The following is an 85,878-nucleotide window of genomic DNA, read 5'->3' as shown; positions in this document are numbered from 1 at the left end:
AGCCGTGAGGCGACCAGTGCCGGCAAGGTCCCCGGACGTCTGGCCGTGGTCGGCGGCGGTGTGGTGGCCGTCGAGATGGCCACCGCCTGGCAGGCCCTCGGCTCCCAGGTGACGATGCTGGTCCTCGAGGACGCGTTGCTGCAGCGGATGGAGCCGTTCGCCGGGGAGCTGGTCACCGATGGCCTGCGGGAAGCCGGCGTCGACATCCGGTTCGAGACCTCCGTGACCTCCCTGGTCCGTGAGGGCGGCGAGGTCCGGATCACCCTGGCCGACGGCGGACATCTGGCGGCGGACGAGATCCTGCTCGCCACCGGCCGCGCTCCGAACACCTGGGACCTGGGGCTGGAGACGGTAGGTCTCACCCCGGGCGACTGGCTGACGGTGGATGACACCTTCCAAGTGACCGACGTCGCCGACGGCTGGCTCTACGCCGTCGGCGACGTCAACCACCGCGCCCTGATGACCCACCAGGGCAAGTACCAGGCCCGGATCGCCGGCGCCGTCATCGGCGCCCGCGCCAACGGAGAACCGGTCGACGACACCCGGTGGGGTGCGCATGTGGCCACCGCCGACCATGCGGCCGTCCCCCAGGTCGTCTTCACCACCCCCGAGGTCGCCTCCGTCGGCCTGACCAGCCGCGAGGCGGAGCAGAGCGGGCGCCGGATCAAGGTGGTGGACTACGACCTCGCCCACGTTGCCGGCGCCCACCAGTACGGCGAGGACTACCGCGGCCACGCCCGCATGCTCATCGACACCGACCGCAACACCGTGGTGGGCGTCACCTTCGCCGGCCCCGGCGTCGGGGAACTGGTGCACTCCGCCACCATCGCGGTCGCCGGCGAGGTACCCCTCGACCGGCTCTGGCACGCCGTCCCCGCCTTCCCCACCCTCGGCGAAATCTGGCTACGACTGCTGGAAACCCACCGAGGCTGAAGTCGACAGGGCCGACAGCTGAGCCGAAGGTGTCGGTCGTAAATGCCGGTGAAGTGCCGGCGTTCAGGTGAATGCGCACGACCGTGTACGGATCAGCTGCGTGTGGGCTGCGCTGTGTGTTGCCGGCGGGGTTCGGGGCAGTCGGTCCGGTGAGGGTTCCTGTCGTGTATTCCCCCGTCGCGACAGGAACCCTTGCTTTCCGTGCCGAGTTGCGCGCCCGCATCGGGGTGTCCAAGAGACGTTCCACCTGCACTTCGGGTCCACGGACGGCCTCGTGGAGAACGTGCTGAACGCTGTCGCTGAAGTTGAACGAAACCAGGGGAGTGACGACACACCCATCACCGATGGCAAGGGACACCATGCGCGGGTGGCCCAGCAGGACTTCATGCTCCGGATCTGGGTGATCGACCGGTTGGGTTCCGATGACACGGACCCCGACTGGAGCCCCGAAGCGCTGGCGTCCGACACGATCGAGGCACTGACATTCACGCCCGCACAAGCCGCCGCTCTCGCCGGCGGCCGGTGCGACCTGGCCATCGAGCAGATCCGCGAGCTGCGGTGGCACAAAAAGCTGACGGCCCATCTGGGTAGCCTGGTCGGCTACCTGGCACCTGGCCCCACCCGCGATCAACTTGTTCCCTGGACCGCGACCCGTCAGCTTCTTCCCTGACCCGCGCTGGCGGATGAGGACGCCTGAAGGCTTCAGTTCGAAGTTCAGACAAGTCTGCATCCGCTGCCCGATGCTGCAGGTCACCCGAGGATGCTACTCAGGTTCGCCGAGATCGACAGAGACCTGATACTCCGTCGGAACGTGCGGAAGAGGAGCGATGGCTCGGCGAGATCGAGAGGATCGACATGACCTGACGTCCGTCCGCAGCAAGCAGGCCGACGTCGCGCGGCTCACGGTGAAGAGATCTTCGGGCGTGGTAGCGCGGGAGAAGCGCAGGACGACTTCGGCCCGGACAACTCCGTCACGCCGACCCGCCGGTGCGGGCCTGGGCCCCGGCAGCCCAGTCCCGGAGTACAGTCGGCTCTTCAATCAATCCGTGGGCCGGTGCGCCTGGTTCGCCTCGGGGCGGGCCGCCCAGGCGTCTGCCAGCTACGCCAGCTCCTGCTGTTGGACCGCGCGCAGCCAGGTGCGCGGCGCGGGCTGGGCAGTGCTCGGCACGGCGGGGATCGGGCGGCCTGGAGCTGGTGTTGCGCGTCGGCGGGGCCTCCGCGCTCCGCGCCCTACTGAAGACCCCCTCAGGTTCCGTGGTCTTATCCGTCGGCGCGGTCGTCGTCAGCGTCCGGCTGCGCGGGCAGGGCCTGGCTGGCGGACACCGATTCCACTTCGCCGATGTCCTGCGGCGTGAGGTCGATGTCGGAGGTCTCGTCGTCGCCGGGTCCCTCTGCCTCTCTGCGGGCCTTGCGCCGGTCATTGAGAAGTGAAAAGACAACGGCGGCGAAATAGAGCACCCAGATCGGTGCGGCCAGCGCCAGCATGGTCAGCGGGTCCGTGCTCGGCGTCGCCACAGCCGAAAAGACCGTGATCCCCAGGATCATGCGGCGCCACCAGCCGAGCATCCGCCGGCCGGACAGCACTCCGGTGAGGTTCAGCATCACCAGTAGCAGCGGCATCTCGAAGGAGAGACCAAAGACGACCACCATGCGGGTGACGAGGTCGAGCAGATCGTCCAGCGGCAGCAGGTTGTTCACCCCGTGCGGGGTGAAGTCGATCAACACCTTCGCGGTCGTGGGCAGCACCTTGTAGGCGAAGAAGGCGCCGCCGAAGAACAGCGGGACGCCCGCGCCGACGAACGCGTAGGCGTATTTCCGCTCGTGCTTGTGCAGGCCGGGGGCAACGAACGCCCACAGCTGGTACAGCCATATCGGCGAGGCCAGCACGACGCCAGCCATCAGGGACACCTTCAGCGCCAGGGTGAAGGGCGCGAGCAGACCGTTGATAGTGATCCGCGCGCAGGTGGTGTCGGCGGTCTGCTTGGCCAGATCGGCGAAGGACGTCGGGCAGCCGACCGAGTCCAGCACCGGCCTGGTGAAGATGGTGATGATGTCCTTGTAGTAGAAGGCTGCGGCGATCGTGATGACCAGGATGGCAAGGACGGCCTTGGCGAGCCGGTTGCGGAGCTCACGAAGGTGCTCCGCGAGCGGCATCCGCCCCTCGGGATCCTTTTCCTTGTTGCGGGCTGACTGGGGCACGCCACGTCCTCATCTCGTGCGGCAGACCGGAGACTTCCGGCCCTGCGTCAGTACTTGATCGTCTCCGTCACCCGGTGGGGCGCGAGTTCGCCGCGGCGCTGGTTGCGGCCGGTAGCGCGTCCAGGAGGCAGTTGGTCCAGGTCGGTACCACTTACCGCGAGCTGATCGGCCCTGCCCAGCCCGAGGGTGGGCGGCTCACGAAGGTCCTCAGACCGTCCACTGTTACGCGCCGCGCTTGAGCCAGGAAACAGCGCTGCTCCGGCCAAGACGCCGGCCGATACCGCAGACAACGACGCGGGCGGCCCGACAGCGTAAGAGGTGAGCCGGCCAGGGAGGCTTCGGGCAGCGTCTCGTGCGGGGATGAGCCAGGGGTGCGCAGGACCGGGCTCAGTCGCATTGGCTGGTCGTGCTGTCCGTGGGCGCGGTGCGGGCGTTGCCGGTGTCTCCGGGAGCGTCCGAGATCGTCCGCGGTCCCGGTGCAGGCTCAGGCTCGGGGCGTGGCTTGTTTGAGGCGCCGTCGTCCTTCATGGCCTTGGTCTCGCTCTTGAGGATCCGCATGGACTTGCCCAGCGCCCGGGCCGTGTCGGGTAGTTTCTTCGAGCCGAAGATCAAAACCACCACCGCGACCAGGATCAGCAGGTGCCAGGGTTCCAGCGCATTGCGGAACATCGTCACACCACCCCTTCGAACGTGTCGGCCCTCAAACCTGCCTCGGCGATCCGTGCCGCTTGTTCCTGCGCGGCAGCGGTGGGAGCGGGAGCGCCCGCGGCGCATCGTGTCTTGCCGCCCCGAGAATGCCCCCATCGCTCTCCGGGCGCGCGCAGAACCTCGGCCGCTGCCCAAAGAAGCGTCCCGTCCACGACCGGGCCTTGCGGAAGGTTGACGCGGCGGGAGGCGCACACCTTTGGCCGCGGACGACGGCCTGCTGCCGCCGGGGGGCGCGTCCGGCACGGTTGCCCGTCCGCCGATACGGCGAAGAGTTCCTCTTCCGCGTCCCGGCCGCACGCGGCCGGGACACCACGCTGCTGGACGCGGTCGATGTCCACGACCCGGCAAGGCTCTACACCGACCGATGCCTGGCACTCGTCGTCGCAGAAGGGGATCCGCAGGATGTGGCCGGGCAGGCCGGCGTCCGTGCCCGCGCCCGCGGTCTCGTGCGCGGGCGCCTGGGAGGAGGTTTCCCGGTGCACTTGGCACGGCGGTTTCACCGGTGTCCGCCGCCCGCGCCATCGGAAGATTCCCACGGCGTCGTCCAGCCACGCCTCACAAGTGAATTCGTCGCCCGTCGCCGCAACCGCGGGGGGCCTGCCCGGCAACAGGCGCACCGCGAGGCGCAGTTCGCCGCCTGTGACCTGCATGGCCACCTGCGTCGGCTGCCCGGCCCGCGGGGTGTGCGGGGGCGTTTGGGCCGGATGGACGCCCAGCCGCCGCCCCTGGGAGCAACCACGTTCGGGCACCTGGAACAGCCGATGGGTCTTCGCGTTCGGCCACGGTGCGTTCATCGGCTCTCCATGGCGTGACCGTTCCTGTCGCCGACCGGCGTGATGTTCACGCATGGCTGTCGGGCATGTGAGGCGAGGCCAGTGGAGGTGGCCGGCTGCCGCGGGGGCGTGCCGGGTGTCGTTGCCCTTGCGGGTCATGGGTCCTTCTCCTTGTCGGATCGGGGTCGATTCAGATTCTGGGGCGCTCGGCAGCCGTCCAGGCGGCGTACTCCTGGCGGACGTAGAGGCGGTGGCTGGGGACGAGCGTGATCGCGTCGGGGTGGTGCGGGCCGGCCACCAGGTCGGGATGGCGACGGTCGTACAGGACGAGTTGCTCGGCGGTTTCTGCGGCGGCTGCGACCGGGCCGCGGCCGGGGTCGGCGAGGGCCATCCGGTCCATGAGGGCGGCCCGTCGTAGCAGCCAGGCGCGTTCGGCGGCCGTCGTATCGACCAGGGGGCCGGTGACGGGCCCGGCCTGGCGGCCGTCGCGTTCGGCCCCGAGAGCGAGCACTTGGTGCATCTCGCGGCGCAGGTCCGGCGCATTCGCGTACGCCTCGTGCGGGGGCGGGGCGCCGATGCCCTCGCCGCTGTTCGGGGTGACGTCCATCCCTGATCTTGCGTGGGAATCCCGGCCTTCAGGCCGGGCGGGAAACGCATCCTGAGATTCGGAGCCGCGAAGCGGCGTAGTACGCTGCGATCCTGCTTCGGCAGCGGTCAGGGCTTGGCCGTCATGAGATCCCATGCGGTCAAGTGAGAAGCCGCCTCGTTTACGAGGGGGAGGAGTCACGCTCACACCTCCGCCTGTACGCAGGGGTCGGCGCCGCAGCGTTGACACAGCACCGTGTCGTGGTCGTGGTCGCCGTGATCAAGGGCCGATGGGTGTGCTGCGGACCGCATGGGCACCCCGGCCGGGCCCGGGCAGCCGTCGACGGGGCACGGCTTGTGGGTCGCGAAGGCCCACTTGGCGGGGCCGTCGGGTGACCCGGCGCCGCAGCCGCCCCCGGTGACCCGTCGCTGTGCTGCGATGCCGGCCCTGGCAAGGGGCCGCAGTTCGTGCGGAACGCCCGGCCCGGTCATGGCGAGCACCTGAGGCAGGCGCGGACTTCGCGGCCAGTGCGTGTCTGGTGGACCTCGGTCGACTGGGCGAGGCACTGGACGATGCCGGTGCCGCGGCCGTGTTCGTCGGGGGCGATGTCGGGGCGATGGCGCTCCACTGCCATGCCGGAGTCAGCGACCACAATGTGCAGAGTGCCGTCGTCGAGGACGAGCAGCAGGGTCATGCGCTCGCGGCCGTACTGGGCGGCGTTGGCGGCGAGTTCGTCGACGATGAGAACGGCGGAGTCGCGCTCGGTTGCGGGCACGCTCCAGGTCTCCAGCAGATCGGCCGCGAAGTGACGAGCGGCGGAGACGTGCGCCTCCTGCGCGGGCAGGGTGAGCAGCGCCTCGTGGCGGCAGGGCCGGCCGAGCAGTGAACTCGGGCTGGGGGAATCGGTCACAAACATGGTCTTCTGGCTCTTCTGTGGATGTGCGGAGAGCGGAACGGGGGAGACCGCCAACAACTTCGGGGGCGGTCGGTGGGCCGGATCCTGAAGGGGCGCGCTCATTCAGTTCCACGGGCGACGCATGCCGAACGGTTCGAGCCGTTCGCCCCTTTTTTCTTGATTTCTTGCGGGTCACGTCAGTGCCTGCGGCCTGGCTGGGCTCACTCGCCTCTGCCAGGGCTCGATGCCGTACTCGGCCGGACCGGGCACCGGCAGCTCGTTTCCTCGCCCGTGGTCTTCCGGACGGCCCTGCGGGAACGTCGCGCCGCAGGGCCGCACGAGCGTCCCTGTCCGCGTCTCGGCTCGGTCGCGGCCCTCGGCGTGCAGACATCCTGGACCGTCTTCTCCGGGCTGCACGGACTTCGGAGGAAGGCGAGTTGAGGGCGCCGGCCGTTTGGTGAACCGCATACCTCTGCTTGCGCGCGGGACGGGGATCACTTCGGCCGGGCCCTTGCTGAGGCCCAGGGCGGCGCCACCGGCCACCCGGAGGGGGAGTGCACGCCCCGTCGGCGCACTCACGCATCAAGTCGGCTGAGGACGCAGCTGGTTCGCCGGAGCCGGGGTGGGAGTCACCAGCTGCCGGAAACCGTCGGCGCGCCGTGAGAAGGACCCGGGCGCCGGCTTCGGCCTCCTCCCGGCGGAGGTTGAGGTGTATGCCTTCGGCCCCGCACAGCCGTGTCCACCCATGTACGCGGCCGGCACCCGAGAAGACCCGGCGCGGGGCTGACCGGCCTGCCACTGCCGGAAGCCGCGTGACGGGAGCGGGCAATAGCCGCGCAGGTGATCTTTTCCGGCCGGTGGCAGCCGCTTCGACCACGAGCCGCCTCCGCGCTCGTGGCGCCGATCAGCCCCTCGGCCACAGCCGCGCCGGTGTCGGCCTCCGAGGCCGCCGCGCTCATCCGCCGGGTGCCGTTGTCGGACGATCTCGCCGATCCCGGAGCCGTGCGGCGTGGTGCATCGGTCGACGACGGTGGTCACGAGCGTGCCTGCGCAGCCGATGTCACGAGCACAAGCCTCCTCGATGGCCATCGGCTGGACGTCCTGTGCGCGCTCCTTCAGCCTGGCCCACCGGTCTTGAGGCGGCTCGCTTTCGTCGACTGCCCGGCCCCCTCGCCGCTGAGGGCACGGCCCTTCGGTGGCGCCGTCTTCTTGGCCTCTTGTGCCGCCGTGCGCTCACACCCAATGGCTGTCGTCATGTCACTGGGCGGCCAGGCCGCCCAGTGACATGACGACTCTGGCCTCGCCTCACGCCTGGATTGTGACCAGCTTCTGACCGTTGCCTGCGAGGATCTCGAAGTGGTCGATGGCTCCCGGGGACATGGCAACCGCCCCTGGAATCGTGGTGCCGGGAGGGTACTCGCCTGCCCGCCAGGTAGCGCCGTCCGTTCTGGCTCCGCCGGGTCCGACCGCCTGCAGCCGGCAGGTGATTCCGGCGGGTGCCCCCTTGGCGGAGACATGCAGGACACTGCCCCAGGCAGAGGGCGAGACCTTCACCGAGGCGGAGACGCCGGTGGTGGGATCGCTTCCGGAGAAGGTGCGCCAGGCAATCGGTGCGGTCGGCCCAGGCGGCGTCGCCACACTGCCCACGGATCCGATGGCCGCCAGCCATGTGCCGCCGGCCGCTGCCGCGATGAACATCAGCGAGGCGGCCGCGCCGGCCAGTTGCAGACGCCAGGTCCTGCGGCGCCGGGCCGCGGCCTGCTGGAGCAGCCTCTCCAGCACACCCCCTGCCGGCGCCTTCGACACCGCGGGCGCGGCGGGCCGTTCGGGCAGGGAGCCCTGCGCGCTTTCGGCTGCCCGTGCCACCAGCCGGTCGGCCAGGTCCCCGTCGGCCGTCGGCACTGTCTGGCCTGAGACTTCGGCTTCGGTCACCGTCGCCAGCAGCGCAGGCAATCCCGCCAGCCGGGTGTGTTCGGCCAGGCATTCGGCGCATTCCGCGAGGTGGATGCGCACCCGTTCCATTTCTGCCGAGGGCAGAGTGCCCAGGACGTATCCCCCCAGCGCCAGCCGGAGGGCGTCGTGCTCCGCACTCATGGTCGCCACCTCCTGCCCGCCACGGTCATGGCTCGATGCCCCGTTCCTGCAGCGCCAGTCGCAGGGCGTGCAGGGCGTAGTACGTCCGCGACTTCACGGTGCCCAGCGGGATGCCCAGCACCTGTGCGGCCTCCGCCATGGTCCGGCCCCGGTAGTAGGTCTCCAGCAGGACGGCGCGGTGGTCCGGGGACAGCGACCGGACGGCGTCGGCAACCGCCCAGCTCTGCAGTGCCTGCTCGATCTGGTCCTCGCCCGGCGTCTGTTCGGCGGCCCGCTGAAGGGCCTCGCCGCTGACCTCGGCCGGCCTGGCCTGCCGGGCCCGGTGGGCGTCGATGACCAGGTGCCGGGCGACCGTACACAGCCATGCCCGGGCCGGGCCGCGTGCGGGGTCGAACGCGGCGGGATGCTGCCACGCTCGAAGCAGTGTCTCCTGGACCACATCCTCCGCCCATTGCCAATCTCCTGAGGTCAGTCGCAGCACGTAGTGGAACAGGGCTCCTGCGTGCTCCGCGTACAGCGTGCGCAGCAGTTCCTCATCTGCGGTCGAAAGTGTCCCTTTACCAGAGACACGGTGCGCGGAGCGATCCAGATCGGTCCGTGGACCACGTTTTGGGAAACTCCAGTGCATAGGCCGATCATCGCGCACATGTACTGCTTTGTCCTGTAACGCACAGCACGATGCAGGTGACGTTCTGTGAGTGTCGCGGGCGATATGTCCCTGCGGACTTTGTGGCACCAAGAGGGCCAAGCGTGCGCGGCGCCCGGGAGGCCGGCTGATCTGCGGTGATGTCAAGAGGTCTCATAAAAAGTGCATATCTACCGAACCGTGGGACCCCCGCCGTCCGTGGAGCCGGACAAGAGCCGACTCACGCGCAATTCCTCATCGATTCCCCATGCGACAAAGGATGGATCAGAGGTGACCGAGATGTACCACGCGACGGACGCGCTCCTGGCGCCGGCCAAGCTCACCCCGCCCCCGTGCATCCAAGTAGGCGCCACCGCGCAGTGTCCGCCCGTGCCCAGCGCACACCACGGCGACGGCTCTACGCGCACAGTGATCGAGGGCCGCGCAACCACCGGGACAGAACTCCGCCCGGCCCGGCGTGCGCACCACCCGTATGAGCACCGCCGACCTGCCCCGAGTCACTCGCAGCTCCCCATGGGGGAACTGCCGCATGCTGCCCGCACGCTCGCAGCGCGCAAGGGCGGATGCGCAGCGCGGGGCACGTCGAGGCGAGCCGCCGGACCGGGGCGGCACTCATGCTCGTTCGCCGGGTCCGTGAGGGGCACGCGCCCATGAACACGGCATCCACTACACATTCCTGCGGTTACGTGCGCCGAGCCGGCGCAGTCCCCGTCTCCGCCTGATCAGTGAGGAACGGACACCATGTACCTGGACTTTCGCACACCAGGCCGGCGGTCACGCGCTGCGGCCGGGCTGGCTGTCGCCATCATCGCCACTGCCGGCGCGGTGGGGCTCCTCAGCTCATGCGGCCAGTCGTCGCATTCCTCGGCCAGCGGAGTCGGCGCCATCACACCCGGTCAGGGTCAGCACCAGACGGCAGGGATGCCCGGCGCCACGGGGCCGGGGAAAGGCTCCACTCCCGGCGCCCCGCCGACGCCCAGTATGAGCATGCCTATGAGTCCCTCGAGCACGGGCGCGCCGGCCGCGCCGGTGACCGGGAGCGCGGTGGCGATCAAGAACTTCGCATTCTCCCCGGCCACGCTGAAGGTCAAAGTGGGCACGAGGGTGACGTGGACCAATCAGGACACCGACGCCCACACCGTCACCAGCGCCGGATCGGGCGGCCCGTTGCATTCGGCCGCCCTGGCCACCCACGCCACCTACAGCTACACGTTCACCAAGCCCGGCACCTATGCCTACCTCTGCACCATCCATCCGTTCATGACCGCCACCGTGGAGGTGACCCGATGACCGATTACTACGACAGTCACGACGGAGCACCGGCCGACGACGCCGGTCAGCCCGATACCGAACGCGGTATGACTCGCCGTCAACTTATCCGGCACGCAGGGTGGTTCGGCGGCGCGGTGGTGCTGACCGTGGCCAGTGGAGAAGTGATCAGCCACATCGCCGGCTCCCGAGACACCAACGCCGCGGCCGGGGCCGCCGCAGCCGGAAGCGGCGCGCTGCGGTTCGTGCAGGTCTCCGACAGCCATATCGGGTTCCAGGGCCCGGCGAACATGGATGTGGTCGGCTCCTTCGCCGAAGCGATCAAGCAGGTCAACTCGCTCGGATTCAGACCTGACTTCGTCATGCACAGCGGCGACCTGACCCACCTGTCCACGGCCGGGCAGTTCGACCAGGTCAAGCAGATGATGGCCGGAATGAAGACGGACCGCGTCTTCACCGTGCCGGGCGAGCACGACTCCATCGGCGATGCAGGCCGCGCCTACCGGCGGAACTTCGGCACGGGCACGCTCGGCGATGGCTGGTACAGCTTCGACACCCACGGCGTGCACTTCATCGCCCTGGTCAACACCCTGAGCCTGGAGAAGCTCGGCCACCTCGGCAACGCCCAGATCGACTTCGTTCGCAAGGACATCGCCGGACTGTCGTCGGACACCCCCATCGTGGTCTTCAGCCACATCCCGCTGTTCGCCATGTACCCGAAGTGGGGCTGGAGCACCGACGACGCCCTCAAGGTCATCGCCCTCCTGCGCCGCTTCTCCTCCGTCACCTGTCTCAACGGGCACGTCCACCAACTGTTCACCAAGACAGAGGGCAACATCACCTTCCACTCCGCCACCACCACCGCCTACCCCCTGCCCAAACCGGGCCGCGCCCCCGCCCCCACTCCACAGGTCGTCCCTGCCCGGCAGCTCAAAGACGCACTCGGCATCCGCAGCGTCGGCTACCGCCAAGGCGACCGCGAACTGGCCATCAAGGACCAGAGGCTGGCATGAACACCCAAAGATTCCTCGCCCCCACCCTGCGGTCCGCGACCGCCGCAACCCTCGCTGCCAGCGGATACATCCACGCCCAGCTCTACATCGACGGATACCGCTTCATCCACATCATCGGCCCCCTGTTCCTGCTCCAGGCCAGCGCTTCCTTCGCCCTCGCCGCCCTGCTGCTGATCGGGACATCACCCCTGCTGCTGAGGACCGTCGCGGCAGGCGTCGCGCTCGGCGCTCTCGGCGGCTTCACCGCTTCGCGCACCGTAGGAGTATTCGGATTCACCGAGCACGGTCTGCAGCCCGAGCCACAAGCCGTCCTCAGCCTCCTCGCCGAAACCGGCACGCTGCTGCTCCTCGCCATCTGGCAGGTGACCGTGCCCAGACAACACGGCGCTGCCCGACCGCCCGTCAGGACACCCAACTGGGCCACCACCCGCACACCACCCAACTGAACCACCACCATGAAGCCGCCCGGGATGCCTGCGTCCTGGCTCGGGGTGCGGCGGGACCGGCAAAGCCACACACCGCCGCACGGGCTACCAATTTCGTGTCGGCCCAGGCACTGCACGCCCTGCTGCTTGCAGAAGCCCGTTGCTTTGATCATCAAGCGATCTCAGCAATCTCGATGTTTCCACCGGAATGGTCCGTAACGGGTCATCAGAGCGCAAGTTGCGCGCCGGTGTCCTGTTGACGGTCTCCCGTTTCCTTCCCGGCCCGGGGGCTGAGGATTGTGCCACCTGCCCGCCCCGTCCCGGCCTTGCGGCGCGGGCGGGTGACGTGGGTCTTGCGGTCGGCTCCACGGGGCTTCGACTCCGCCTCGACGGCGTTGTCCAGGTCTGCGGCCACTCCGGTACCTGTGGTGCGGGCCGCGAGAGCGACCAGGTTGTGTCCGGCGTTGGCGTCCCGGTCAAGGACGAGCCCGCAGTTGTCGCACTCGAAGACGCGCATGCTGAGGGGCAGCTTGGCTTTCACCGCACCGCAGCGCGAGCAGGTCTTCGAGGAGGGGAACCAGCGGTCGGCGACGACGAGGCGTGTGCCGTACCGGCGGGTCTTGTAGGTGAGCTGGCGTCGGATCTCGCCGAACGCGGCGTCCGCGACGCGGCGGGACAGGCGCCGGTTGCGGCCCATTCCGGCGACGCCCAGGTCTTCGACGACGATCGTGCCGTACTCGCAGGCGAGGCGGGTCGTCATCTGGTGGAGGGTGTCCTCGCGGAGGTTCGCGACCCGGTGATGGATCTTGTTCCGCGCCTGACTGGCCCTTCTCCCAGCGCTTCGACGCCTGCTGACCGGTGCCCCACGGGGCCGCTCCCGGTGCGTCGGCCGGGGGCAGCGGTCTGCGCGGCGTTGTCACCGCTCCAGCGCACGACTTCCGAGGCCGCTCGTAACGACGGTGCGCATGGGAACGCCGCGGAAGGTTTGGATGAGGACGACCGCGGCACCGGCGGTCACACACTGGTCGGCGAGGTTGAAGATCCCTGACTCGCCGAACTGGATGAAGTCCAGCACAGCGCCACGACCGAATCCAGGGGTGCGGAATATGCGGTCGGCGAGGTTGCCGCCGGCGCCCGCGAAGATCAGTCCGAGACCGACCGCCCAGCCGGTGGACCGGATGGAGGGGGCGACCCGGGCGATGAGGATGAGCACGACGATAGCCAGGAATGTGAAGACCAGGGTCGCGCGGGGCGCGAAGGAGCCGGCCGCTCCGGAGTTCCGGAAAGCGGTGAAGGTCACCGCACCGCCCAGCGGGTGCCTGGGCTCATGGCCCTCAACGACAACCGCGGCAATCGCCTTCGTGATCTGGTCCACGGCGAATCCTGCCGCCGCAATCGTCCACAGCAGATACATCCGCCGCACCGCCCACCTCCTGATCGCTGGCCGTCCTTCACCGAGCGTACGCGCCAGGGCAGCATGATCCGCCTACGTCATCAGCGGCTACGAGCCGTGATCGACAGGGGCGAACGTTGCGCGATGCGGCACTGGTCAGCCCACGGGATCGTCGCAACGCTGACTATGCGGAACCGCTAAGCCCAGCGCATGCCGAGTGCGGACAGCGCCTTGTGCCGTTCGGGGCGTGAGCTTGTCGGCCCGTCGGCGGCTGTTGTCGACGAACATGCCGAGCTTCACCCCAGCCTCGTTCTCGTCCAGATGATCGAGGTGCTTGCCGGGCACGTTCAGATGGCCTTCACGGGCGTGGAACTGCTGGGCGGCTTCCAAGTCGAGCGCCCACTTGTCCGCGCCGCCACAACGTGTTCTCCGGCCGCAGGATCCGCAAGGACACGAACGCGGCGAGCTGCGCCGGATCCCTGGAGGTGGAGAACTTCAGGTGCGATCTCTCACGTTCGTGTCAGTGGCGGCGATAGCAGCGGTGAGGCGGCCGGTCCCCGGCACAACCATCCTTGCCGCTCGGGGGTCACATCAAGTGGGAGTAAACCGCTCTCAGAGGCACAAGGGGGAAATATGGGAAACATGCGTAATGTCGCGGCTGCCGGGGCGTTAACCACACTGCTGGTGGGTGCCACGGCCGTGTTCGGCACGACCGCCTCTGCCGCACCCAACGTCACACCGCAGGGCGTCTGCGGCAGTGCCTACAAGACCGTGAACTCGGTGCCCGTCGGCTCGCTGGGCACCGTCTATCTCACGTACAACTCCTCGAACGGCAAGAACTGCGTCGCGACCATCCGCGCCAACCCGGGCACGGTCAAGAACATGTCCACGTACATCTACGTCCCCGACACCGACGAGTGGGCCGGGGACTACGGGAACTACACGTCGTACGCGGGGCCGGGCTACGTCTACGGCAAGGGCCACTGCGTGAGCTGGGGCGGCAACATCGCCAACGTGTACGTGTCGGTGGAAAACTCCAACTGTGCAGCGCTCAAGGAACACCGGGTCACCGAAATCCGCTGATCCGGCTCATCACCCGGCCGCAAGGTCCCGCGCCGCCGCGACCCGGAATCCGACCGCCATACCGCTGACGGTTGCCGGGAAGGTATCCATGAGCCGCAGGCGGGGCGGGATCTTGTAGTGGACCGGCCTGCCACGGCAGAAGCGGGGCGGCCGGCCAGGTGCGGGTCATCCGGGCTAGGCGCCGGGCCCGTACGGCATGGTGCCCAGGGCCGCGGCGCCCCGCGGCGGATGCTGATGCCTCCCCCTGCAGGAGAGGCCCGTTAGTGATCCCAGCCCCCGAGTGACCCCGAGGCCGGCATCCCTCGCAGCAGGCGATGACATTCCCGCTCCCGGGGCCATCGGCATCGGACTCGCCGCGGTGCTGACGTTCGCGCTCGCCCAGGGCTCGTGGCAGTGGGTTCGCCACGTTCATCGGGGTTGCGAGCTGCTGTCGGTTTAGCCTGATCGCGCACGCCGGGGTGCTTGATCACTGGTGGACCGATGCGGTGAGACGTCGCAGTGCGGCGTGGGCAGGTGGGCCCCAGGTGGGCTTGCCTCCGGGGCGGCCGTGGACGCCGGCGTCCCCGATGTGGATGCCGCTGAGGGCGCGCAGCACCGCCCAGCCGCGGGCGCGGCGTAGGGTCGCGGCGTCCGGGCTTGGCTGGTACGTCGCATGGAAGAGGTCGGCGGCGCCGTCCGGCAGCAGGATCCAGGCGGCGGCGAGGTCGCAGGCCGGGTCGCCGGCGAAGAGGTCGCCGAAGTCGATCACGCCGCAGAAGGTGCCGTTCGTGGTCAGGATGTTGGCTGGGTGCAGGTCGCCATCCCTGATCTTCGCAGGGAATCCCGGCCTTCAGGCCGGGCGGGAATGCGATCTCGGGCCCGGAGGCGCGGAGCGCCGGAGTGCTCTGCGTTGTCAGTGGCGCCAGCTATGTTGACCGCACTGACCGAAGGGGGGTGGGCCGGATGATTCGTGCGTACAAGTTCCTGATGCGGCCCACCGCCCGGCAGGCGGTCGCGCTCGGCGAGCTGCTGCGCGATCACTGCTCCCTGTACAACGGGGCGTTACAGGAACGGCGGGATGCCTACCGGCACACGTCGAGGACCAGCATCCGCTACGGGATGCAGTCGGCGCAGCTGAAGGACATTCGGGCGTTCGATCCGGAGCGTCAGGGGCGTTGGTCGTTCTCCTCGCAGCAGGCCACTTTGCGCCGTCTGGACAAGGCGTTCGCGGCTTTTTTCCGCCGGGTCGCAGCGGGCCGGACGCCGGGGTATCCGCGTTTTCGTTCGGTGAACTGGTTCGACACGGTGGAGTTCCCGAAGGACGGCGACGGGGTCCGGTGGGACTCCACCCCGCACGACCGGGTGACCCGCGTCCGCTTCCAGGGCATCGGGCATGTCAAGGTCAACCAGCACCGGCCCGTGGTCGGCAAGGTCAAGACCGTCTCGGTCAAGCGCGAGGGCCGCAAGTGGTTCGTCGTGCTGACCGCCGAACAAGACCCGCCAAAACCGCTCCCGGCGACCGGGTCGATGGTCGGCATCGATCTCGGCATAGCCTCGTTTCTCACCGATTCGGGCGGCGTACACATCCCCAACCCGCGCCACGCCCGCAAGGCCGCTGCGAAGCTTCAGGCCGCGCAACAGGCCCTGTCCCGCTTCCCGCGCTGCAAGGTGAAGAACCGTACCCACAACCACCAACGTGCGGTGGAGAAGGTCGCTGCCCTGCACGGCAAGGTGCGGCGTCAGCGGCTCGACCACGCGCACAAGACCGCCCTCGCTCTGGTCCGCGCGCACGACTTCATCGCGCACGAAGACCTCAAGATCCGCAACATGAGCAAGACGCCCGCACCGAAGCCCGACCCCGAGGTGCCCGGCAGTTTCCTGCCCAACGGGGCAGCGGCCAAAGTAGCCCTCAACCGTTCAATCGCTGATGCCGGTTGGGGGGAGTTCCTCGCGATCTTGAACGCCAAGGCTGAAAGCGCCGGGCGAGAAGTGATGGCCGTGGACCCCCGCAACACCTCCCGGCGGTGTCCCGAATGTGGGTACATCGCGAAGGAGAACCGGCTCACACAGGAGAAGTTCCACTGCGTCAGCTGCGGCCACCAAGCGCACGCCGACAAGGTCGGGGCGCTCAACGTTTTACGGGCCGGGCTGGTCCGTCGCAACGCCCCACCGGCATAGCGAGAAGCTCCGTCCTTCAGGGCGGGGAGGAGTCACCAGCGTGCCCGCGAGCGCAACCAGCCCGCCACCACCACCGACGAAGCCCGCCGGGCCCTTATGCTCGCCACCGAGTTCACCTACCGGACACGACCCGAGATCCCCGAGCAGACCTCACGTTCCCGGACCGGGAACCCACTGCCTCGTCAGAGACGCCGAACACGCCGCGGACAGGCCCTAAGCCCGGAAGTCCGACTTGCGCTCGGGTGAGGCGTCGGCGAGAGCCTTCGTCACGCCGTCGACGTCGGCGCGGAGCCCGTAGACCGGGCTGCCGGGCTGCTGGCGCCAGGAGTCGTCGATGGTGCCGGCGTCGACGGTGTCGAAGCCGAGTTCATCGATCAGGGCGCGGACCCTCGCCTTGGCGGTCTCGTCGTCCGAGGCGACGGGCAGCGCGATCCGCTCGGGGTGCCCGGCCGGCCGCGGCATGGCGAGGATGTCCTGGGCGAGGGTGCCGTTGAACGCCTTGACGACCGGATGGCCGAGGTTCTGCTCGGTCCAGCGGCTCTCGGTCAGGCCGTCGTTCTCGATCGCGGCGATCAGTCCGTCGCGCTCCTTGGGGTAGTAGTTGCCGGTGTCGATGACGGCGAATCCCTCGGCGGCGCCGTCGAAGAGGCCGGAGGGCAGGCCGGGGACCCTCCTGAGCGGGATGGTCACCACGACGATTTCCGCGCCGCGGGCGGCTTCGGCGGCAGTGACCGGGGTGGCACCGGTCTCCTCGGCCAGGGCGGCCAAGGTCTCGGGGCCGCGGGAGTTGGCCACGGACACGTCGTGCCCGAGGGCGGTGAGGCGACGGGTGAGATTGCCGCCGATATTGCCTGCTCCGATGATGCCGATCTTCATGAGCTGTCCTTCGAGAGTGGTTCGGTATCCGGCGTCGGCATCCAGCGTCGGTCAGACGGGGCTGCTGAGCGCGTCGAACTCGCCGTCGGTGAGGGTGATGAGCGCGGACACCGGTGTGCGCCGAGCAGGACGGCCTGCTCATCAACCTGGCCGCGTACCGAGGGCAGGACGCCTGCCGCGTCATGGCAGAACTGCGGACCGCGCTGCGCACGTGCCGGAAGTTCCCCGTTGCGGGGACCGGCGGCGTGACGTGGTCCGGTATCCGGTCGGCGCGCCAACTGGGCGAAGGCGACCAGGAGGTGGAGTTCAGGGGTGAGGTGTACATGGGTTCCGCGAAGCACGACCCGATCGTGCCGAATGAGGTGCACGTCATCCGCGTAGGCCCCACGATCGCGACGTTCACGGCGCAGAACGTCACCGCGACGGCGGCCTCGCCCGTCGTGCCCCGGGACGTGGTGCATCGCCAGGTCACAGCCCTGGAAAGGGCTGCGGCCGCCCCTGCGTTGCAGGCCCGGCATCTGTCCTCCCGGCTCGCCCGGGCTCGCCGGGAGGGCGGAGCGGGTCCTGCTCACTCGCGAGCAGTTCTTGACGTGACGGACTGCCCGCGGCCGAAGGAAAGGCGTGATGACCCGTGCTGGCCGGCGTTCGCCCGCTGCTACGGCTTCGACGTCTGTCAGTCGTCCAGTGGGAGGTCGAAGCCCTCGAACCGGCTGAGTTCCAGCGCCTGGTGCTCGAAACTGTGGAGCTCTACATCGACCGCGTGCAGCTCGCCCGGCAGCTTGCCGAGGATCCGTGGCGCCGAGTCGGCCGACATCGCTGTCGTGGGTGAGCCCCTGGCTTTGGCCGGAGTGCAGGATCAGGCGGAGGCCGTGTTCACGTCCCGTGGAATCCCGTACGGGCGATCATGTCCGGGCGATTGGGCGATTGGGCGATTGGGCGATTGGGGCGGGGCGGCACGCTGCCGGTGCGCAGCGCCAGCCTGACCGCTGCGTGGCCCGCCCTGCTCGGCGTGCTGCGGGGGAGACGTTCTCTGCACGTTTTCGAGAGAGTGCAGAATGCGACGCATCGCGCGCTTGTGAAGCGCGCGATGCGTCGCATCGTCCAGTGCGACGACGGGAATGGTGTCGTCACCGCCGCCTTGACTCCCGGTTCCTGGGAATGTGAGTGATGTGTGATCGCGCAGTGGCTGGCTGGGGAGCGTCAGCCCAGCCCCAGCCGGGGTATCTCCCGTCCTGCCGAGCGGTCCATCACCATCAGCAGGCCGGCCTCGCGAGTCCTGTCGTAGGCGGCCTCGTCTATGACGTCCAGCTGGAACCAGATGGCCTTGGCGCCGATCGCCACAGCCTGGTCGGCGATGCCGCCGGCGAGGGCGGAGTTGACGAACACGTTCACCACATCCACCGGGAAAGGGATCTCCGCGAGGGAGGCGTAGCCCTGTTCACCGTGCACCGTCTCGGCCTTTGGGTGCACGGGCACCACCCTCTTGCCGATGCGCTGCAGCTTCTCGGCCACGCGGTAGGCGGCCCGTTCGGGGTTGTCGGACAGGCCCACCACGGCCCAGGTGTCTCCGGCAGCGGTGAGAATCTTCCTTATCGTCGCGTCATCGCCATAAAGCGTCATGCCCACCACCGCCGTGCGGTGGTGAGTTCCGCACCGGTTACCGCCAACCGCATGATCATGGGGAGCGCCAGGTCTGTGGACTTCGTCAGTCGCATGAGTAGACGTTAGCCAGTTTGAATACTGTATGCAATAGTGCACCGCCTCGGGCGCCCGCCGTTCGACAGGAGCAGCAGGGGGAGATCCTCATCCGCCAGGAGCGCCGCGCGCACCAACTCGGGGTGCGCCGCTCCGCGGAACGGCCGGGCCGCGAGCTACCGCCGCAGCTACTCGGCCCGCGACAACTGGCGGCGCCTGTCGCGGGTGGGGGAGGCGGCAGCGCCGCTGCTGGAGCTGGGCGGCGCCGCGATGACCGAGCACCAGACGCTCAGCGACTCGCTCCTGGTGGTGGAAGCCCCCGGCCTACCCCACCAGCGAGCAGCCGGCCGCCCGGCACCTCGCGCGCTGCGGCCGGCCCCTGCCCCCCGGCGAGCTGCGCGACGCGCTCGCCCGCCGCGGCCACACGGTCTGCGCCGCGTTGCTGAAGCGGGACATGCTCGCCCGCCGCGCGTTCGCCCGCGCCCCCGGCGACCGGTTCACCATCGGCCGCCCGGCGCAGGGATAGCAAGACGGCACCCGCAGGTACGGCCTGCTCCCCGTGGGGTCAGGCAGCCAGGACGTCCCGCAACTCCCGTACGGAGCACTCGTGGTGGTGCTGCTGACGCGCTGCGGATGCTGGGGCGCGTACGGGACAGCCACAGTCCGGCAGATGGCTCAGGTGATCACGGCAGAGGATGCGGACGGCCGGTCGTACGTGCGCAGGGCGATGAAGAGGCTGGCGGAGCTGGGTCTGGCGGAGACGAACGTCGTGCAACGGGTTGCGCAACGGTGGTGCTGACGAGTCGCGCAACGAGGCGCCCAACAGGTTGCCGGGGCCCGGAGCGGGCGGCGGTGTTCGGGCAGGTCACACCCCCTGGGCCGGCACCGGCCAGGCGGCGACACCTCTCTGTGCAGGAGAGAGGTGTCGCCTCATTCGCCCCCTCCCGGACAGAGGCGTGATCGTGCCACTGTGCCGGTCGAGCAGCGGCCGGGCTCGTCCGGCGCTACTGAGCTGTCAGGCCTTGACCGCGGCCTGATCGGATTCGGTGGCAGGGGCGGTCTCGTCGCCGGAGCCTGCCACCACGCGGGCTGCCGGAATGGCGGCCGCGATCACCGCGCCGAGGAGGGCGACGCCGCCACCGATCATCAGAGCAGTGCGGAAGCCGTCCTCGGAGGCGAAGGTGTAGCCGCCCACCGTGGTGGTCATCTGGGCGAGGACCACTCCGATCACGGCCGAGCCGACCGAGGTGCCGAGCGAGCGCATCAGCGTGTTGAAGCCGTTGGCGGCGGCGGTCTCGGAGAGCGGGACCGAACCCATGATCAGGGCGGGCATCGCACCGTAGGCGAGACCCACACCGCTGCTGGTGACGATGGTGACCAGCATGAGACCCCAGGCCGAGCCCATCAGTACCAGCGACAGACCGTAACCGGCCGCGATGACCAGGACCCCGGAGATCAGCGTGAACTTCGGGCCTCGGGCATCGGTGAGCTTCCCGCCGAGCGGGGAGACGATCATCATCATGAGCCCGCCGGGAGCCATCCACAGGCCGGCGGCGAGCATCGACTGGCCCAGACCGTAACCAGTGGCCTCGGGGAACTGCAGCAGCTGCGGCACGACCAGCATGCTGGCGTACATGGCGGTGCCCACGAAGATCGAGGCGAGGTTGGTGAGCAGCACCCGGGGGCGGGCGGTGGTGCGAAGGTCGACCAGCGGGTCGCGGGTCCGCAGCTCCCACATCCCCCACCCGACCAGAATCGCGACGGCCGCGGTGAACAGGCCGAGCGTGGTCGCCGAGCCCCAGCCCCAGTCGGCGCCCTTGGAGACCGCGAGCAGCAGGGAGACCAGGCCGGCGCCGAGGCCGAGCGCTCCCGGCAGGTCGAAGCGCTGACCCTTGGCGCCGGCCGGCACGTCCGGGATCAGGAACCAGATGAGAGCCGCAACCGCTACGGCCAGGACCGCGGAGCCCCAGAACAGCACGCGCCAGTTCGTGTACTGGGCGACCGCTGAGGCGATCGGCAGGCCGAGGCCACCGCCGATGCCCATGGAAGCGCTGACCAGAGCGATCGAGGAGCTGAGCTTCTCCGCGGGGACCACGTCACGCAGAAGGGCGATGCCGAGCGGCAGCATGCCCATGCCCATGCCCTGCAGACCACGCCCGATGATCATGGGGATGACCGAGGAGGACAGCGCGCACACCACCGACCCCACGATCAGCGGCACCGAGCACGCAATAAGCATCCGGCGTTTGCCCAGCAGGTCGCCCAGGCGTCCGGAGACCGGCACGAAGACGGCCGCCACGAGCAGGGTGACGGTGATGACCCAGGCGGCGTTCGACGAGGTGGTGTGGAGGATCTGAGGCAGCTCCGCGATGAGCGGCGTGACCAGGGTCTGCATGATCGCTGCCGTGATGCCCGCGAAGGCCAGTGTGGCGACCACACCGCCTGAGCGGCTTGATGCCTGGGAGGCATCCATAGAGGACTCCTTGATTGCATGACGAGAGAACGATATGCATCGTACACGTCTCATGTATCAATCACATTTTGTGCGTGACACATATGCGCATGAGAGGATGCAGGAGAAGGCCGTCGCGAGGACAGGGTCAGCGCGCCGGACTGGCAGGAAAGGGAAGGCAGCAGGCATATGGTCAGGCCCACGAGCGACGTCGAGTACGAGCAGATGTTGCTCAGCCGCCACGGACTCGTTCACCACAGGAACGTCCGGCGCGAAGGCGGGCTGGAGCGCAGCGCTTACATACTGCTGAGCCGCATCCGCGTCCAAGGACCCATGTCCATCGGCGAACTGAGCGCCGCCCTCGGACTCGACACATCCACTCTCAACCGGCAGACCGGCGCAGCGATGCGCTCCGGCCTCGTGGACCGCATCCCCGACCCCGAGGGCGGGATGGCCCGCAAGTTCCGCATCACGGACAAGGGCGCGAGCCTGCTCGACGAGGAACGCGAACGCACCGTCGACAACCTGGACCTGGTCATGGCCGACTGGTCGGACGAGGACATCGCGGGCTTCGCCGCCTACCTCAAACGGTTCAACACCGACATCGAACGTCTCGCCGGACGCCCCTGGCCCCGGCCGTGAACCCGCGGTCGTGAGCGCGGGCCGCACACACCTCGCTGACCTCGGGATCCACGGAACTCCGGCCTTGAAAATGGCTCTGACCGCGATTTCGTGAAGGTCAAGGTTGGCGGCTCCGCCTGTGTTGGAGGACGGGCTTCAGGAGTCTGTCGGCTTCGCTACGGGCACCGGCGTCGTCATCGGCCGTCAGTTCCGGGACTGCAAACCGTTCGGTGTAACTCCTGATCAAGGAAGATGCATCGATGACCAGTGAGAACGTGAACGAGGCCGAGTCCATCGAGGCGGCTGAGCCGCAGTCGGCGAGGGCGGTGGACGAGGTGCTGGCCCAGCAGTTGTGAACCCCTTACTGACGGCAGATCCAGCTTCACGCGTACGTCACGCGCTGTTGCGAACCGGAGGCGCTGCACGGAAGTTGAGTCAGAATCACTCCTCGTGAATGAAGCCATTGAGGCAGTCGTTCTGCGCGAAGGACACCCTGAGACGTCGGTGACCGATAGACAGCTGGTGCCGTCGAGCTTCGAGCAGTCCGGTTCCGGCACGGGTGTGGAGGCTGGATCTGCGAACGTGGCACCGGGTTTTGCCATGCCTTGAGGGGTTCTTGTGGTGATCAAGGTACGGGGTTTCCCGATCAGTACAGCCGCGTCGGATACGGTGCGATCCGCCCCAGGCGCCGGGGCCGCGCACAGCCGTCGCTGTGGCGGATGGGCGCCGTGTCAGGGGCTCAATCGTCTTTGGTCCGCACGTCACGCATGTTGTGACGTGCGTCATGAATGGGGTGGGAATGTCCAACCATCGGCTGTCCAAGAAGGGCCGTTACATTGCCTGGGCCACGGCCGGCGCCGCCGTGGTCGCCGGTGCCGGGATCTCGGCGCAGACCTCGATGGCCGCCACGACGTGGCCCGCGCAGAAGACGTACACCGGCCGGGCCTTCGACACCTGCGCCGCGCCCTCGCTGTCCGCGATGAAGGCCTGGCACGGCGGGCTCTACGGCGCCGCCGCCGTCTACGTCGGCGGCAAGAACCGCGGCTGCAGCCAGCCCAACCTCACCGCGTCCTGGGTGAAGTCGGTCAGCACGGTCGGCTGGAAGCTCATCCCGCTGTACGTCGGCGCCCAGCCGCCGTGCCAGACGAGTTCCAACCCCGAGAAGCTCACCGCCTCCACCGCCGCCTCGCTCGGGGCCACCGACGGCACGGACGCGGCGGCCAAGGCATCGGCCCTGGGGATGAAGACCGGCAGCCCGATCTACCTCGACATGGAGTCGTACGACAGCACGAACACGGCGTGCAACGATGCCGTACTGACGTATGTTCGCGCCTTCGACAAGGCCCTGCACGCCAAGACGTACCGCGCCGGCTTCTACGGTTTCACCAGCTCCAGCGCCAAGGCCATCGCCACCGCGACCGACAAGACCGACCTGCCGGGCAACCTCTGGTACGCCCTGTGGGACAAGATGAACACCACGACCACGGACTGGCCGTGGGGCTCCACGCAGTACACCAACCACAGCCGCGCCCACCAGTACATGGTCAACAGCAAGGAGACGCGCAACGGTTACACGATCACCGTGGACCGCGACGCGTGGGACGCCCCCGTCGCCATCACAGGCTGAACCAGCGCTGCCCGAGTACCGACTGTCCGAGTGAAGGAGCGGGATATGAGGGTCCCGGACTAAGGGTCGAAGGCGTGCCCGTGCTGGGGCCCGCTAGCCGTCGCGCCGATCTTCCTGGAGCACAACCGGCGCATCGCGGCCCTGATCACCGTGATCTGCCTGGCTCTGCTGGTGTTCTGCCTGATCGAACGCCAAGTACGCCAGGCTCTGGACCCCGAGCAGACCATGAGCGGTCTCTACCCCGACAGCCGCAGGGGTCCGCCCCGCAGGCCGCCTGATCCTCTACCACCTCGACGGCCTCGTGCTCCGCCCGGCACCGCCACCAGCCCACCCACCATCCTCGTCAGCCGAGGAGTTCAAGCACACCTGCTCGAACTCCTCGGCCGCCCGCCCAGGGGCCGGTCAAGAACCGGTGGCGGCCGCAGATCCGCGCCAAGGCCAAGAAGACCACCGCCACCACCGGCGGCATCGTCATAGACACCCGCGCCCGGTTCGGCTACACCGCCGCTCCCGACACCACCGACGACGCCCGGCTGCACCACCTCACCGTCGCGCTCCCGCCCACCTACGCCGGCCGCCTCTTCGAGCCCAGGAGCAGGGCGCCAGCGACGACCGCCTGAGGGAGATCGCCGCCGAAGTCCTCAAGGAGACCTACTTCCAGGACGGCGGCTGCCGCGCCGGCTCCCTGGAGGAGGTCCGCTTCACGGACATCGAGCACCTGGAGTTCGACCTGTAGAGGCCGGGCCCCGAACAGGCAGCGAGCCCGGACCAGTTGGGTCCGGGCTCGCTCGCGTATCCGCGGGGGTCGGATGTCCATGCACGCGATGCCGCGCTCAACGAGGTCGCCGCGTGCCGGTCACCCGCTGGTTCCGGTCAGGTCGCTACATGCCGGGACCCTGTGCCGTGCAGGCCGTCGATCAAATGGTCGAGGAGGCCTCCGCTCACGACAACGACCGCCAGCGGGAGCGGGTGAGGCATGTCCGTGACTCCTCCCCCTCGTAAACGAGGCGGCTTCTCACTTGACCGCATGGGATCTCATGACGGCCAAGCCCTGACCGCTGCCGAAGCAGGATCGCAGCGTACTACGCCGCTTCGCGGCTCCGAATCTCAGGATGCGTTTCCCGCCCGGCCTGAAGGCCGGGATTCCCACGCAAGATCAGGGATGGGTGCCGGTTCTGTCACAGCGTCTGGTTTCGGGACGCAGGAGCTTGATGCCGCGCTGGCCCGTGTCGTGCAGGAGAGGGTCAATCGAACGGTGTATCCAGGGTGGTTGGGGTTAGTGGCGGGCTGCGGAAAGGCGGCCGTCGAAGGTGATGGCGAAGGCGTTCAGGGCGGTTTTCCAGCGCATGGTCCAGCGGGCCTGGCCCTTGCCGGTGGGGTCCAGGGACATGATGGCCATGTAGACGCATTTGAGTGCGGCCTGCTCGTTGGGGAAGTGGCCGCGGGCCTTGACCGCCCGCCTGATCCGCGCGTTAGCGGACTCAGTCGTCTTCGTACAGGTCAGCGACCTTCAATCGGTTGCCGTGTGTCCGACTACGCCGACCGTGAACCCGTGGGCCTTGCAGCCCTCCCTGGGAAGAGTCCCAGCATCGAGAGTCGATGCTTCAGAATGAGGAGGAGCCCATGGCGCTGAGAGCGGCGTACGACGAGATCGCAGACTGGTACGAGCAGGAGTTCCTCGGCGGACAGCGGTCGGATGCTGCGAAAGCGGACGGTAATCCTCTCAACCTTGGCCGCGTCCTGCATGATCTTCTCGGTGAAGGCAGCGGCACCTGTCTGGAGATCGGCTGTGGCACCGGCGTTCACGCCGCGGGTGTCCGGGAACTGGGGTGGACTCCCGTCGGTGTCGACCTGTCCGCCGGGATGCTGCGGCATGCCCGGGGCCGTCTGCCCATCGCTCTGGCCGATGCCGAGCGGTTGCCGGTTCAGGACGGCTCCGTACCGGCCGTCATCGCCATGATGGTCCACACTGATATGCCCGAATATCCGAAGGTATTGCGAGAGGTGGCCCGGGTATTGCGCCCCGGCGGGGTGTTCGTGCACGTCGGTGTCCATCCCTGCTTCTGCGGCGGCTTCGCCGACCGCCTCGATCCCCACGCGGTGGTGATCCGCCCGGGCTACCTCGACGGTCACTGGACGAAGTCGTCCTGGACGGACCAGGGGGTGCGCGACAAGGTCGGCGCCACCCACCGTCCGCTGCCGGAGCTGGTGCACGCGTTCCTCGACGCGGGCCTGGCATTCGAGAGGTTCGAAGAGGCCGGTGAGCCAACTCCGATCGTGCTAGCTGTCCGGGCACGGAGAAAGAGCACCGGGCTTGGAGATACCCTCCGTCACACACTGGACTGAGCCAGGCATTTGGACACGTCCCATGCCCGACGTCACCGTTACACGTCGTCCAGGACACCCGGCGTGAGGCAGTGAGCCACCTGGACCGCATGCTCAAGCAGCGTCCCGACCGTGAGTGATCGCACCCGGCGGGCCACCGAATGCCCCCGCGAGGACCGGTACCAGGGGTTCCCTTGGGCTGTTGGCCTCAATATGACAGTGCACATTCAGGCCAGCGGGAAGCTCTTCCCGGAGCCATGATCAATCGGCAGAGTTTGGCATGTCGGAAACGAAGAACTCGGCCGAAATTGAGCGGGGGGCCGAAGGGCGGAAATGCGCCCTTCACCCCCGTGGCATTCCACGGAGGGAATTCATCTTGTCTGTCATTCGCCGCTTCATCGTTGTGTCCCTGCTCTGCGCGGCACCCCTGACGGTCGAATCCCTCTGTGCGGGAGGGACCGCATCGGCTTCTCAGGTCCAGGACGCGACGCCGAGCCCGGCACCCTCCGCGACGGCAACGCCGGATGACCTGACCTGGGGCGGCTGAGAAGCACCCGACACACGCTGAGCGGCCTTCCTGCGCCTTTCGGGCATATCGCTCCTGGACTCCCCGAGGGCTCGGCGCATTTCGACGGTCACCTTTCGGATTCACCTCTCCCAGCGCCCTGTCCCCATGACACGAATCCTGGCCCAGGGCCCGGGAATTCATTGTGCGGATTTCTTCCGGCCAGCACGGAATCCCGCAACGAAAACCTAATCGAGGAGCCAGTGTGAGGAAGCATCAGCAGGAAGGTTCCGAAGGCGGTAACCCGGACCACCTGATCGCACTCAGGGACGAGGAACTCAGGGGCATCCCCGCCCAGTGGGTCCCCATCGACGAGCTGACGGTGTCGGCGACACCCCGCATGGGCGGAGAGGACCTCGCCTACGCCCAGGCACTGGCCGAAACCGGAGCGGTGCTGCCCCCGATCGTGGTGCACCGCGCGACCATGCAGGTCGTCGACGGTGTGCACCGGCTGCGTGCCGCCGTGCTCCAGGGCCAGGACCGCGTCGAGGTCCGCTTCTTCGACGGTGCCGAGGACGATGCCTTCCCCCTCGCGGTCGCCATCAACGTCGCCCAGGGACGCCCGCTGTCCACCGCCGACCGCACCGCCGCCGCGACCCGCATCCTGTCCTCCCACCCGCACTGGTCGGACCGGGGAGTGGCCGCGATCGTCGGCCTGTCCCCGCAGAAGACCGGCGACATACGCCGGAACATGGCGAACCCCGAGGCCCGGACCGCCACCCGCCTCGGCCGCGACGGCCGGGCCCGGCCACTCAACTCCGCCCGCGCCCGCACCCTCGCCGGCCGGCTGATCCAGGAGAACCCCGACGCCTCACTGCGGCAGATCGGCAGACAGGCGGGCATCTCCGCGGCGACCGTGGCGGACGTCCGCGCGCGCCTGCTCCGGGGTGACGACGTCGTGCCACCGCAGCAGCGCGGACTGGACGCCGTACCGCCGGGCCCGCGCCGCACCCCCCGCCCGGCCGTGGCCGACCCGAAGTCGACGCCGCAACTCGTATCGATCTACGAAGCCCTGCGCCGCGATCCGTCACTGAGGTTCAACGAGACGGGCCGCACCCTGCTGCGGATGCTGGAGGCCTGCCTCCTGGTGGCCCGTAACCAGCAGCACATCGCCTCCACCGTCCCGCACCACTGCAAGGGCCCCGTCTCCGATCTCCTGCGGGGCTTCGCCGGTGTCTGGAGCGGCTTCGCCGACGAACTGAAGGTCGAGGACCTCCTCGACGCACAGTCCGGCTGACCCGCAGCCCTCCCAGCCGACCAGAGCCCTCCCGTACCCGCGGCAGGCGGTCTGGACGATCCCACTCCCGAAGGACTCCCATGACCGTCATCGAACAACCTCCCGTCGCCCACGGTCCGGCCCCCCGCGACGACGCCTGGATGGAACAGGCCCTGGACCTGGCCGTGCGCAACGTCGGCGCGGGAGGCGGCCCGTTCGGCGCCGTGGTCGTCCGCGACGGCGTGATCCTCGGCCAGAGCGGCAACCGCGTCACCGATACGCACGACCCGACGGCACACGCGGAGATCATGGCGATCCGGGCGGCCTGCCGGACGATCCAGGACTTCCGGCTCGACGGCGCCCTCCTCGTCAGCTCCTGCGAACCGTGCCCCATGTGCCTGACCGCCATCCTGTGGGCCCGGGTGGACCGGGTCGTGTTCGCGGCCGACCGGCACGACGCCGCGGACGTGGGCTTCGACGACCTGGAGTTCTACCGCCTGCTGGAGCGTCCGCGCTCGACTTGGGCGCTGCCGGTGGAGCGGCTGTCCCACGAGCTGGCCCGCCGCCCGTTCGAGGCCTGGACGGCGTTCTCCGACCGCATCGACTACTGACGTCACGGACAGGAAGCCGTATCTGATGACCACGCATGCTCGTGAGACGGCCCCCAGGCTCCGGGGCGTCGCCGGACAGGAACACGACCGGACCGACCCGATGGTGGACTGGTGGCACCCGGTCGGCTGGGCCGCCGACTTCCGGACCACCCCACGACGGACGGTGCTCCTCGGCCGGACCCTCGTCCTGTGGCGGGACCGGACCGGAACCGTGCGCTGTCTGCGGGACCTGTGTGTGCACCGCGGCACGGCGCTCTCCTTGGGCGAGGTCCACGACGGGGACATCGTGTGCCCGTACCACGGCTGGCGCTTCGGCGGGGACGGCCGCTGCACCGCCATCCCCCAGCTCCCCGCGGACCGGGCCGTCCCCGCGGGCGCGGCGGTCCCCTCCTTCCACTGCCAGGAGCGGTACGGCCTGATCTGGGTCTGCCTGGCCGACAAGCCCCGCGCCGGCATCCCCGCGTTCCCCGAATGGGAGGCGGAGGGTTTCCGGCACGCGGCCTGCCCCGCCTACACCTGGCGCACCGGCGCGGCCCGCATGGTCGAGAACTTCACCGACTTCGGGCACCTGGGCTGGCTCCACGACGGACTGCTCGGTATGCGCAGCGACCTGGTCGTACCCGACCACCACGTGCGGCGCGTCGGCCACGAACTCCACTACAGCCTCACGATGAACGTGCCCTCCGCCGAGGGAGTCAACGACCTCCAGGCCGAGACGGGCACCATGACCAACACGTACGTGCTCTCGTTCCCCCACGCCATCCATCTGCGCAGCCACTACCCGGACACCGGACGCAGCCGGGTGCTGTTCTTCGCCGCTCAGCCCGTCGACAGCGAGACCTCGACCGGTTACTGCTACCAGTCCCGCGACTTCGACCTGGACGGCGACGACCAGCACTACATCGACTTCCAGGAGGTCCTGGCCGAACAGGACCGGCTGGTCGTCGAGAGCCAGCGCCCCGAACAGCTGCCGATGGACATCGCCGACGAACTGCACCTGAAGTTCGACCGGGTGGCCGTGGAGTACCGCAAGGCACTGGCCGACCACCAGACCAGGCCCGAGCCAGCAGAGCCGGCGGAATCGGCCGGGAGCGACGAGGCCCGGAGAAAGGTACCGGCATGGACGTGATGACGGCGATCCTCACGCGGCGCAGCGAGCAGACGCTCCTCGCCCCTGCCCCGGGCGAGGAGGAGTTCGTCTACCTGCTGCGTGGCGCCGCCACCTTCCTGGACCACGGACTGCCCCGGCCCTGGCGGTGGATCCTGCTGCGCGGCGGAGACCGGCCGGCACCGGCCGAACGCGTCGCACGGCAGGCGCTCGCCACGGCCTGCCCGAACGGGAGCGCACTGCCGCAGGCGCCCCTGCTCGCGGCCCTGGTCCTCGATCCGCACGCCGACCCCGCCGTGCCGGAAGAGGAACAGGAGGCCGCCGCGAACGCCATGACGCACGCGCTGATGCTGCTCCTGCACAGCCGCGGCTACAGCAGCCTCTGGCGGACCGGGCACCTGCCGGCCGGCGCGCCCGCGGCCGCCGCACTGGGGCTGAACGGGAGCGAGCGGCTGGTCGGTGCGCTGAGCATCGGAACCCCGGACACGGGCCGCCCGCTGGCGCGCAGGGCACTGGCGGACGTCGAGGACCGGGTCTCGGCGTTCCCGTCCCCCGCCCCCACCGGGTGACGGTGCCGGCATGACGGGGACCGGGGCCCCAAGATCCGCTACGGTGGCGTCCCGAACGGCCTACTCGGCGGACTCCGGGAGCGGCGCGGCTCCCCGGCACATGGATCAGCAGGTGGCGCCCCGTACCGGGGCCACCCGCGAAGGGGCCCAGGGGTGTCCGACCGTCCCGTCTCCTGGGAGTTGACTGAGCAGCCATGACCGACCTCACCCGATACACAGCGGTCCGGACCGCCCGGGCCGTCGCAACCCGCGAGGTCTCCGCCCTGGAAGTGACCCGGGCGCATCTGGACCGGATCGCCGCCGTCGACGAGAAGGTGCACGCCTTCCTCCACGTCGACACCGCCGGCGCGCTGGCCGCCGCCCGCGCCGTGGACGCCCGGCTTGCCGCGGGTGATCGGCTCGGCCCACTGGCGGGCGTGCCCCTCGCCCTCAAGGACGCCTTCACGACCGAAGGGGTGCCCACCACCGCCGGGTCCCGGAGCCTGGAGGGCTGGATCCCGCCCTACGACGCGACCGTGACACGGCGTCTGAAGGACGCCGGGCTGGTCATCCTCGGCAAGACGAACATGGACGAGTTCGCGATGGGCTCGTCCACCGAGAACTCCGCCTACGGCCCGACCCGCAACCCGTGGGACCTCTCCCGCGTCCCCGGGGGCTCCGGGGGCGGCTCGGCCGCCGCACTGGCCGCCTACCAGGCGCCGCTGGCGATCGGCACCGATACCGGCGGCTCCATCCGCCAGCCGGCCGCGCTGACATGCACGGTGGGGGTGAAGCCCACATACGGAACCGTGTCCCGCTACGGGCTGATCGCGTACTCGTCCTCGCTGGACCAGGGCGGCCCCTGCGGACGTACCGTGCTGGACACCGCGCTGCTGCACGAAGCCATCGCCGGGCACGACCCGATGGACGCCACCTCCATCGACGCCCCGGTCCGCCCGGTCGTCGAAGCCGCCCGCGAGGGCGACATCAGAGGCCTGCGGATCGGCGTCGTCAAGGAGTTCGCCGGCGAGGGCTACCAGCCGGGCGTCATGCAGTGCTTCAACGAAGCGGTGGACCTGCTGTGCTCACTGGGCGCCGAGGTCGTCGAGGTGTCCTGCCCCTCGTTCGACTACGCGCTGGCCGCCTACTACCTGATCGCCCCGTCCGAGGCCAGCTCCAACCTGGCCCGGTTCGACGGCCTGCGCTACGGCCTGCGAACCGGCGACGACGGCAGCCGCTCGGCGGAGGAGGTCTCCGCACTGACCCGCGCGGCGGGCTTCGGCCCCGAGGTGAAGCGCCGCATCATGCTCGGTACGTATGCGCTCAGTTCGGGCTACTACGACGCGTACTACGGCAGCGCCCAGAAGGTCCGCACACTGATCAGCCAGGACTTCGAACGGGCCTTCGCCGGCGTGGACGTGCTGGTCTCGCCGACCATGCCGACCACCGCGTTCCCGGTCGGCGAGCGCGTCGACGACCCGCTGGCGATGTACATGGCGGACCTGTGCACCCTGCCGACCAACCTGGCCGGCAACTGCGCCATGTCGGTGCCGTGCGGTCTCTCCGCACAGGACGGCCTGCCCGTCGGTCTCCAGATCATCGCGCCCGCCCTGGCCGACGAACGCCTGTACCGGGTGGGTGCCGCCGTGGAAGCCGCACTGGAGAGCAAGGAGGGCCGGCCGCTGCTCGCCGGCGGACCGTTGCTGTGACCTCCTGAGGAGTACCGCACGACGGAACGGCCGTCGGCCGGGCGCGGTGCGTCCGGCCGACGGCCGTTCCGTCGTCCTACAGGCCGCGCCAGGCCGGGTCGCAGTCGTCCCAGGCCGCCACCCCGTCGGGGGTGTGCGGGGCCGACCGGCGGGAGACACCGGAGTTCCGCACGGGCGCGTGCTCGCCCGTCTCCAGGCGGAGCGCCCACCGGCAGGAGGAATCGGGGTGTTCGGCGGATTCGCTGCTGTGACTCATGTCTGCTCCGAGGGGTGGGAGGACGGGAGAGGTCAGGCGGCCGCGACGACGGGTGCGCGCAGACAGAGCCGGTCGCAGGCGTCGTCGGCAGCGTCGGCCGTCTGGATCAGGGCGCGCTCGTGCCGAGCCAGGAACCCCTGCGTCACCAGGTGGTCCAGAAGATTGAGCAGCGGGTCGAAGAAGCCCCCGTGGTTCACGACGACGACGGGCTTGGCCATCAGCCCCAGCTGGTTCCAGGTCAGCACCTCCATGACCTCGTCCAGCGTGCCGATCCCGCCGGGAAGCACGGCGAAGCCCGTGGCCAGGCGGTACATGAGCGCCTTGCGCTCGTGCATCGTGGCGACGACGTGGATGGTGCCGAGCGGGTCGTCCGAACGCTCGCGCTCGCGCAGGGCACTGGGAACGACGCCGGTGATGGCCCCGCCGCCGTCACTCACGCCCTGGGCGACGGCTCCCATCACGCCGACCCCGCCGGCCCCGTAGACGAGGCCGGAGCCCCGCAGGGCGAGTTCCCGCCCGAAGGCGTGGGCGAAGGCGAGGTGGTCGGGGTGGACTCCGGGACGGGCACCGCAGAACACCGCGATGTTCGGCCCGGTTTCGGTGATGACGGTCATCTCTGCTCCAGGTAGTGGCTTGTACTCAGGTCCGGCCGGTGCCGCGGGGCGGCGTCGAGGGTGCGCAGCGCGGTGCGCAGGAGCACGTTGGCTCCGCCGATCAGATGGGCGGGGTCGGTGTCCTCCTCGGGCACATGGCTGACCCCGCCGATGCTCGGGACGAAGACCATGGCGATGGGGCCGATGCCGGCCACGATCTGCGCGTCGTGACCCGCTCCGCTCGGCAGGGCCATCCGGGACAGGCCCAGTTCGTCGGCGCTGCGCGCGATGGCACTGCGGAGCCCCTGGTCGGTGGCCACGGGGGCGGAGTGGGTGAGGGCGGTGACGGAAATGTCGGTGCCGGTCTGTGCGGCGATCCGCCGCAGGGCGTCCCGCAGGGCGCGTTCGGCCGCGTCCAGCCGGGCGGGCCCGGTGTCCCGCAGGTCGACGGTCATGGTGGCGGTGCCGGCGATGGTGTTCGGTGTGTTCGGTTCGGCGTCCAGACGGCCGACGGTGGCCACGCGGCACAGCTGCTGCCCGCGGCTGATGCCCTCGGCTGCCAGCACCACCCGGGCCGCGGCCGCCATGGCATCCCGGCGCCCTTCCATCGGTGTGGTGCCCGAATGCCCGGCGCTGCCGCGGATCGTGACGGTCAGCAGGGCGCGCCCGGTGATGGCCTCGACGACACCGATCGCGGTGCCCGCCCGCTCCAGGACGGGCCCCTGCTCGATGTGCAGTTCCAGATAGGCGGCGATCGACCCGACGGGCCACACCGCACTGCCCAGCGCGTCGAGATTGCCGCCGGTCGACTTGAGAGCGTCCCGCAGCGGGCGGCCATGACGGTCCGTCGGCTCCTTCGGCAGGTCGGTCAGACGCCCGGCGAGGGCCATGGAACCCCAGAACGGCTGGGGGAACAGCGCACCCTCCTCGTTGGCGAAGGCCGCGGCGACCACCTCGTACGGCGTCTGCAGACCCGCTTCGGCACAGCACTGCACGACCTCCAGGGCCGCCAGCACGCCATACGCACCGTCCAGCGGGCCACCGTTCACCACCGTGTCCAGGTGCGAGCCCAAGAGGAGGGCGGGGCGTTCGCCCGCCGGGACACCCTCGCGTACGAGGACGTTGCCGGCCGCGTCCACGGCCGCGCTGAGACCCGCCCGCCGGGCCTCGCCCATGACATACGCCTGGGCTTCCCGGTCGGCCGGACTGAACCCGGGGCGGGTGATACCGCCGGTGGCGCCGTCCGCGCCGATGGCCGCGAGCTCGCGGATCCGGCGCAGCAGCCGCTCGGCATCAATTTCCAGAGGCCGTGTCATCGGCTGGAGGAGTGTTTCGGTCATGGTCCGCTCCTGTCACGTCGTGGGACTGGAGAATCCGCCGAGCGGCGGGGGCGCCGACTCGTCTCTCCCGAAATGCTCTCCTCGATCCTTCGACAGGAAATCGTCACCATGCAAGGGGGATTGGGTCAAGGGCGGACAAGTGTTTATCGTGTGCGTTCAACCGAATGACCAATACAGTTGAACAGCCTTTGACCACACGGGTGGTTCAGCCAAATAAAGTGCCTCTGAACTGCAAGAACGAAACAGGGATCAGTTCCTGACGGAGCGGTGAATTCACGTCTCCACAGTGTTTTGCTGTCCAACCGCATTTCATTGACAGTGCCGCGAACCTGCTCGTAGCTTCACGAGTATGATCCCCTCCGATATCAGCCTTCTGCCTATTCTCGGGCGACCCACTCTGTCGGGAGACGGGCGCTTCGTCGCTGTCGGCGTCACCCGTGTCGACCTGGCCGCCGACGACAACGTCCACGAGCTCTGGCTGGCGGACACCACCGGTGAGGCGCCGGCGCGCAAGCTCACCCAGGGGCCCTACGACGGAGCACCGGCGTTCTCCCCGGACGGACGCCACCTGGCATTCCTGCGCCCCGGACCCGGTGGCCCCGCGCAGCTGTACCTGCTGCCGATGGACGGCGGCGAGCCGTTCCCGGTCACGAACCAGCCGCTGGGCGCGGGCCAGCCCGTGTGGAGCCCGGACTCCCAGCGGATCGCGTACGCCGCCCGGGTCCCGCAGGAAGGCCGCTACCGCCGAGGGGTCCCACCGCACAAGGAGGCACCGCGACGGATCACGAAACTCCGCTACATGGCGGACGGTTTCGGCTACTGGTTCGACCGGCCCCGACAGGTCTTCATCACCGACCCGTTCACGCCCGACCGGACCACCACCCAGGTCACCGCATCCGAGCACGACCACGGCGACATCGCGTGGAGCCCGGACGGCGACCTGCTCACCTTCACCGCCGCCCGGCACGAGACCCACGGCGACGACCTGCGCAACGACGTATGGGTATGCGCCCCGGACGGCAGCGGCCTGCGCGCCCTGACCGACGGCGGGCTGACCCTGGGATGCCCCCGGTTCGCCGCGGACGGCAGCAAGGTCTGCTTCGCCGCGGAGCTTCTCGACGAGAACAACAACGGCATCGCGAACAGCAGCTACGGCCTGTGGGCCGCGACCGTCGACGGCACGACGCCCCCCGTGCGCTTGACCGATGCCGAGCCCTACCACCTCAGCTTCTCCAGCCAGATGATCGCGACCGCCACCGACGGCGTGTACTTCGCCAACGACTACCGCGGCGAGGTGAACCTGATCCTCGTCCCCTACGACGGCGGCACACCCACCCCCGTGATCACCGGCCCGCGCCAGGTCAACGGCTTCGCCGTCGCCGAAGGCGCGCACGGCGTGACGATCGCCGCCGTGGTTGCCGACGCGGGCAGCGCCGGAGACCTCGTGGTGTGGACCAACGGCACCGAGAGGGTCCTCACCTCGTTCGGAGCCGAACTGCAGGCACAGGGCGACCTGCTGCCCATGGAGGAGTTCACCACCGCCGCCCCGGACGGCTACCCGCTGCACGGCTGGATCGTCCGCCCCCGCGGCGAAGGACCGCACCCGGTCCTGCTCCAGATCAAGGGCGGCCCCTTCACCCAATGGGGCTACACCCTCAACGGGCCCGCCTCCTTCGAGGAGGCCCAGATCTACGCGAGCGCCGGCTACGCCGTCGTACTCGGCAACCCCCGGGGCGCCGCCGGCTACGGCCAGGCCCACGGCAAGGCCATCCTCGACGACCTGCCGCGCCGCACCGCCACCGACCTCCTGACCATCCTGGAGGGCGCGCTCAACGACCCCGGCCTCGACGGCGACCGGGTGGGCATGCTGGGCGGCTCCTTCGGCGGCTACATGTCGGCCTGGATGGCCGCCCACCACGGCAAGCGGTTCCGCGCGGCCATCGCCGAGCGCGGCTGCTACTCCATCGACAGCCACAGCGCCTCTTCCGACGAAGGCATCGTGCTGTCCCTCGCCCTCTACGGCTCCGACCCCGAGCGCTGGCGCGACGCCAGCCCTCTCACATACGCGGACCAGATCGACATCCCCATGATGCTGATCCAGTCCGAGGACGACCGGCACACCCCCATGGAGCAGGCCCAGCGGCTGTTCGTGGCCCTGAAACTGCGCGGCGTCCCCGTCGAGTTGCTGCTCTTCCCCGGCGAGACGCACGAGATGTCCCGGACCGGCCTGCCCAGCCACCGGGTGGCGCGTTACGAAGCGATCCTGGAGTGGTGGGACCGCCACCTGTGACCGTCTGACGCACGGCCCGGCCCTCCCGCCCGGCGGGGGTGCTGCCCCGGTGCTTCGTAGCCCGTCGGCAGCCGCCGAACACACCCAGCGACAGCCGCGTCCCGGCACGCCGACGACGCGGCCGTCGCTGTTCCCACCTACGAAGCACCAGCGGAACTAGGAATGAGGCAACCACCATGAGTGCCGCCCCCGGCGACTATTACCTCTCGACCTACATGACACCGCCCGGCGACCGGTCGGTGATCTCACCCCGCCACGACCACAACGCTGCGCTGTGGCGGCGCTCCGCCGGATCGGTCGAGCTGATCCGCCACTGGGAGTTCGAACGAGTCAGCGGCCGCAAGCACCACGCGCTGCCGCTGTACACCCCGGAGCGGGCCGAAGCCTTCCTCAACGGCCTGCTGGCCACGGAGGGACTGGCCCTCGCCGACATCCACACCACGTGGGGCACCCCCGGTCTGCCGGGGCACCGGGACCTTCCGCTGCCGGCCGGGAGCGAGGGACTGGCGATCCACACCCTCGCCCACCTCTTCAGCGGTCTCCTCCTCGACACCAGGATCTTCAAGGAGGAGACCATCATCGGCCTCGCCGTCGACGCCGCCCCCGACCTGATCCTCGAGGACGAGCGGCCGGCCGGCTACTACGCGGGATGCGTCTCGGTGAAGGGGAAACTGACCCTCGCGCCCGTCGAATCACCCGCACCGCTCTACCTGGCGGCCGACCGGCTGTTCGGCAAGGAACCCGGAACGCTCATGGCGCTCGCCTCGGCCTCCCGGGCCGAGATCGACTTCGACGCCGAGGCTGCGGTCCGCGACATCGAGCTGTTCGGCGGCCGCGTCCTGCCGTGGCCGGCGGCATTCGGCCTCGTCAAATCGGTCATCGCCGCGGCCGGCGAGCAGCTGGCCGGCAAGAACCCCGATCCGCGATTCAGCGACGAGGACAACCTGCAGAGCGCGGTGATGAAGGTGGTCCAGCAGTGCTGCGACCTGATCATCATGCGCAACGTGGAGCGGCTGAGCGCCATGGCCGGCGTGCGGACCCAGGACTGCTACCTGTCCATGAGCGGCGGCTTCGCCCTCAACTGCCCCACCAACACCCTGACACTGGACCGCTACGGCTTCCGCGGCCTGCTGGCCCCGCCCTGCGCGAACGACTCCGGGGAAGCCCTCGGCCTGGGACTGCTCGGCCTGTACGGCATCGGCGCGTTCCAGGACGCCGACCTGCGCATCGACACCGCCTACTACGGCAGCGAACTGCGGGACGTCGACGCCGCGCTCACCGAGTTCGCCCCCTGGATCGAGCAGGTCGACGACTTCTCGCCGGACCAGTTCGTCACCGACCTCAGCGACGACGTCATCGCCTGGGTGGACGGCGCCGCCGAAATGGGCCCGCGGGCACTCGGCCACCGCAGCCTCCTGGGCGACCCCCGCTCGGAAAAGGTCAAGGACCTCCTCAACGAGTACAAGCAGCGGCAGTGGTGGCGCCCCGTCGCCCCCATCGTCCTCGACGAGCAGGCCGCACAGTGGTTCGTACAGCGCCGCCCCTCCCCGTTCATGCTGGAGGCCGTCCAGGTCCGCGACGACGTCCTCGACCGAGTGCCCGCCATCCTCCACCTGGACAACTCGGCACGGCACCAGACACTGACCGCACAGGCCAACGGGCTGCTGCACCGGGCGATATCGGCCTTCCACGCCGAGACCGGCGTCCCGATCGTGTGCAACACCTCCCTCAACGACCGGGGCGAACCAGTCGTCGACACCGCCGCCGAGGCGCTGACCTTCTGCGTCCGCAAGGGCATCCGGGTCGCCTACCTGGCCGGCCGCCGTGTGCTCCTGCGCGGCGAGGCACAGCCCCCGGCCACCGTGCCCGACGCACCGCGCCCCCGCGCGGAGCACTGGTTCGCCGGACAGGAGGCGGACCGTGACCGGTACTGGAACGCCTGGCTCGATCGCGGCTACACCGAGGCGGGCATCATGCTCCTGACCGGTACGCCCCAGCTGCTGGCCGACCCGGAGACGTACACCCCCAGCCGGGTCAACCTGCTGGCCGAACGCATCGCCGCCGCCGATGCGGGGTTCGAGAAGAACCTCGACGAATTCATGGCGGAGCAGGGACTGACCCGCCGGGCCCGGTGATCCGCGCGGCCCGTGCCCCGCAGCCGTCCCGTCGGGGTGTCGCACCGCGCTTGCGGCGCGGCGCCCCGGCGGGACGGCATCCGTTTCATGCCTGACAGCACCTCAGCAAGGAGCCCGACCATGCAGCACGCCCTCACGGTGGGGCAGCCCGGCCCCTGCCACCTCGTCACCGCCGCACTGGACCAGGTCCTGGAGAACGTCGACCGGGGCACCCCGCTCGGCGAGGCCCAGGTAGCCGCCCTCGAAGCCGCCCAGAAGCTGCTGGAAGCCGAGGCCGCGGCACAGACCCCGCCGGACGTCCGGGCCGAGATCCTCCGGGAAGCCCTAGGATCGGCCCGCGCAGCCGTATCGGCGGCCGCGACGGCCGTCACCCTGGCCCAGGACATCCGACGGCATGCCTCCCGGGCCGAGTTCGCCGCGGCCGGACAGTGACGGCCTGCGTCCAGCAGTACGCGACCCACCACCCTCCGCCGACCGCGAGACGCCTCCCCGGGGTCCGGGGTCGCTCACGCAAGGACCTGACAGTGGCTGCAGAACGAACCCTTCCGCCCCTGGTAGCCGATGAGAGGGAGATGCTGCGCGCCTATCTGGAGCATCAGCGCACCACCCTCGCCCTCAAATGCGAAGGACTGAGCGAGGAGCAGCTGCGCCGGCAGTCCGTGCCGCCCTCCACGCTGTCCCTGATGGGCCTCGTACGGCACATGGCCGAAGTCGAACGGGCCTGGTTCCGGCGGATCGTCAGCGAGGAGGACATCCCGCTGGTCTGGTCGGACCGGGGCGACTTCCAGGTCGCCTACGACGTCAGCGAAGCCACCTGGCCCGAGGCCCTCGCCGCATGGCAGGGCGAGATCGAGCACGCACGCCGTGTGGAGCGGGACGCCAAGTCGCTGGACGTCACCGGCTACATGGCCAAGACGGACAGCGCTGTCTCGCTCCGCCGCGCGATGATCCACCTCATCGACGAGTACGCACGGCACAACGGACACGCGGACCTGCTGCGCGAGGCCATCGACGGAGCCGTCGGCTACTGACCGCCGGCACCGGCACACGTACGCCCGGGGGACCTGGCCACGGTGTTCGACCGCTTTTCCCGGACAGTTGAACAGGCTATTCACAAATGACGCGCCGAGTGCGCGTCATTTGTCGTTTCGGGGCACATACAAGGGCGCACGCAAGGGCACCTGCGGAAATTCCGTTCAAGGAAGCCGGCGGAACAGGAATTCACGGCGTCCAGCTGTTCACGCCGACACGGATCGGTTGACACCAGAGGCCCCGGAAACAATGATGAATATCGAACCGAGCGAGTCGCTCGGGGAAAACAAAAAGGAGAATCACATGTCTGACATCGAGTTCCTCGACACCACCGCTGAGCTGGCCGCGTCGTACTACCTCGGCATTCAGTAAGACCGCGTGCGGCGGAGGGAGCTACCCGCTCCCTCCGCCGCGGCTGACCGCACCGTATAGACCGAACGGCGGTTGCAAAACCACCCTGTGGCTGCCAGGCTCATCAGCCCAAAAGGGCTTCTTCTCCGCCGTCCGCACGACATGCAACCCCCGCTGAGCGCCCCTTCACCGGGCATTTCATTCAGCGCCTTGCGTTCCGCGTCGCTCGTGGACCAGATCAATGGAGAAGGTATGGAAGGCTATACTTTTGCCGACCTCGTCGGCGACGAGGAAGTGTTCTTCGCAGAGTTCTGGGACAAGAAGCCCATGCTCCGGAAGAACGCCCTCAAAGGCAACCCGAGTGAAATACTCTCGTTCTCCAGACTGGACGAGATGGTCAATATGGAGGTCATCAGACCCCCGTATGTACGGGTCAATCTGAACGGCGCCGGGGTTTCCGAAAAAACATTCACCCGCACTGTTACCGTGCAGGGCACGGAAATCCCGGACTCCGTCATTCCCGAGCGACTCTACGATCTCTACCGCTCGGGCGCGACCATCGTCTGGAGTTCGCTCAACCACATCGAGCCACGCCTGCGGTCCTTCTGCAAGGTGATCAGCGACAAGCTGGGCGCCCGCACCGACTGCGTGGCCTTCCTGACACCGGCGGGCCGGCAGGGCTTCAACCCGCACCACGACCCCGTCGACCTGTTCATCGTGCAGACCGAGGGCACCAAGCGGTGGCGTCTGTGGAACCCGCAGGGCGAGCGCTCGTCCGTGATCGGCACCTACACCGAGGAGCAGCTCGGCGAGCCGGCGATCGACGTGCTCCTGGAGCCCGGAGACGTGCTCTACCTCCCCTACCACACCCCTCACGCCGCAGCCGCGCGCGAGAAGTCCTCCGTCCACCTGTCGATCATGATGCGGCCCCGCAAGTGGCAGGAACTGCTGCAGAAGACGGTCGAGTCGCTGATCGAAGGCCCGGAATTCAGCGCCTTCCCCTACATCGGTGACTCCCGCGGAGCATCCGTCGAATCCGACTTCAAGGAAAAGATCGAGGCCCTCGCGGCACGGCTCAACGCCGTGAACGCCCCGGCCGAACTCGACCGGCTCCTGGAGTCCGGACGCTACCTGGAACCCGGCCGCCCGCCACGCATCAAGGCGGACGACACATTCCAGTACTCCGCCGCACTCGACGAACTGGGGCCCGACGCCACCCTCCGGCGGACCGGCACCCCCCTGCAGGTCGGCGAATCCGACAGCGGACGCACCCAGCTCGTCTGCAAGGGACACACCATCGCGGTGCCGTCCTCGATCGCCGAGGTCCTCACCGGCCTGGAGGAAGGCGCATCGGTCAGCGCCGCGACCCTCTTCCCGGACCTGCCCGTCGAACGGTCCGTCAAGAACGCGCAAGGCTTCGCCCGCCTGGGCGTCCTCGAGGTAGCAGCCGTCTAGGGCGGGAACTCCACACAGCCCCCTCCCAGGGCCCGTCCGGCCACATCCGCCGGACCCGCCCACCGGCCCGCGACGCCGCCGGGTCCTTCCACCCGGCGGCGCCGCGGCCTTCGAGGCCCTGCCGTCACTCCGTGACCGACAAATCGCGACCCGGCCCCCACACCCCGTGCGGGGCTTTCGGTTCGGTGGCGTCGCAGCCGCCCTACACAAGGAGCTGATCCGCATGACCGTCACCGCGTCCCCGCCAGACCACGCCGTCAAGGCACCGCCCGGCTCCGGCTGGCGAGAGGTCTACACGCTCGCGGGGATGCGCTCCCTGTCGGTCTTCGGCGACATCATGGCTGCGACCGCGCTGACGCTGCTCGCCCAGAAGAACGGGGCCGGCGGCTTCGCCGTCATGGCCCTGCTCATGGCCGCCACCCTGCCGCCCGTGTTCCTCGCACCCATCACCGGCGGGATCGCCGACAGGTTCGACAGCCGCAAGATCATCGTGATCGTGGCATCGCTGCAGGCACTGACCTGCGTGGCCATGATGACGACGACGTCGATCCCCGTACTCGTCGCCCTGTGCACACTCCTGGCGGTAGGCGTCTCCTTCACCCACCCGGTGTTCGGCGGCCTGCCCAGCGCAATGGTCGGCAAGGACGACATACCCCGGGCCTCGGCCATCTCACAGACGACCACCATGGCCGGCATGCTGTTCGCGCCCGCCGTCGCCGGCCTCCTCAGCAGCCGCTCGGGCACCACTCTGCCCCTCGCCCTGAACGCCGCGAGCTTCGTCCTGGTGGTGCTCGGCGCCCTGACCATCTCGACGCGCCTGCACAAGAAGACCACCGCCGCACCGCAGGCCGCGGCGGCCGAACCGTCCCCCGAGCCGGCCGCCGCGCCCTACCGCGTGTGGTCCGACGGCTTCCTGCGCTCCGTCCTGGTGCTCAGCGGCATCGTCATGGCCTGCGCCTGCATCATCAACGTCCTCATCGTCTTCTACGTGCGCGACACCTTCGGCGCCTCCGAGCAGGTGTACGGAGTCATCATGACGACGTGGGCCGCGGGCATGGTCCCGGGAGCGCTCCTCGCCCGGCGCGTGAAGAACCTCAGCCACGAAGCCATCCTGATCGGCTCCTTCGTCTGCATCGGCGTGGCCATCCTCGGCGTCGGACTGGCCCCCGGCGTCTGGTGGATCGCACCCTTCTACTTCCTCGGCGGCGTCGGCAACGGAGCCCAGGCCACCGTGACCCACATCGTGTTCAACCTCCGCGTTCCCCACAGCCACCGGGGCCGCGCCTTCGCCGCCCTCGGCGCCGTCTCCAACACGGGCCCCGGCACCGGATTCCTCCTCGGCGGCCTCCTGCTGACCGTCATCGAACCCCGGTACGGATTCCTCGCCGCAGGCGCCCTGATCGCCGTCTCCCTGCTCGTGATGGCCCGCAAGGTCCTCCAGTCCTCGGACACGGCACCGGCAGCCACCCCGGCCCCCGTGCCGGCCGTGAAAGCACAGCCGGCCGACTGACGGCACACGCCGCAGCGAACAGCACCACACCAAGCACCTCCCGGCCGAGCGGTGATGTCAAAGCCCGCTCGGCCGGAGGCAATTCACCGGCACGACCGCCCAGCCCCACAAGTCCGATGCGTGATGTGACCACGAAACCGCACTCAAAGGATGGATCGATGACCGACAGCCAGCTGTTTCCCGCATCCAGGCCCCGCGTACCCGCCGCCCTGCAGGGCCGGAAGACCGCCGAGGCCCAGCTCCCCGACCGGCAGCCCGACTGGTTCCCCCTGTGCTGGGTCCTCCCGCACGTCAGCCCGCCCAAGCCCGAAAGCCTCCTGCTGCCGTAACACAACGACCACTCAGCAGACCGCGCCAGCATCAACGATGCCAGCGCGGTCTGCTGCTTCCTGCCCCGCCCCGCTCACCCCTCCCTGTCGCCCGGCTCGGGCTCGAAACGGCCGCCCAGATGGGCCGCGAGGAACCGCTCGGCACAGGCATAGAAGCGGAGACGGTTCTCAGGACGGGCCATACCGTGGCCCTCGTCCGGGAAGACCAGGTACTCGTGCGGGATGCCCTTCGCCCGCAGAGCGGCGACGATCTGCTCGCTCTCCGACTGCTTGACCCGCGGGTCATTGGCCCCGTGCACGATCAGCAGCGGGATACGGATGTCATCGACGCGCGAGAGCGGCGAGCGCGACCACAGGAACTCCGCCTCGGTCTCAGGATTGCCGACACGGGTGTGCATCTGCGCAACCGTCGGCGCCCAGTAGGCCGGAATCCCCCGGATCAGCGTGGCCAGGCTGGACGGCCCGACCACATCCACCGCACAGCGGAAAACATCCGGAGTGAAGGCCGCACCGACCAGAGCGGCATACCCGCCGTACGAACCGCCGTAGATACCCACCCGGTCGGGGTCGGCGTAACCGCGCTCGATCACCCACGCCAAACCGTCGATCAGGTCGTCGTGCATCCGGCCGCCCCACTCACGGTCGCCCGCATTGGTGAACTCCTTCCCGTAACCGGTGGAGCCGCGGAAGTTCACCTGCACACACAGGTAGCCGCGGTCCGCGAGCCACTGCGCCTCACTGTCCAGACGCCAGGAGTCCCGGGTCCACGGACCGCCGTGGACCTTCACCACGGTCGGCAGATCGCGGCGCGCACGGTCGGTGGGGAAAGTCAGATAGCCGTGAATGGTGAGCCCGTCGCGTGCGGTGAACGAGAACGGCTCGATCGGAGTGAGACCGGCATCCTCCAGCGCGGGACGGTCGGAGAACAGATACGTACCCGTACGCGTCGGACGGTGAAAGGTATAGAAGCGGGTGGGCCCACCGGAATGGTCATAGGCGATCAGCCACGTGGCATCCTCACGGTCCCGGGAGACCAGCCGCAGATCCCCGTCGTCCAGGCCCCGCAACGCCTCGAGATCCCCGGCGATCGCCGGGTCCAAAACGTGCCACTCGGTACGGTCACCACCGAAGGCCACCATCTGGGGCTGCCTGGTACGCCGGCCCCCGACGACCGAGACGATGTCGAACCGAGGATGCCCGGCGACCACTTCGCGCTCGCCGTCCGCAAGCCTGACCCAGACCAGCCGGGTGGTGTTGGCATCCGCCGATGTCGTCAGCAGCAGCCGCGCCCCATCGGCATCGAACCGCAACGGGACGGTGGAGAGACTGTCCTCGTGCCCGACCTCCAGAAGCGGACGCCACGGTGCGTCCGGCCCGCCCTTGTCACGGACCATGACCGTACGGCCCCCGTCCGGCCGGGCGGCGATCGCGGCGCGCACTTCCAGATCACTGTCCGCGACCATGGCGACCAGGCCCGGATTGGCCAGCACCCGCGTCAGCCCGCCGTCCTCCAGACGGAGTTCGTAGACGTCGTGAAGCTTCTTGTTCTCAAGATTCAGACCGATCAGAATGCGGTCTTGTACGTCGAGGTCGACGCCGATGACCTGCGTCCGCACCTGCTCGAAGGGCGTCAGATCCCGGATGTCATGCGTGTCCGGGTCGATGTCGTACAGATGCCAGTTCTCATCACCCGCGACATCCTGCACATACGCGATACGGGCACCGTCGGGCGTCCAGAAGCAGGTACGGATACCCCGGTTCGTATCGTGGGTGACCGGGCGGGCATCGTCCGAGCCCGGCGTCGCGGTCCAGACATTGAGAACCCCTTCATGCGGGGCTATCCAGGCCAGACGGGTGCCATCGGGGGCAAGCTGAGGAGATATCCGCTCAGGATTGCCGAACAGGGCATTACGCGGGATCGGAGGCAGCGGAGTCACCCACACAACGCTAGCCACCAACACAACCGCTCGCCCGGACCCGGCAGTCAGTTGAACAGCACAGAACCAGGCTCGAACAGGCCGGAACCAGGCGCCTCGACAAGGCCCGACCGTTCTTGCAGACTGACAGCGATCACTCGGGCCCGAACGACTTGATGCCGGCACACGTCACTGGCCGACCGGGAACCGCGCAGCCCGACAACGCATGCATGACCAGGGGGAAGCTGTGACTGCAGAGGTGCGACCCCTCCCGGCCGCGACACTCGGCGCCCTGGTCCGGGGAATGCCCTGCACACAGGGACCCGCATACCAGCAACTCGCCTCCGCCATCCAGAAACTGATACTCGAAGGCCAAGTCGGCCTGCACGTCAGAATGCCCGCCGAGCGCGAACTCGCCCCCGAACTGGCCGTCAGCCGGACCACGCTCACCGCCGCCTACGGCGTCCTGCGGGACACCGGATACCTGCACAGCCGACGCGGATCCGGCACATGGACGGCGCTGCCCGCCGAACAGACGATGCGCCCCCTCTCCGCCCCCGACGCCTGCATCGACCTGACGACAGCCTCCCTCGGAATCCCCCCACGAGATCTCGCACAGGCCTACGCACAAGCGGGCCCGCGCGTCGAAGGAATCGCCTCGACCAGCGGATACCACCCCTTCGGCCTGCCAGAACTGCGCGCCGCGATCGCAGACCGCTACACCCGGCGCGGCCTGCCCACACGCAGCGACCAGATCCTCATCACCACCGGCGCACAGCAGGCCCTGACACTGACACTCGAACTGCTCTGCACGGCCGGCGACCGGGTCCTCGTCGAAAGCCCCACCTACCCCAACGCACTCGCGGCCATACGCCGTGCCGGCCTGCGCGCCGTTTCCACCCCCGTGGACGACAACGGATGGAACATCGGCGCACTGGAACAGGCACTGCGCCAGGACGCACCCCGGCTGGCATACCTGATCCCGCACTTCCACAACCCCATCGGCTCGCTGATGCCCGCCGACGAATGCCGGCGCGTCCTCGACGCCACCCGCCGCTCCGGAACATGGCTGGTAGCCGACGAGACCCTCACCGACCTCGCCCTCGACACCCCCGTCCCCACACCGTTCGCGGCCACCGAATCCGCCGGAACGGCCGACCACGTACTGACCGTCGGATCCCTCAGCAAGAGCCACTGGGCAGGCCTGCGCATCGGCTGGGTACGCGCCACCCCCGGGTTCGTCGCCAACCTCTCCGTCCTGCGCATGGCACACGACCTGGGCGGCCCGGTGGTCGAGCAGCTGCTCGCCGTAAGCCTCATCGAGCAGTCCGACGAACAGCACGCCGGACGTGTGGCACGGGTACGCGAACAACGCGCCGCACTCGCCGAGGCACTGCGCCATCACCTCCCGCAGTGGAGGTGGCAGTCGCCCGTCGGCGGCCTCTCACTGTGGGTCGACCTCGGCCAGCCCATCGCATCGGTACTGGCAGAACGCGCCGAAGAACGCGGAGTCCGGATCGTCGGCGGCGGGCGCTTCGGCGTGGACCCCGGCACATTCGACCGCCGCCTGCGCATCCCGTACGCCCTTCCTCCGTCCACGCTCGGTGATGCCGTGAGCCGGCTCGCCGAGGTGCTCGGGCACAGCACAGAGCTGGCGGACAGCACAGCACGCGGAGGCTGGGTCGTCTGACAACGGCGGCGAACACCCGGCACCACAACACCCGTTCAACCGCGTGCGGCCAGCCGATTGAACAACGCCACACCGCCCACCGGGAGTCGACGCCGGGGAGCAGCCGGAAAGCCGTACTACCGCTGAGCGGGCAACAGACCGGTCTGAACGGCACGCACACCGGCCTCGAACCGGCTCCGCGCGCCCAGACGCTCCATCAGCTCGGCCGAGATACGGCGGGCCGTGCGCGACGAGACACCGAGCTTCTTCGCGATGGCCTCGTCGGTCAGTCCGCTCGCCAGCATCCGCAGGACCTCGCTCTCCTGACGGGGCAACCCGCCGAGGCTCGGAGCGGGCTTGCACCCGAACGCGGTGGCTCCCGCCCAGATGGTCTCGAACAGTGCGCACAGAGCCGCGACCGTGCCCTCACTCTGAACGATGACAGCCCCGTTGCGCGCGTCCGAGGACTGGGCCGGCACGAGAGCATGCTTACGGTCGACGATGATCAGCCGCGTGGGCAGGGTCGCGGCAGTGCGGACCTCACCACCCATCTCGTACAACCAGGTCACATGCTCCACAGTGGGCTGGTGGTTACGGACGCTGTCCAGGTAGATGGTGCGCATTCTGATCCGGCGCTTCAGCAGATCCCCATTGGGCCCCCTGCTCGCTGCGAGATCCGCAGCGGAGTGAGCACCGCCCGGCGCGAAGGTCATCACCTCGGACTGGGCGGCCCGGCCCATCTCGGCAAGCCGCTCACGAATCGCGTCGACACCACTCAGATGGTCCGGGGACGGGCCGAGCGGACGCAGCGCGGAGAATTCGGCAATGAGCTCGGCGGCGGCGGCACGCGACGCCTCCACTCTGGACTGCTCCGCGGCGAGCCGCGCCTGCTGACGGGCCAGAAGCAATTCCATGGCCAGTTGCGGAGCGACCGGATGAAAGCCGGAGCCGGGGCTGCCCGTGGGCCGGACGAGAGAGAGCGCACTGAGCTGGTCGAGCGCCTGGCCGATCTCTTCCTCGCCGGTCCCGTGCCGCTGGGCGAGGTCGCGCACCCCCTCCTCGGGGTTCGCCAGTAATGAGCGGTAGACCTGCTCCGCCAATGGATCTATTCCCAGGCTGGCCAACATGCTGCCCCCCACGATGCATAATGACAACGCCCACATGTGGAGCGGCAGTGTACCGCCATACGGCAGCCACCAGCAGGGGTACCGAAAACCTTGCCGTTCCTTGCCCGCGACGCACATTGCGCCGGACAACCGCTGGTCGTATACGGCTCGTTCTCATCTGTCCGAAGCCGATTTTGTATACATGTTCATCGAGGGCCCGAATCCGAGGACGGTTTCTGCCGTGGCATAAACCTGACACCTTGACCACCTTCGCCCAGGGCGACCACACGGTGATCCTTGAGGCATGTTCCTCATCCACGTCCGGCTCGCGGCCGACAACCAAGCGCCCCTTCCCGACGAAGTCGCCGACATCGTCAGACAGTGCGCCCGTGTCGAAGACCGCCTCGAGCACGTGTCGCCCCACCCCGAGGCCTCACAGGGACCCGTTCTTGGGCTGTACCTGCTGAGCCGTACGGTGGAAGAGGCCGAACTCACCGCGGTGTCCGTGTGCACACGCGCCCTGCAGACCAGCCAACGCCTGCGCCACTTCCGCCTGCTGGCCTGCAACGCCGCGCCCCCGCCAACCCTCCCCGCGGACTGCCCGGAGCCGGGATGGTGAACCGGGGGAGGGGGGAGGAGACCGTCCGCTCTCGCGGCGGCGGACCGGCAGCCGGGACCGGTGGCCGACCCGTCAGCAGGCGGCGGTGCAGGGGCTCATGGCATGGATCCGCTGGGCGACCGCACCCCGGTAGCCGATCGGGGCCTCCGCCGCCGGTCCCGCCCTCCTCGACCACTACCTGAGCTGAATCGACCGGCAGAGGGCTACGGCACGTTTCCGGCGTATTCCGGTTGCCCTCCTGCTCAGGCTCAATGACGGCGGTGCCTGACAGGGGGCCTACCAGCCGGAACCCCGTCGCGGAGAATCTTCACGGAAAGTCCCGTCTCTGCAAGGTTGTGGCGCTTCAATTGGTCTACATGACCATTACGAGAGCGGAGCAGAGCGCGATGACGACCTGGGACCGGCTTCCCCAGCTGCTTGAATTCCACGGCGGCGTCCTTCGGTGGGACGTGCTGCAACTGCGCACACTGGCGGATGCGAAGAGGTCGGGCGCGCGGGTGCTGGAGGGCATCGAGAAGGAGCTGGCGGCTCACGGCATCGGGCATCTGCCTCCGCGGATCCCCGGTAATCAGGACGCGGAGGTTCTGCTCTATGACCTGCAGCGCCCCGGAATCTGCATGGTCATGCGCCTTGTCCAGCAGCTTGCCGAGGGTAAGGGTGACGAGGACTCGGACGAGCTGGTGCGGATGCTGGACATGATGCTGAAGTCGGGCTCCTTGTTGGAGGGGTCTGCCGCCGCTGCCTCGTAGCCCGACCCGAACACGGCTGTGTCCCGGGCCAGAGCGCTGATCCGGGGCATTACGGCCACAGGGTGACCTGCTCGTGGTCAGGGAGATCGAAGTGCGTCACCCGACTTGGGTGCATGCCGCGGTCGATTAGCAGTTGTGCTTCGCGGGCGTTTCGAACGAAGACCCGCTGAGACAGGACTTGGGGCGACGACTCCAGCAGGTCGGGGCAAGGGCGCACGATGGCGTACAGCAGTTGTTGTCGGCCTAACGTGTGTACCGGTATTCCGTAAGCGAAGGCGTCCGCGCCACCGTCAGGGCCTCGCTGCTCGACCCTTAGCCCTCTCTCGTCCCAGGAGATCGCCTGTACTGCGTTCATGAGCTCGCTTGCCTGCTCATCCGATATGAGTCGCCACCACTGCTCAGCGGCACCCTTGGAGCCCAGCTTCCGCTCCTCCCGTGCGGCGTCTTCGCGTCGGATCCGTGCGTCCACCTCGGCCTGCAGCCGGGCCTGGTTCTTTTCGTTGCGGCGTCGATCCTGCGCTCGCCGTTCCAGTGCCTCCCTTCTGGCTTCCTCGCGCAGGGCCCGCGCCTCCGCAGCCCTCTTCTCTTGGAGCACCCTGGCTGCCGCTAGCTCCTCGGAGCGCTTTCGGTCGGCATCGGCTTTCCGCTGAGCGGCCGCCACTTTGCGTTTCATCTCGAGGACACGCCTTCGCTGGTCCTCCGCCTCCCGGATCGGGCGCTTCTGTTCGTACTCGGCCTGCTCGGTCACCGACTTCGTTGAGGTCCACACCAGGTTCCCGCCGCGGCTTACGGTGCTGCCCCTCAGGAGTTGATGGCGAGGCGCGTATCTGGGTAGCGCTGTGTACGGGAAGAGGAAGCCGAGCAGTGCCCACCTGACAAAACCGGCCAGGTCGACGGTCTGGAACACCCATCGGCCGGCCTTGGAGTCGAACCCAGCTACGCCTTCGTCAAGGGTCCAGCCGGTGTCGCCCTCCGGCGCGTTCGCCCGCACGGAGGGAACTGCACCCATCCATGGGGCAGAGCGGCGGTCGGTCACCCAGCAGACCCGAACATCCGCGTCGTCATACCTGGCCGTACGGAACTGAATGTCTTCGATGGTGATGGGGGACAGCTGCGCTTCCCACGCCATCCGCCCATCGCCCTCTGGGGAGGAGGCCATCACGTCGGCCCGCCAAGACCCGTCAGGGGCACCGACCTCGAGCTCGGCATGCCATCCCGCGGCGCGGATGGCGGTGGCCATCTCCAGCTTCAGCAGGTGATGCTCCATCGACTCGTTGGACAGCGAACAGTTAGCCGGCCGACCCGCGTCGTGGGCGAAGTAGAGGACCTTCCTGGGGGAGCGCTTGGCGTGAACTCCGTGCCCGCACTCTGGGCAGGTCAACAACACTCGGGGCTTCGCTCGGTAGACCAGCGACCAATCCAGATCGCGCCCGAGGAGGTCCTGAGTGGCGTCGAGAAGGCCGAGCTCGGGGTGGACTGCGGTGAACGCCATGTGGTCGTTTCCTCGAAGGGCAGAGGGTTGCGAGATGCGCCTGGTATGGGGATAGCAGGTGGCACTGACAATCCGACATGACGAAGCCCCCAACCCGATCAGGGTTGGGGGCGACATCTCCGTCAGGCGGAGTCGCCCTGCATGCGCAGCTGAGGTGGGAGTATGGCGACGCGTGCCTGGTTCGCCGCGGTCCGGGCCGTCAACCACCGCGCAAGGTCAGGGCGGTCCGCGCGGGGGCACACAAGGCTGTGGCTGATCCGGCAGGTCTGCCCTGGGTGGGGTTCGTCGTCCTGCGAGTTCCAGGCGGTGCCATTGGTGTCGAGGTGCCAGCGTTGCCGTGGCGGGACGGTGTGCGCGGCGAGGGGTTCGGGGTCTTCGGGCTCGAGGCGGATCCACCATCGGTAGTAGGTGGGGTGGATGTCGCCGGCGAGTCCGCAGTCGGGGCAGGCGGGTCCGGGTTCCGGTCCGGGGATGGCCCCGTCGTCGCGGGCCTGCTCGTAGTCGGCGTCTTGTTGGAGTTCGGCCCACTCTTGGGCGGTCTGTGGCGTTCCGGTGTCCCCCATGCTTCACAGAGTCCGGACGGGCCGTCAGGTCGGGTAGGGCGCGATCCGGCCGTGCCGGGTGGGGGAAAACCGCTCCGGTGCGCTGCCAGGCGCCACACGGGGTTTGTGTGGGCGCAGAGACCACGCGAGGGATGGCTTCTGGCCAACCTCTCGGATCCTTTGATCTTTTTTATGGCCTCAGGGCCTACTCGGGCTACTTCGTGAACCTGATGGGATGTTGTCCGAGTTGATTCTCAACTTCCGAAACAGGGACTCTGGAATCCAGTATTCCCCTTTCGGCCCGCAGGTGCCCTGACCTGGTGTTTTGTGTATAACGGGCCACGGGGACTACGCAGTGGACGATGCCGAACTCCGCCGTGCACTGTGGTGAGTGCCGAAAGAGGTACACCAATCCAAACAAGGCTTTACCAGCCGGCATCCCGGGCTGCCCAGCCACTGCGGGAATCGGCCGGTGAGCAAAGGGGGAACCCGATATGCACCAGATCCTTGCCCTGCTTCAGCATGTCTCCCGGCTCGACCGTCGGCTGGTGACTACCGCTGTGGCCGTGGTCACGACAGTGGCCGTCGTCGCGGCGCCCATCTTCTGGGCGCCGATTGAGCGCGCGGAGCTCGCCGTCAACCTGATCACCCCGTGTCTCGCGGCGGCCGTGGCCGCGATTGTCGCAGTGGTCGTCGAGCGAGGGAGGCGCCATCGCCGGTGACGCAGCATGACGCCCCACCGACATCGGGCTGGGGCGTCTCGTTGAGCCAGGAGGTCAGTCTTCCGGGGTGATGTTGCTGGCGCCGCAGCACCAACAATCCCAGTCCGCGGGAAGCCGGTATTTCTCGCTCCAGAACCCGCACGGTTTGCCGTAGACGACGCAGTCCGCTTCGCACCGCCAGCAGTTGAAATCAAAGTCCACGCGTCCAGCATGGGGCATGCGGTGATGGTGCGACAGGTGGCCTGATCCGCCCTGATTACTTCCGCCCGGTGCGCCCAAACCGGTACCGGTGAACGGGATATGCCGCGACCATTCGGCTATGACACAGATCAACCGCGAATGGGCGATAGCCAAGCTGAAGAGCTTCCAGGAAACGTCATCCATCAGCTACGAGGGCGACCCTCCCGGGGCCCTCGGCTTCTGGCGGTGGAAGCTGGACAACCCGGCGCATGAGGTTCAAGCGGCAGCTCAGATCATCGAGCAGATTCTCGACCGGGTCGTCCCCGAATGGCGAACTGCGCCATGGAGGAAGCCGGAGCGGCAGCCGTATTGGCGAGAGCGGCAGGCAACGACGCGGGCCATCGCCCAGTTGGAAGCGGATCAGGAGCTCGCCGACAACCTTGGCAACGGCGCCCCGCAGCTGGACGCCTCGACGATGCACCCGTGGGTGTGGGGCAGCGTCCAGGGCCTGTGGGGGAGCGGCCACTATAGGCAGGGCGTCGGCGTAGCAGCGGTGGCCGTGAACGCACAGTCGCAGGCGAAGCTCGGGCGGAAGGACCTGTCGGAGTCGAGGCTCCTCGGTGAGGCGTTCAGCACGAAGGCCCCCGAGGCCGGGAAGCCGCGGCTTCGTCTTGGCCCCGACGACGGAAGCGACACCTGGCGCAGCCGGCACGACGGCGCGGCCGCGTTCGCCCGCGGCGTGTACGCGGCGATCCGCAACCCGATCGCCCACGAGCAGGGGGACGAGCTCGAGGAGAACGAGGCGCTCGAGCAACTGGCCGCGTTCAGCATCCTGGCAAAGTGGGTCGACGAAGCCACCGTGGAGACGGCCCCGTAGCGCCACCCAGGACGCACAACGCCGTCGGCCACCACACACGGTGGTGGCCGACAGGGCGCGGAGTTTCAGCGGCGACTTTTCGCGGGGCCGAGCACCAGCTTCATCGCCATGATGTCGAACACCTTGGTCGGCTTTCCATCGATCTCGGCCGTTCCCCGAAGGTTGCGGGTGTGTCCCAGAAGCGGGTTCGTGAACTCTTCCCAGACCAGGCCCTTGTAGTTCCTGGCCCCGGCCCAATTCTCTGCTTGTTCACGGGCCCGGTCGAAGTCGGCGATCGCCACGAGCCCGGTCTCGGTTCCTGCGGGTGACACCGTTCGCATGGAGCCCGGTCTCGGTGATTTCCTCCGGCCTGTGGTGCTGGATCACGTACACGATTCTCGGCGTGCTCAAGTCTGTCCTCCCTCGGTGGTCGGTGGTCGGTGGTCGGTAGGCGCCGGGCCCGCACTCGGGCGAGGGCAAGCTCATCGCTTCCGCGTTCGCCGACTGGTGGGCGGACAGCCTCAAGGAGGTCGGCAAGCAACAGGCCCGCTGGCGTGCCTCACACACCCGGGGACTCCTCGACAGCATCCTGGACGGCGGCACGTTCGGGATTGTGCACCGGGCACAGCTGAACACCGAGGCCGGTGGGGTCCGCGGTGAGATCAGCCTGGAGATCGTCCTCGACCAGCCCGGCCACGTCCGCTTGCCCATCACCGACGACGAAATCGTCGAACGGGCGGTTGCCATTCAGGCCCTCGCCAGCCGACAGGTACGGCTGCTGACCTGTGACACCGGGCAGCACACCCGCGGCCGCGCAGCTGACCTGAACGTCACGAAGGTCCCCGCGAAAGACCCCGGCCCGGAACCGGACTGGACGACCCAGGACAGGCCCGGCACCGGCCTACGGGCCCAGCGCCGCGAGAAGCAGAGAGCCCGCACGCGACTGGGTTCATCAACCACGAGGAAGCGATGATCGCGCTGGCGGAGCCAGACATTGAGGCATGCCAGATCTGCAACCCGCAGACCGGACTGACCTAGGCACTCCTCGGCTTCCGGCCGGCAGTCTTCTTCCCGGCCGCCTTCTTGCGAGGCTTCATCTCGTGGACCGTGGCGTGCTCGTCCGACTCACCGCGGGACTCTTTGGCCCTCTGCACGGACGCATTCAGGGCTGCCATCAGGGTCGACGACCTGGCCGGGCTGCTGCGCCTCAGCCTCGGCCGGCTGCGGCGCCTGCTTGCCCTCGGCCTTCGCGGCGATGAGCTCTCCCAGGGCTTCGCGGCAGTGGTCGCGGTAGCCGCTGATGTCGTCCGTGGTTATGGAGTCCATCAGTTCGCTGGCATCCGGGGTCAGCTCGTCCGGGGAGCGCACCTCGTCGGGCCACTTCATCGAGTGCAGGACAAGGTCATCGTCGCGGACGCTCAGCAGACCGAGGCGCTCCCAGTTGTGCCACGCGAATCTGGCGATGGTCGCCTTCGCGTTCCGCTCCAGGGCGCGGCGCAGGCCATCCGCAGCAGCCCGTACGCCGCTGCCCTCGGCGCCAGCCAGGACCGGACGCCCGACGTCGAAGTCCTCGGCGAGCAGCTCGCCCGGATGCGCCATGGTCTGCCCGCTCACCAACAGCGGCTCGACACCAGCGACCTCAAGGCCGTCGCCCGTGCTAACGGACACGCCATCAAGGCCCGTGAGACGGTGGGGATGTACCGGACCATGACGACCGAGGTGAAGGCGGAGCAGAATCTGCGGCGCCGCCTCGCCGACAAGCACCCGACGCTGCACCAGTGCGAGCAGCAGGCCCGCCAGGAACTACAGCGCAGGGCCGTCGCCCGCGTCGTCCACCAGGCGCCGGCTGTGGGACAGGACAGTCAGCAGCGGAACGTGCGTTACCCGTCAAGGTGAGGTACCTCACACCGGAGAGTGAGGCGGGGGAGCCGCGTGCGGATCGTGAGCGGTTTTGGGGCGCCATGACAGGTCTCGAAGGTGGGAGCAAATGGTGACAAGCACTGCTACTTCGCCCAGACCGTCGACGGCGAGTGGACCGCATTCTTGCTCGAAGGGTCGTTGTCAGTGCTGTCCCGTACGGTGGCGGGCGGGCACTACCCGGAGATGAGCAGCGGGATTAAAGCACGTCACGCGGACTTCCGGTCGCCGGGATTGAGGCCGCTGGGCCCTCCTAAGCACTGAGGGGCGGCGCCGACGGCGCCGCCCCTCAGTTTCGAGACAGTGAGAGCTGAGTCCTCGTCTTCCCTGATGGGAAGCCTTTTCTCAGGTCGGGGGGCCCCCTGGGGCACCACCCCCAGGGGCCCCACCCGACAGCTGACGCTGCGCCCTCCAAGGCTCAACTTCAGCTCGTTGAATGTAACGGTGATCCCTACCAACCCATTCCCTATTTCTAGGGAATCAGACCCCTACTGTCGAGTAATTCCAACGCGTAGGGGATTCCCCCGGCCGTCGCTGTGCTTCACCGCGACGGTACGGAATCCTTAGACCAAGGGTGACGTTCCCGGCTCCACCGGAACCTGCTATATCCTGCTCGATCAAGAAGGTCACCCATTTCCGCGGGCCCACACCACCCGCTCAGGTTGATCTTTTTGAGCTCCACCCGACAACTGATGCTGCGCCCTCCAAAAGCTTCAACGACGAAGTGGATAAAAGAATGACCCCGTGGTTCCTTCTTGCCGCGGTCGCGATAGTCGCGATCGTCTGCGTGGTCGTGATCTACGCGATCAAGCACCTCTCCTCCACCCCGGTCCGCATCGCCGCGGTCATCGCGGCCATCGCGACGCTCGTCGGCGTCTTCCCGCGAGTCATCGACTCGCTCCGCCCGGACCCTGTCCCCGTCCAGGCCCCGGTCGAAGCGCCAGTCTCTCCCTCAGTCAGCACCAGTTCCTCGGCCGTGCAGAGCGGTCCCGCTGACATCCCGCCGGTCGCCACGACCGGAACGGTCGTCAGCTGATGGGCCGGGCCGGGGACTTCTCCTCGCGCATGTCGCTGGTGCTGGGCGGCTCGATCTACAACCGCAACGACGAGACAGGCAGGATCAGGCACGAGCTCTCCGGACCCCGTGCCCTGCGCTCCCTCGTCGAGATGAACCCTTTCGTCTCGCAGATCAGCCTTCTGCACCGGCAGGAGCTTCTCGGAAGCGTTCAGGTGAGGACGCATCAGCGCAAGCAACAGCTGAGGGGCAGCAGCAGCTCGACCGTGCACATCGTGCTCAGCGGGTGCGTGATTGAAGAGCCGGTGTACGGCGACACCGCGACCACCCGCATCCACGGTGCCGGGGCCGTGCTCGGGGATATTGAGGTGCTAAGCCCAGACGTGCACACCCCAACCACCCGTTGCCTCAACACCACCGCGACGCTTAGCGTTTCGCTGGAGCGCATGCGCTTGATCGCAGACGGCCAGCCCTCCGTCGCCATGGCGATCGGACAGGCCGTCGCCGAGCGCATCGCGGTCGGCGAGAAGATATACAACCGGCACGCGCTGCCCACCGAGCAGCGACTGGCCGGCCTGTTCACCTACCTCCTCGAGCACTGCTCGGTGCCGAGCCCTGACTACGGCCGGATGCTGGAGGGACCGTCGCAGACCGACCTTGCGGGTGCACTCTCCATCAGCCGCGGCACCATCGAGAACGCCGTGCGAGCACTGCGCGAGCGAGGGCTGCTGGTCACGGGCTACCGGACGTACGAATTCCCCTCTGAACGGAAGCTGGCCGAGGTGGGTAAGGTACGTATCCCCCGACAGATGGTTACCGGCCAAGCGAGCGAAACAATTTAACTCGAACATCCGAACAGAAAAGGAAGTACCCCCGATGATCGATCATTGGGGGTCTACTTATTTGCTCGGGACATTGATCGTGGTCTAGACCCTGGTTGATTTTATGTGTGAAATCTTCGGGGTCAAGAAAAAGGCCGGTCCAAGGAAATTCAAGGGCGAATTGAATCAGTTCAGGTTAAAAGCCCTTGATGTCTTGTGATCCGTATCACTATCGAGTTCAGATGGGCCTGTCGGCCTTCCCTCCTCGGGCTTCTCCCTGTGCGCGCACCTGTCCAACCTCTTGAAGGACGGCACGCCGGACCGGTCAGGGTGTTGCCGTTCCCTTACCAAGAGTCCGCCGGCATCTCGGCTCCGACGCAACCCCCTGGTCCTCGTCGTACTCCTGCGGATGTGCGCCGGTGGGTACGCGTCGGCCGCGACAGCACAGTCCAACGCGCCCGCGCCGGGTATGACCGGGTCAGAAGCTGCACTCTGACCCTGGTCGGCGAGGACGAGGCGCTGGCGGAGGCAGCGCACGAACTCGAATTCTGACCAGCCAGGCATCGCCGCCGCCGACTGCGGCCGGTTGAGCCGAAGAACGACAGTGGTCACACAGGCAGCCTTGTTGTCACCAAGCGGCGGTGGTGCCTTTGCCAGCGGCTCTACTCGGGTGGCGAGAGGCTGAAGCGGCCGTCTCTCCCGAGGCGCGCTGCGCGAGGCGCTCACGCAGTCGGGTCCGCCGGTTGATCGCGGCGTCGAGGGCGGCGAGCCTGCGGCCGACAACCCTGGAGGTGGAGACGCCGGGTTCGGCAGAGCCACACCGCGGCGGCGGGTCCTGGGCGAGTAAATGGAGGCGGTCGGCGCAGCTGCGCAGGTCCTCGATGGTGAGTCCGAAGGTCAGCAGGTCGCCGATGATGCGGACCGACGAGCAGCGTTTCGTCAGCCGTCGCTTCATCGTCGGCACAGGCTGGACGGTGCCTGCCGCACCTTCACCGTTCGGCAGGTAGCGGTGACCCACACCAGCGTGACGGGTACGGGTACGGGTACGTACCCGTACTCTGGAGGAATGGAAAGGAGCACGACCATGTCCGATGCCAATATCCGTATCCCCGAAGAGGCCAAGGACCGGCTCGCCGCGATCGCAGCCGCTGAGGGGCTGTCGCTGCGCGCGTATCTGGCTCGTCTGGCCGAGACCATGCTCACCCCGGCCGAGCGCGCCGAGCGTGCCGAGAAGGCCCTCGCCGCACTGAAGGAGTGGAACGGCTACGCCCCCACCCCGGCCGAGCAGGACGACCTGGACAGTGAGCTGGACCGGCGCCTGGCCCAGGTGACGAGCCGGTGACCGACGCCATGCATATCGTCCTGGACGAAACGGCGATGGCCGCAGCGGGTCAGGGCAACGTCCTCGCGTCCCGTCTCATCCACCGGGCCCACGCCGAATCCGGCTGGTTCCTGTACGCCCCGGCGTGTGCGCTCGTCGAAGCCGACCGCGCACGGCCCGGCACAGCCGAGCACCTGGCCGCACTGCCGGGTATCACCGTCCTGGACCTGGATCTGGCTGCGACCCTGGCCCTCGCCCGGCAAGAGACATGGGCTGCGGCCCACAGCCAGTACGCAGCGCAGCCCACACCCGACCGTCCCGACGGAGCGATCATCGCCACCACTGCCCCGAAGCGGTGGCAGGGCGAGCCGGTCCGCGTACTGGACCTCAACGCCTGATCCAGCCCCGCCGTCTGAACGGCACTCCCCAAGGCGTGCTCTGCGGGCGGTGCCACCTTTGCGCGTGCACTGCCCGGTTGGGGGCGCTCGGAGGGCGGCCCCCACAGTTCCGCTCGACGTCATGAGCTCCGGGGGCCGCCAGTTGTCGCCTCGGCACCGCAGGCTGCGCGCTCCGGGCACTCGAGGCAGTGGCTGTGGCCAGTGCTGGGCTTGTTGCTGCAGTTTCGGCAGCGGTTCCCCGCCATGCCTTCTCCCCGGCGGGCGTGGGAGGCAGGAAGATCCCGCACCCTGGCCAGGATGTCGGCCCTCAGCCAGGCCGGTCTGAGGGGATGCAGATCTGGCACGCCTCAATGTCAGGCTCCGCCGGCGGGACCGTACCAGCTGCACATCGTCACGAACGTGCAGTAGGCCGAGCAGCGACAGTCACGCCTGGGTGTAACTGTCGCCGCATCCTTCGGGCTGCTGGCCGCGGTGAAGTGAAGTCACTCCTGGAGTGCGTCGCCAGCCGGCGGCAGAGGGCGTGCGACGAACGACCCGAGCCCGGGTTCCGTGTAGATCAGTCCGTCCTCGCGCAGCGCCCGGTGCACCTTCTGCCCGGTCGCCGCGGCGATCCCGAACTCGGCCTGGAGCTGTAGCACCGACGGCACGCGGGTGCGCGGCGCGTAGGTGCCGTCCGCGATCCGTTGCCGGATCACTTCGGCGACCTGGCGCCACCGTGGCTGGTCAGGAGCAAATTCGATCACCCGGCCAAGCTAGGCAGGGCATAGCGCATCACGCGAGATATGACATACCTGGCATGCCGTAGCACGCTATGATGCAGTCACATGAAGACCCTCCCCGCGGCCCGATGGCACGGCCCCGGGGGTGTGCACACCGGCAGTGGGAGCTGATGACGTGCCTGAGAACACCGGCCCAATGGCGGCCGAGCGCAGGGCCGAAGACGCCGCCGTCCAGACCGCATACAGCGGGTTCATCCGCCACACCCAGGCGTGCACCGAGTGCCGCACGGGAGGCATGGACTGCGCGGACGCCAGTGAGCTGCGGCGGGTGTACCGGGTGGCGAAGCGGCGCGCGGGGGAGGGCCGATGATCTGCGACCGCCCGATGACTCCGGCCGAGACGGAGACCCGCGACATGCCTGGCGAAGTCCGGCACAGGCTGCACGCTCTACCTCCACAGGGGCCGCTGCCCCGTGCCTGCGGGGCTCGTAGAGTCATTGCCGCAGGTCGGGATGGTAGAGCGTTCTCGGCTGGGACCATGTCGGCGTGATCATCTCGATGTTGTACGAGGTGGCCCGCAGGCTGCTGTCCGTCCCCCGGGGTGCTGCTGCGCCGCGACACCGATAAGGAAGCCGAGTTGCTCGTTCCTGCGGCATGGGAATGCGGTGCTGCGCCGTCGGCTCGCCCGCCGGGTCCGTTACGAGCCGGCGGACCGGTTCTGGTTGGCTGTGCTCTCCAGCCTGATGCCCCGTTGCCGCTGGCACGAGGTCTTCGCGGTTGCTCCCGGGACCCTGTTGGCCTGGCATCGCAGGTTCATCGCGGCGAAGTGGGACTACGGCGCCCGGCGCGCCCGCACCGGACGGCCGCCGATCAGGGCAGCGCTCAAGAAGCTGATCCTGCGGCTCGCTCGAGAGAACGCATGGTGGGGGGCACCGGCGGATCCAAGGCGAGCCGGCCCGACTCGGACACCCCATCGCCGCATCCACGGTATGGAGGATCCTCCACGCGGCGGGCATCGACCGGCTCCATGCCGCGCCGGCCCGACCTGGCGGGAGTTCCTCACGAACCAGGCCCAGGGCATCATCGCCGTCGGCTTCTTGCATATCGACACTGTCCTTGGCAGACGCCTGCACATCGCCGGTATCACCGCGCACCCCACCCGGGAGTGGGCAGTGCAACAGGCGCGGAACCTGACCGCCGGCCTCTGCACGCGCATGGAACCCCTGCGCTTCCTCCTACGTGACCGCGACGGCAAGTACGGCCGGTCCTTCGACGCCGTCTTCGAGGCCGAGGGGATGGAGATCCTCAAGAGTGCAGCGCGAGTTCCTCGGATGAACGCCCACTGTGAGCGGGTGATCGGCACCTTCCGGCGTGAGGCCCTTGACCGTGTCCTCATCATGAACGAGGCCCACGCCCGGCACGTCCTGGCCGCCTACGAGCGGCACTACAACGAGCACCGCCCCCACCGAGTATGCAACCAACTACCTCCGGGCGCCGACCAGCAGCCCATCACCGTGCACGACCTCGAAGTCCGCAGACTCCTGCGCACCCGCATCCTCGGCGGCGCCGTTAACGAGTACCGCTATGCGGCTTGACCTGCAGCAACGACTTTCCGAGCCCCACAGGCTCTGGAACATCATGCCGATGACCGGACCCTGGCCGATGACCTGCGCCTGGCCGGCTTTGAGGCCCGGCCCGATCAGCCTCGTCCTTGAACATAGCCGCCGACGCTCACGGTGCGGGCTTCAGCCGCCGGTGCCCCGGTGCTTGATCTTGATCCAGTCACGGGAGCGGCGCCCGGGCAGGTAGGGGCTGGTGAGACGTTTGGCGATCACCCCGTCGTAGCCCTCGTGGACACTCTCTTCCAGGGCCTGGGCCGCCATGGCGGGCCAGGCCGCGGGGACGGCGATGTGGGGTCCGGCCAGGGCGAGGTCGTCGAGGAGATCGCGGCGGGCGGTATAGGGCAGCTGCACCACCGGCTCCCCCAGATACAGGATGTCGTAGAGCATCAGCTGGACGGGCAGGTCCTCTTGGGCGTGGGTGACGGCGTTGGGGTGGTGCAGGCTCATGCGCTGCTGCAGCCGCTGAACCGACGGACGCCCCTCTCCGTCCAGCGTGAGGATCTCCCCGTCCAGGACCGCCTCCAGGCCCGGCAGCAGCGGGCCCAGCGCCTGCAGCTCGGGGTACTGGCCAGTGACGTCCAGCCCGGTGGCTGACAGCAGCCGCACGGTGCCGTCCCCGGGCAGATGGGCGATCACCCGGGCCCCGTTCCACAGCGTCTCGAACGCGTACTCGGCCTCCCTCTTTGGTCTCGGCAGCGGGCCCGCCACCGCCAGCATCGGCGACAGCGGCGGCAACTCAGACGCACCGTGAGCGCCGGAAGACGGCTGCACGCTCATCTCTCCAGCCTGCACCCTGCAGCCGGCCTCGACCAGTTGCCCTGGCGGCCGCACCGCCGGATGGGACAGCCACACCGGTACCTGTGCCCAGATGGACCTCTCCGCCGACGGCCTCCCCTTGGCGGTATGTCCCGGAATGTGTTCTTCGTCGGTTGGTGGTTTGCTGCTCGATGGCGGCGGCGGACCGGCTTTCAGGTTCGGCGCCTGGCCGTGTCCACCCGCAAGGCTCAAGGAGGAGTCCCGCATGTCCGTCTACACCCCCCAGCAGATCAGTCAGCCCCAGACCCAGCAGCCGTTCGGCCAGCAGCAGCCCTGGGGGCAGCAGGGTCAGCGGCAGCAGCAGTTCGGCCAGCAGATCGCCGGGTCGCAGCAGCAGCTCGCGCAGGTGGTTCAGCAGTCGATCCAGCAGGCCTGCCAGCAGGCGAGCCAGCAGGTGGCACAGCGCATGCAGCAGACGCTGCAGCAGATCCAGCAGGTCCAACAGCAGCTGCAGCAGCAGGGCTTGGCCCACCAGGCGCACCCGTACCTGGCTGTCGCACTGCAGCACACCCTGCACCAGGGCGTGCGCAGCGCTGTGGAGCAGTCCGTGCAGCAGGCGCTGCCTATCGCGATCCTGACGCTGGTGCAGCAGAGCCAGCAGGGCCAGCAGGGCCAGCAGGGCCAGCAGGGCCAGCAGGGCCAGCAGGGCCAGCAGCAGTTCGGCCAGTTCCCGGGCCTGCAGCCGCAGGGCCAGATGGGACAGGGCGGCCAGTTCCCGGGGCTTGACCAGGGGCAGGGCATGTTCGGGCAGCAGCCGCAGTACGGGCAGCTGTCGCCTCTGGGCATGTAACAGCCCCTCGCGCCGGGCGGCGAGGCGCCGCAGTGACGGGCTGTGTGGTGGGGGCGAGGTGCCGCTCCCACCACACAGCAACTTGTGCGACGTGATGTGACAAGTGAAGCAACCCTTGAGTGTGAGATGGCGGTTTGTGTGATGAGTGAGCAAGGCGGCGGTGTGAAGCCGGGCAACGGCGGTAACGGCAAGGGCAAGGCCCAGGCGCAGAAGGCCGCGGCGACACAGCCGAGCGAGGCAGCGGACGGTACGGGTGAGCCGGCCGGACGCCTCGGCGGGGAGGCACAGGCGCTCGGATATACCCAGGGCCGGGGGGTTAGGGCGGGCTGGGGCCGGTATCTGGTGGCGCCGCGCCCGATGGGCATGCTGAGCGGCGGGGTGCCACCGATCGAAGCGGCCGCGCTGTTCGCCCTGCTCGAGGAAGACCCCGACGTGGAACCGGTGGCACAGCTGCGCCCGTCCCGTCCCCGGGGCTTGGGGGCGATCACGGAGCCGCATCCGGCCTGCCCTCCGGTCGCGGTGGTCGCGATGCCCGAGCAGCGGGCCCGCGCTTTGGCGGCGAACCCGCAGGTAGTCGTGGAGATCGACCAGCCCCTCGCCTACACCCCCACCCCAACGATCAGCGCCGACATGGGCACTGCGGTGCCGGTGGTGGACCCGATGCTCGCCATCACCCTGGAGGAGCCCGGAACGGTCAGGCTGCGGGTGGTGGGCGGTGACGGTCAGGCGGTGGCCGGGGCGCACGTGTGGGCGATCGACAGCAGTATTCCGGTGCACGGGGTCACGGGCCGCGACGGGCAGGTGAGCCTGACGCTGGCGGCGGGCACGTCGGACACCCTCCAGGGGCTGTATGTGCGGCCCGTCAGCGGCTACTGGCCGCTGCGGACCGGCCGCCCCGATCTCACCGAGGGCGGGGAGGCGGTGGTGGAGGTACAGGCCCTGGCGGAGACGTTCGAGGGCTTCCCCGGCCGGGCGCTGACGGGCTGGGGGGCGCAGGCGATGCGGCTGCACCAGATCCCGCCGACCTACCGCGGTCACGGTATCAAGGTCGCCCTCATGGACTCGGGGGTGAACACCGCCCACCCCGACCTCAAAGAGAGCGTCCGGCACGGCCACGACTTCACCACCACCGTCGGCGGCGCCGGGGACGGCACGTGGGGGCGGGATGCTACCGGTCACGGCACCTGGTGCGCGGGAGTGATTGCGGCGGCGGACAGCCGCACCGGCATCACCGGGATCGCGTCGGAGGCCGAGCTGCACGCGCTGAAACTGTTCCCGGGCGGGCACGTCAGCGACCTGCTCCGCGCGGTCGACTACTGCGTCACGCATGACATCGACATCGCCCAGATCAATCTCGCCTACGCGTTTCCGTCGCAGCTCATGGCGTGGAAGCTGCTGGACGCGCACGCGGCCGGGATCACGGTCATCGCCCCCGCCGGCGACACCGCCGGCCCCCTCACCCAGCCCGCCGCCCTGCCCGGGGTCCTCGTGGTGGGAGCACTCGCACACACCGGCACCTACCCGCCCACCGCCCCTCTCGCGGCGGTGCAGCCGCCATGGCCCGGACCCTATCCGGCGCCGTTCACCCCCACCTGGCCGGGGGTGGACCTGGTCGCACCGGGCGCGGCGGTCATCACCACCGCACTGGGAGACGGCTACACCCCTGCCGACGGCACCGCAGTCGCCGCCGCCCACGTCACCGGCCTCGCCGCCCTGCTCCTCGCCCACCACGACCATCTGCGCACCCAGGTCATGCCCCGCATCCCGGCCCGCGCCGACCACCTGTACACCCTGCTGGGCACCGCCTGCCGGCCCCTGCCGGGCGCCGATCCGGCCCGCGTGGGTGCCGGGATCGCGGACGCCCCCACCGCCCTCGGCATCCCCGCCAGCTGGCAGCAGGATTACCGGTCCGAGCAGATGTCCGCAGAGGCCGGAGCCTACCCCCGCAGCTGATCTCGGCGTTTATCCTCGCAGGTCACCCGACCTGCTGATCTGCGGTTCTTCCCGGGACAACAGGGGCGGCCGTTCTCCACGCTTCGAGATGTCGAGTCCACGAAGCACGAGAGAACGGCCGCTGCGTATGAGTCTCCCGGTCGACGCGCCCGCAAGTGACGCATTGGGCATCTTGTCCCGCTTTCGGGTCGAGTTCTACGAATGCCTCTACGCCCGCCGGGACGCGCTCTTCGAGCTCACGGACGCAGTGTTGTGCGCGGACGGGCCGGTGAAGACCCTGGTCGAGCTGTCGCTGGCGGTCGAGCACCGGCGCGGGCACGGCGCGCTCTACGCGGCTTTGGGCCGCGGTTGGCTGGAGCCGACGCGGTTGCGCCGCACGCTGGCCGGCCTGCCTCTGCCGAAGGCGGCCGACGGGCGGATCGTGCTGGCCGTGGACGTGAGCAACTGGCTCCGCCCCGATGCCCCGACCAGCGACGATCGGCTGTTCTGCCACGTCTATGGACGTGGCGACCGCAAGACGGACCAGTTCGTGCCGGGCTGGCCGTACTCCTTCGTCGCCGCGCTGCGGTGCAGGAGCCGTCCTTCGTCCCGACGACGGATCCCGAAAGCACCACACTGCCGTCCGTCTCCAGCACGTCCACGGCAGGGCCTTCGTCGCAGGCTCCGTGTGTGGCCACCACCGTGACGGACCGGCCGTCGCCGGCCACCTCGGCCAATCCGCCGAGCGGCGCCAACGTGTCGGTGGGCACCCCCCGGCCGGCCCGATCGGCGGCTGGGGGAGCTCCGAGGGACTGAGGGCAACCCGCCCCACAGGCAGAAACGCGCCACCGCGCGCCCCCTTCCAAGCGGCGCGCGATCGGAGTGCAACTCTCTGATTGCACCCGAAGAGTCAATGTGCAACTCTGTGGTTGCATCCAATGGCGGTGAAGGAGCCCCTTATGAGCGAGGACCGGATCGAGCGCGAAACCCTGATCGCGGCACCCCTGGAGCGGGTCTGGTCGCTGGTGGCCCAACCCGGGTTCTGGGTGGCCGACAAGGCGAGCCTGCCCGGCACGATGGCCAAACAAGGTGAGTCGATGGTGGCGAAGAACGCAGAGCACGGCGACTTCCCGGTGCGGGTGGAGAAGGTCGAGCCGCCGACGTACCTCGCGTACCGCTGGACCAGCGCGTTCCCCGGAGAAGAGCTGCGCGAGGACAACAGCACCCTCGTGGAGTTCACGTTGACCCCGGAAGGCGACCAGACGCGGCTGCGCGTCGTCGAGAGCGGGTTCGCGGCGCTGGCCGGGTCCCAGGAGCTGCGCAGTCAGAATCTGAAGGACCACAGCGCAGGCTGGCCCCTGGAGCTCGACGCGCTCAAGACGCGCGCCGAACAGCTCTCCCCGTGACGGAAGAACGTCCCGGCGCCGCCGAGGCCGTCGACAGCGTCCTTGCCGCACTCGCCGACCCGACCCGACGTCAGCTGCTCGAACTGCTCGCCGCCCAGGACGAGGTCACCGCGACGACACTCGCCGCACGGCTTCCCGTCTCGCGGCAGGCGGTGGTCAAGCACCTCGCCGTCCTGGACGCCGCCGGGCTGGTTTCCGGCAGCCGGGTCGGACGCGAGGTGCGCTACACGGTACGGCCCGCGGCGCTGGACGCGACGGCGCGGTGGATGGCCGCGCTGGCGGCCGACTGGGATCGGCGGTTGGCGAAGATCAAGCGCGTCGCCGAGGCGGCGGAGCTGGACGCGCGCTCGGCACGACCCGACTGAAAGGAAGCAGATCATGGACACGACAGCACTTCGCAGCGCCTACGACAAGTTGCTCGATGCGGCGGCAAACCCCGACCTCGGCGAAGGCGCCGACGGAGGATGGAGCGCCGATCAGATCTTGGCCCATCTCCTCAGCGTCGACGCCGCGACCGCGGCGGTGGCTCTTGGCGTCGTCGCCGGCTCGCGCCCCACCTTCGACAACCGGATCTCCCTCGACACCTGGAATCTTGACCGGATCATTGCCGAGCACTCGGGCCGGGCGGAATTGATTGATCATGTCCGGAGCCAAGCCGCGGTTCTCTGCGACATCGCCGATCAGCTCAATGAGAAAGCCGCCGCGGTTCTGGTGCCGACGATCCTCCTGTCCAACGACGCGCTTGTGCTGGACCAGCCGGTTCCGGTGGCAGGCCTCATCGATGGCCTCGCCGAGAATCACGTGCCGGTGCATACCCAACAGCTCCTCGACCTTCGCGTCGCCGTCCCTGGGAACACCTGAAAGGCAGCGAACGACGCCCGGCTGCCGGGGGTCCGTAGCGCATTACTCATCTTGGCACCCGTGTCCTACAGGGCACTGTGCCAAGTACTTCGGACGCCCCTTCGCACTGGCGTGATCACCTTCGTGGTGGTCAGGCGGCCATCCGCAGCCGCCCGGCGGCCCCGCTCTTGGGCGGCTCCATGTCCAAGTGCCACGTGCCGAAGCGGCGGATCTTGCTGGTGATGTACGGCGTGACGGTCGCCAAGTCCACCGGGGCGACATCCCAGCCCTCCTCGATGAGGTCGTTGACGACCTTCGTGATGTCTTGAGCCGTGTGGAAAATAAGGCAGTTCGCGAGCAGCTCGTTGAACTTGATGATCTTTTCTTGATGCTCAGGGTCGTTGTCCTGCAGCAGGTCCGAGGCGAACATCAGCCAGTTGCTGAACTTGTGGAACGCCTCGACCTTGTTCGTCATCGCCTGGATCGACTCCCGCAGCTCCGGTTCCGAGAGGAACCTGAGCAGCACGATGGTGCGAATCACGCGTCCCAGCTCGCGGTACGCCTGGTAGATGCGGTTGCGGCGGGACTCGTTGCCCAGTCTCCGCAGCAGTGCGGCCGAGGAGAGCTTTCCCTCGCGGATGGAGAGCACCACCCGCATGAGGTCTTCGAAATGGTTCTCGATCAGCCGCCAGTTGATGACGTCCTTCTCCGGGTCGCCGAACAGCGGGGTGTACGTCGCCGGTACCCACTCGTTGCCGCGGTGGCGCATGGCCTGGCAGAACTCCAGTGCCTGGAGCACCTCGTCGTCGGTGGAGGTGGCCACCATCTCCAACACCTCTGTCAGGTCCAACAAGACCTTGCGGTGGCTGTGGAAGTGGCGCCGCATCAGCGGCGCGTAGTTGTCGCGGTGGTGCGCGGATACCAGCTCATGATCCTCGGACAGCTCGGCCAGGCCGCCGGCCTTCTCCAGCCGCCCCAGCACCGCCTCACCGCACTCGGCGTGCACCTGGTTCCGCTTGCGGGCGCTGGTGGGCAGGGTGACGGACTCGCCGTCGAAGCTGACCGCGTCCTTGGCCGCCTCCAGCACCTTGCCGAGCACCGCAAGCAGCCGCTCGGACTCCGCCCGGTGCCGCTCACGGATCTTCTCCAGGTCCTCCTTGGCCTTCTTCGTGACCGACGACATGCGCTTGCACAGCATCGTCACCAGCTCGTCGCGGGCCCGCACCTTCGTCATGTGCAGCAGGTTCGCCAGCAGCGCGAGCGGCTTCACCACGCCGACCTTGGACATCTCCGCGGCGTCCAGGACCTTCGCCTGTCCGGCAAAGTGCTCCACTTTCCCCGGCGGCACCCCGTCGAGCCACTTCGCCGTCAGCCCCAGCAGCTCCGGGGAGTCCAGGTGCTTCAGGTGCTCGCGCAGATGGGAGACCGTCGGTGCCTTCGCCGGCCGCTTGAGCTCGTCGAAACTTGCTGCGCGAGCCCGCCACCACCCGCAGCAGCGCGAGCAGCCGGGCCTGCTCGACCTCGTCCATGTGCGAGACGACCCGTGCGAAGAAGTCCTCGTTCGCCTCGGTTCTGATCGCCGAGGCCATCTCGTCCAGCGTGCTGTACCCGGGCAGCTCCAGGCGGGCCTTGACCAGCTTCTCCAGCGCCACGTTGATCAGGTCCGCCGGGTTGTCCTTGGTCTGCACCGCCTCGTAGATCGCCGCAGCGCTGATCTTGCGGGCCTTCTCCTTGTCGTAGACGACCCCGAGCCGCTCGCGCACGATCGTGCGGTGATGCCGCAGCATACGGGCGGAGTCGTGCGTGGGTGCCACCTCCTCGCCCAGTCCCAGCAGATCGCGCACATGCTCGACCACCAGCGCCGGAACCTCGGCCAAGTCCGGGAAGCAGCCCAGTTTCTGGTAGCTCTTCAGCAGTACCACCAGCGCCAGAAGATGCTCCGCCGAGCGAGCCTTTCCCCGCGCCCACGCCACCTCGGACGGTCCTGGGGTGAACGACTCATGCAACTCGCGAGAGGAGATCGTGCGCTTGAACCGCGGGTACGCGGTACGTTCCACCGAAACCATGCGCCGCATGGTCCCGACCCGTCACCCGGACGGAGCGCACGCGTTTCACGCCCTACGGCTGGTAGACCCATCGCCACCTGGGAAGACACCAGGTGAACCGCCTCTGCCACGTTCAGCCGGACGGAGCACCCCCACTGGCCTATTGCCTCTTTCTGGCGTATTCCGGCTGACCTCCAGACAGGCCGGGCAGGCGGTGACGCTCAGCGGGTCGAAGAACTGCTGAGCCTCGCCCAGCATGCCGAGCTTGAGGAGGTCATCCGCGTACTGCGCGCGCAGCGGCATCAGCCGCGCGAGGGTGGTGGTGCTGCTCGCTGTCGTTGGGGCCGGAGCGGTTCCTCGAACGGAATGTGCGGCGGTAGGTGCCCGGAGGCACGCCGACCGTGCGGTTGAAGTGGCGGCGCAGCGTTGTGGCGGTGCCCATGCCGGTGGCTGTCGCGATGGTCTCGACGGTGTCGTCGGTGGTCTCCAGTAGTTCCTGGGCGTGGCGGATCCGCTGAGTCAGCAGCCATTGCAGTGGGGTGGTGCCGGTCACCGCCCGGAAGTGGCGGCCCAGGTTGCGCGAGCTCATGCGCGCCTTGCAGGCGAGGTCCTCGACGGTCAGCGGCTGGTCGAGCCGTTCGAGCACCCAGGGGAGGAGTTCGGCGAGCGGGTGGTTGTCCGGGGCGGGGACCGGGGTGGTCACGAACTGGGCTTGGCCGCCGTCGCGGTGCGGCGGCACGACCAGGCGGCGGGCAAGCGTGTTGGCGATCGACGAGCCGTGGTCGAGGCGGACGAGGTGCAGGCAGAGGTCCATGGCGGCGGCTTTGCCGGCGGAGGTGAGCACGCTGCCGTTGTCCACGTAGAGGACGTCCGGGTCCACCTTGACCTGGGGGTAGCGGGCGGCAAGGGCTTGGGTGTGTCCCCAGTGCGTGGTCGCACGGAGCCCGTCCAGCAGGCCGGCGGCGGCCAGCACGAACGCGCCCGTGCAGAGGGAGACCACGCGTGCGCCGGCATCGCGGGCCGCGCGCACCGCGTCGACCAGGTCGGCGGGTGGGGCCTCATCGACGTCGGCCCAGCCTGGGACGATCACGGTGTCGGCGTGCGGGAGCTGGTCGAGGCCGTGATCGGGCTCGAGCAGGAACCGGCCGGCCCGCACGGGGCCCGGCCCGCAGACGACGACGCTGTACCAGGGGCCTGCTACGCCGGCCGGGGCGGAGCCGAAGACCTCGTATGCCATGGCCAGCTCGAGGTGGAGCATCCCATCGGTGACTGCCAGTGCGACAGTATTCATGTCCGGAATTGTACGGGGCGTGGCGTTCCGGACACTCGTGGCAGGCGCCCGCCCTCGTCAGGATGTCCGTGACAGATCGCAGCAGACCATTCGAGTACGGGGGAGAACCCATGGGATCGGGACTCACGGTGGCGGTGTTCGGCGCGTACGGGCACACCGGGCGCTTCGTGGTGGCACAGTTGCGGGATCGCGGATTCATTCCGCTCCTCTCCGGCCGCGACGCCGACAAGCTGCGCGCCCTGGCGTCCGAGTCCGGACTCGACGCCCGCCCGGCGTCGGTCGATGACCCGGCCTCGCTCGACCGCGCACTGGCCGGCGCGGCGGCCGTGATCAACTGTGCCGGGCCCTTCGCCACGACGGCCGCCCCCGTGATCGAGGCGGCCCTGCGCGCCGGGATCCCCTACGTGGATGTGGCGGCCGAAATCGAGGCAAACGCCGACACGTTCACGCACTTCACGGACCGTGCCCGCGCCACGGGAGCGGTGATCGTCCCGGCGATGGCCTTCTACGGCGGCTTCGGCGACCTGTTGGCCACCGCGGCGATGGGCGACTGGACGGCGGCCGACGAGGCGCACATTGCGTACGGACTGAGCAGCTGGCAGCCCACCGCCGGGACGCGCACGGCGGGCGCGGTTTCCCGGCAGCGGCGGGGCGGCGGTCGCGTCGTGTACACGAACGGGCGGCTGGAGCACCGCCATGACAGCCCGCCTACCCTGGAGTGGCCCTTCCCCGACCCGATGGGCCCCCGCGCGGTCATCGGGGAGTTCACGATGGCCGACGTCGTCACCATTCCCAGCCACCTGTCCATACCCGAGGTGCGCACCTACATGACGGTCGAGGCGGCCAGGGAGGTGTCGGCCCCGGACACTCCGACGCCGACCGCGATCGACGCGCTCGGGCGGTCCGCGCAAACCTTCCTCGTCGACGTCGTTGTGCGCTCCGGGGACACCGAACGGCGCGCTGTGGCCAGGGGTCAGGACATCTACGCCGTCACCGCGCCGCTCGTGGTGGAAGCGGTCGACCGCATCCTCACGGGACGGACTAGGACGGTCGGCGTAGCCTCCGCCGGCGAGATCTTCGACGCGCCCGACTTCCTCCGCGCACTGTCCCCGCACGTGACCCTGGAGCAGTACTCGTAGCAGGTCGGCCACTCACCCGGCACGCCCAGGCCCGCACCTCGATCCATCCTGGGCAAGGACCGACACGCCGTCAAAGTTCGGGTTCTGGCTCACATTCCGTGGAGCGGAGACGGAGAGTCAGATCTTCGGAGCCATGCGATGGCGGTTCGGATGGGCTCGAAGTCGAGGCGAGGTGAGTTCAAGGGCCCGGTTGTCGCGTCCGGCGCTCATGTGGTTGAGCCAGCGTTCGTACCAGTCGAGGAAGTCGCTGGCGGAGGAGACGTTGGGGCCCCAGTACCCGTCGCTGTTACCAACGAGGACGCGGCCGGTGAGTGGACCGGTTACCGCGAGGACGCATACATCGCTGCAGCCCATTTCGATGATATGGAGGAAAAGGTCGCGTTCGTGTTCCCTGGGGTCTGCGGCGCCGAAGCCGCGGGGTGTCCCTGGTTCTCCGCGCGGATTCATGACCAGCAGGGAACACCGTTCCAGCGGCATGAGGCCGTAGAACGGTGCCGCGCCTGAGCCGCCGATGTGCGTGAGGAACTGCCGATAGGCGTCAGGAAGTGCGATGTCATGTTCGGCCTCAAAGGCAGCGAGGCGTGCTTCCGCCGGCTTCGGACCGAGGAAGAACGTGTGTTGTTCTTCCCCGAAGGAGTGGCTGCGCAGTGGCTGGAACGGGATCGCGGCCAGCTTGCGACGCAGGCGAGGTATGCGGGGATCCATGGTGCATCTTCTCTCGTCCCCATCACCCTATGGGTGGCTGTAGTCAGGGGCATGGGCCCAGGTTCCCGACGATCTCCTGGATCTTGCGAAGATCGACGCTATGACTATCCCGCTCTCCGTCGACCGGATCTTCGGCGACCGTTCCTTCGCCGAGATCGGTGACCCTGTACTGGCCACCGTCGACGAGCGGCGTGGCCTGCTAGCCGTGGCGGGCAGGTACGAGTTCGGCGGCACTGCACCCGTCGGTGTGTACGGCACGGGTGACCTGGCCTGCTACGCCCTGGTCCGCTCGCATTACCCGGTGCACGCGATGGCTTTCCATCCCACGCTTCCGCTGCTCGCGGTCGGCACCGGCCGCTACGACGGCGGCTACTTCTTCGAAGGCCAGCTGCTCCTGCTGCACCTGGAGACGGGCACGGCCATATCGCTCATCGAGCACGCGCTGGGCCGCCAGGTCCTGGAGTTGGAATGGCTCGACGAACAGGCATTGCGGATGGTGATGGCACCGCCCGACGACTGGGAGGACGAGACCGCACGCGTCGAGGGCCATGTCGTCGTGGTGCGCAGACCGAACTGGACCGCTGTGCCTGCCAAGTCCCTCACCGGTCATGACCTGGCTGGCCCGCGGGTGCCGGCGCCGCGTCCTGACGGCAGCGCAGTTGCCCACCGGCTGGTCGCGGAGCTGAGCACGGACTGGGAATCACGCCGCAATGTCCGTGCGGTCGAGGCACTTTCGGACGGCCAGATCCTGGCCACGCTCGACGGGGTACAGCTGGAATCCTGGCTTCCCTCGGGGGAGCGAGCCTGGATGGTTCCGGACGAGGAGGGCGGGCGCGAGATCGTCGTCGCTACGGACGAAGGATCCGCGTGGGTCGGGCTCATACGCCGCCCCGGCATGCGCGACTCCGTTCCGCAGTCCGTCGTCCGGCTCTCCCTCGCTGACGGGAAACAACTCGACAGCATCGTCCCGTCGTCGTTCGTCTCGCTGGTGCGCTGTGCTGACGGTCGTCCGGCCTTGTCACCGGACGGGCGCAATGGTGCCCGCAGCCGATTTCCCATTCGGGGTGGAATCCGCATCTACTTCCAGTCGACCCTCCAGCCCTCGGGCGAACGGAACCCCTACAAGGGAGAGCGCTGGGTCACGGCCATGGATCTGCAAGGGCCCGCGACCGCGCGACCGGTCGAAGCCCTCGATCCCGCCGTCCAGTGGATGTTCCCGTACTCCTGGGAGCCCGGCGAGACACACTTCGGCGGTCCGGGCATCGAGGCCGCGGACGGAACCTTGGTCCACGCCGGAACCGTGTACCACGGCCATGGGCTTCAGCCCGGCGGGTCGTTCGTCGTCCGGCGCGAGGCGACCGACGGGCGCCCGCGCTGGGTGTTCCGTACCGACCGGAAAGCCACCGCCCTGGACGCCGACGCGGCTACCGTCCACGTCGGGTACGACGATGGAGAGGTGGTCGCGCTCGACCTGGGCGACGGCACCGTGCGCTGGCGGCAGCACCTCACCGTCGGCGGGGTCTCCGCCGTACCGACCGCTCTCACCGTCACAGCCAGCGGCCGGTTCCTCATCGGCACCAGCGACGGCCGCATCCTCGAATGCTCGGCCGCGTAGCGACCTACCTCCACAACGTAGCTGCCGCCGAACTGGAGAAGCGATCACAGGTCAACCTGAGCGCTTCAGCTGAAGCGATTGGGCACAGTCAGCGGCTGGTTGGAAAGTGAGCCAGAACCCCTTGAGATGAACGAAGCCAGAAGTCCCGGACTGCGGTGGACAGGTAGCCGGATCACGTTGCCGGGACCTGGGGCTACCCGACCTCAGCCTCAGCGGCGTGGGAGTGTCGGTCGGCCGAAGGCGGTCTGGCTGGGGTAGACGTCGGAGAATGAGCACTACCGGCAATGGTGAGGTTCCGTCATTCGCTGTGGACTACGCGGCGGTCTTCCGCGCGTTCGCGGGCCCAGCGCTGCTCCTGACCCCCGGTCTGGTCATGGTGGACGCCAACCAGGCTTTCCTGGATACATGCGGCCACCCCCGCGAGGAGCTGGTGGGCTATTCGGTGTTCGACGTGTTCCCGCAGGATCCGCAGGACCCAATGGCCCCGGGCAACCGGCTACGCGCGTCCGTACAACGAGTGCTCGCGACACGAGAGCCGGACACCATGGCGGTGTACCGATACGACCTTCCGGTGCCCGGCCACCGGCCAGAGCGCTCCGAGGAGCGTTACTGGAGCTCCGTCACCGCGCCGGTCCTGGGCCCAGATGGTCGGGTCCTTCTGATCATTTCACAGGTGAAGGATGTCACCGGGCTGGTCCGTGCCCGTGTTGCTCTGCACAACGGCAAGACGCTGAGCGGCGAGGAGACCATGACCGCCGCGCTGCTGGCCCGGTCCCGCGAACTCCAGGAACTCAACGAAAGCCTGCGGCGCGCTCATGAGCGGGAAAGCGAGATCGCGATGAGCTTGCAGCGGGCCATGCTGCCCGACACCGCGCGCGAACGCAGCAACGTTGCGGTGCGCTACCGGCCCGCCACCAGCGCGCTGCACGTCTGCGGGGACTGGTACGACTTCCTCGAGCTCGGCCCCGGCTGGCTCGCGGTCGCCGTCGGGGACGTAGTCGGCCACGGCCTGACCGCCGCCGGCATCATGGGCCAGCTCCGCAGCGCACTGAGCACCGCCATGCACGCCACAGGCCAGCCCGCCCGCGCCCTGAAAGCACTCGCCCACTACGCCGTCACCGTCGAAGGCGCCTTGGCGACCACCGCCGTCCAGACAATCATCGACGAAACCACCCACACCATCACCTACAGTCGCGCCGGCCACCCCCCACCCCTTCTGCTCGACGCCGACAGACATGCCGTCAAAGTCCTTGACCAAGCAGCCGATCCGCCCCTGGGAGCGTTGGACCCTGAAGTGGCCAGGACCCAGACCACACTGTCCTACCAGCCCGGTGCCACCCTCGTGCTCTACACCGACGGACTCATCGAACGCCGCGACCAGGACATCGACACCGGACTGACCCGCCTCATCCAGAACCTCACCCGGCACGGCCACCTCAGCCCCGAACCCCTGGCCGACGCCCTCCTCACCGACCTCCAACCCCATAACGGCGGCCCAGACGACGACATCGCCCTCGTCGTCGTCCAACTCTGAACGCGTGCTCTGGCAGCACCCCCAAATCTCACGCCGCCAAGGCAAACACCGAAACTCGCCACCTCAACCACGCAGCCAACTGAAGCCCTGAGTCACAGGTCCGGGGCTCGCGGGCTGTTCGGGGCGTGGTCTCTACAGGTCGAACTCCAGGTGCCCGATGTCCGTGAAGTGGACCTCCTCCAGGGAGCCGGCGCGGCGGCCGCCGTCCTGGAAGTAGGTCTTCTTGAGGGCTTCGGCGGCGATCTCCCTCAGGCGGTCGTCGCTGGCACCGGCCTCCTGGGCCTCGAAGAGGCGGGCGGCGTGACGCGGTGGCAGGGCGACGGTCAGGTGCCGGATACGGTCCTCATCCGTCCACCCGATCGGCGCGACGTAGCCGAGCCGGGCCCAGGTGTCGATGTCGATGCCGCCAGTGCTCGCCGCCTTCTCCCTGCCTTTCGCCCGGATCTGCGGCTGCCACCGCTTCTTGGCCTCGGTCTCCAGCCGCGCGGCGAGGTCCGGGCGGGGCTTCTTGAACTGGTCCTTCACGTACCGCTCGACGGTGCGCTGGGAGATCCGCAGCATCTGGGCAACCGCCTTGGCGCCCTTGTACTGCTTGACCAGGTACCGCATCTGCGCGCCCGCGCTCTTGGGCGTCGGGAGTGTGAATGCCTTCTGTACCGCCTTGTCGAGGCCGTCCCCGAACGTGCTCATACCCCAAGCAGCCGAAGCACGGCCGGACGAACAGGATGGGGCCGCGCCGATGGGCTATGAGCCACGTCCGGCGTCCACAGGCTGAAGGCGGCCCCGGGGACAGGCACAACGAAGCTCCTGGCAGTCGGCGGGTGGTCTTGGTCGTCACCCCGTCTGCCAGGAGCTTCATCATGCGTACTGCTTGGGCGCCTTACCTTGGAGGCGGCCCCGTGCGTGAGCCGCCTCCTGCGGTCGGCGGGATCAGCAGGGGAAGGTGCCGCTGTAGAGGGCGTGTCCGTAGGAAGAGCTTCCAGAGCCGAGACCGTAGATGCCGTCGTCGCTCCAGACCGCTTCGCGGAAGCCGTTGACGCAGGTCGAGGCCGGCGCGATCGCGAAGCCCTCCAGGTTGTCGGTCGGCATGACGACCGGGTTCGTGTAGGTCACGTCCGGAACGATCGCGCCGCTGGCGTTGATCTTCATGAAGGTGTGCGTCTCACCGCAGGTGTTGTCGCAGCTCGCGATGATGCGCTGGGTTCCGGCGTCGAACGTCACGTCCATCACGGAGGCCTTGCCGGTCGCGATCGTGCCGAACGTGATGAACGTGCCGTCGGAGTTCAAGCCGTAGACGTGCAGCGTGCCGTCCCACTCCAGACCGGCGAAGAACAGACCCGACCCGTGCAGCGGGTAGTTCGCCGGGTTGTAGGCGGCGCCGGTGAGCGGGTCGATCCAGCCGTTCGCGGTCAGCCAGCTGTCCGGCACGTAGCCGACGCCCTCGAAGCCCAGGTTGGCGTCGTCCTTGCTGCCGGTGTTGAGCTGCGGGAACTGCGAGGTCATGTCCCACTGGTGAACCGGCGTCAGGGTCGAACCGGTCGCCGCCGGGTCGAACTCCATGATCGTGTCCTTGGGGACCGTGTTGGTGGTGTTGTCGCGCTCGGAGGTCACGTAGATGTGGCCGTTACCGCCGACCGTCAGACCCTCTGCGTCCGGCTCGCCGGAGCCACCCGCGAAGCGGATCTGCTTGCCGGTCGCGCTCCACGACTGGTCCGGGATCCACTTGCCGTTGCTCTTGACCAGCTTGTACAGCCAGCTTTTGTTCTTGGCGGCCCACAGCACCGACGGGTTCGCCGGGTCGAACGCCAGGCCGCTCAGGTCCCGGCCTTCAGGGCCGGTGGACGTGGTGAACGCGCAGACGTTGTCGGCGATCGTGACGTCCAGCCCGCCCGGCCACGCCAGGGTGCCCGCCGGGGTGGAACCCGTACCAGTGGGCGCCTCGGGGGTGCAGCCGCTGGTGAGCGAGCCGCCGCCACCCAGCAACTGGCCGGTCTGACCACCACCACCGCCACCGCCCGAGCAGGAGTTCGCGCTGCCGAGCGTCGCGGTCGTGGAGGTCTGGAACCAGCCGGTGCCGTTGGCGCAGCGCTCGTCCGACGGCTTGGCGCCATCGGTTGCCCAGGTCACCGAGTCGATGGTGTTGCCGTTGTTGTCGAGGAGGAAGACCGAGTCGTTGTCGCCCAGACCGAGGGTGGAGTTGAACGTGACGTAGCCGCCCGCGGGGATGCTGGTGGCGCTCGGCGAGGAGGACGAGATCGAGACCGGGGAGTGGCTGGTGTCATTGTCGACGTACTTCCACGACCCGATGCTGACCGCGCTCGTACCGCCGTTGTACAGCTCCACGGTGTCTGCGCCGTTCGAGGTGACCTCGTTCATCCGCACCCGGCTCGCCGCCGGTATCGACGACGGGCAGCCCGAGGCGTTCGAGGCGCCGAACGTGGTCGCCGCGGTCGTGGTCACCCACGCCCCGATGCCGTCGCCGCCGCAACGCGCCATCGCCGGCTTCGCCCCGTTGGTGCCCCACTCGACGCGGTCGACCACCGTGCCATTGGACGTGTAGATCACCAGCTTGTCCGAGTCACCGAGCCCCTTGGGCGAGTTGAAGGTGACGAAGCCGCCGGCCGGGATCGTGCTGGAGGACGGGCTGAACGTCTGCGGCGAGAAGCTGTCGTCGGACATCTTCCAGCCGCTGATGCTCACCGCGGTCGAGCCGGTGTTGTACAGCTCCACTGTGTCGTTGTTCGACGAGGTGACCTCGTCGATCCGAACGTTCTGGTAGCCGGCCGGGTCCGCGACAGCCGCAGCCGCAGACTGAGCGGCAAGCACCCCTGTGACGACCAGTCCTGAAAACGTCAAAGCCGTAACACATGCAGAGGCGACGCCGGCACGCAAGTATGAGGTAGGCACGAGGCCAAACTCTGGTGGTACGACCTTGAAACAGCGTGCACTTCAGCTGAATGCCACCTGCCGCCCACCGGAACGCCAGGCGCACATCGTCACCCTGCGGTGCGACGGCACCGCTGAAACCGGTCAAGAACACTGGCCTGGACTACACCGTCCAGCGCAACGGTGCACCGCCATGCCCACACGGCCCTGACGCTCGATACCTTAAGTCCCCCACGCCACCGACAGGGGCATCTGCCTGCGCAGACAGCATTGCCGCGGTCGCTGCCGCGGCTGCCCACGACGCCGCCAACCAGGCCGCCATCGCCGCGAGCATCAAGCTGGACCGTTCCGACGACAGATCGTTCCTCACCGTCGCCGAGCGGTGGACCGGCTACGAGAACGGTGAGGCCAGCCTGTTCCTCGCCCCCCCGGCGTCCAGCTGCACTTCGTGTCCGTCGCCAGCACCTGCGGCGGCAGCGACAGGAAGTTCACCCTGCTGATCGCTGAGCAGAACGCACCGGTCACCATCACCAGCCTCGCCCAGCTCCACCAGCACCTCACCGCCCGCGAGGCCGGCCTCCCGGTCGGCCGACAGGCCGACACCAAGGCCGACAACAAGGCGCTCGCCACGCTCTGACGGACCGCCCGTTTTGCCCCGGCCCCCGCGGACGGGGCTGGAGCGCATCCGCGCCTCGGTCGGCTTCCCCTCAAGTTCTTGTGTTCAGACTCTTCGTCTTGATCGAAGGGCTCTGAGACGCGGCGAGACCGCCGCAGCATGACGCTGCGGCGGCCTCGTTCGTTGCTGGTTCTCACTCAGCTCGAACGAGCAACGACCTGTCCGACAGCGGAGAAGCGCCTTTCGCACTGTGGGCAGGTTGCCTCGCCGAAGGCATAGGTCAAGGCGTGCGCCACATCCTCGTGGCCGTCCGTCAGAGCCAGCTCGTAGAGACGGCGGCCAAGGCCGTCGAGGGCGCCGGGAGCGGCCGGATGAAGAGGGAGGGTTTCGATATCGTCGGAGAGGGCGTAGTCCTCCGACGTGCTGAAGAAGCCCCGCTCACCAATGACCACCCATACCGCCGCGCAGCCGTCTGGATCGGGGCACTCGAGCTCGTACTCCTCACTGACGATGCCCCAGATCAGGTCCTCTGCCCAGTGGATTTCGCCCTCCAGGTTCAGAACCGCCTCAAGCAGGTGGCAGTAGTCTTTCCGGTCTGCGGTGGCCTGCCGCCACCGGTTCGCAGCGGCCAGCAGGCGTACGACTTCGGGTGTGTGCTGGTCTCGTAGCTTCCGGGTCTCGTATCGCTGGTCGGCCTGAACCAGGAGGGCACCGGCCAGGTGGAGAGCTGCAGCCGCCGTGTCGGCGTCATCGCCCTCAGCCATGTTCATCAGCGCAGGCAGTACCAGCGGATGGGACACGTCGAGGGAGCCGTTGTGATAGAGCTCCGTCCATAGGTCGCTCCAGACCTGACTGTCCCGACCGGTGGCGGCACGGTCCAGCAAGGTGGTCAGGCGGCCGGAATCGGCGTCGTGTGCACGGGGAACCGGGAAACTACTCGTCATCTCGGCATCCAAGCAGACTCCTGAAATCCCCGTTCTACGCCCGTCGCGGCCGGAAACCTAACCGAATGCCTACTGGAACCACTGCACGCCGTGATCGATGGGGCAACGGCTTCTCAGGCGGTAGGTGGGCGGAACGGAATGACATTCGCGGCGGCCGGTGTAGGCCGCGGTGGGCCACCACCGCCGACGGCCGCAAGGCGTGCCTGCACCACGCCGGTTCTCTCGGGCTTGAGGGTCGCCTGAGCTCGGAGGGCGTCAGGTCCCGCAGCGTCTGCCGCAGCCACAGGCACTGGAGGAAGCCACGGGGCGTCAGGCCGACAACGTCCCGGGACAGGGCATGCGCGGCCGGCCCGGTCCACGGACGGGGGTTCTCGTAGAAGCCGGTGCATATTGGTGGCGTTCTCGATGGATTCGGCGACAACCTGGTCCTGGACCCGCGGGCCGGCGTACACATCGCCGTACTGGCCGCTGCTGCCCGGTCCAACACTGGGCAGAAGATCAGACGGCGGGCGCCGGTAGTGCGGGGGATACGGCGGGGTGAGGGGTGACTGTCGAGCCACAAGCGGATCGACTGGGCGATGCCCTGATTGAAGGCAATGCCGCGTCACAGTGACCGTTCCCCGAAGCTTTCTCAAAGCTCCCATTTCGGACTGACGCCCTTTGGCCTGCTGTCCCGTCTCATGGCACCTTGCCTCCGTCTCGCCTGACCTTGTTCGGTTCGCACGCCAGAGACAACGTCACGTGAGACGGGCTCAGGAATGAGCCTGGCGGGCGCCCGCCTGGCTGCGATAACACGCTGCTAGATTCGCTCGCCATGCGATCACGTGAGTACGACCTCGACTTCCGCGACAGGGCCGGGCGGATACGCGCCTGGGGTATCGGTCTCTTGGCTGTGGCGGCGCTCCAGTGGACATGGTGTGCCCTGTTGCTGCTCACGCCATACGAGGTCGATGAGAAGCCCGGCGACCGTTACCCCGCGGAGTGCGAGTCACGGTTGTTGACCGAACGTGGTACGGCCAACGACGGCCTGCAAAGGGGTGATTGGTGTCAGGACGAGCGCGACTGGCCTGAAGCCCTGGCAGTGCTCGGGCTGTCCGTGCCGGTGTCGGTCGCTGGTGTGGCGCTCTTCACGAGCGGCAGTGTGAGCAGGCGGATGAGCGCCCACGCGGAGGCGATGCGCGAGCTGGACAAGCTCGCCGACGCACGGAACGCGTAGCCTGCCGGGTTGGCCGGCCGTCAGTTCGGGGCATCGGCCGGAGCATCCAGGAAGTGCCACGGGAGCGTGAGACGGAGCCTTGCGCCGTCACCGTGAGACAGCAAAGAAGCCGCCGGCCGGCGAGTCGACCTCTGCCGTAGGCGGGTAGACCCCACAGTGGCTCGCGCCCTGGTCGGCGACGGCCACCGCCCTGCGGGCAAGCCGCTGCGCGCCGCGCAGGAAGAAGCGGGGGTCCCGCCGGGGTTCTGGACGGGCCGGGGCCTGGCTACGGTCGGTCTTGTGGCCGGGGACGTGGTGACCGAGCGGCAGGCCGAACTGCTCCTGGGGGAGGGCCGGCACCCGGACGCCGACCGGATTGAGCGCGAGCGCCTGGAGGCGGGCGACGATCCGGCGAAGGCGCGGCGGGCGACCGTGCTGGGCAGGCCCATCGAGCACAACAAGTTGAAGAAGACCGAGAAGGCGAAGGAACGGTCGCCCTGGCTGGCCATGGATCTGGTGTCCGGGCGCCGTCCACGGCGCAGGCTGAGGCTGCTGCTCGTTCTCGACGACGTGGGAAGCGCCGCGCAGGTGCGGCCACTGCTGCCTGCCGGTCCGGGCAGCCACGTGCTGATGGCGGGACGGCGCAGGCTGACCGGACTGGACGCGGACCGGCCCAAGGCCGGCACACAGCCAGTGGTGAACGCGGCCCGAAGGGCGTCGGGGCCCTCAGCGCGAGCGTGATCAGCATCCATGCCCGCATTGCTACTGCTGGTGTCTGCTCGCTCATGGGGCGTGCATCGGGTGCAGCACCGGAGCTCTGCCGGTGATGTGCTGCTCCCACCTGTGTAGCCAGTCAGTGCGCTCGGGAGCGCCCGGCTGTGGTGTGGGGCACGCCGAGGCGTTCGAGTAGCAGTCCTTCTCGGGTGGACCAGGGGCAGATCTCGACGTTCTTGGCCCCGCAGGCTTCCATGAGGGCTTGTGCGATCAAGGCTCCGGCCAGGGACTGTTCGGCGCGGTGCCGGGAGATGCCCGGCAGCTTGGACCGGTGGGACGGTCCCGCGGCGGCCAGCAGGGAGACTGACGTGCGTAGTTGGGGTAGCGCGAGCTGCCGTGCGGCTTGCGGTGTCTTGCGCTGAGCGGCGGCGAGCCGGGCGAGCTGTTCGAAGGTCTTGGAGCAGGCCAGCACCCGCCCGCCCGGTTCGGCCTGGGGCAGGCCGGGGACGGCTTCCAGGGACTGGCGGAGGTGCTGCCGGACCTCGGCCAGTCGGTGTGGGGATGGTGCGGTGCCGCCGGGAAGCCAGTCCCGGGTGATCCTGCGGGCGCCCAGCGGCAGCGAGTAGACGACGCGGGGCCGGTCTCCGGTGCCGGAGGCGATCTCTACGGTACCGCCGCCGATATCCAGGATCAGCAGCTGCCCGGCCATCGAGCCTGCCCACTGGCGGGCGGCCACGTAGGCCAGCCGCGCTTCCTCCTTGCCGGTCAGCACGCGAAGGCGGGTGCCGGTGGTGCGTGCCACCCGTGCGATGATCTCGTCGCGGTTGGGCGCGTCCCGGATGACGGAGGTCGCGAACGCGAACACTTCCGGCCCGCGCAGACGCGGGTCAGCGGCGACGGCCTCGGCCACTGCCCGTTCGACGCTCTTCACGCCGGCCTTGTCCAGCCGTCCCTTGCGGTCGAGGGTCTCGTGCAGTCTCAGCCGCACCTTGCGGGAGAACACCGGCTCCAGCACCGTCCCCGGGCGCCGTCGCACCACCGTCAGCAATGCACTGTGGCACCCGACATCGAGCACACCTGCCTGCCGCATCCCATCGCCTCCCCGGCCCCGCCCTCGACCGGACCGGCTCCTTCCCCGATCCTCCGACAGCCCCGACGACGGCGCGACGGGATTCCAGCCCACCGCGTGAGCATAACGTCACCATCCGTGCCCCCTCCGCCCCGGCCCACAGGGGTAGAGCTGCGCCGACGGACGGGTGGTGTCGGCAGCCTCGCTCGGGTGATGGTGGCCAACGAAAGGACGAGGCTGGCCGTGCTGTGAGGGAACAGTGCCTCGGGGAAGTCGTCCGTCGCGGCCGGCCTCCGCGACCGTTTTGGCCGCGGTCTGGCGCTCGTGGGTCAGGACCACCTCCGCCGGATCGTTTTGCGTCAGCGGGACCGGGCCGGTGCGGCGGACATCGGCCTGATCGACCTGACGGTCCGCTACGCGCTGGACGCGGGGTACCACGTTGTTCTCGAAGGGATCCTGTACGCCGGCCACTACGGCGCCATGCTTGCCCAGTTGCGCGCCGACCACCTCGGCCCGAACCGCGGCTACTACCTTCACGTGCCGTTCGCGGAGACCCTTGCCCGGCACGCGACCAAGTTGATCGTGAACGATGCCGGGGAGGAGGCGTTGCGCGACTGGTACCGGGAACGTGATGTGTTGCCCGGGTGCGTTGAAACCGTCATCGGGGCGGACAGTTCCCTGTCCGAGACCGTCGACCGGATCATGCGCGACACTGGCCTGGCCGGCCTACCCGCACTGAAGAACTGACTGAATGAAACCCCGGGCAGCGGCGCAGGTTCGCCCTACGCCCTGCAGGTGATGTCTCCCTACCGCGCCTCGGGTCAGGCACATCGTCGCCGAGTTGAATGCCATTGTGTCGCCCTCCCGTGACTGGGTCTTGGCACGCCAGGTGGTGGTGCGTCGTCTGCTCGCTCTGGATGAGTCCGGCAAGCTGGCGTCTGTGCATGTGCGGATCGCCGCCGGTACGGCGGGGGTCTGTGTACGTATGGTGTGGCGCTGGCTGGCCGTGGCCCGTGCGTCGGGGTGTGCTGAGACGACGTTGCTGCGGCGTGGTGGTTTCGCGTTCACCAACGAGTTATGGGCCCAGCTGTCTGACCTGGGCGGGAACGTAGCGGCGCTCCACCGGTAGCTGCATGTTCCTTACGTGGCGCCTGCTATGTCGGAAATCGAACTTGGTCGCGGTGGTGGTTTCCCTGTCTGGGGGAGGGCGTTGGCGTGAACTCGATTCCCTGCTCGTGCGGACAGGGATTGACGGGGCCGTGAGAGTCGCCCGGAGATGTGAGACGAATGGAGCCCGATGTGACAGCGCCTTCCCAGACGGGGGGTCGGCAGGGTCCGGCTGAGGATGCGGTCCTGGTGCTGGAATCGCGAGGTGATCCGCAGCAGTTTGCCGAACTGTATGACCGGTATGCGCCGGACATCCACCGCTACGTTGCCAGGCGTCTGGGGGACTGGCTGGCGGATGACGTGACGGCGGAGACCTTCCTGGTCGCGTTTCGTCGGCGGTATCGCTTCGACCCGGCCCGGGGGAGTGTTCGGCCGTGGCTGTACGGGATCGCCAGCAATCTGATCGCCGGGCACCGGCGATCAGAGGTGATGCAGTACCGGGTGCTGGCCAGGACCGCCGTAGACCCGGTGGTTGTGGACTACCACGACAGCACGGACAGCCGGGTCGCCGCCGCGGCAGTTAGCCGCCAGCTCGCCGACGCGCTCGCTCATCTCTCCAGAGGTGACCGGGATGTGCTGCTGCTGATCGCGTGGGAGTCCTTGTCCTACGACGAAGTGGCCCAGGCGCTGGGCATCCCTATCGGGACGGTCCGCTCCCGGTTGAACCGCGCGCGCAAGAAGGCACGGAAAGCACTCGGTGGCTTTGACCCCACCACGGCATGCGAGGAGTTCACCCGTGGATGAAATGACACTGCTGCGGCGGATGCGTGCCGAAATGCCCCGCCCGGACAGGGGCCGGCTGGTGACAGGCCGGGAACGGCTGCTGACAGCGATCAGTCAGGAAGCAGCCGAGCATCGCGCTCCTTCGATCCGGCAGCCTTCCGAAAGGAATGACATGACCTTCAACAAAGAGCGAGACGCCGACGCGTCACCGCTCACCGAAGGCGCCCGCCTCCGCTCCCGTACTCGTCGCCGACCGGTGCTGCGCATGGCTCTGGCAGCCGCCGCTGCCGTCGCCGTCGCTGCTACCGGGGTGAGCGTTCTCGACGACAGCGCCCCGGGCACTGTCGCATCGCCGGCCGTTGACTCGCCCCGCATGCAGCCGGTCAACGCAGCAACCGTGCTCAATGCCGCTGCCGTCCGTGAGCGTGAACATGAGAAGGCCGTTGCCCCGCGCGGCGATCAGTTCATCTACACGAAAGAGACCGTGAAGGAGACAGAGCGCAAGTCCGGCACGACTAAGTCCTATGTGGACGAGAACTGGAAGTCGGTGAACGGCTCCCAGCGCTCGTGGGTCATGGAGCTCGGCAAGGGCTGGTGGGCTCCGCCGGCAAAGCACCATGGAGAAGTCTGGCCGCCGGCGGACTGGGGCTCCCTCGCAAAGCTGCCCACCGATCCGGAAAAGCTGATCCTTGCCGTGCGGATGCCGGACGGCCCGCCCAAGACACAGCCGAAGTCGGTTGCCGAAATCAAGAGGGAGGAATGGCCGAGCATCCACTTCGCGCTGGCCGGTCTGCTCTACCGGACACCGGTAATGCCCGAGGGGCTGCGGCCTGCCGCCTTCGAGGCACTCGCCATGATCCCAGGCATTACTGCCACCCCCGGCGTGAAGGACGCCAAGGGGCGGGCTGGTATCGCGGTCTCCTACAAGGATGACAGCCAGGAATGGACCTGGGGCACGGTATTCATCTTCGCCAAGGACACGCATGAGTTCCTCGGCTTCAAGAGCACCCGAACCTCCGACAGCGGCGGCGGGAAGACCTACGACCAGCTCTCCTCCCTCGACAGCTACGCCGTCGTGGACAAGGTCAAGCAGCGCCCGTAGTCATAGCCGCTGGTCGAGGTGCCGGGAGACGGCGCCTCGACCAGCGGCGCGAGTACCCACGGCAATTCGCCGCGTGCGGCCACTGGGCGCACGCCGACACGGTGGGCGCACTGATGGTTCTACGGGCCGGGCTGGCCCGTAGCGAAGCCGCACCGACATAGCGAGAAGCTACTTTGTTTGCGGCGTGGAGGAGTCATCTCCCATTTCGGAGTGGTGATGGCCTGGCTGCACGCGGTCGAGGGGCCATGGGAAACGCCAGAGTGCTCAGCGGAGGCGAGCAGGGTTCGCGCGTGGCGGGTGCCTGGGGGTGATGGACGCGGTGTCGATGTTCCAGCTGGCGAGCATGCGCAGGGCGTCTTCGGAGGGTGATCCGGGTTTGACGGTATAGATGCCGAGGGTCTGGTCAGGATCGCCTATGGGGGTGAAGGCCTCGTAGCCGAGGGTGAGTTCACCGACCAGGGGGTGGTGACCGCCCAGGATGCCGAACTGCTGGTTCTGCGGCACGAGAACGCGGTGCTGCGACGACAGCTCAGCGGTCCGGTCCGGTCCGCTACGAGCCCGCAGACCGGTTTTGGCTGGCCGCGTTGTCGTCGCTGATACCGCGCTGCCGCTGGAGCGGTGTCTTCCCGGTCACGCCGGGGACGCTGCTGGCCTGGCACCGCGGGCTGATCGTCGGCAAGTGGGACTACTTCGACAGGCGCCGACGCATCGGGCGCCCTTCCACGGCCGCCGCGCTCAAGAAGCTGGTTCTGCGTCTGGCGCAGGAGAACCCGCGGTGGGGCCACCGGCGGATCCAGGGTGAACTGGCCCGGCTGGGGCATCCGATCGCGCCGTCCACGGTGTGGGAGATCCTGCACGCGGCCGGCAT

82 protein-coding genes and 8 pseudogenes are annotated in these 85,878 nt (G+C 68.6%); 52 read left to right on the top strand and 38 right to left on the bottom strand.

Annotation, left to right across the window (positions count from 1 at the left end; all coding sequences use genetic code 11):
• Both ACWCP8_RS32675 and ACWCP8_RS32670 read left to right on the top strand, forming a co-directional pair.
• Window positions 1–933, top strand: a 933-nt coding sequence (locus ACWCP8_RS32675; RefSeq protein ID WP_451119818.1) for an FAD-dependent oxidoreductase, incomplete at its 5' end; no start/stop codon positions are given.
• 274 nt (window positions 934–1,207) lie between these two features.
• Window positions 1,208–1,603, top strand: coding sequence for a hypothetical protein (locus ACWCP8_RS32670; protein ID WP_451119816.1), 396 nt, complete (start codon window positions 1,208–1,210; stop codon window positions 1,601–1,603).
• A gap of 590 nt (window positions 1,604–2,193) precedes the next feature.
• On the opposite strand, the gene tatC is transcribed toward ACWCP8_RS32670, so the two are convergent.
• The 7 genes from tatC to ACWCP8_RS32635 all read right to left on the bottom strand — a co-directional run bounded on the left by tatC (window position 2,194) and on the right by ACWCP8_RS32635 (window position 8,816).
• A complete protein-coding gene (gene tatC, locus ACWCP8_RS32665; protein ID WP_352272246.1) occupies window positions 2,194–3,132 on the bottom strand; it encodes a twin-arginine translocase subunit TatC in 939 nt (312 codons plus the stop codon).
• A 387-nt stretch (window positions 3,133–3,519) separates the two neighbouring features.
• Window positions 3,520–3,801, bottom strand: coding sequence for a Sec-independent protein translocase subunit TatA (tatA, locus tag ACWCP8_RS32660; protein ID WP_451119830.1), 282 nt, complete (start codon window positions 3,799–3,801; stop codon window positions 3,520–3,522).
• 2 nt (window positions 3,802–3,803) lie between these two features.
• The gene (locus ACWCP8_RS32655; protein WP_451119814.1) at window positions 3,804–4,490 is read right to left on the bottom strand and encodes a hypothetical protein; all 687 of its coding nucleotides are present in this window, start codon (window positions 4,488–4,490) and stop codon (window positions 3,804–3,806) included.
• Between the two features lie 313 nt (window positions 4,491–4,803).
• A complete protein-coding gene (locus ACWCP8_RS32650; RefSeq protein ID WP_451119812.1) occupies window positions 4,804–5,220 on the bottom strand; it encodes a hypothetical protein in 417 nt (138 codons plus the stop codon).
• 466 nt (window positions 5,221–5,686) lie between these two features.
• Entirely contained in the window at window positions 5,687–6,109 is a 423-nt protein-coding gene (locus tag ACWCP8_RS32645; RefSeq protein ID WP_352272251.1) for an ATP-binding protein, read from the bottom strand.
• Window positions 6,110–7,399: 1,290 nt separating this feature from the next.
• Window positions 7,400–8,188 carry an anti-sigma factor gene (locus ACWCP8_RS32640; RefSeq protein WP_352272253.1) on the bottom strand — a complete coding sequence of 263 codons (789 nt, stop codon included), beginning with the start codon at window positions 8,186–8,188 and terminating at the stop codon, window positions 7,400–7,402.
• Window positions 8,189–8,213: 25 nt separating this feature from the next.
• Window positions 8,214–8,816 carry a sigma-70 family RNA polymerase sigma factor gene (locus ACWCP8_RS32635; RefSeq protein WP_451119810.1) on the bottom strand — a complete coding sequence of 201 codons (603 nt, stop codon included), beginning with the start codon at window positions 8,814–8,816 and terminating at the stop codon, window positions 8,214–8,216.
• A 1,011-nt stretch (window positions 8,817–9,827) separates the two neighbouring features.
• Between ACWCP8_RS32635 and ACWCP8_RS32630 the strand changes: the two genes are divergently transcribed.
• The 3 genes from ACWCP8_RS32630 to ACWCP8_RS32620 are packed head-to-tail and all read left to right on the top strand — an operon-like array spanning window position 9,828 to window position 11,562.
• Complete coding sequence (locus ACWCP8_RS32630) at window positions 9,828–10,124, top strand: plastocyanin/azurin family copper-binding protein (RefSeq protein WP_352272256.1); 297 nt, start codon at window positions 9,828–9,830, stop codon at window positions 10,122–10,124.
• Window positions 10,121–11,116 (top strand): metallophosphoesterase family protein, encoded by a 996-nt coding sequence (locus tag ACWCP8_RS32625; RefSeq protein ID WP_451119808.1) that lies wholly within the window; start codon window positions 10,121–10,123, stop codon window positions 11,114–11,116. The genes ACWCP8_RS32630 and ACWCP8_RS32625 overlap by 4 nt, the downstream gene beginning before the upstream one ends.
• Window positions 11,113–11,562: a hypothetical protein gene (locus ACWCP8_RS32620; RefSeq protein WP_451119806.1), complete on the top strand. Its 450-nt coding sequence runs from the start codon at window positions 11,113–11,115 to the stop codon at window positions 11,560–11,562. The genes ACWCP8_RS32625 and ACWCP8_RS32620 overlap by 4 nt, the downstream gene beginning before the upstream one ends.
• A gap of 205 nt (window positions 11,563–11,767) precedes the next feature.
• On the opposite strand, the gene ACWCP8_RS32615 is transcribed toward ACWCP8_RS32620, so the two are convergent.
• The 3 genes from ACWCP8_RS32615 to ACWCP8_RS32605 all read right to left on the bottom strand — a co-directional run bounded on the left by ACWCP8_RS32615 (window position 11,768) and on the right by ACWCP8_RS32605 (window position 13,324).
• Window positions 11,768–12,346, bottom strand: a complete 579-nt coding sequence (locus ACWCP8_RS32615; protein WP_451119828.1) for an RNA-guided endonuclease TnpB family protein — start codon at window positions 12,344–12,346, stop codon at window positions 11,768–11,770.
• Window positions 12,347–12,457: 111 nt separating this feature from the next.
• Window positions 12,458–12,955 (bottom strand): signal peptidase II, encoded by a 498-nt coding sequence (locus tag ACWCP8_RS32610; RefSeq protein ID WP_352272270.1) that lies wholly within the window; start codon window positions 12,953–12,955, stop codon window positions 12,458–12,460.
• 135 nt (window positions 12,956–13,090) lie between these two features.
• Window positions 13,091–13,324, bottom strand: coding sequence for a helicase associated domain-containing protein (locus tag ACWCP8_RS32605; protein WP_352272264.1), 234 nt, complete (start codon window positions 13,322–13,324; stop codon window positions 13,091–13,093).
• A 243-nt stretch (window positions 13,325–13,567) separates the two neighbouring features.
• Between ACWCP8_RS32605 and ACWCP8_RS32600 the strand changes: the two genes are divergently transcribed.
• A complete protein-coding gene (locus tag ACWCP8_RS32600; RefSeq protein ID WP_352272266.1) occupies window positions 13,568–14,017 on the top strand; it encodes a spore-associated protein in 450 nt (149 codons plus the stop codon).
• Window positions 14,018–14,483: 466 nt separating this feature from the next.
• On the opposite strand, the pseudogene ACWCP8_RS32595 reads toward ACWCP8_RS32600, so the two are convergent.
• Window positions 14,484–14,816 (bottom strand): annotated as a pseudogene (locus tag ACWCP8_RS32595) (phosphotransferase); the annotation flags it as partial.
• Between the two features lie 143 nt (window positions 14,817–14,959).
• Between ACWCP8_RS32595 and ACWCP8_RS32590 the strand changes: the two are divergent.
• Window positions 14,960–16,174: an RNA-guided endonuclease InsQ/TnpB family protein gene (locus ACWCP8_RS32590; protein ID WP_451119803.1), complete on the top strand. Its 1,215-nt coding sequence runs from the start codon at window positions 14,960–14,962 to the stop codon at window positions 16,172–16,174.
• Window positions 16,175–16,387: 213 nt separating this feature from the next.
• Here the strand turns inward: ACWCP8_RS32590 and ACWCP8_RS32585 are convergent, their stop codons facing one another.
• From ACWCP8_RS32585 to ACWCP8_RS32570, 4 genes are all read right to left on the bottom strand, one after another.
• Window positions 16,388–17,050, bottom strand: coding sequence for an NADPH-dependent F420 reductase (locus ACWCP8_RS32585; protein WP_451119801.1), 663 nt, complete (start codon window positions 17,048–17,050; stop codon window positions 16,388–16,390).
• A 673-nt stretch (window positions 17,051–17,723) separates the two neighbouring features.
• Entirely contained in the window at window positions 17,724–17,864 is a 141-nt protein-coding gene (locus tag ACWCP8_RS32580) for a hypothetical protein (protein ID WP_451119799.1), read from the bottom strand.
• Between the two features lie 386 nt (window positions 17,865–18,250).
• Complete coding sequence (locus tag ACWCP8_RS32575; RefSeq protein ID WP_352272193.1) at window positions 18,251–18,670, bottom strand: CoA-binding protein; 420 nt, start codon at window positions 18,668–18,670, stop codon at window positions 18,251–18,253.
• Between the two features lie 1,090 nt (window positions 18,671–19,760).
• Window positions 19,761–21,218, bottom strand: a complete 1,458-nt coding sequence (locus ACWCP8_RS32570) for an MFS transporter (RefSeq protein WP_451119796.1) — start codon at window positions 21,216–21,218, stop codon at window positions 19,761–19,763.
• 168 nt (window positions 21,219–21,386) lie between these two features.
• On the opposite strand from ACWCP8_RS32570, the gene ACWCP8_RS32565 reads away from it, so the two are divergent.
• The 3 genes and pseudogenes from ACWCP8_RS32565 to tpg (ACWCP8_RS32555) all read left to right on the top strand — a co-directional run.
• Window positions 21,387–21,839, top strand: coding sequence for a MarR family winged helix-turn-helix transcriptional regulator (locus ACWCP8_RS32565; RefSeq protein ID WP_382843349.1), 453 nt, complete (start codon window positions 21,387–21,389; stop codon window positions 21,837–21,839).
• A 778-nt stretch (window positions 21,840–22,617) separates the two neighbouring features.
• Window positions 22,618–23,445 (top strand): glycoside hydrolase domain-containing protein, encoded by an 828-nt coding sequence (locus tag ACWCP8_RS32560; protein WP_451119794.1) that lies wholly within the window; start codon window positions 22,618–22,620, stop codon window positions 23,443–23,445.
• 371 nt (window positions 23,446–23,816) lie between these two features.
• Window positions 23,817–24,181 (top strand): annotated as a pseudogene (gene tpg, locus ACWCP8_RS32555) (telomere-protecting terminal protein Tpg); the annotation flags it as partial.
• Between the two features lie 540 nt (window positions 24,182–24,721).
• Here tpg (ACWCP8_RS32555) and ACWCP8_RS32550 read toward each other — a convergent pair.
• Window positions 24,722–24,940, bottom strand: a pseudogene (locus tag ACWCP8_RS32550) (transposase); the annotation flags it as partial.
• A gap of 128 nt (window positions 24,941–25,068) precedes the next feature.
• On the opposite strand from ACWCP8_RS32550, the gene ACWCP8_RS32545 reads away from it, so the two are divergent.
• The 6 genes from ACWCP8_RS32545 to gatA all read left to right on the top strand — a co-directional run bounded on the left by ACWCP8_RS32545 (window position 25,069) and on the right by gatA (window position 31,527).
• A complete protein-coding gene (locus ACWCP8_RS32545; protein ID WP_352272182.1) occupies window positions 25,069–25,791 on the top strand; it encodes a class I SAM-dependent methyltransferase in 723 nt (240 codons plus the stop codon).
• Between the two features lie 749 nt (window positions 25,792–26,540).
• Window positions 26,541–27,572, top strand: a complete 1,032-nt coding sequence (locus ACWCP8_RS32540; RefSeq protein ID WP_382843322.1) for a ParB N-terminal domain-containing protein — start codon at window positions 26,541–26,543, stop codon at window positions 27,570–27,572.
• Between the two features lie 80 nt (window positions 27,573–27,652).
• Window positions 27,653–28,162 (top strand): nucleoside deaminase, encoded by a 510-nt coding sequence (locus ACWCP8_RS32535; protein ID WP_352272179.1) that lies wholly within the window; start codon window positions 27,653–27,655, stop codon window positions 28,160–28,162.
• Between the two features lie 25 nt (window positions 28,163–28,187).
• Complete coding sequence (locus tag ACWCP8_RS32530; RefSeq protein ID WP_382843319.1) at window positions 28,188–29,291, top strand: Rieske 2Fe-2S domain-containing protein; 1,104 nt, start codon at window positions 28,188–28,190, stop codon at window positions 29,289–29,291.
• Entirely contained in the window at window positions 29,282–29,839 is a 558-nt protein-coding gene (locus ACWCP8_RS32525) for a nitroreductase family protein (RefSeq protein ID WP_451119791.1), read from the top strand. The genes ACWCP8_RS32530 and ACWCP8_RS32525 overlap by 10 nt, the downstream gene beginning before the upstream one ends.
• A 194-nt stretch (window positions 29,840–30,033) precedes the next feature.
• The gene (gene gatA, locus ACWCP8_RS32520; RefSeq protein WP_451119789.1) at window positions 30,034–31,527 is read left to right on the top strand and encodes an Asp-tRNA(Asn)/Glu-tRNA(Gln) amidotransferase subunit GatA; all 1,494 of its coding nucleotides are present in this window, start codon (window positions 30,034–30,036) and stop codon (window positions 31,525–31,527) included.
• 76 nt (window positions 31,528–31,603) lie between these two features.
• On the opposite strand, the gene ACWCP8_RS32515 is transcribed toward gatA, so the two are convergent.
• From ACWCP8_RS32515 to ACWCP8_RS32505, 3 genes are read right to left on the bottom strand one after another with little or no spacing between them, the layout of a single operon-like run.
• Complete coding sequence (locus ACWCP8_RS32515) at window positions 31,604–31,783, bottom strand: hypothetical protein (RefSeq protein ID WP_352271533.1); 180 nt, start codon at window positions 31,781–31,783, stop codon at window positions 31,604–31,606.
• 32 nt (window positions 31,784–31,815) lie between these two features.
• Complete coding sequence (locus tag ACWCP8_RS32510) at window positions 31,816–32,397, bottom strand: LOG family protein (RefSeq protein WP_352271531.1); 582 nt, start codon at window positions 32,395–32,397, stop codon at window positions 31,816–31,818.
• Entirely contained in the window at window positions 32,394–33,716 is a 1,323-nt protein-coding gene (locus ACWCP8_RS32505; RefSeq protein WP_451119787.1) for a hydantoinase/carbamoylase family amidase, read from the bottom strand. The genes ACWCP8_RS32510 and ACWCP8_RS32505 overlap by 4 nt, the downstream gene beginning before the upstream one ends.
• A gap of 349 nt (window positions 33,717–34,065) precedes the next feature.
• Here ACWCP8_RS32505 and ACWCP8_RS32500 point away from each other — a divergent pair, with 349 nt between their 5' ends.
• The 7 genes from ACWCP8_RS32500 to ACWCP8_RS32470 all read left to right on the top strand — a co-directional run bounded on the left by ACWCP8_RS32500 (window position 34,066) and on the right by ACWCP8_RS32470 (window position 42,818).
• Window positions 34,066–36,006 (top strand): S9 family peptidase, encoded by a 1,941-nt coding sequence (locus ACWCP8_RS32500; protein ID WP_451119785.1) that lies wholly within the window; start codon window positions 34,066–34,068, stop codon window positions 36,004–36,006.
• Between the two features lie 176 nt (window positions 36,007–36,182).
• Complete coding sequence (locus tag ACWCP8_RS32495; RefSeq protein ID WP_451119783.1) at window positions 36,183–38,141, top strand: carbamoyltransferase C-terminal domain-containing protein; 1,959 nt, start codon at window positions 36,183–36,185, stop codon at window positions 38,139–38,141.
• 120 nt (window positions 38,142–38,261) lie between these two features.
• Window positions 38,262–38,573: a hypothetical protein gene (locus ACWCP8_RS32490; protein WP_352271525.1), complete on the top strand. Its 312-nt coding sequence runs from the start codon at window positions 38,262–38,264 to the stop codon at window positions 38,571–38,573.
• Window positions 38,574–38,713: 140 nt separating this feature from the next.
• Window positions 38,714–39,172, top strand: coding sequence for a DinB family protein (locus ACWCP8_RS32485; protein ID WP_382844612.1), 459 nt, complete (start codon window positions 38,714–38,716; stop codon window positions 39,170–39,172).
• A gap of 580 nt (window positions 39,173–39,752) precedes the next feature.
• Window positions 39,753–40,979 carry a cupin domain-containing protein gene (locus tag ACWCP8_RS32480; protein WP_352271521.1) on the top strand — a complete coding sequence of 409 codons (1,227 nt, stop codon included), beginning with the start codon at window positions 39,753–39,755 and terminating at the stop codon, window positions 40,977–40,979.
• A 223-nt stretch (window positions 40,980–41,202) separates the two neighbouring features.
• Window positions 41,203–42,489, top strand: coding sequence for an MFS transporter (locus ACWCP8_RS32475; RefSeq protein WP_352271519.1), 1,287 nt, complete (start codon window positions 41,203–41,205; stop codon window positions 42,487–42,489).
• A 158-nt stretch (window positions 42,490–42,647) separates the two neighbouring features.
• Window positions 42,648–42,818: a hypothetical protein gene (locus ACWCP8_RS32470; protein ID WP_352271518.1), complete on the top strand. Its 171-nt coding sequence runs from the start codon at window positions 42,648–42,650 to the stop codon at window positions 42,816–42,818.
• A 74-nt stretch (window positions 42,819–42,892) separates the two neighbouring features.
• Here ACWCP8_RS32470 and ACWCP8_RS32465 read toward each other — a convergent pair whose 3' ends face one another.
• Window positions 42,893–44,755: a S9 family peptidase gene (locus ACWCP8_RS32465; RefSeq protein ID WP_451119780.1), complete on the bottom strand. Its 1,863-nt coding sequence runs from the start codon at window positions 44,753–44,755 to the stop codon at window positions 42,893–42,895.
• A 205-nt stretch (window positions 44,756–44,960) separates the two neighbouring features.
• Here ACWCP8_RS32465 and yczR point away from each other — a divergent pair, with 205 nt between their 5' ends.
• A complete protein-coding gene (gene yczR, locus ACWCP8_RS32460; protein WP_451119778.1) occupies window positions 44,961–46,424 on the top strand; it encodes a MocR-like transcription factor YczR in 1,464 nt (487 codons plus the stop codon).
• Window positions 46,425–46,540: 116 nt separating this feature from the next.
• Here yczR and ACWCP8_RS32455 read toward each other — a convergent pair whose 3' ends face one another.
• The gene (locus tag ACWCP8_RS32455) at window positions 46,541–47,530 is read right to left on the bottom strand and encodes a LuxR C-terminal-related transcriptional regulator (RefSeq protein WP_382844605.1); all 990 of its coding nucleotides are present in this window, start codon (window positions 47,528–47,530) and stop codon (window positions 46,541–46,543) included.
• Between the two features lie 283 nt (window positions 47,531–47,813).
• Here ACWCP8_RS32455 and ACWCP8_RS32450 point away from each other — a divergent pair, with 283 nt between their 5' ends.
• Window positions 47,814–48,128 carry a hypothetical protein gene (locus ACWCP8_RS32450; RefSeq protein ID WP_382844608.1) on the top strand — a complete coding sequence of 105 codons (315 nt, stop codon included), beginning with the start codon at window positions 47,814–47,816 and terminating at the stop codon, window positions 48,126–48,128.
• Window positions 48,129–48,484: 356 nt separating this feature from the next.
• Complete coding sequence (locus ACWCP8_RS32445; protein WP_451119776.1) at window positions 48,485–48,877, top strand: hypothetical protein; 393 nt, start codon at window positions 48,485–48,487, stop codon at window positions 48,875–48,877.
• Between the two features lie 49 nt (window positions 48,878–48,926).
• Here the strand turns inward: ACWCP8_RS32445 and ACWCP8_RS32440 are convergent, their stop codons facing one another.
• Window positions 48,927–50,369 carry a competence protein CoiA family protein gene (locus ACWCP8_RS32440; RefSeq protein ID WP_451119774.1) on the bottom strand — a complete coding sequence of 481 codons (1,443 nt, stop codon included), beginning with the start codon at window positions 50,367–50,369 and terminating at the stop codon, window positions 48,927–48,929.
• Between the two features lie 122 nt (window positions 50,370–50,491).
• Complete coding sequence (locus tag ACWCP8_RS32435) at window positions 50,492–50,932, bottom strand: DUF6083 domain-containing protein (RefSeq protein ID WP_451119772.1); 441 nt, start codon at window positions 50,930–50,932, stop codon at window positions 50,492–50,494.
• A gap of 473 nt (window positions 50,933–51,405) precedes the next feature.
• On the opposite strand from ACWCP8_RS32435, the gene ACWCP8_RS32430 reads away from it, so the two are divergent.
• Window positions 51,406–51,633, top strand: coding sequence for a hypothetical protein (locus ACWCP8_RS32430; RefSeq protein ID WP_451119770.1), 228 nt, complete (start codon window positions 51,406–51,408; stop codon window positions 51,631–51,633).
• 319 nt (window positions 51,634–51,952) lie between these two features.
• Complete coding sequence (locus ACWCP8_RS32425) at window positions 51,953–52,690, top strand: TIGR02391 family protein (protein WP_451119768.1); 738 nt, start codon at window positions 51,953–51,955, stop codon at window positions 52,688–52,690.
• Between the two features lie 65 nt (window positions 52,691–52,755).
• Here ACWCP8_RS32425 and ACWCP8_RS32420 read toward each other — a convergent pair whose 3' ends face one another.
• Complete coding sequence (locus ACWCP8_RS32420) at window positions 52,756–52,971, bottom strand: hypothetical protein (RefSeq protein WP_451119766.1); 216 nt, start codon at window positions 52,969–52,971, stop codon at window positions 52,756–52,758.
• A gap of 257 nt (window positions 52,972–53,228) precedes the next feature.
• Window positions 53,229–53,471 (bottom strand): hypothetical protein, encoded by a 243-nt coding sequence (locus ACWCP8_RS32415; protein WP_451119764.1) that lies wholly within the window; start codon window positions 53,469–53,471, stop codon window positions 53,229–53,231.
• A 68-nt stretch (window positions 53,472–53,539) separates the two neighbouring features.
• Here ACWCP8_RS32415 and ACWCP8_RS32410 point away from each other — a divergent pair, with 68 nt between their 5' ends.
• Window positions 53,540–53,707: a DUF6233 domain-containing protein gene (locus ACWCP8_RS32410; protein ID WP_451119826.1), complete on the top strand. Its 168-nt coding sequence runs from the start codon at window positions 53,540–53,542 to the stop codon at window positions 53,705–53,707.
• Between the two features lie 87 nt (window positions 53,708–53,794).
• On the opposite strand, the gene ACWCP8_RS32405 is transcribed toward ACWCP8_RS32410, so the two are convergent.
• A complete protein-coding gene (locus ACWCP8_RS32405; RefSeq protein WP_451119762.1) occupies window positions 53,795–54,337 on the bottom strand; it encodes a Ku protein in 543 nt (180 codons plus the stop codon).
• A 39-nt stretch (window positions 54,338–54,376) separates the two neighbouring features.
• Here ACWCP8_RS32405 and ACWCP8_RS32400 point away from each other — a divergent pair, with 39 nt between their 5' ends.
• The 3 genes from ACWCP8_RS32400 (at window position 54,377) to ACWCP8_RS32390 (ending at window position 56,443) form a co-directional block, all read left to right on the top strand.
• Window positions 54,377–54,565, top strand: a complete 189-nt coding sequence (locus ACWCP8_RS32400; RefSeq protein WP_451119760.1) for a hypothetical protein — start codon at window positions 54,377–54,379, stop codon at window positions 54,563–54,565.
• A 757-nt stretch (window positions 54,566–55,322) separates the two neighbouring features.
• Window positions 55,323–55,622, top strand: coding sequence for a hypothetical protein (locus ACWCP8_RS32395; protein WP_451119758.1), 300 nt, complete (start codon window positions 55,323–55,325; stop codon window positions 55,620–55,622).
• Between the two features lie 29 nt (window positions 55,623–55,651).
• The gene (locus tag ACWCP8_RS32390) at window positions 55,652–56,443 is read left to right on the top strand and encodes a Crp/Fnr family transcriptional regulator (RefSeq protein WP_451119756.1); all 792 of its coding nucleotides are present in this window, start codon (window positions 55,652–55,654) and stop codon (window positions 56,441–56,443) included.
• Window positions 56,444–57,050: 607 nt separating this feature from the next.
• Here the strand turns inward: ACWCP8_RS32390 and ACWCP8_RS32385 are convergent.
• On the bottom strand, window positions 57,051–57,377 hold the full coding sequence (locus ACWCP8_RS32385; protein WP_451119824.1) for a hypothetical protein: 327 nt from the start codon (window positions 57,375–57,377) through the stop codon (window positions 57,051–57,053).
• A 129-nt stretch (window positions 57,378–57,506) separates the two neighbouring features.
• On the opposite strand from ACWCP8_RS32385, the gene ACWCP8_RS32380 reads away from it, so the two are divergent.
• Both ACWCP8_RS32380 and ACWCP8_RS32375 read left to right on the top strand, forming a co-directional pair.
• Entirely contained in the window at window positions 57,507–57,764 is a 258-nt protein-coding gene (locus tag ACWCP8_RS32380; protein ID WP_352271581.1) for a hypothetical protein, read from the top strand.
• An 8-nt stretch (window positions 57,765–57,772) separates the two neighbouring features.
• Window positions 57,773–58,141 (top strand): PIN domain-containing protein, encoded by a 369-nt coding sequence (locus ACWCP8_RS32375; protein WP_352271611.1) that lies wholly within the window; start codon window positions 57,773–57,775, stop codon window positions 58,139–58,141.
• A gap of 482 nt (window positions 58,142–58,623) precedes the next feature.
• On the opposite strand, the gene ACWCP8_RS32370 is transcribed toward ACWCP8_RS32375, so the two are convergent.
• Window positions 58,624–58,884 (bottom strand): GntR family transcriptional regulator, encoded by a 261-nt coding sequence (locus ACWCP8_RS32370; protein ID WP_451119754.1) that lies wholly within the window; start codon window positions 58,882–58,884, stop codon window positions 58,624–58,626.
• 151 nt (window positions 58,885–59,035) lie between these two features.
• On the opposite strand from ACWCP8_RS32370, the gene ACWCP8_RS32365 reads away from it, so the two are divergent.
• Window positions 59,036–59,230 (top strand): hypothetical protein, encoded by a 195-nt coding sequence (locus ACWCP8_RS32365; protein WP_356007414.1) that lies wholly within the window; start codon window positions 59,036–59,038, stop codon window positions 59,228–59,230.
• A 175-nt stretch (window positions 59,231–59,405) separates the two neighbouring features.
• A pseudogene (locus ACWCP8_RS32360) lies at window positions 59,406–60,454 on the top strand (integrase core domain-containing protein).
• 150 nt (window positions 60,455–60,604) lie between these two features.
• On the opposite strand, the gene ACWCP8_RS32355 reads toward ACWCP8_RS32360, so the two are convergent.
• On the bottom strand, window positions 60,605–61,258 hold the full coding sequence (locus tag ACWCP8_RS32355) for an ATP-dependent DNA ligase (protein WP_352271584.1): 654 nt from the start codon (window positions 61,256–61,258) through the stop codon (window positions 60,605–60,607).
• 244 nt (window positions 61,259–61,502) lie between these two features.
• Here ACWCP8_RS32355 and ACWCP8_RS32350 point away from each other — a divergent pair, with 244 nt between their 5' ends.
• The 6 genes and pseudogenes from ACWCP8_RS32350 to ACWCP8_RS32325 all read left to right on the top strand — a co-directional run bounded on the left by ACWCP8_RS32350 (window position 61,503) and on the right by ACWCP8_RS32325 (window position 66,286).
• Entirely contained in the window at window positions 61,503–62,087 is a 585-nt protein-coding gene (locus ACWCP8_RS32350) for a hypothetical protein (RefSeq protein ID WP_451119751.1), read from the top strand.
• Between the two features lie 141 nt (window positions 62,088–62,228).
• On the top strand, window positions 62,229–64,040 hold the full coding sequence (locus tag ACWCP8_RS32345) for a S8 family serine peptidase (RefSeq protein ID WP_451119749.1): 1,812 nt from the start codon (window positions 62,229–62,231) through the stop codon (window positions 64,038–64,040).
• A gap of 127 nt (window positions 64,041–64,167) precedes the next feature.
• Window positions 64,168–64,605 (top strand): annotated as a pseudogene (locus tag ACWCP8_RS32340) (transposase); the annotation flags it as partial.
• A 373-nt stretch (window positions 64,606–64,978) separates the two neighbouring features.
• A complete protein-coding gene (locus tag ACWCP8_RS32335; RefSeq protein WP_451119747.1) occupies window positions 64,979–65,425 on the top strand; it encodes an SRPBCC domain-containing protein in 447 nt (148 codons plus the stop codon).
• Entirely contained in the window at window positions 65,422–65,790 is a 369-nt protein-coding gene (locus ACWCP8_RS32330; protein WP_451119745.1) for an ArsR/SmtB family transcription factor, read from the top strand. Before ACWCP8_RS32335 ends, ACWCP8_RS32330 begins: the two co-directional genes overlap by 4 nt.
• A 13-nt stretch (window positions 65,791–65,803) precedes the next feature.
• The gene (locus tag ACWCP8_RS32325) at window positions 65,804–66,286 is read left to right on the top strand and encodes a hypothetical protein (RefSeq protein WP_352271593.1); all 483 of its coding nucleotides are present in this window, start codon (window positions 65,804–65,806) and stop codon (window positions 66,284–66,286) included.
• A 130-nt stretch (window positions 66,287–66,416) separates the two neighbouring features.
• On the opposite strand, the gene ACWCP8_RS32320 is transcribed toward ACWCP8_RS32325, so the two are convergent.
• The 3 genes from ACWCP8_RS32320 to ACWCP8_RS32310 all read right to left on the bottom strand — a co-directional run bounded on the left by ACWCP8_RS32320 (window position 66,417) and on the right by ACWCP8_RS32310 (window position 69,601).
• Window positions 66,417–67,034: a Tn3 family transposase gene (locus tag ACWCP8_RS32320; RefSeq protein WP_451119822.1), complete on the bottom strand. Its 618-nt coding sequence runs from the start codon at window positions 67,032–67,034 to the stop codon at window positions 66,417–66,419.
• 364 nt (window positions 67,035–67,398) lie between these two features.
• The gene (locus ACWCP8_RS32315) at window positions 67,399–68,331 is read right to left on the bottom strand and encodes a DUF4158 domain-containing protein (protein WP_451119743.1); all 933 of its coding nucleotides are present in this window, start codon (window positions 68,329–68,331) and stop codon (window positions 67,399–67,401) included.
• A gap of 253 nt (window positions 68,332–68,584) precedes the next feature.
• A complete protein-coding gene (locus tag ACWCP8_RS32310; RefSeq protein WP_352271596.1) occupies window positions 68,585–69,601 on the bottom strand; it encodes a helix-turn-helix domain-containing protein in 1,017 nt (338 codons plus the stop codon).
• A gap of 110 nt (window positions 69,602–69,711) precedes the next feature.
• Here ACWCP8_RS32310 and ACWCP8_RS32305 point away from each other — a divergent pair, with 110 nt between their 5' ends.
• Window positions 69,712–70,740, top strand: a complete 1,029-nt coding sequence (locus ACWCP8_RS32305) for a saccharopine dehydrogenase family protein (protein WP_451119740.1) — start codon at window positions 69,712–69,714, stop codon at window positions 70,738–70,740.
• 117 nt (window positions 70,741–70,857) lie between these two features.
• Here the strand turns inward: ACWCP8_RS32305 and ACWCP8_RS32300 are convergent, their stop codons facing one another.
• Entirely contained in the window at window positions 70,858–71,445 is a 588-nt protein-coding gene (locus ACWCP8_RS32300; protein WP_451119738.1) for an SMI1/KNR4 family protein, read from the bottom strand.
• A 100-nt stretch (window positions 71,446–71,545) separates the two neighbouring features.
• On the opposite strand from ACWCP8_RS32300, the gene ACWCP8_RS32295 reads away from it, so the two are divergent.
• Window positions 71,546–73,060: an outer membrane protein assembly factor BamB family protein gene (locus tag ACWCP8_RS32295; protein WP_451119736.1), complete on the top strand. Its 1,515-nt coding sequence runs from the start codon at window positions 71,546–71,548 to the stop codon at window positions 73,058–73,060.
• A 268-nt stretch (window positions 73,061–73,328) separates the two neighbouring features.
• Window positions 73,329–74,594, top strand: coding sequence for a PP2C family protein-serine/threonine phosphatase (locus tag ACWCP8_RS32290; protein WP_451119734.1), 1,266 nt, complete (start codon window positions 73,329–73,331; stop codon window positions 74,592–74,594).
• 132 nt (window positions 74,595–74,726) lie between these two features.
• Here the strand turns inward: ACWCP8_RS32290 and tpg (ACWCP8_RS32285) are convergent, their stop codons facing one another.
• Both tpg (ACWCP8_RS32285) and ACWCP8_RS32280 read right to left on the bottom strand, forming a co-directional pair.
• Entirely contained in the window at window positions 74,727–75,284 is a 558-nt protein-coding gene (tpg, locus tag ACWCP8_RS32285; RefSeq protein ID WP_451119732.1) for a telomere-protecting terminal protein Tpg, read from the bottom strand.
• 240 nt (window positions 75,285–75,524) lie between these two features.
• Window positions 75,525–77,450, bottom strand: coding sequence for a lamin tail domain-containing protein (locus ACWCP8_RS32280; protein ID WP_451119730.1), 1,926 nt, complete (start codon window positions 77,448–77,450; stop codon window positions 75,525–75,527).
• A gap of 478 nt (window positions 77,451–77,928) precedes the next feature.
• On the opposite strand from ACWCP8_RS32280, the gene ACWCP8_RS32275 reads away from it, so the two are divergent.
• The gene (locus tag ACWCP8_RS32275) at window positions 77,929–78,117 is read left to right on the top strand and encodes a hypothetical protein (protein WP_356006049.1); all 189 of its coding nucleotides are present in this window, start codon (window positions 77,929–77,931) and stop codon (window positions 78,115–78,117) included.
• Window positions 78,118–78,293: 176 nt separating this feature from the next.
• Here the strand turns inward: ACWCP8_RS32275 and ACWCP8_RS32270 are convergent, their stop codons facing one another.
• Window positions 78,294–79,052: a hypothetical protein gene (locus ACWCP8_RS32270; RefSeq protein ID WP_352271608.1), complete on the bottom strand. Its 759-nt coding sequence runs from the start codon at window positions 79,050–79,052 to the stop codon at window positions 78,294–78,296.
• 802 nt (window positions 79,053–79,854) lie between these two features.
• Here ACWCP8_RS32270 and ACWCP8_RS32265 point away from each other — a divergent pair.
• Entirely contained in the window at window positions 79,855–80,256 is a 402-nt protein-coding gene (locus ACWCP8_RS32265) for a hypothetical protein (protein WP_352271610.1), read from the top strand.
• A 168-nt stretch (window positions 80,257–80,424) separates the two neighbouring features.
• A pseudogene (locus tag ACWCP8_RS32260) lies at window positions 80,425–80,774 on the top strand (relaxase domain-containing protein); the annotation flags it as partial.
• A gap of 314 nt (window positions 80,775–81,088) precedes the next feature.
• On the opposite strand, the gene ACWCP8_RS32255 reads toward ACWCP8_RS32260, so the two are convergent.
• A complete protein-coding gene (locus tag ACWCP8_RS32255) occupies window positions 81,089–82,039 on the bottom strand; it encodes a Ppx/GppA phosphatase family protein (protein ID WP_451119727.1) in 951 nt (316 codons plus the stop codon).
• A 192-nt stretch (window positions 82,040–82,231) separates the two neighbouring features.
• Here ACWCP8_RS32255 and ACWCP8_RS32250 point away from each other — a divergent pair.
• From ACWCP8_RS32250 to ACWCP8_RS32240, 3 genes and pseudogenes are all read left to right on the top strand, one after another.
• Window positions 82,232–82,765: pseudogene (locus tag ACWCP8_RS32250) on the top strand (kinase).
• Window positions 82,766–83,305: 540 nt separating this feature from the next.
• Window positions 83,306–83,929, top strand: coding sequence for an RNA polymerase sigma factor (locus ACWCP8_RS32245; RefSeq protein ID WP_451119725.1), 624 nt, complete (start codon window positions 83,306–83,308; stop codon window positions 83,927–83,929).
• A 1-nt stretch (window position 83,930) separates the two neighbouring features.
• Window positions 83,931–85,010 (top strand): CU044_5270 family protein, encoded by a 1,080-nt coding sequence (locus tag ACWCP8_RS32240; RefSeq protein WP_451119820.1) that lies wholly within the window; start codon window positions 83,931–83,933, stop codon window positions 85,008–85,010.
• Between the two features lie 264 nt (window positions 85,011–85,274).
• Here ACWCP8_RS32240 and ACWCP8_RS32235 read toward each other — a convergent pair whose 3' ends face one another.
• A complete protein-coding gene (locus tag ACWCP8_RS32235) occupies window positions 85,275–85,514 on the bottom strand; it encodes an MmyB family transcriptional regulator (protein WP_451119723.1) in 240 nt (79 codons plus the stop codon).
• Between ACWCP8_RS32235 and ACWCP8_RS32230 the strand changes: the two are divergent.
• Window positions 85,479–85,878: pseudogene (locus tag ACWCP8_RS32230) on the top strand (helix-turn-helix domain-containing protein); the annotation flags it as partial. The gene ACWCP8_RS32235 and the pseudogene ACWCP8_RS32230 overlap by 36 nt on opposite strands.

The organism is Streptomyces sp. NPDC002206 (assembly GCF_053593595.1).
The sequence above is the reverse complement of the archived record's forward strand: the minus strand, read 5'-3'. Positions and strand labels throughout refer to the sequence as shown.

Excerpts from the sequence above, each read along its gene's own strand:
- tatA (WP_451119830.1), bottom strand. The coding sequence starts at position 3,801 with ATGTTCCGCAATGCGCTGGAACCCTGGCACCTGCTGATCCTGGTCGCG.
- ACWCP8_RS32655 (WP_451119814.1), bottom strand. The coding sequence starts at position 4,490 with ATGCAGGTCACAGGCGGCGAACTGCGCCTCGCGGTGCGCCTGTTGCCG.
- ACWCP8_RS32650 (WP_451119812.1), bottom strand. The coding sequence starts at position 5,220 with ATGGACGTCACCCCGAACAGCGGCGAGGGCATCGGCGCCCCGCCCCCG.
- ACWCP8_RS32640 (WP_352272253.1), bottom strand. The coding sequence starts at position 8,188 with ATGAGTGCGGAGCACGACGCCCTCCGGCTGGCGCTGGGGGGATACGTC.
- ACWCP8_RS32635 (WP_451119810.1), bottom strand. The coding sequence starts at position 8,816 with ATGCACTGGAGTTTCCCAAAACGTGGTCCACGGACCGATCTGGATCGC.
- ACWCP8_RS32630 (WP_352272256.1), top strand. The coding sequence starts at position 9,828 with ATGAGTCCCTCGAGCACGGGCGCGCCGGCCGCGCCGGTGACCGGGAGC.
- ACWCP8_RS32625 (WP_451119808.1), top strand. The coding sequence starts at position 10,121 with ATGACCGATTACTACGACAGTCACGACGGAGCACCGGCCGACGACGCC.
- ACWCP8_RS32620 (WP_451119806.1), top strand. The coding sequence starts at position 11,113 with ATGAACACCCAAAGATTCCTCGCCCCCACCCTGCGGTCCGCGACCGCC.
- ACWCP8_RS32610 (WP_352272270.1), bottom strand. The coding sequence starts at position 12,955 with ATGTATCTGCTGTGGACGATTGCGGCGGCAGGATTCGCCGTGGACCAG.
- ACWCP8_RS32600 (WP_352272266.1), top strand. The coding sequence starts at position 13,568 with ATGGGAAACATGCGTAATGTCGCGGCTGCCGGGGCGTTAACCACACTG.
- ACWCP8_RS32590 (WP_451119803.1), top strand. The coding sequence starts at position 14,960 with ATGATTCGTGCGTACAAGTTCCTGATGCGGCCCACCGCCCGGCAGGCG.
- ACWCP8_RS32585 (WP_451119801.1), bottom strand. The coding sequence starts at position 17,050 with ATGAAGATCGGCATCATCGGAGCAGGCAATATCGGCGGCAATCTCACC.
- ACWCP8_RS32580 (WP_451119799.1), bottom strand. The coding sequence starts at position 17,864 with ATGTCGGCCGACTCGGCGCCACGGATCCTCGGCAAGCTGCCGGGCGAG.
- ACWCP8_RS32575 (WP_352272193.1), bottom strand. The coding sequence starts at position 18,670 with ATGACGCTTTATGGCGATGACGCGACGATAAGGAAGATTCTCACCGCT.
- ACWCP8_RS32570 (WP_451119796.1), bottom strand. The coding sequence starts at position 21,218 with ATGGATGCCTCCCAGGCATCAAGCCGCTCAGGCGGTGTGGTCGCCACA.
- ACWCP8_RS32565 (WP_382843349.1), top strand. The coding sequence starts at position 21,387 with ATGGTCAGGCCCACGAGCGACGTCGAGTACGAGCAGATGTTGCTCAGC.
- ACWCP8_RS32560 (WP_451119794.1), top strand. The coding sequence starts at position 22,618 with ATGTCCAACCATCGGCTGTCCAAGAAGGGCCGTTACATTGCCTGGGCC.
- ACWCP8_RS32545 (WP_352272182.1), top strand. The coding sequence starts at position 25,069 with ATGGCGCTGAGAGCGGCGTACGACGAGATCGCAGACTGGTACGAGCAG.
- ACWCP8_RS32535 (WP_352272179.1), top strand. The coding sequence starts at position 27,653 with ATGACCGTCATCGAACAACCTCCCGTCGCCCACGGTCCGGCCCCCCGC.
- ACWCP8_RS32530 (WP_382843319.1), top strand. The coding sequence starts at position 28,188 with ATGACCACGCATGCTCGTGAGACGGCCCCCAGGCTCCGGGGCGTCGCC.
- ACWCP8_RS32525 (WP_451119791.1), top strand. The coding sequence starts at position 29,282 with ATGGACGTGATGACGGCGATCCTCACGCGGCGCAGCGAGCAGACGCTC.
- gatA (WP_451119789.1), top strand. The coding sequence starts at position 30,034 with ATGACCGACCTCACCCGATACACAGCGGTCCGGACCGCCCGGGCCGTC.
- ACWCP8_RS32515 (WP_352271533.1), bottom strand. The coding sequence starts at position 31,783 with ATGAGTCACAGCAGCGAATCCGCCGAACACCCCGATTCCTCCTGCCGG.
- ACWCP8_RS32510 (WP_352271531.1), bottom strand. The coding sequence starts at position 32,397 with ATGACCGTCATCACCGAAACCGGGCCGAACATCGCGGTGTTCTGCGGT.
- ACWCP8_RS32505 (WP_451119787.1), bottom strand. The coding sequence starts at position 33,716 with ATGACCGAAACACTCCTCCAGCCGATGACACGGCCTCTGGAAATTGAT.
- ACWCP8_RS32500 (WP_451119785.1), top strand. The coding sequence starts at position 34,066 with ATGATCCCCTCCGATATCAGCCTTCTGCCTATTCTCGGGCGACCCACT.
- ACWCP8_RS32495 (WP_451119783.1), top strand. The coding sequence starts at position 36,183 with ATGAGTGCCGCCCCCGGCGACTATTACCTCTCGACCTACATGACACCG.
- ACWCP8_RS32490 (WP_352271525.1), top strand. The coding sequence starts at position 38,262 with ATGCAGCACGCCCTCACGGTGGGGCAGCCCGGCCCCTGCCACCTCGTC.
- ACWCP8_RS32485 (WP_382844612.1), top strand. The coding sequence starts at position 38,714 with ATGCTGCGCGCCTATCTGGAGCATCAGCGCACCACCCTCGCCCTCAAA.
- ACWCP8_RS32475 (WP_352271519.1), top strand. The coding sequence starts at position 41,203 with ATGACCGTCACCGCGTCCCCGCCAGACCACGCCGTCAAGGCACCGCCC.
- ACWCP8_RS32470 (WP_352271518.1), top strand. The coding sequence starts at position 42,648 with ATGACCGACAGCCAGCTGTTTCCCGCATCCAGGCCCCGCGTACCCGCC.
- yczR (WP_451119778.1), top strand. The coding sequence starts at position 44,961 with ATGCATGACCAGGGGGAAGCTGTGACTGCAGAGGTGCGACCCCTCCCG.
- ACWCP8_RS32455 (WP_382844605.1), bottom strand. The coding sequence starts at position 47,530 with ATGTTGGCCAGCCTGGGAATAGATCCATTGGCGGAGCAGGTCTACCGC.
- ACWCP8_RS32450 (WP_382844608.1), top strand. The coding sequence starts at position 47,814 with ATGTTCCTCATCCACGTCCGGCTCGCGGCCGACAACCAAGCGCCCCTT.
- ACWCP8_RS32445 (WP_451119776.1), top strand. The coding sequence starts at position 48,485 with ATGACCATTACGAGAGCGGAGCAGAGCGCGATGACGACCTGGGACCGG.
- ACWCP8_RS32440 (WP_451119774.1), bottom strand. The coding sequence starts at position 50,369 with ATGGCGTTCACCGCAGTCCACCCCGAGCTCGGCCTTCTCGACGCCACT.
- ACWCP8_RS32435 (WP_451119772.1), bottom strand. The coding sequence starts at position 50,932 with ATGGGGGACACCGGAACGCCACAGACCGCCCAAGAGTGGGCCGAACTC.
- ACWCP8_RS32430 (WP_451119770.1), top strand. The coding sequence starts at position 51,406 with ATGCACCAGATCCTTGCCCTGCTTCAGCATGTCTCCCGGCTCGACCGT.
- ACWCP8_RS32425 (WP_451119768.1), top strand. The coding sequence starts at position 51,953 with ATGACACAGATCAACCGCGAATGGGCGATAGCCAAGCTGAAGAGCTTC.
- ACWCP8_RS32400 (WP_451119760.1), top strand. The coding sequence starts at position 54,377 with ATGACGACCGAGGTGAAGGCGGAGCAGAATCTGCGGCGCCGCCTCGCC.
- ACWCP8_RS32395 (WP_451119758.1), top strand. The coding sequence starts at position 55,323 with ATGACCCCGTGGTTCCTTCTTGCCGCGGTCGCGATAGTCGCGATCGTC.
- ACWCP8_RS32390 (WP_451119756.1), top strand. The coding sequence starts at position 55,652 with ATGTCGCTGGTGCTGGGCGGCTCGATCTACAACCGCAACGACGAGACA.
- ACWCP8_RS32385 (WP_451119824.1), bottom strand. The coding sequence starts at position 57,377 with ATGAAGCGACGGCTGACGAAACGCTGCTCGTCGGTCCGCATCATCGGC.
- ACWCP8_RS32380 (WP_352271581.1), top strand. The coding sequence starts at position 57,507 with ATGTCCGATGCCAATATCCGTATCCCCGAAGAGGCCAAGGACCGGCTC.
- ACWCP8_RS32375 (WP_352271611.1), top strand. The coding sequence starts at position 57,773 with ATGCATATCGTCCTGGACGAAACGGCGATGGCCGCAGCGGGTCAGGGC.
- ACWCP8_RS32355 (WP_352271584.1), bottom strand. The coding sequence starts at position 61,258 with ATGAGCGTGCAGCCGTCTTCCGGCGCTCACGGTGCGTCTGAGTTGCCG.
- ACWCP8_RS32350 (WP_451119751.1), top strand. The coding sequence starts at position 61,503 with ATGTCCGTCTACACCCCCCAGCAGATCAGTCAGCCCCAGACCCAGCAG.
- ACWCP8_RS32345 (WP_451119749.1), top strand. The coding sequence starts at position 62,229 with ATGAGTGAGCAAGGCGGCGGTGTGAAGCCGGGCAACGGCGGTAACGGC.
- ACWCP8_RS32335 (WP_451119747.1), top strand. The coding sequence starts at position 64,979 with ATGAGCGAGGACCGGATCGAGCGCGAAACCCTGATCGCGGCACCCCTG.
- ACWCP8_RS32325 (WP_352271593.1), top strand. The coding sequence starts at position 65,804 with ATGGACACGACAGCACTTCGCAGCGCCTACGACAAGTTGCTCGATGCG.
- ACWCP8_RS32320 (WP_451119822.1), bottom strand. The coding sequence starts at position 67,034 with ATGCGCCACCGCGGCAACGAGTGGGTACCGGCGACGTACACCCCGCTG.
- ACWCP8_RS32315 (WP_451119743.1), bottom strand. The coding sequence starts at position 68,331 with ATGGTTTCGGTGGAACGTACCGCGTACCCGCGGTTCAAGCGCACGATC.
- ACWCP8_RS32310 (WP_352271596.1), bottom strand. The coding sequence starts at position 69,601 with ATGAATACTGTCGCACTGGCAGTCACCGATGGGATGCTCCACCTCGAG.
- ACWCP8_RS32305 (WP_451119740.1), top strand. The coding sequence starts at position 69,712 with ATGGGATCGGGACTCACGGTGGCGGTGTTCGGCGCGTACGGGCACACC.
- ACWCP8_RS32300 (WP_451119738.1), bottom strand. The coding sequence starts at position 71,445 with ATGGATCCCCGCATACCTCGCCTGCGTCGCAAGCTGGCCGCGATCCCG.
- ACWCP8_RS32295 (WP_451119736.1), top strand. The coding sequence starts at position 71,546 with ATGACTATCCCGCTCTCCGTCGACCGGATCTTCGGCGACCGTTCCTTC.
- ACWCP8_RS32290 (WP_451119734.1), top strand. The coding sequence starts at position 73,329 with ATGAGCACTACCGGCAATGGTGAGGTTCCGTCATTCGCTGTGGACTAC.
- tpg (WP_451119732.1), bottom strand. The coding sequence starts at position 75,284 with ATGAGCACGTTCGGGGACGGCCTCGACAAGGCGGTACAGAAGGCATTC.
- ACWCP8_RS32265 (WP_352271610.1), top strand. The coding sequence starts at position 79,855 with ATGCGATCACGTGAGTACGACCTCGACTTCCGCGACAGGGCCGGGCGG.
- ACWCP8_RS32255 (WP_451119727.1), bottom strand. The coding sequence starts at position 82,039 with ATGCGGCAGGCAGGTGTGCTCGATGTCGGGTGCCACAGTGCATTGCTG.
- ACWCP8_RS32245 (WP_451119725.1), top strand. The coding sequence starts at position 83,306 with ATGGAGCCCGATGTGACAGCGCCTTCCCAGACGGGGGGTCGGCAGGGT.
- ACWCP8_RS32240 (WP_451119820.1), top strand. The coding sequence starts at position 83,931 with ATGACACTGCTGCGGCGGATGCGTGCCGAAATGCCCCGCCCGGACAGG.